The sequence below is a fragment of the Yoonia sp. SDW83-1 genome, from assembly GCF_046762885.1.
Lineage (GTDB): Bacteria > Pseudomonadota > Alphaproteobacteria > Rhodobacterales > Rhodobacteraceae > Yoonia.
This window is the reverse complement of record NZ_JBKQXO010000006.1, coordinates 54268-168650: the sequence shown is the minus strand read 5'-3', so window position 1 is coordinate 168650 and position 114383 is coordinate 54268. Positions and strand designations below refer to the sequence as shown.

Genomic DNA, 114383 nt, shown 5'->3' with positions numbered 1-114383 from the left:
CCAAACCACCGGTACGGCCCCACCGGCGCGCAAAGCCACAGCCGCCGCGCGACCTGTACGGCCAAGGCCCAGAACGGCCACGGTCCGGCCCGCATATCCCTGCACTGGTATCATCGTCGCACCCCTGTTCCGGCAGCCCAATCGCCCGCGCATCAATGCGCATTTTGCGGCCAAGCACAACGGGCGGACGCAACGTTCGGTAGGGCGGAGAGGGCCGCGCAACACCCCTGATCCGCCGAATCACGGGAATCGCAGTTAATGCTGGTGTTTTGGGGAAAATCGCCGGTCGGATTTGCGTCGGCAAAACGTCGGACTTGCGTCGGACCCTTTGCGCGGAATTTCCGGGGTTAAAGGAGCGCGCGGTGGAAAGTGTGAAAGTGGCGTTAAGGTTTTTGGATAGCAGATCATGTTCCCGCCACGCCTTGACAAAGAGACCGCACTGCCCGGCATCCAGATCGCATGATCCAATGAATACCTCCATTCCCTCGCGGACCAGACCAGCCGCAATCGCTTTACCGATCCCGCAGTTTTCGTCTGTGGCCAGTGCCTTTGGTTGCAATGAAGATCATGACGTGCCGTCAATGCGTCAGGAAAGGCAGCGCTTGCGCCCGGAACAAGACTGCGTCGCGGCGGTTCTAACTGCCTTTCATGACGGACCAGCAACCGATGACACCAAGCCAAGCGGACTTTCTATCAACACATACTGATTATCTCTCTTCAGCATAATCCTTACTTCGGCAGAAACTGTTTTTTAACCATTCGGACAGAAGTTGAGCCAACGCAGAAGCGTAGAACGACATACCAAAAGGATAAGAGAATGTCCGGCCGAATCCTGATCATTGATACCGTTGCAACGAACCGCATCGTGTTGAAAGTAAAAATGCTGGCCGCACAATTTTCTGTCGATGCCTGTTCCAGCCGGATCGAGGCCGAAGCAATCATTTCCACCAACCGGCCTGACCTGATTCTCATCAACCTGTCTGACCCGGTCGAGGATCGGCACGAGTTCTGCCGCACCCTGAAAAACGATCCGCAGACATCCGGAATTGCGGTGATCGCCGTTGGCGTGGCCGATACATCCAAGGCCCGGTTCGCCGCCCTTGATGTCGGCGCCGATGACGTGTTGCCGCGCCCGATGAATGACACGCTGCTGCTGGCGCGTATTCGCAGCCTTTTGCGCGTGCGCAGCGCCAGCCAGGAACTGCTGCTGCGCGACAGCACCAGCCGCGCCCTTGGCTTTGAAGAGGCGAACGCGCTGTTTGAAACAGCCGCTCATGTCGCTCTTTTGTCGCCAGAGGATATGCAGGACGGCAATCTGCTGACCATGCTGGGCAAGGGTCTTGGCCAGCCGGTTCGCACGTTGTCGACAGCCGGGGTCCTGAAGGCAACGGCCGTCACACCAGTGCCCGATCTATTTGTCATCGACGCATCGTCGGACACCAGCCAGCACGCCTTGTTCCGGCTTGTCTCGGACTTGCGGTCGCGGTCCGAAACCCGGCAATCGACCCAGCTGATCGTGGTCCCCCATGGCGAACCCGACATGGCGGCCATGTTCCTTGACCTTGGCGCTGATGACATCGTCACCAGCGGCACCTCGCAAGGCGAATTGTCGTTGCGGGCCAAGGCGTTGATCCGGCGCAAGCTGTTGCATGACCGGCTGCGCGATACGGTACGCAACGGGCTGCATGCTGCCGTGACTGACCCGCTGACCGGGCTATACAACCGACGCTATGTGGAATCGCATCTGACCCGGCTTGCCGAACAGTCGCGTGGATCAGGGCGCGAACTGGCGGTGATGATGCTGGATATCGACCATTTCAAATCCGTGAATGACACATATGGACACGCGGCAGGCGACAAGGTGCTGGTGCAACTGGCCGACCGGCTGCGCGAAAATCTGCGCGCGATTGATCTGGTCGCCCGTGTCGGCGGTGAGGAGTTTCTGGTCGCCATGCCGCGCACCAGCGCGGTCCAGGCCCGCAACGCGGCCAACCGGCTGCGCAGGCTGGTCAATTGCCGCCCCTTTGATCTGGGCAATGGCGGGCCAAAGCTGCGGGTCACCGCATCGGTTGGTGTTGCTGTCAGCGGCCAGAACGGGATGCATCAGACAGAACTCACGCGCATGTGCGATCAGGCGGATGCCGCCCTTTATGCGGCAAAATCCGCCGGGCGCGATCAGGTGGCGCTTAGTAAATCAGCCGCCTGAGCGGCGCTCGCGCAGCGGGCGCGACAACTCCTGCTCCAGAATATCGGCAAATGCGGCACGCCGTTCCGGCGACATCGCCGTGATCTGATCAATGAAAGCCTCCTGCGCCGCGTTCTGGATATCGCCCAGACGCGCACGTTGCTCTGCGATCACGTCGCGCAGGGCGTCGGGGTTAAACGGATCCTGCCGCAAACTGGCAATCATCAGGGCCGTCTGGGCGCGCATCTCGCCCCGGCGCAGGCCGGTATCCCGGCGCAAGGCCATGCCGATGGCGCGCCGTTCCTGCGGATCAAGGGCGCGTGCAACCGGACCAAGCCCCAGATCGAACGCCCGTGGCGGCCCGTCACCCAGACGCCCCGACGCCACAGCCCCCACAACCAGCCCCACAACCGCCAGGTTAAGCGCCAGCGAGATCACAAAGATCATCCGCCACAGGCGCGACGGCTTGCTGCTCACCGGTTCAGCCATCCGCAAACCCCTCACCTGTCAGAAAATCAGCGCCGGAAAACAGATCGACCGAAACAACATCGCCCGTTAATCCTGCCGCAAACTCATCGACCACAGCCGGGGGCGCCACGCCGAACCAGAGACCCGCAATGGTTGCTGCGGTCAGCGTCCCTATCGCGGGCCATCCGCCCACCAGATCGAAAAACCGGAACCAAAAACCGGGGGCGCGGGGGGTCACATCTGCCGGTTTCGCCTGCTGCACCGCATCCGCATCCGCCAGCACGCACGCCATCAGATCCTTGGATACAGCCGGTTTCACGTCCCGCGCCTCGGCGAACAGATCATCCAGCATTTTGTCATTCGGGTCAGTCATCGTCATACCCCAGTTCTGCCTTTCGTCCGGCCATGATATCGGCCAGGGCCCGTTTGCCGCGCGCTGTCAGACTTTCCACCGACCGCACGCTGATGTCCATGATTTGCGCAATTTCGGGGTTGGACAGCCCCTCAAGGTGACGCAGCGCCACCGCTTGTGCCTGCCGGTCCGGCAACCGGGCCAATGCATCCGACAGGGCGCGCATCCGCAGATCGGTCTGCATCCGGGTGGTGACACTGGGCGTGCCATCGACCGGTTCGGCCACCTGATCCAGTGACATCGCCCCGCGCCGTTTGCGCAGCCGGTCGGTGCACAGATTGGCCACCACCCTGTACATCCAAGTGCTGACCTGCGCTTCGCCCTGCCGCCAGTCGGGCGCGATTTTCCATAGCCGCATCATGGCGTCCTGCGCCACATCTTCGGCCTCGGCATGATCAGACAACATGCGCGTAGCCTGCGCCAGCACACGCGGCAACAGCCGGGCCGCCAGATCGGCGGCCGCCTGACCATCGCCATTGGCAAAGGCCACCAGCAAAGCGGCGTCGGACACCGGGGTCGCGGGATCGGGTGCTGCTGTCATGTCTCGCTTTGCTAGCCAGATCAGGGCGCCAAGTCCATCGGCAGGGGGTGAGGCGCCCCCCGCCGATGCCCGGATCAGTTGCGGCCGCGGGGGCCATTGCCATTACCACGGCGACCGCCGCCGTCACGGTCTCGTCCACCGCGCCGTTCCTTTGCCGCGGCGAATTCATCCTCTGAAATCGCACCATCGTCGTCGGCGTCGGCACGGTCGAACATTTCCGCCATCCGGTCACCGCCGCGTGCCTGCAACTCTGATTGTTGCAGCAGGCCATCACCATTCGTATCCAGACGCTCCAGCATGCGGGCCGCGCGTTCCGATACGCGCTCGGCCCCTGCGGCCTCCAGTTCTTCAGCAGACAGGGCACCGTCGCCATTGGTATCGCGGGCGGCAAACCGGGCCGCACCTTGCGCCTGCAGTTCTTCCAGTGTCACGACACCATCACCATTGGCATCCAGTGTCGCAAAATCCGGGCGCTCGCGGGGGCCTTGGGCCTCAACCGCGCCAGCAGCCATCACCGTGCCCGACAAAAGGGCCATCATCAAAAGTCGCGTTTTCATTCCTGTATCCTTACTTCTTTGGTTCATCGCAGCGTGTCTTGGCTGCTGACCCTCCTTCAACGGATACCGGGCGCATTTCCGTCGCGGATTCTTGCGAAAATGCGCTTACCCTTGCGTCAACCCCTGTGACACGCAGACGCAAACCCGCCCTGCCCCCTTTCAAATTCCGCATTGATGCGCCATGACGCGTCCATCAGACCCGGAGTGCCGCAGATGTCAGACGCCCAGACCAACCCGCAGGAACGGCCCATGAAACCCGCCATCTGGCACGGGCTGCGCCGCCGCTGCCCCAATTGCGGCGACGGGGCCCTGTTCGAAGGCTATCTGAAAGTCACCCATGACTGCCCTGTCTGTCAGGAAGAACTGCACCATCATCGCGCCGATGATGGCCCGGCTTACCTGACGATCCTGCTGGTCGCGCATATCCTTGGCTTTGCCATGCATTTCATGTGGGTCCAGTTCCGCCCTGACCCTTTGGTCATGGGGACGATTTTGGCGGTTGGCGCGGTGGCCCTGTCGCTTTACCTTCTGCCAAGGCTCAAGGGGATGGTCGTTGGCATCCAGTGGGCAAAGCGCATGCATGGGTTCGGGCAAAAGGTCTGACCCGTCAGGGGAAAGACATGGATAAGACTGACATTCGTGATGCGGCCACCATCATCGTGCTGCGTGACCCGCACAGGGCACCGGCGGTGCTCATGGGCCAGCGGGGCAAGGATGCGGCCTTTATGCCCGGCAAATTCGTCTTTCCCGGCGGGGCGGTCGATACCAATGATGCCATGGTGCCGATCACACCGCTGGACAAGCTCCATAGCAAACGCCTGACCGAAGAAAGCCACCTGACGCCGCAAACCCTCGCCGCCGCGGCCATCCGTGAACTCTGGGAAGAAACCGGTCAGATCATCGGGCACAAGGCCAAATGGCGCGACGCCCCCAAAGGCTGGCGCGGTTTCGCCACCGCTGGATACCAACCCAATGGGGCCGCCCTCGAATTCTTCTTTCGCGCTGTCACCCCCAAGGGACGCACCCGCCGGTTTGACGCGCGGTTCTTTCTGACACGCGCTGACGATCTGGTCACCAACCCCGATGATTTCGGCGGGGCGGAGGATGAACTGGCCCATCTGCAATGGGTCCCGCTGGCTGAGGCACGCAATTTTGATCTGCCCTTCATTACGCAGGTGGTTCTGGCCGAACTGGGCGGGCGGATCAAACGGGGCGAACCTGCCTCAAGCGTTCCGTTCTTCCGCAATGACGATGAGAAGAACCTGATCTCACGGCTGGGCAACCGCAGCCTGCTTTAGGTTACCAGCACAAGCATGACGATACTCGCCGTCAGCAGCAGCAATCCCTGCCATTCGCGCCGGTCGATCCGTTCGCCGAATACGAACGCGCCGATGATCAGCGAAAACACCAGCTCCACCTGCCCGACCGCGTTCACATAAGCCGCGTTCTGCAACGTATAGGCCATGAACCAGCAGATCGAACCAACCATACTGGTCAGCCCCACCAGCCCGGCCACCCGCCAGACCCGCAACACAAGGCTGATCTGCCCCCGCTCGCGCCAGGCCAGCCAACCGGCCATCGCCACAGTCTGAAACGCCGTCACAAAGGCCAGCGTGACAATCGCTCTGTAAAAGAAATCACCATCGCCCAGCGACAGCGACGCGCCGCGATAGCCATTGCCGGAAATCGCAAACAACATCCCCGCCCCCAGGCCAAGCGCCGTGGCGCGGTTGAAAATCCGGCGATGCCACGCGCCCACCCCATCCGGCGGGTCCGACAACAGCAGAACCCCCGCCAGTCCCAGGCACATCGCCCCGATAGCAGGCCAAGAGAACACATCGCCCAGCACCAAAAACCCGACAGCCGCGCTCAGCAGCACCTCGGTCTTCTTGAACGTGATCCCGACGGCAAAGTTGCGATGCGCAAAGAGCGCCACCACACACATCGTCGCCAATATCTGCGACGTGCCGCCCGCCAGCATGTAAGGCCAGAACGCAGGCGGGATCTGCGGCGCGCCCTGCCCGCTTGTATTGGCATAGACAATCGCAATGACGGCAACCAAAGGCGAGGAATAGATGAACCGGGCAAAGGTCGCGCCCGCCGTCGATAGCTGCGTCGCCTTCAGATGCTTTTGCAGCATGAAACGCAGCGACTGCGCAAAGGCCGCCGCCATGGTGATGGGGATCCAAAGCTCCATGAAAACCGCTATGCCCCTGAAATCAGGGAAAGACTAGGGGGAATGACATGGCAAGCATTTGCGAGTTTCCCGCCTATTCCTCGCCCCGACCCTCCGCGTCACGATCGCGCCCGTAACCTCGGGCAGTCGGAAATGGCGGCAACCACTCTTCGCGCCGAATGACCCAGCATTCGTATGTCGGTCGGAGTTGGTCGGGCGCGTCCAGTGATCCAAGATGCAGTTCGACCTCGTCATCTGTGCGTGCAAAGACTGACGATCCGCAAACAGGGCAAAAATGCCGACCGGCATGGCTGCGTGTCTCACCCTCGACTGTCACCGCATCCTGCGGAAATACCGCCGCGGCATAGAACAACGCGCCGTGATGCTTGCGACAGTCAAGGCAATGACAAACACCCACCCGGTATGGCGCGCCCGAAGCAGAAAATCTGACGCGACCACAAAGACAACCGCCCGTATATCGATCCATGCTTCGTCTCCGTCAGTGTCGTAACGCTCAACGCACCCCCACCGCTGCCCCGGCGCCGTCAGGGCGCGGCAACGCGGCATGGGCAGCGGCAACGCGGCCCAATGGCACCGCAACCCGATCATCCGGATCGCAGGCGCGCCGCGTCTCCAAACTCACATGCAGCAGGAAATGTTCGCCGGTGGCCAACTCTCGATCCCCTTCGAACATCCGGTGGAACAGATGCATCTTCTTGCCTTCACCCTGCAATACCTGCGTTTCCACCCGGATCATCGCCCCGGCATGGACCTCGTCCAGATGCCGGATATGGGTTTCAGCGGTGAAAAAGCTGGAGCCACTGGCGATATAATCTGCATCACACCCCACCAGCCACATCATCCGGTCCGTGGCATCGCCAAAGGCCTGCAGATACTTCGCCTCGTTCATGTGGCCGTTATAATCGGTCCAGTCCAGCGGCACGACACGTTCAACCGTCACAATCGGCTGGGTCAGATCATCGGGCAGGGCGATCTGCCCGGTCAGCCGCGCATCATGTGCCTTCAGCAGGGCACCCGCCCCCCAATCCTGCGTCTTCAGCCCGCGCAGGATCGTGACAAGGTTATTGTCGCGGGCGCGTTCGAGCTCGCGGATACTCAGGTGACCGGATTGCGCATCTGACTGCCCCGCCACCTGATCGATCAACTCATCGGTGAGTTCCGGCACATCCATCAGCTTGGTCCATGGCCACTGCAGGCATGGGCCAAACTGTTCGATGAAATGGCGCATACCGGCCTCGCCCCCGGCAATCCGATAGGTCTCGAACAGACCCATCTGCGCCCAGCGCAGGCCAAACCCGTAACGGATGGCACTGTCGATTTCCTCGGTCGTGGCGATCCCGTCCTTGATCAGCCACAGCGCCTCGCGCCAGACCGCCTCAAGAAACCGGTCGGCAATATGGGCGTCAATCTCGGCGCGCACATGCAGGGGATACATACCGATGTCGGTCAGAATATCCTTGGCCTGCTGCACAAACGCGGTCTGGTTTTTGTCGGTCGGCACCAGTTCCACCAGCGGCAGCAGGTAGACCGGGTTGAACGGATGCGCGACCAGGATCTGTTCCGGCCGGGTCGCACAGCCCTGCAATTCAGACGGTTTGAACCCGCTGGTTGATGACGCAATCACCGCCGCAGGGTCGCAGTGTTCCTGCACGGTCTGATACACCTTGCGCTTCAGCTCCAGCCGTTCCGGCACGCTTTCCTGTATCCAGACGGCACCGGCAACCGCGTCAGACATGGCATCGTGAAAACTCAAGCGGCCTTCGGGCGGCAGTGCCACATCCGACAGGCCCGGCAGCGACCGGCGGGCATTCGCGATCACCTCACCGATCTTGCGTTCCGCCTGCGGGTCAGGGTCAAAGACCCGCACATCCCATCCCATCAGCAAAAATCGGGCGGCCCAGCCGCCGCCGATCACACCACCGCCGATGATGGCTGCCACCTGCCCCATCGCCTAGCCCGCTGGATTAGAGGCGGGATTGTTGAACTCATCCACCGGCTGCGGCTCTCCGCGCACCTGCGGATCACAGGCAATCATCGACGTGCTGGCATCGCGGATGATCAGACCACCCCGCGCACGGCATTGCTCAAACGTCATGGCATTGCCGATGACCATGAACTCGCGCGTTCCGCCACCACCGCCCAGACCGGGACCGCCTTCACAGGCGGCCAGCCCCATCACACATCCCAAAACCAGACGTTTCATTGGGCCACCTCCATCAACCGGCTCAGATCATAACCATTGAAACGCAGAATATCACGTGCGGCATTCAGCCGGTCCTGCGGGATCACCGGATCCCGGTTCAGGATCCAGCCCGACCGACCATTCGGCGCGCCCACAACGGCGGTGCGATACCCATCGTCCGTCCACAAAACCCAGTAATCCGCGGCCACAAACGGCACACTGTCAAACCGGACCTTCAACCGGCCCGGCCCCACGATCTCAGCCGTGCCTTCAATGCGGGATTTCTCACTGCCATCGGGATTGCGGCAGATATTCAGCACCGACAGCAAGCCATCGTCGCGCAGCCCGTATTCCGCCGTGACCCCGACACAGCCTGCCTCGAACGGGACAGGATAGCGGGCCACTTCGTACCATGTGCCGACATAACGCTCCGGTTCGAACACCGCCTTGGATGAAATCGGCGCATCGGTATCGCGATAGACCGCAAAAAGTCCTCCCTCAGACGCGCATCCCGCCAAAAGCAGGATCAGGGCCAGCGCCCTCATGCCGGTGCCCGTTTGGTCAGACCCAGCTTTTTGCGCACTGCATCAGGGCCAATCACCCGCGCGCCCAGATTTTCGATGATATCCACCGCGCGGTCCACCAGTTGCGCATTGGTGGCCAGCACGCCCTTGCCCAGCATCAGGTTATCCTCAAGCCCCACACGCACATTGCCCCCCGCCAGCACCGATGCGGCAACATAAGGCATCTGCGACCGGCCCAGACCAAAGGCGGAAAACGTCCAGTCCTCCGGCACATTACTCACCATCGCCATGAAGGTGTTCAGATCATCCGGTGCACCCCACGGCACACCCATGCACAACTGGACCAGCGCGGGGCTGTCCAGCACACCGTCCTTCACCAGCTGCTTGGCATACCACAGATGCCCTGTATCAAACGCCTCGATCTCGGGCTTGACGCCCAGTTCGGTCATCATCCGGCCCATCGCCTGCAACATGCCCGGCGTGTTGGTCATGACATAATCGGCCTCGGCGAAATTCATCGTGCCGCAATCCAGCGTGCAGATCTCTGGCAGGCAAGCGGCCACATGGGCCACCCGCTCGGTCGCCCCCACCATATCGGTGCCAGCCACGGTGGGCAGCGGTGTCTCAACCCCGCCAAACACCATATCGCCGCCCATGCCAGCGGTCAGGTTCAGCACCACATCAACCTCTGCATCTCGGATACGGTCGGTGACCTCACGATACAGGTCCAGCCGGCGCGACGGGGCACCGGTGTCAGGGTCACGCACATGGCAATGCACCACGGCAGCGCCTGCCCTGGCGGCATCAATTGCGCTATCGGCAATCTGCTGCGGCGACCGGGGGACATGCGGGCTGCGATCCTGGGTAGATCCCGACCCCGTGACAGCACAGGTGATAAAAACCTCTCGGTTCATCTGCAATGGCATGGGGTCCTCCTCCGTCATGGTGCCTCGCGGACCTTTCCCGAAACCGCCACCGCGCGCAAGGCAGAAGTCTTGACAGATTTGGCCGATCTCTGGCACATCATCTGCATGACGACACAAAACCATATCGCTGCGGTTTACTTTACCTGCCCCACATAGGCGGCGGGATCATTTCTGACATCTGACATCATCCAGCCGCCCTGCAAAGGGCGACAGAAACGTTGGTCTTTGCGGGCCCCGGACAACGCAAGGACACGACACCATGATCACCATCACCCCCGCCACGGCACGCGACGTGCCCGACCTTTTGGCCATGATCCGCAAACTCTGCGCCTTTCACGGCGACCCCTGCCATATGGGGCTGGCGGACACGCAAACGCGGCTGATTGACGGGACGCTGACCACCCTGATCGCAAGGGCATCGGGCGTCGCCGCGGGCTACTCGGTGCTGGAACCACGCTGGCGACCGATGAACACCGGAGACCTTCTGGATATCGCGCATCTGTTTGTCGAGGAACCACTGCGCGGACGCGGGATCGGCAAGGCGCTGATCAAAGCCGCCCGCGATCACGCGAGCCAAGCTGCGGCCTGCCACCTAACCATCGGTACCGCCCCTGACAACCCAAGCGCCGCCGCCGCCTACAGGGCCATGGGCTTCGAAGAGATCACCAGCCAGCCGGGGCCACGCTTCACCATCCCGCTGTCAGCGGATGCAAAGCGGGGCGTCGGATAAATGGAGCCGTTTCATGTGGACAGAGCTGAGATCTGCTGTGCGGAACGAAGTTACCCTTCGCTACATACGCCGCGGTGTTCGCTTCCTTCCGAATACGGTCAAAAGTCCTATTCGTCTTGTACTTCTGCCTCTAAGACTACCAGCTGATTGAACAGCGCCCGGTTGTGGGTTGTTACTCTGATCTGCTTACCGTGTAACGGAGAGAGATCGAGGATCCTCAACGTTCCGGAGAGGTTCAGGCCCTGAAGCGGTGCAGTCGCAAGAGGAATGATGTCGGTCACGCCAGAGCTATGCGATAGGTCCGCCCACTGGATTGGTGCATCGGTCAGCGGCTCAAGGCTTGTCACTGCATCGCAGTTCTTCATCGAAAAGCGCTCGATCGGCGCGCCCTGAAGGCCATCAAGCGTGGTCAGACCGGGCAGATTGACCAGAGACACCTCGGAAAGTGTCGGGGAAAAGACTTGCCTGAAACTGGTGACCTGCGCCAAATCCACCATCACGATGCTCGTCAATTGTGATGTGTCGAATGACGGCAACTCCGTTACTGCCGGTAGAAGGGAGAGAGATAGGCTTTCCAGCGGCAGCTCCGAAAGTGGCGACAGATCCGCGACCGCAGGCAGTGCTTGAAGTCGCAAATGTTCGATAGGCTGGTTTCTCAATGGCTCAAGTGTTCCGACGACCGGCAAATCCACCAATATGACCTCGGTCAGCACCTTGCCAGAGAGAGGGGTCAAGTCGCGAATGCTGACTTCATACAGCGCGATGTTTTCCAATGGTGCCTCTGCCAAGAACGAAAGATCGCTTATTGGCGTACGACTTAGCGAAACGCTCCGCAGTTGCATCCCTGTCAAAGCAGAAACATCCGTCAGGCTATACATCTCCGACAGCGACACGGACTCAAGCTGCATCTCCGACAGAGCTGACAGGTTGGTCACACCGGTCAAGCCGCGAAGGGAAAGAGACCTAAGTTCGAGGAGAGAAAGAGCCGACAAATCCGCAGGCCCGATGGGGACCCGACCATCCTGTGTGTTGTAGTTGAAGCCGGGGTCCAACTCGAGGCTCAGCCGCTCCAACGGCAGGTCTGAAAGTGGCGATAGATCGTCCAGCAAAAAAACACCTGTCAACGTCAGAGAGGTCAACTCGGTTTCGCGCAGCGGCGAAATGTCTGTGAGCTCCTGCCCGTTCTTGATCGTCAGACTTTGTAGTGCCCCAACAATCGCGGCCGCCGCGACGATCTGCTGCAAGTCTGCATCTCCGATGGCATCTTGCACGCGAAGATGCAGTGCGCGCTCCTGCTCCGATGAACCGTACTCCGATAATGATCCAACTGTGTTGAGAAACGCACGAGCGTCGTCGGCAGTTTCAAAGGCAACCGCACCTAGCGGTGCCGCCACCAGACAAAATAAAACCAGGAAGGTCGTCAGTATTCGCCGCTTTGTCATCGCATCCTCTTGTTTGTACGTGCAACAGCGGCTTGACCAATACGCGCCTAGTCAAACTGCGTTCGAAAAACCCAAGACTGAGAAAAGAACTGTCGCCAGCCGCAGCACCAAACCAAACGCACTGCATAAATCAGGTAGGCGTGACATCAAGCTTGCCACAGGGGATAATCGACCGCAAGATGATGCACCATTGGGCACCGGTTCTGTCCGTAGCCGACATTCGTGCATGGCGCAGCATCAGGCAGAATGGGCTCATACCAGACATAAGCATCTTTTACCTAGTTACCCAGTTCCCACTGTCGGCACCTGCGCCCGCATTAAACCTTTCTTCACGCCTACCACCGTACGCCCTGTTAACCCGCGAAAATACCGCCAAAAGGTCCGACGGTTTGCCGACGCAAATCCGACGCGATGCCGACCGCCGTTTTCCCTGCAAAATAAGGTGTTAACCTATGATTCGCCGTCAGCGCGAAAAAACCACCGTACGATGGGGGCCGAGAAACACCTGCGAACGGTGGGTCAGTAGGGCATCGGATGCGCCCGATTGAGGTTGTCAATTGCGCCCACCACCTCATCCGACAGCACCACATCCGCCCCTGCCAAGATGCGGTCCAACTGTGCTGCGGTCGTCGCCCCGAAAATCGCCGACACCGCAAAGGGCCGCGTTCGCTGCCATGCCATCGCCATGTGCACCGGATCGAGTCCATGTTCAGCGGACAGGTCAAGATAGGCCTGCATCGCCTCGAAAACGCGCGGCGATTTGCGCCCGCCCAGATCACCGTTGATCGCCATCCGGCTGCCATCCGGCACCGCACCATTCTGGTACTTGCCAGTCAGCAACCCGCAGGCCAGTGGCGAAAATGACAGCAGCGTCACATCCTCGTTCACCGCCATTTCGGCCATGTCGGTATCGTACAGACGGCACAGCAGCGAATATTCATTCTGCACCGATGCCATGCGGGGCAGGCCCGCGCATTCGGCCTGATCGATCCATTTCGTCATGCCCCAGGCACTTTCGTTGGACATGCCTATCGCCTTGATTTTCCCTGCTTTTACGCAGTCGCCCAGCGCCGTCAGCACATCCATCATATGATCCAGCGTGTCCTGCCGATTCTGCCCTGACGGATCATACGTCCAGTTCTGGCGGAACATGTAAGACCCGCGCAGCGGCCAGTGCATCTGATAAAGGTCGATCACATCGGTCTGCAGCCGTTTGAGCGATGTATCCACGGCCTCTCGGATCACCGCGCCATCATAGCCACGCCCCTCGCGGACCCAGCCCGGATTGTCGCCAGAGACCTTGGTGGCGATCACGATGTCATCGCGTCGTCCCGTCTTGGCGATCCAGTTGCCGATGACCTGCTCAGACAGGCCCACGGTTTCGGCCCGGATCGGATTGACTGGATACATCTCAGCCGTATCCAGAAAATTGATCCCAGCATCCACGGCCATATCAATCTGTGTATGGGCGTCATCCTGAGGCGTCTGATTGCCATAAGTCATTGTGCCCAAACACCAATCGCTGACCATGATGTCGGTGCGGCCAAGGGGGATCATTTTCATCGCGCAAACCTCTTTTTTCGGATTTTGCCGAACCCTAATGCGCGGATCAGCAGGGGCAAGGGCACAAATGCGACATATGCGGTCGATTATGCCGAAGCGCGGAGCCGGCCGACACCGCATAGAAGCCTCATGCGCATGCTCCTCTCCTTCGCGTCATTGTTCCTGTCCGTAGCCTTGCTCCAGCTGTCCTCGGGCGGTGTCGGGCCATTGGACGCGCTGACCGGGCTGGAGGCCGGGTTTTCCAAGGCAGAGGTCGGATTTCTAGGATCCGCCCATTTTTTTGGCTTTTTCATCGGCTGCTGGTGGGCGCCGCGCCTGATGGGCAGTGTCGGCCACAGCCGCGCCTATGCCACATTCACCGCGATGGGGGCGATCGGGCTGGCCGCCCATGTGGTGGTGGCAGATCCTTATTTCTGGGCTTTGTTCCGGGTTGCGTCGGGCATCTGCGTGGCCGGGTGCTATACCGTGATCGAAGCCTGGCTGCAGGCCAAGGTCACCAATGAAACCCGCGGGCGGGCCATGGGCAGTTATCGCATCGCGGATATGGGCGCATCCTTTGTCGCGCAGTTCATGATCGGCGCGCTGGCCAATCTGGAAACCTATATTGCCTATAACATCCTGACGATCCTGTGCTGTGCCTCGCTTTTGCCGCTGGCACTGACCCGCATCGCGCAACCGCAAACACCTGCGGCCACGCGGTTGCGTCCCGCACTTGCCTGGGCCTGTTCACCGCTCGGGGTTGCTGCCGTGCTGGTCGCCGCGTTGTCGAGCGCGTCTTTCCGGATGGTCGGCCCGATCTACGGGCAAGAGGTCGGGCTGGGCGCGGACCAGATAGGCTATTTCCTGGCTGCCTTTGTCGCAGGCGGCGCGCTGGCGCAATATCCTGTGGGTTGGCTGGCCGACAAATATGACCGGCGCTGGGTGATGATCTGGTTGTCGGTCGCCGCCGTGATTGCCTGTGCATTCACGGTCGCCACCTCAAACAATGGCACCATCACCGTTCTGTTTGCAGCCGGTTTTTTCGGGCTGACCACCTTTCCGATCTATTCGGTGGCGACCGCCCATGCCCATGATTTTGCCACGTCAGATCAACGGGTTGAACTGTCGGCGGCGCTGATGTTTTTCTATGCTGTCGGTGCCATTGCGGCCCCCTATACCACATCAGCCCTGATCGCGGCGTTCGGGCCTGCGGCGCTGTTCTATTTCATCTCTGCGGGGCATATCCTCTTGATCATCTTCGGCCTTGGCCGGATGCGCGTGCGTGGCACGCCAGAGGACAGGACGCGCTATGTCTACGCGCCCCGCACCAGCTTTGGCATCGGTAGGCTGCTGGGCCGCAGCCGGGATCAGAAGAAGCGGTAGATCATCGCAATGCGGGTGGTTGTTACCGCGTCGGTAAAGCCGCCGAAGTCTTCGTCCAGGAAATCGCGGATGAATTCCCCACGCAGGCTCCACCGGTCCGAGAAGTCACGTTCCACACCGATACCGAAGTTAGAGCCGTCATTATCCTCATCACCAAACTGATAGCGCGTGACCCCGACCGCACCAAGAATGGTGTAGTCGCCGATGTCATACATACCAATCAGGCGCAGGCGGTTGGTGTCATAATCGGTGTTGCCATTCAGGGGCATACCGATATCCAGTTCAACCCCGTAGCGGAGTGTCGGGCCGCCAAACGTCACGCCGCCGAGCCAGGAAAATCCGGCCTGATCTTCGCCCGAATGCGGTTTGCCGTAATCAAGGCCAAGGCCGCCATGGAACTCTTGCGCTGTGGCCGCCGACCCGATGCAAAGGGCGCAAAGCGCTGCCAGAATGGTTTTCATCAAAAGTCCCTCCGGTTGATGTGCCTTTGCGGCAAACTAACCATGCCTCTGCAGAATGACCAGCACCCGCGCGCAACATCTGGCATCTGCCGCACGCCCCCGCTAGAACGGCGCAAACGCATGGGACCGCACCGCTATGGCACGTCATCTGATTACATCCGCAATTCCCTATATCAACGGGATCAAACATCTGGGAAACCTGATCGGCAGCCAATTGCCTGCCGACCTTTATGCCCGCTACCTGCGCCAGCGCGGTCATGAGGTTTTGTTTTTATGCGCGACAGACGAACACGGCACCCCCGCCGAACTGGCCGCTGCCAAGGCGGGCAAACCGGTGGCCGAATATTGCGCCGAAATGCACACCGTCCAGTCGCAGATCGCAGACGGGTTCCGCCTGTCATTCGACCATTTTGGCCGGTCATCCAGCCCGCAGAACCATAAGCTGACGCAGGCCTTTGCGCAGCGCCTGGCCGAGGTTGGCCTGATCAAGGAAGTGACCGAGGAGCAGGTTTATTCGGTAGCCGACGGTCGGTTCCTGCCGGATCGGTATATCGAGGGCACATGCCCCAATTGCGGGTTTGAAAGCGCACGCGGCGACCAGTGCGACAATTGTACCAAGCAGTTGGACCCGACCGACTTGATCAACCCGCATTCGACCATTTCGGGCGCGACCGAACTGGAAGTGCGCAAGACCAAGCATCTTTATCTGCGCCAATCGGAATTGAAGGAAGACCTACACAGATGGATACTTAGCAAAATCAGACCAACCGTATTGAGGGTCGACGGTGTCAAGCAGGAGACCGAAGCAAAGGACTATTGGCCAGTTCTCACCACCTCCATCGCACTTAAGTGGCTCAATGACGGCGACGGCTTGCAGGATCGCGGCATCACCCGCGATTTGGACTGGGGTATCCCGGTAAAAAAGGGCGACCAGACATGGCCCGGCATGGAAGGCAAGGTGTTCTATGTCTGGTTCGACGCCCCCATCGAATACATCGCCTGCGCGCAGGAATGGGAAGATGCAGGCAAAGGCACCGATTGGGAACGCTGGTGGCGGACCGACAAAGGGGCAGATGACGTGACCTATACCCAGTTCATGGGTAAGGATAACGTGCCGTTCCATACGCTTAGTTTTCCTGCCACCATTCTTGGCAGCCAGGAGCCGTGGAAGCTGGTCGATTACATCAAATCATTCAACTACCTCAACTATGATGGCGGCCAGTTCAGCACATCGCGCGGGCGCGGCGTGTTCATGGATCAGGCGCTGGAAATCCTGCCACCGGATTACTGGCGCTGGTGGCTGCTGTCCCATGCACCTGAATCCTCCGATGCGGAGTTCACGTGGGAGACCTTCCAGACAGACGTGAACAAAGACCTTGCCGATGTGCTGGGTAATTTCGTCAGCCGGATTACCAAGTTCTGCCGTTCCAAATTCAGCGAAGCCGTGCCGGACGGGGGCGAATACGGCCCGGCAGAGGAAAAACTGATCGCGGACTTGACCACCCGCATCCGCGCCTATGAAAGGCACATGGATGCGATTGAGATCCGTAAGGCCGCGTCCGAATTGCGGGCGATCTGGGTGCTGGGGAACGAATATCTGCAGGCCAACGCGCCATGGACCACATTCAAGACGGACCCTGACACAGCCGCCATGCAGGTACGGCTGGCGCTGAACCTGATCCGCATCTACGCGGTGCTGTCGGCCGCGTTCATCCCCGATGCCAGCGCCGACTTGCTGGCCGCCATGCAGACTGATGATGACAGTTGGCCCGACGATGTGCAGGCCGCCCTCACCGCCCTGCCCGCAGGTCATGTTTTCACGGTGCCAGACAATCAGTTCCGAAAAATTACGGATGAAGAACGTGAAGACTGGGCCGAAAGGTTCGCAGGCAAGCGGGATTAATTGTGCAGCTCCGCAGTGCTGCGAAAGAACATGGCTTGGCTGATTGCCGACTGGACCTGTTCTTCTGCATAGGGCTTGGTGATGACAAATGCGGGTTCACGCCGCTCGCCTGTCAGCAGACGTTCGGGGAAGGCAGTGATAAAGATCACCGGAATACCCCTTGCGGCACGCAGGATGTCATCAACAGCGTCAATGCCCGAAGTCCCATCTGCCAGCTGGATATCGGACAGGATTAGATCAGGTTTGTGATCCGCTGCCAGTGCCACGGCCTGCCCATGGGTGGCCGCGGCCCCTGTCACTTCATGACCCATCGACTCCACAATATCCTGCAGATCCATGGCGATCATTGATTCATCCTCAATCACCATGACGCGGCCACGGATGCTTTTCTTCATTTCGCGGCGGGCTGTGCTGATCAGATTTTCGACCTCGGGCAGGGTCTTGTCCATGATCTCGGCAATCTGCCGGAATGATAGCTCTTCAATAGCATGCAAAAGCAAGGCCTGGCGGGAATGCGGGGTCAGTTCCTGAAGATAAAGCTGCGCCTGGGCGACCAGCCCGTCCTCGGCCACCATGCCAAAGCTGCCGCGATTCCAGACCTGAAAGAAGGCGCGAAATAACCCGACCTTAAGCGATGACGCGGATAATACCGTTGATGGATCATCCAGCACAATTTGCAACGCGCCCAGCGCATATTCGTCGCCAAGCGACTGGTCACCGCTCAGCGCGCGGGCATGCCGCCGCAGATAAGGCAGCGCGGCCGCCAGGCGGACAGATAGGGGCTGTGACACATCGTCTTGCATAATGAAAATAGTACCCTGTGGCGTGAGCTATGGAACACAATACAACCCTGTGGCGTTTATGGAATAGTCAGTTAGAATAAATTGCACCCCAATGAGTACCTTAAATGCCAAAACACCCGAAAAGATCGAAGGTCGAACGCGATATCGACGAAAACCTGCGCAAGGTCTACCAGCGCATGGTGGAACAAGAGGTGCCGGATCGTTTCAAGGAACTGCTGGACCGCCTCAAACAATCCGAAGACGACCAGGACCCGGGGCAAAACATATGAGCCCAGCGTTCGATCAAGCCGATCCACGCGACGAAATTGTTGAATTTCTGCCCGAGATGCGCGCCTTCGCGCTCAGCCTGACGCGAAACCCATCGCAGGCTGACGATCTTGTGCAGGATGCGATCATCAAGGCCTGGAAGTGCTTTCATCAGTTCGAAGCCAGCACCAATCTGCGGGCCTGGCTGTTCACGATTGTACGAAACACCTTTTATTCCGACCTGCGCCGCAAGCGGCGCGAAGTGGCCCATATCGAAACCACGCTGACCGAGATGATCGGTGACGGGCAAACACCGGACACCCGGATCGAATTGATGGATTTTGAAAAAGCGCTGATGTTACTGCCGGACGAACAACGCGAAGCGCTTATTCTCGTCGGCGCCAGTGGGATGTCTTATGAAGAGGCTGCCGAAACCTGTAATGTGGCCATCGGTACGATCAAAAGCCGGATCAACCGCGGCCGCAAACGGCTGGCCGAACTACTTGAATACAAAAACGAAACAGACCAGAACGATGACTGATCAAGGTCAGGTGCGTTCGATATGCCCAAACAACCGCTCAAAGATGTACCAGAGGTCGTAGTCACCAGCACCGCCGCATTGCGCGACTGGCTGACCGAAAATCATACCCGCGCCGATGGCGTGTGGGTCGTCACTTACAAGAAATCGCATGCCGACAAACACATCCCCGCCAGCGCCATCGTGGATGCATGCCTGTGCTTTGGCTGGGTCGACAGCTTGCCGCGCGCCAAGGATGACGCCCGTACGATGCTCTACATCAGCCCGCGCAAACCCCGTTCGAACTGGAGCCGGGTGAACAAGGACAAGGTCGCGCGGCTTGAGGCGGAAAATCTGATGCATCCCGCTGGGCAGGCCGTGGTCGCGCGCGCCATGGCGGATGGCAGCTGGACCGCCCTTGATGACGTCGAAAACCTTGTCATCCCGCCTGACCTGCAGGCGCGCTTCGATGCCACACCGGGCGCTCAGGAAAACTGGGACAGTTTTCCGCGCTCCGTCAAACGCGGCGCACTGGAAATCCTGCTGAATGCAAAACGGGCAGCAACCCGCGCCGCACGGATTGATCAGATTGTCAGCGATAGCGCAGAAAACAGGCGCCCCTTCCAGTGGCGCAAGCGCTGACCTTGGCGGCCTGCCCAAATCTGCTAGGCTCTGCCAAAATCCAACTTGCGCGAGCGTCCTTATGTTCAAATCCGTCCTTCTGATCACCGCCCTTCTCGCCTCTCCCGCTCTGGCGGCGCAATGCGGCAATGACGCCAGCGGGTTCGCGGCCTGGAAACAGCAATTCGCCCGCGACGCAGCCAGCGCAGGCGTCGGGCAACGGGGCCTGCAGGCCCTTGCACAGACCACCTATGCCACCCGCACGATTAATGCGGACCGCAATCAGCGGTCATTCCGCTATGATCTTGACGATTTCATGCGCATTCGCGGGGCCGACACGATTGTCGCACAGGGCAAGCGGCGCATCGCCCGCAACCCGGCGTTCTACGATTCCATCGAACGTGCATTCGGCGTGCCTGCAGCGGTTGTTGTCGCCATCCACGGCATGGAAACCGGATTCGGCAACTTCATGGGCGACGCAAATGTCGTCTCTGCCATCACCACGCTGGCCTATGATTGCAGACGCTCCGAATTCTTTACTGGTCACGCACTTGCCGCGCTGAAACTGGTGGACCAGGGCAGCCTGTCATCGAACACCCTTGGCGCGATGCATGGCGAGTTGGGCCACACCCAGTTCCTGCCCGGCAATGTGATCGCCTATGGCTATGACGGTGATGGCAACGGGGTCATCGACCTGACCAACCTGACCGACAGCCTGGCATCAACCGCGAATTTCCTGCGTCAGAAAGGCTGGCGACCCGGCGCTGGCTATCAGGAAGGCCAGCCCAACTTTGCCGTGATCCAGCAATGGAACGCCGCCGGGGTCTATCAAAAGGCGATTGCGATCATGGCCGCGCGTATTGAAGGTTAGGCACGCAGCGTATGCGTTGGCGATGCGCAAACTTCCCCATCGTGATTAACTTGCAGCCTGAGCCTCGGTCACCCGTTCGGCAAAACTGGTGAAAAATTTGCCTGCCAGTTTCTTGGCCGTACCCTGCACCAACCGGCTGCCCAATTGCGCCAGCTTGCCGCCGATCTGCGCGTTGGCGTTGTAAGCCAGCAGCGTGCCGCCATCCTGTTCGGTCAGGGTGACATCGGCACCACCTTTGGCGAACCCGGCAGCTCCGCCATTACCTTCGCCAGTCAGTGAAAAATGTTCTGGCGGGTTTTCCGGGTTCAGTGTGACATTGCCACTAAACTTGGCCTTCACCGGCCCGATTTTCAGGACAACCTTGGCCTCAAGCTCGGTATCGGAATGCTTGATCAACTCTTCGCAGCCCGGGATGCAATCCTTCAATATTTCGGGGTCGTTCAATGCTGCGTACACAACATCGCGTGGTGCCTCGATCAGGATTTCGTCTTTGAGTTCCATTTCTTGAAGTCCTTCAACAACAGGGAAATTTGATGCGAGCCAGCACCTCTGTCTGCTGGGCCGTCAGTTTTGGGGCCAGTCGGCGGATCAGTTTTCGAACGGTATTCAATTGCCGGTTCCTCTTCAACCTAGACCAAAGCGTTACGACGAAAGGATGTGATCTGCGCCAGAACGGACAGCGCGATTTCCTCGGGCGTGATGGCATGGATATGCAGACCGGCGGGTGCATGGACACGGTCCAGATCGGCGGCGGCCACCCCTTCGCCGATCAGCTTTTCCCGCAAGGCCGCAAATTTCCGGCGGCTGCCGACAAACGCGACAAAGCGTGTTGGGACCGATAGCGCCTGCATCAGCGCGGCCGCATCCCCCTGCCCTTGCGTGGCGACCACAACGAATGGCACGCCGTCCCAAACGGTCGGATCATCAAAGCCGTCGGCGACCTGATCGAGGGTAGGCAGCGCCGTTTCGGCAGCGGCGCCCAGACAGATCGTACGCCGGAAATCGAACTTTTCGGCTAGTTCGGCAAGTGCTACGGCCACGGCAGACCCACCGCAAATGACCAGCCTTTGACGCGGCAGAACAGGTTCCACAAAGATATCCAGCGATCCGCGGCTGGGGCAGCCATTGCGGGCATAAACGACACCGTCACGCGCCTCTCCCGCAGCGATCCCTTCAGCCTCAAGCAGTTCCTGCGGTTTGAGAGAAACCAGTTGCGGCGCACCGGTTGCTATCGCCGCAAGCGTGGCACGCCGCACCGCACCGCGCACGCAACCACCCCCCAGAAACCCCGTGATCAGAGTGCCGTTTTCGTCCAGCAGCGCCTTGTCGCCCGGCTTTGCAGCCGTTGACGATACGGTCCGCACAACCGTCGCAATCGCCACCGGTCGCCCTTCCGCTTGGCGGCGGGCCAGTTCGTCAGCGATCATCTTGTCCTGTGTCATATGGATTGTCATAGCCTTGCCAGATGATGTTCCAGTGCTGCAATACTGTCCAACGTGTTGGCAGCGCTGAATAAATCCAGATGTGGCAGGGCCGCTTCCATGCCCCCTGCGATAGGCGCGTAATCCGCCCAGCCTTTCAGTGGGTTCAACCAGATCACCTTACAGCCCCGCTTTTTCAGCTGTTCCAACGCCGCCCCCAGAATGGCCGGCGGGTCGCTGTCATAACCATCGGAAAGGATGATCACGACACTGCGCCCATTGACGAATTTGCGCGCATAGCTGCCTGCGAATTTCCGCAGATTGACCCCAATCTTGGACCCGCCGCCCATGCCATCGGCCAGCAATGTCACTCGGTTCAGCGCCCGCAGCGGATCAGGATCGCGCAGCGCATCGGCAATCCGCACCAGACGGGTATGAAACAGATAGGCGTCCGACGCGCCGTCAGCCCGCATCAGCCCGGCAAGAAACGCCAGAAACGGGCGCGCATAAAGCATCATGGACCCGGACACATCACACAGCGCCACAATCTTGACCGGTCGGTCCGGGCGCGCCCGATGGGCAAGATGCAACGGCTCACCCCCGGTGCCAAGCGACCTACGGATCGTCCGGCGAAAATCGAACTGGCGGCCCTTGCGTGCCGCCTTCCGGCGCCGAGACCGCCGGTCGCGCAGGGCACGCCCCAGCCGGATCGCAGCCTGTTCCGCCGCGCGGATATCATCGGCGTCCACCAGTTCGCGCAGGTCCTTTTTCATGAGGTTGCGCAGATCGGCAGCGACCAGTTTGCCGGTGCCATCGGCATATGCGTCGCCTTCGGCCTTGTCGTCCGGCGCCTGCGCAACACCGCGTTCGCCCGTCTGCGCCCCGTCACCCTTGACGGTCGTTCTTGTGTTCTGATGGATCGCCCCGCTTTCGCTTGGCACGATCTTTTCGCGCACCCGGCCCTGGTTCAGCCAATAGCTATCGAACAGCGTATCAAAGCGGGCGATATCCTCCGCATTGCCTGCACACACGGCCTTCAGCGCCAGCCGGACCATATGCCGGTCGCAAGCGTTGATCTGCGTCAGCGCGGCCAGCGCCGCCGCCGTTTCGGACACGCCCAGACGAAACCCGTGCAGGCGCAGATGATCCATGAAACCGGCTACCCTTGCGGCCGGCCCCGGGTCACGTCCGGCGAAGCGGGTCACCTTACTCATGCCGCGCGCCCCGCCAGCCGTGCCGCCACTTCCAGCGGCACATTCGCCCGGTCGCTTTCGGTTTTCAGCAAGGTCGCCAGCGTTGCCATCAACACCGCCGGATCATCCGTCAGGTCGTTGATCCCCAGCCCTGACAGCGCCGCCGCGAAGTCCAGCATCTCCGCCACGCCCGGTTTCTTTTCCAGCTCTTCCTTGCGCAGCGATTGCACGAACCCCACGATCTGCCCGGCCAGTGTCGCCTGCACATCAGGGCAGCGGGCGCGCAGGATCGCGAGTTCGGTCTTGCGGTCCGGATAATCCACATGGGCATACAGGCAGCGGCGGCGTAGCGCGTCCGACAGATCGCGCGTACCGTTCGCCGTCAGGATAACTATCGGGCGGGTCGTGGCGGTGATCGTTCCCAACTCTGGCACGGTGATCTGGAATTCAGACAGAATTTCAAGCAGATACGCCTCAAACTCCTCATCCGCGCGGTCGATCTCATCGATCAGCAGAACAGGTGGCACATCCTGCTGGATCGCCTGCAGCAGCGGACGTTCCAGCAGATAGTCGCGGGAAAATATGCGGTCTTCGACTGCCTTGCCCGTCTCGCCCGATGCGCGAATGGCCAGCAATTGGCGCTGATAGTTCCATTCGTAAATCGCCTGTGCAGCATCCAGCCCTTCATAGCATTGCAACCGGATCAGCTTTGTGTCGCGGGCCGCGGCCAGCGACCGGGCAATATCGGTCTTGCCCACGCCCGCGGCCCCTTCCAGAAGAAGAGGCCGGCCCAGCGTGATCGCCAGATGCAACGCCATGGCCAGATCATCAGGCGCTATATAGCCCTGCTGGCCCAAGGCAGATTGGAGCGTTTCATATTCCGACATTGCGACACCGTAAGATGGGTTTAAACCCATCTTACCCTTTGCTCAGTCATGCAAACCAAGACCGTTTGCGATTTTCCAGATGCGCCAGTGATCATGCGGCATGTGGCTTTGCCGTAACCCGAAAGGACGGAAGGCATCATGCACCGCATTTGAAAACGCGGGCACCCCGCCCACATTCGGGCTTTCACCTACACCCTTGGCCCCGATCGGATGATGCGGTGACGGGGTGACCGTGTGGTCAGTGGTGTAATGCGGCGTTTCCCACGCGGTCGGGATAAAGAAATCCATCAGCGTCGATGTCTTGTGGTTGCCCATCTCGTCATAGGCAATCTCCTGCCCCATCGCGATGGCCAGCGCCTCGGTCAGGCCACCATGGACCTGGCCTTCGATCACCATGGGGTTGATCCGGGTGCCGCAATCATCCAGCGCATAGAACTGGCGGATATCGGCGGTGCCCGTATCCACATCCACATCCATCACACAGATATAGGCGCCAAACGGATAGGTCATATTGGGCGGGTCATAATAGCTGACCGCCTCCAACCCCGGTTCGACCCCCGGGATCGCCTGATTATAGGACGCATAGGCGATTTCCTGCATCGTCTTGAACCGCTCTGGCGCGCCCTTGACGACAAACCGGTCCACGTCGAATTCCACATCGTCGTCGTGGACCTCGAGAAGATAGGCCGCGATCATTTGGGCCTTGGCACGGATCTTGCGTCCGGCCAAGGCTGTAGCGGCCCCCGCGACAGGTGTCGAGCGGGAGCCGTAGGTCCCCAATCCATAAGGGGCAGTGTCCGTATCGCCTTCCTCAATCGTGATGCTATCGGCGGGGATGCCGATCTCGGATGCGAGGATTTGGGCGAAAGTGGTGGCGTGACCCTGGCCCTGACTTATGGTGCCGAGCCGCGCAATAGCGGACCCGGTGGGGTGTATGCGGATTTCGCAACTGTCGAACATACCCATCCCTAGGATGTCGCAGTTTTTGACGGGCCCTGCGCCGACAATCTCGGTAAAGAATGTCAGGCCGATGCCCATCAGCTTGCGCGTCTCACCGCGTTTGAACGCCTCAAGCCGTTCGGCCTGTTCGGCGCGCAGCCCCTTGTAATCCACAGCCTCCAGCGCCTTGTCCCAGGCCGTGTGGTAATCACCGCTGTCATATTCCCAGCCGAGGGCAGAGTTATAGGGGAACTGCTCCTTCTTGATGAAGTTGATCCGGCGCAGCTCTGCCGCGTCCATGTTCAACTCAATTGCCAGCACCTCGATCATCCGTTCGATGAAATAGGCGGCTTCCGTCACGCGGAAGGAACAGCGATAGGCGACCCCGCCGGGGGCCTTGTTGGTATAGACCCCATCGACACCCAGATAGGCGACAGGGATATCATAGGACCCGGTGCAGATGCTCATGAAGCCCGCAGGATATTTGGTGGGGTCAGCGCAGGCGTCAAAGGCCCCGTGATCAGCGGTCGTGTGACACCAAAGACCGGTGATCTTTCCCTCTTTGGTCGCCGAAATTTTCCCGTGCATGTGATAGTCGCGGGCAAAGGCCGTGGACATCAGGTTGTCCATACGGTCCTCGATCCATTTCACAGGCACGCCGGTGACGATGGACGCGACGATGGAACAGACATAACCGGGATAAACCCCGACCTTGTTGCCAAAGCCGCCGCCGATATCAGGGGACACCACGCGGATGTTGTGCTCCTCGATCCCCGAAAGCAGCGATGCCACGGTGCGCACCACATGCGGCGCCTGGAACGTGCCGTAAAGCGTCAGCTTGCCATTGACCTTGTCCATGCTGGCCACGGACCCGCAGGGTTCCAGCGGGCACGGATGGGTGCGGTGGTAATAGACCATCTCCTCGGCCACCACATCGGCCTCGTCCAGCACAGCCTCGGTCGCGGATTTGTCGCCGACTTCCCACAGGAAGATGTGGTTGGGGTGCTTGCGGGGACCATGAGCGCCATCGGCACCCGGTTCCAGATCCTCGCGCAACACCACATCGCTTTGCAGCGATTTGAACGGGTCCACGATGACGGGAAGTTCCTCATATTCCACCTCGACCAGTTCGACGGCATCGGCCGCGATATAGCGGTCCTTGGCCACGACGAACGCAACCTCCTGACCCTGAAACAGCACCTTGCCATCGGCCAGCACCATCTGCTTGTCGCCCGCCAGCGTCGGCATCCAGTGTAGCGACAGCGGTTCAAGATCCTTCGCCGTCAGCACCGCCACCACACCGGGCAGCGCCATCGCCGCATCGATATTGATCGATTTCACCCTTGCATGGGCATAGGGCGAGCGCACGAAATCGCCGTGCAGCATGCCCGGCAGATTGATGTCGTCGATATAGTTGCCCTTGCCTTGGGTGAAGCGCGCGTCCTCGACCCGTTTGCGGGCGCAGCCCATCCCCTTGAGGTTGGCAACCCGTTCGTCGCGTGTGACTTCGTCCTTCATTGGGCCGCCTCCTTGGCTGCGTTCAACTCACTGGCAGCCGCCAGTACCGATTTGACGATATTCTGATAGCCGGTGCAGCGGCAGAGGTTGCCGGACAGACCGAAACGCACGTCTTCCTCGGTCGGTTTCGGATTTTCCTGCAGCAACCGATGCGCACGGGTGATCATGCCAGGCGTGCAATAACCGCATTGCAGCCCGTGATGCTCACGAAAGCTTTCCTGCAGCACATGCAGCGCATCAGGGTTGCCCAGACCTTCGATCGTGGTGATGTCCTTGCCAGCGGCCTGAACGGTAAACATGGTGCAGGCCTTGATCGATTTGCCATCCAGATCGACGGTGCAGGCCCCGCAATGGGATGTCTCGCAACCCACATGCGGACCTTTGAGGTCAAGTTGGTCGCGCAGCGTGTGGATCAGCAATTCGCGCGGTTCGACAAGGATGTCCCGGTCCTCGCCATTCACGGTCATTTTGACATGGTGCTTTGTCATTCTGCTTCTCCTTAACTGCGCGACCAGGCGCGCGCGATGGCGCGACCCAGGATCACGCCGGCGACGTGACGTTTGAATGCGACAGGGCCGCGATTGTCTTCATTGGGGTCGATATCGTCCAGCATTGCAGCGACGGCAGCTTTGACCGCTTCGGCGTCGCAGGCAGTGCCAACCAGTGCGGCGCCAGCGCTTTCCGAAAATACCGGCACATCGCTCAGGTTGGTCATGGCGATGGAGGCCGACGACACCTGATCACCGCTCTTGGTCAAAAGCGCGGCAGCGGCGGCAGTCGCATAGTCGCCAATCTTGCGCTTCTGCTTTTCGTAGGCATAGCCCGCGTCGGTGGCGGCAAAGCTGACGCGCGTCAGAATCTCATCATCCTCCCGTGCGGTCATATACGCAGCTTCGTAAAACTCGCGCGCCGCCACATCGCGGCTGCCATATGGCCCGACAAGGGTGAAACTGGCATCCAGACACTGCATCAGCCCGGGCAGGTCATTACCCGGATCACCATTGGCGATATTGCCGCCAACGGTGCCCATGTAACGCACCTGTGGGTCGGCGATCTGCAGCGCGGCCTCGTGCAGGATCGGAGCGGCCTTTGCGATGTCCGCGCTGGCGATCAGTTCGGCCTGCGTGGTCATGGCACCGATATCGACATTGCCATCCTGCACGCTGATCCCGCGCAGATCGGCCACATCCTGCAGATCAACCAGATGCGGAATGTCGGCCATGCGCAGCTTCATCATCGGGATCAGGCTATGGCCGCCCGCCAGCACACGCGCGTCATCGCCATGGTCCTGCAGGATGGCAAGTGCCGCACTGATGCTGTCTGGCCGGTGATATTCGAATGCCGCCGGTATCATTGAAATCCTCCCTGTCTGTGCGGGCCGTCAGAGCAGCCGCCTTGCACGAGATCGAGCAGGAGCGGCAGCCGCTTGGCCAGCGCCGCATCCTGAGCGGAGCGCGCTTTTGCATGAAATGCGCGATGCCTGCACGAAATGCGTACGCAGATGCAGCACATTCTTTCGCAACTGCAGCGTTACATATTCAGCTTTTCGCGCACTTCGGCCAATCGCGAACGGGCAACCGGCACCTTGCCAAGCGACGGCGTGTTTTCAAAATAGCAGACGCCATTGTCTTTCTTGCGCTCAAAGCTGGTCACATGAGAGGCATTCAAAAGATAGCTGCGATGCGCGCGCACAAAAGCCTCATCCGCGATCCGGTTTTCGGCCTCTGTGATCGACCACGGGCAGAACAGTTTGTCATCTCCGGCGTACAGAACAGTGTAATGGCCCTCGGCCCGGATTGCCGCCACAGAACTGGTGTCTATGAAATGGGTCTTTGCGTTCGCCTCATAAGGGATGCGCTGTATGTCGGAACTCACCGGTCCCGGAACGGTCGGTTCTATTTCGGCTGCTTGTTCCACGGCGAAGGTCGCGCCGGTCAGCAAGAAGGCTCCCGACAGAACGAAGACCGACAGCGCCACCCCAAATGCCAGCAATTCATTGCTAAGCGCGGGGCCGGTCGGCGTTGGACCTGAGACAAGAACAAATCCGGTGCCCGCCATGGCGATGAAGTGAACGGCGAACACGGCCACAGCAAAACCAAGCGTTCCAAGCAGAATGTTCTTGGCCCGTCGTTCCCCATAGGAAATCAGAAAGGACATCACGCTGAGACCAATGGACGCCGCCAAGGCCACGATGATGCCGAAAGCCGAATAGACCGGCTGGCAAATCTGCATCCCCGACATGCCGGTGTAATGCATGGCCGGAATGCCAATGCCCAGGATCACACCGGCCAGAATGCGTTTGCGCAAGGTCCGCTGCCCGAAATGCACCACCAATAGGGCGGCGCCTGTCATCAGAATGGCGATCAATGCCGAGATCAGGGTGATCAGTGGGTCATAGAAAAACATCACCGGCAATTGCAGGCCCAGCATTGCAACAAAATGCATAGACCAGATGCCCCAGCCCAGAATGATGGCCGAGCCGGTGACGACAACCTTGCGCATCGTGGGTGCCATGCGTGACGCGCCGCGTGTCAGCGATAAACCAGCAAAGCCCGCCATCAGTGCAATGGCCAAAGAAGCGATGACAAACAGGCCGTTATGCGTGTAGTCCAGCAAGATCCCCTCGACACGTGGTGGCTTGGCATCCTCCCGACCCGCCACTCAGTCTCCGACAGTAGTCAGCAAGGCGGGTGACGCCAAGTTGTATCTTGGCAAGGGCCGATTTGGGTCAATCGGGCGCAGGCAGAATTCCGCACCATTTTTCGGTTGGGCGAAATCAAACGTTTCAAACCTCTGGAATCTGGCAAGTTCCCGCCTTACGTATGCGTCGTTGTTACGTCTGCGGTGCATATTTTTTGGCACCTCAACCAATAAGGAATACCAAGATGGCGAAGGATAGTGCGCCAGACCTGACCGGCCAGCTCAGATTTGAGAGTGATAAGGGCGCCGGTGCTTCAAAATGGATCGCGATATTTCTGGGGCTGGCCCTGATCGGCTGGATGGGCAGCGGATATATCATCCCGACAGAAACAGCCGATGAGGTGACCGAGGAGCCAACCGTGCGCCCCGTGGCAGTGGCGGTGATCGACTCTGCCGCCCGGGACATTGAACTGGTGCTGACAGCCGAGGGTCAATCGACGCCGGACCGGTCAACAGGCATTCAAGCCAAGGCATCGGGGCAGATGACCTCTGTTCTGGTGGCGCGGGGTGATCTGGTCGCCGCCGGACAGGAACTGGGGCGCATTGATTCCCGGACAATCGAGGCACAATTGGCCCAGGCGCAAGCCCAGCTTGTGCAGGCGACCGAGGATTATGACCGCGCCGTCACCCTGCAGGGACGTGGCATCGCCACCGAAAACCAGGTGACACAAACACGCGCGGCCAAAGTCGCCGCCGAAGCTGCTGTCACCGCAGCGCAAGAGCAATTGGATAACACGATCATTCGGGCACCGTTCGCCGGTCGCCTGAATGAAATGACGCTGGACGTTGGCGAATTCGTCAATGATGGCGATGTCGTCGCCGAAGTGCTGGACAATGACCCGCTGACGGTTGTGGTGCAGGTGCCGCAGCAAGCCCTTTCGCGGCTGGAAAAGGGGCAAGAGGCGCAGGTATCGTTCATCACCGGCGAGACCCGCACCGGGACCGTGGGTTTCATCGGCAGTAACGCCGACAGCCAGACCCGGACATTCCGGGTCGAAGTTACTGTGGATAACCCCGACAGCCAGATGCCAGCGGGTCTCAGCGCCCGGATTGTCATTCCGACCGGGCAGGCAAGGGGCCATTTCATCTCTCCCGCTATTTTGTCACTCAGCCCGACCGGTGAGTTGGGTATCAAGACCGTATTGCCTGATGACACTGTCGCTTTCCGCCCCATCATGATTGTTCGGGCCCAGCCTGACGGGATCTGGGTGACCGGTCTGGAAGACGAGACGCGGATCATCACCGTCGGCCAGGGGTTTGTGAATGCCGGGGATGTTGTCGATCCCCGCCCGGCCGCCCAACAAGCCGTCGCGGTGACCCAATGAAGGCCCTGATTGATGCCGCCTTCAGCCGCAGCAAGGTGGCCCAGCTTTTGCTGGTCTTCCTGTTGGCGCTCGGGGCGTTTTCCTATGTGGCGATCCCCAAGGAAAGTAACCCGGAAATCCCGATCCCGATCATCTATGTCTCAACCAGCCTTGACGGGATTTCGCCACAGGACTCCGAGGATGTGCTGGTCAGGCCGATGGAGACCGAGTTTGCGTCATTAACCGGGCTGAAATCCATGACAGGGCGCGCCAGTGAAGGCCACGCATCTGTTCAGCTTGAATTCGAACCCGGGTTCGACGCCGATGCGGCACTCGACAAGGTGCGAGAGGCATCTGATCGCGCCGAAAACGATCTGCCTCAGGACGCACAACTGACCGTGACAGAGATCAATACAGCGTTGTTCCCGATCCTAAATGTCATCCTGTCCGGCCCGGTGCCCGAACGAACCCTTAACTCGCTCGCCGATGCACTCAAAGACGACATTGAGGCGGTTGGCGGTGTTTTGGAGGTCGAGATTGGCGGCCAGCGCACGGAACTGATGGAGGTCCTGATCGACCCCACAGTGTTCGAAACTTACAATATCACCTTCGATGAAATTATCGGTTCGATCACCCGCAACAACCAACTGATCGCCGCCGGAGCCATCGAAAGCGAAGCGGGGCGTCTGGTGCTGAAGGTGCCAGGTCTGATCGAAAACCTTGAAGATGTGATGGAACTGCCGGTGCTGGTGCGCGGGCAGACGGTTGTCACATTTGCAGACGTGGCCACGATCCGGCGTACGTTTGAGGATCCGACGGGCTTTGCCCGGATCGACGGACAGCCAGCGCTGGCTTTGGAGGTCAAGAAACGGGTCGGGGCGAACATCATCGAAACTGTCGCCGAAGTGCGCGAGGTGATTGATCTTGCCCGCGTGGACTGGCCCGACAGCGTGCATGTTAGTTTCACGCTGGACGAAAGCGAACAGGTCAAAACGATGCTGTCCGACCTGGAGGCGAACGTGATCGCCGCCATCATTTTGGTGATGATCGTTGTAGTCTACGCACTTGGCCTGCGGTCATCGCTGCTGGTCGGTCTGGCGATTCCCGGGGCATTCCTGACCGGCGTGGCTGGCCTTTATTTCATGGGCTTCACGATGAATATCGTGGTTCTGTTCTCGCTCATCCTTGTGGTGGGGATGCTGGTTGACGGGGCCATTGTGACGGTCGAATTGGCCGACCGGTATCTGCATGACGGCCACGATGCGAAAGAGGCCTATGCCATGGCGGCCAAGCGCATGGCCTGGCCGATCATCGCCTCGACCGCGACGACGCTTTGTGTGTTTTTTCCCCTGCTCTTCTGGGAAGGCGTGGTGGGCGAATTCATGAAATTCCTGCCGATCACCGTGATTATCACACTTGCCGCATCGCTGTTCATGGCACTGATCTTCATCCCCGTCATGGGCGGCCTGATCGGTAAACGCCAACGCCAGTCAGCGAAGTCCAAGGCCCAGCTTTACGCAGCCGAACGGGGCGACCCTCGCCGCATGACCGGTTTCATGGGTGGCTATATCCGGTTGCTCGAATGGTCGATCCTGCGACCCGGTATCACGCTAAGTTTTGCAGTGATCGCGCTTGTCGGGTCCTTTGTGGCCTATGGCAGCCTGGGAAACGGCCTGACCTTTTTTCCGGACGTGGAACCTGAATACGCGCAAGTCGAAGTCCTGGCGAAAGACAATTTCTCGGTCTACGAACAGGATGATCTTGTCCGACAGGTCGAGGCGAAACTGGCCGGATATTCCGAGATTGCCAGCATCTATGCACGCTCTGGCGGGTCTGCTGAAAGTGGCGACGCCATTGGTTTTCTGCAACTGGAACTGACCGAGTGGGATACCCGCAGGCCCGTCGCCCTGATCGCCGAGGATATTCGCGCCGATATGGCCGAGATTCCGGGCATCGATGTTCAGGTTCAGACTGACTCCGGCGGCCCCGGCGGTGGCAAACCCATCAATCTTGAAGTGTTGGCAAAGAATACTGAAGAACAGGCAGCCGCCGTCCAGACGATCATCGACACGATGGATCGGCTTGGCGGTTTCATAGACGTGATCGAAAGCCGCCCCTCCCCCGGCGTCGAATGGCAGATTACCGTTGACCGGTCTGAAGCCGCGCGCAGTGGGGCCGATGTGGCCCTGCTGGGACAGGCCGTGCAACTGCTGACCCGCGGGATCACCGTGGCCGATTATCGCCCCGATGACAGTGACAGCGAGGTTGATATCGTCGTGCGTTTCCCCGCGGTCGACCGGACACTGGCAGAACTGGAAAGCCTGCGTGTTCCGACCAATGCCGGGCTAGTGCCCATTTCGAACTTTGTGTCCTTTGAACCGGCCCCGCGCAGCGGTGTCATCACGCGGATCGATCAGGCTCGGGTTGTGTCGATCTCGGCCGATGTGGCCCCGGATATGCTGCCCAACGACCAGATCCTCGCCCTGCAGTCAGCCATTGACGATCTGGACCTGCCGCCCAGCGTGCGGGTGAAATTCGGCGGCGAGGCCGAAGAACAGGCCGAGGCGATGACATTCCTGATCGGGGCCTTTGTGTCCGCCATCGGTCTAATGTTCCTGATCCTGCTGACACAGTTTAACAGCTTCTGGCAGGCCTTCGTTGTGATGTCGGCGATCATCTTTTCCATCGCGGGTGTGCTTTTGGGTCTGATGATCACAGGCCGCCCCTTTGGCGTTGTCATGGGCGGGATCGGGGTCATCGCCCTGGCCGGGATCGTGGTGAACAACAACATCGTGCTGATCGACACCTACAACAACCTCAAACATGCGGGCCTGTCCCCGCTGGAGGCCGCGTTGCGCACCGGCGCCCAACGTTTGCGTCCCGTCGTTCTGACGTCGGTAACAACCGCGCTCGGGCTGATGCCCATGGTGATCGGTCTGAACATCAACTTCTTCACGCGCGAAATCGTCTATGGCGCACCATCCACCCAATGGTGGACTGAACTGTCCAGCGCTATCGCTGGTGGTCTGGTCTTTGCCACGGTGCTGACCTTGCTGGTCACGCCCGCCATGCTGATGCTGGGCGAAAAACGTGCAAAACGCGCGGTCGGCACTGGCATTGCCGTGCCCGCCGAATAGCCTCAGGCCCGCAGACCCAGAATTTCGCGGGCCTGCGCGGGTGTGGCGACAGGCCGGTCGTAACGTGCACAAATCTCTGCTGCGCGGGCGACAAGTGCTGCATTGGACGGGGCAAGCGTATGCTTGTCCCAGCGCACATTGTCTTCCAGCCCGGTGCGGGTATGCCCGCCCGCCGCGATGGACCATTCATTGACCATGACCTGCCCGGCACCCACCCCTGCCGCACACCATTGCGCATCGGGGGCCAGCCGGTTCACCGTCTTGACGTAATAATCAAACACATCCTTGTCGACCGGCATGGCGTTCTTCACACCCATCACGAACTGCACATAAAGCTGGCCGGGAATACGCCCGTCCCGGTTCATCGCCACGGCCTGATGGATGTGGGACAGATCAAACGCCTCGATCTCTGGCTTGACCTGATATTTGCGCATCTCAGACGCCAGCCAATCCACTAGATCAGGCGGGTTTTCATAAACGCGCGTCGGAAAATTGTTCGACCCCACCGACAGCGACGCCATATCCGGACGCAAGGGCAGCATCCCGCCCCGTTCCTTGCCCGCCCCGGACCGGCCCCCGGTGGACAGCTGAACGATCATGCCCGGGCAATGTTTCTGCACACCTTCCATCAGTGCTGCAAATTTATCGGGGTCCGATGACGGGGTCTGATCGTCGTTACGCACATGGGCATGGCAGATCGCGGCCCCGGCCTCGAAGGCGGCATGGGTGGATTCCACCTGCTCTGCTATCGTGACCGGCACCGCCGGATTATCCTCTTTCCGCGGGACAGATCCGGTGATGGCCACACAGATGATACAAGGTTTGGTCATGGTCAGGCCTTCAAAGGGTCAGGGCGGCCTCAACCGCGCTGGACAGTTTTTGCACCAGCTCGTCAATCTGGACATCTTCGATGATGAATGGCGGGGCCAGCAGCACATGATCACCGGATTGCCCGTCAATTGTCCCGCTCATCGGGTAACAGATCATCCCGGCCTCAAACGCCGCCTTCTTGATCCTGGCGGCAATCTTGCGCGACGGGTCGAACGGCGCCTTGGTCTCGCGATCCGCAACCAGCTCGACCCCCTGAAACAGGCCCCTGCCCCGGATATCGCCCACATGGGGGTGCTGACCAAACGCGGCCTGCAATGCCGCCATCAGTTTCTCGCCTTGGGTCTTTACACGCGGGATCAGATCACGCTCCAGCATCGCGTTCACAACGGCCACACCTGCCGCCGCAGCGGTCGGATGGCCCAGATAGGTATGCCCATGTTGGAAAAATCCGCTGCCGTCTTCAATCGTCTGGTAAATCTGGCGACTGCACAGCATCGCCCCGATCGGCTGATACCCCGCACCCAACCCTTTGGCGATACACAGGATATCAGGCGCAACCCCATCCTGTTCACAGGCAAACAAAGTCCCCGTCCGGCCCATCCCGCACATGACTTCATCCAGGATCAGCAGAATACCGTATTGATCGCAAATCTCGCGGATACGCTTGAAATACCCCGGCGCGGGTGTCAGCGCCCCGGCCGTCGCACCAACAACCGGCTCGGCAGCAAAGGCCATCACGTTTTCCGGCCCGACGCGCAGCAATTCTTCCTCCAGCAGGTTGGCGGCACGCAACCCGTACTCTTCCAGCGTCTCATCATCACGCTTCAGGCGGTATGCATAGCAAGGATCAATATGGCTCATGTCGATCAGCAACGGACCAAACTGCGCGCGCCGCCATGCATTGCCCCCTGCCGACAGCGCGCCCATCGTATTGCCGTGATAGCTTTGCTTGCGGGCGATCAGGCGGCCGCGCTGCGGCTCCCCCTTTTCGACAAAATACTGCCGGGCGAGTTTCAGCGCCGCTTCCATCGCCTCTGACCCGCCCGACACCAGATAAACCCGGTCCAGATCACCCGGCGCATGGGCGATCAGCAGATCGGCCAGTGTTTCGGCAGGTTCCGACGTGAAGAATCCGGTATGAGCATAGGCCAGATTGTCCAACTGCGCCTTGACCGCATCAATGATCGTGCGGTCACCGTGGCCAAGGCATGACACAGCCGCACCACCGGACGCATCCAGATACTGCTTGCCGCTTGCATCATACAGATAACAGCCTTCGCCGCGCACCGCGACAGGCGGCAACTGCTTGGTATGTCTTGGAAAAATATGCGACATCCGCACCTCCTCAGGCAGCACCGGGGATCTGCACCCGCCGCCCGCCTTCCTGAAAATCATCCAGCCCCAGCGCCCAGACGGTACCCGGCCAGCGGACCTCCATCTGTTGCAGGCGCGGGCGATAGACCGCCGTATAAAGTGTGCCGAACCCCGCATCGAACGCCGTCGAATAAAGCGGCGGACGCAGGAAAGCACCAATGAACTTTTCCTCGGGATCGCGGTGCAGGGTCAGGCGCTGCAACAAGAACCGTTCGCGTTCGACAGTGGCGGTAAACCGGGCATGGCTGATCCATTCCACGTTTTCCTGATGGTTTGTCGCCACGGCGGCATGCGTAATCACCGCGGGGCGGTCTGGGGCCATCATCGCTGTCAGATACTTGCGCTTGGCATCCAGCACGGTGACGTTATAGCTCATATGCGTGGGCACCCGCGCCAGCACCTCGCCCGCTTCTTCTGTCGTCTCGCAGGTCTGCAGGACATAGCGGATAATCAGAGGCACACCAAAACCATCGCCAACCACACGCCGGCCGCCAAAGGTCAGCGATATCGCCAACCCCGCATCGTTCATGCCATCGACCAGCCCCCACAGCCCGTCAGACGTGCCCATGACACGCCTGCCCTGCCATTTCGTGCGCAGGATCAGACTGTCGAATGCGTTCGGATTGTAGTCATAATTGCGGACCAAGACCGGCTCTTCCCCCGGCCAGATCGCCTGACTGCAGCCTGTCAGATAAGGCGGCGGACAATAAAAGCTCAGGAACCGCGCCGCCTGATCACCGCCACCCGCCAGATCGCACAACTCTTCATACAGCGGCATAATCTCTGGCATATGCTGGGTCAGCGCGCGTCTGCTTTCCAGATAGCTCGCGCGCGCCGCGTCGCCCTCTTTCAGCCACCAGCGTTTGTAATCCGGCCAGTATTCGGCGAAAAGCCCGGCCCATTTCGGGCCGGGCAAATCTTCGCTGAGGGCGCGCCAAAGCATAGGTTTTCCTTACATGATCTTGAACGCAGGATCAGCCAGGGCCGGGCCCGCATTGGCCACCGGCAGCGGCTTACCCGACACCGATTGTTTGATGCCGTGGATCCACTTTTTCGCCCGCTCATTCAACTGGAAACTCTTGGTCATCGACCGGCCACGGGTCACCAGAATACCGATATCGGCGCCTTCATACCGGTAATCACCCGGCTGCAGGATCCGCAGGAAAAACGCCTCGTTCTCGCTTTCTACAGCGCGGCGGTGATAATCGAACCGGTCAAAGACCACGCGCCCGTCCTCCAGCATCTTGTAGATACCGGTTTCCGGCGCTTCGGTGCAGATATCCACGCTGTCTTCGGTATGCTTGATCACCATCTGGGACCAGCTGTCGATCATGTCAGGGTCGGCCCAGCGGCTATTCAACTCATCCACATCCAAATCGAATTTCTTTTTCGAGAATTCCAGCAGATGGAACAGGAACAGCGGGGCATCGGCATGGGCAAAGGCCGCGTGATTGGTCATCGACGACGCACCGGTAATGCGCGGGTTCAATTCACCCAGCCACAGATCGCCGGTCTTCTTGTCGATCAGGAAATCCAGCTCGAAATACCCGCGATACCCTTCCTTACGTAACTGCTCCCCGAACTTGAACGTCAGATCGCGGGCCTTTTCACGGACCTTTGGGGGGAATGCGGTCGACAGGATTTCATTACCGCACCAGCCGCCGCGATAGGGGGTCAGTTCCTTGAACCCCACCAGTTCGGTCATCAGCGGACCAACGATGGTGCCTTCCTTGGTGGCACAGGCCTCAATCGCGGAACCGCGGCAATCGATCCGCTTCATGATCTTGATCTCGCCTTCGCCGACGATCTCGTGCTCATGACGCCGGAAATCGGCCTCTGACTTGATAAAGAACGTGGTGTGGCCGCTGTCGCCAAAGGCGGATTGCAGCACAAGGTCATTGCCCAGCTTGGCCTCTTTGCAGATCTCCTGCAGATGGGCGTAGTCCTTGACCTCTGACAGCGTGTTGGGGACAGAGGGCACACCGGCCTTGTTCCCGATCCGCACCGTTTCGATCTTGTTGTCCATCGACGTGCGCAGCTTGGCCTTCGGAAACCAGACATCGGCGCCCAGTTCCTTTGACAACCGTTCCGTTTCCTCATCGAACATCAGGAACACGAACTTCGGCTTGCCGCCGCGGCGCTTGATGAAATCAATCACCTCTTTGTGCTGCAGCAGATAGTTGTTGATATCCTCGATCGACTGGAACTCCGCGTGTGGCTGTTCGGACGGGCAGAACACGTTCGGATGCTTGCCGCCATAACAGTCGATATAGCAGATATATTTGAAATTCTTGACCCATTCATCGAGGCCCAGAAGGTTGAAATTCGTCGCCGAAATGAAATAGATCGGGTCCTCATTGCGGTGAAAGAACCGCCGGATTTCTGAGATGTTCTTGAGCATGGTTGCCATGGTCTTGTCCTTTTCTTACTCGGCGGCTGTTTGGATAGCTTTGGGTTTTGGCAGGGCGGCCAGCGCTTCGGCCGTGAAGACGCGCAAACCCAGATCGGCGCGGTACCCGTGGATCTCGTTGACATCTAGCGCGCGCATGAATGACAGGATTTCCTGGCTGATCACCTGACCCGGCACGAGAATGGGAAAACCCGGCGGGTAGGGGATGATGAAGCTGGCCGATACGACCTCCTGCCCGGCATCCATCGCCTCCTTCAGCGATCCATTCAGTTCCAGATAGTCGCAGTTCGCCTCATCATAGCTGAGATAATAGGCGGTCCGAATGTCCCCTTCCGGTGTGAGGTCATCAGGACGGAACGCATCGTGGAACCGGCTGAAATCGGGCAGCGGCGGATAGTTTTCCGTCAGGTTCTTCACCCGGCGATCAAATGACAGACGCTCCATCTTGGATGCATCATCAAGCAGATCATCCAGTTCATTGGCAATTTCGACCAGCACCTCGATTAGATAGGCCACAGACGACCGTGTGGTCCCGATATTGGTCATGAACAGAACAGTATTGCGGGATGTCTTGTTGATCTGGATGCCGTATTTATCCATCAACACATCATTCTTGAATGTATCGCCGTCCCAACCTGTCCCGCCAACGGCAAGGGTAACACGGGTGGCATCCAGCACGAAATCGTCCTGTTCCCAGCAATCCCACATATCGGTCCAGCCCTGATCGACGTCGAAATAGCTTTTGACGCCGCTTTGCCGGTATGCCTCGGGGATCATGTCGCCGGCGGTCAGCACGCGGAAATACTTCTGCAGCAAGGGATGACTGGTGATCGCCTTGCGCATGGCCATCGCCGCCTCGATCTGGCGCTGGACAAATTCGAACCCTTCCAGTTCGACCTGTCGTCGGCCCACATCCAGCGACGCGATGATCTGATAATTGGGCGAGGTCGAGGTATGGGTCATATACGCCTCGTGAAACGACTGTTCGACTTCACCTTTGAAGTCCTGATCATTCACATGGATCATTGAGCCCTGCCGCAACGAGGTCAGCGTCTTGTGGGTCGATTGGGTCGCGTAGACCCTGATCCGCGCATCCGGGGGTGCGATCAGGCGAGTGTCGATCAGTTCCTCATCGGACGCATCGTCCAGATCGGCCTGTTGTTCATCATAGGCGCGCTGATGCGCCTCGGTTCGCAGCCGCTTGCGCAGGTTGTTGGCGGTGCGCATCGCCGTCCGCTGGCGATAGGTCGGACTGAATCGGGCAAAGGCGAACCACGCCTCGTCCCACAGGAAAATCAGGTCTTTCTTGATTGCCAGGCATTCTTCCATCACCCGTTCAACGTTGTAAACCAGCCCGTCAAAGGTGCAGTTGGTCAAAAGCAGCATCCGCACGCGGTCCAGCTTGCCCGCAGCCTTCAGAGCCAGTAGCTGATGTTTGATTTCCTTCAGCGGGACAGCACCATACATCGAATATTCATTCAGCGGATAGCTATCGAGATAGACCACCTCGGCCCCGGCCAGAACCATGCCGTAATGGTGTGATTTGTGGCAATCGCGGTCCACTAGCACGATATCGCCGGGCCGGACCAGTGCCTGCACCACGATTTTGTTACAGGTCGATGTACCGTTAGTTGCAAAGAAGGTCTGTTTGGATCCAAAGGCCCGACTGGCCAGTTCCTGCGCCTCCTTGATTGGCCCGTGCGGTTCCAGCAGACTGTCCAGTCCACCAGACGTTGCCGATGTTTCCGCTAGAAAGATGTTTGGCCCATAAAATGCGCCCATATCCTGGATCCAATGCGACCGGGTGATCGACTTACCCCGGCTGATTGGCATCGCATGGAAAACACCGGTTGGCTGCTTGGAGTAATTGACCAACGCGGTGAAGAACGGCGTCTTATGACGCGCTGCCACCCCGCGCAGGATATTCAGGTGCAACTCCATGAAGTCTTCCTGATTATAAAAAACGCGCCTGCAAATCCCAAGATCAAGCCCCGCGATATCCTCGACCGACCGTTCCGTCACCAGATAAGCATCCAACTCGGGGCGCACGCGCGCGATCAGACGGCAGAGCTCGGGTCCGTAATCCTCTGGCAGCATCGCCTCGATCGCTTCGGAGTCGCTGGCGTTGCTGACATATTTGCTCAGAATTTCGTTCGCGTTTTTCGATTTCAGAACCAGCCCGGGGCGAACCACAATGGCCTGAATATTGTGGTTGAACAAAACCGCGATCAAAGCATCTTCAAGGCTGGGCACAACCACAGCCTCGTAATTGTATGGATCCTCGGGGCGGCGCATCCGCGACACGTTGCTTTTCAGCCAGCGTTCCTGATGGTCGTTCACGTTGTCGACGATCAACACCTCGAAATAGGGTCGTGTCATTGCGCGCGCTTCAGGCGACAGCATCGCCTCATCGTTGTGTTCTTCGTCATCGGTGCTGTCGCGGTCCAGCGGGATGGTCCGCCTGCGATAGGCCCCGGTCGTCAGGGCGCGAGTCACGCGGTTGGTGGTAAAGGACAGATCCTCGAAATTGCCATGTTCGAACTGGCGGCGCATGTGGTCAAAGGCCGCCATGCCCGGAAAGGCCCAATAGGGTTCGATCAGCGCAAGCGATTCAAAAAGGTCTGCGATACGTATCTTTAACGCCGCCGCCTTCTTGCCGTTCGGCTCGCGACAGATGGATGTCGTCGCCTCGCGCAACGCGCTCCATCTGTCTGCCCGCAATTGTGTCGCGGAATAGTATTCGCTGACGGAATCCATCGGTCGTTCTCCCATTTGGGGCGACGACGCTGGGATGGATACGCGGCGTGGCAAGCCGCGTGTCAGCCTGCGTCAGCCACCTGATGTCTTGCCCACAAAGGGCGAAATTCCATAGCCCAGCTTCGGCTGGCGGTCCTGTGCCTCAGCCTCCGCATCCGCTGGTACATCGACATGCAGCCCGGCCCGCGACCCCTGCTGGGGTATCTCGAGCGGCCCGAGTGTCTGCAGATAGGCATCAGTGCCACTGCTGCGATCATAAACCGAAAAATCGGCAGAGCGGTCGCGAAAGCTTTTCAGAACCTGACCCAGGCCCTTCATTCCCGTTTCGCGCTGACGGCGGACCATGGACAGATCAACCTCAATCGGGAACATGTCCTCCTGCCCCGCCGACTGGTGCAGCACCAGCGATGTCGGATCAACCACAAGCGATTTGCCCACGCCACCGGCCCCCAGCCCATTCACATCAATCACATAGCACTGGAACTGCGCCGCAGTCGCACGTGCTATGGCCAACTCGGCATCACGGTCGGTGGTTCCCGTCAGAACCGGATGCAACAGCACCTCGACCCCCTGGCTGGTCAATTGGCGGGTCGTTTCCGGAAACCACATGTCATAGCAGATCGACAGACCAAACCGGCCCACATCCGGCACGTCGAAGACGCAGAATTCGGTGCCCGCGGCGATGCCGGCCTCATAAGGCAGGAACGGGAACATCTTGGCATAACGGCGAACGACATTGCCATCGGGGTCGATCACAAGTGACGTGTTGTAAACACGACCATCTTCGGGATGTGTCAGAAACATCGACCCGGGGATCAGCCAGATCTTGTGCCGCCTTGCTGCATCGCAAAACCGGTCAATCACTTCGTTCTCGGGTGGCAGCTTGTACTTTTCCAAGGGACCAAACGGGGCGAGTTCACTGAACAGCACCATCTGGGTCCATGGAAACCGCATCATCAGCACGTCAAGCCGATGCAGCATGCCATCAACATTGGGTTGCAGGGCGTTGACGTACATCTGCACGCCAGCAATCGCGAAAGGGGTCATGTCTCAAATTCTCCGTGAAGGCGAAGACGGGCCACACTGGCCATCAGAATCTTCGCGTCACGCACCCTTTACGCCCTTACCACCAAAACGGAAACAGGTGACCTTCGGACAACACGGTCCGCATTCGATCCGACAAGGAATTCGCGGACCCGATCCGGTTTATGCGAGGCCATGACCACAAGGTCGCATTCAACCTCACCGATGGTTTTCAGAATCTTCTTGTGGATCTTGCCAAAGGCCAGATGCTGTTTGACCTGCACGTCCTCTGGTATCTCCTTTTCCACCAGATCATTCAGTGCTTTGTTGGCGGCAGCCACGGCCTTTTCCTCAAAATCGTCGGGAAAGAACCCTTCGACCAAGGGCGTGCCCATATCAGGTACCACGGACATGATATGCAGCGTTCCGCTTGATGCGCGCACAAGCTCCACCGCCTGCGGCAGCGCCTTTTTCCAGGATGCAGGGTGGTTCAGATCGACGGTCAGCAAAACAGTATTGAACATGGTCCGTCCTTTCTATGCCGCAGCAGGTTTGCGGGCCGCGTTGGCACTGCGCCCGCGTTGCAGAAACACGATGAGTGCCAGCACCAACAGTGCGGGCAGGAACATCAGGTACTTGGTGGGCTGATCCACCGGGCGCAGCACACGTAGCACCTCTTGATCCCAATCCAGCCCGGCATCGGCTGCGGCACTGCCAAAGCTCACATCGTCGATGAACAGCGTCTCACCTTCGTTGCGGAAAAGAAGGCCAGCGTTTTCCAGCCGTTCGTCACCTGTCGCCCCCTCTTCAATTGGCAGGATCGCCACAAATTCGATGGGATCGCCCAGGTCGTTCATCCCCGCAACCCGCAGCCTGAGGTCTTCACCAACAGGCGTGGCCAAGGCTGCATCGGCGATTTCGACCGGATCAACCTCGTTATAGGGGGGATAGATCATGTCCATCCAGAACCCGGGTCGGAAAAGGGTGAAAGCGATCAAAAGCAGGGCAATGGTTTCGTAGAACCGGTTTTTGGCCATGAACCAACCTTGCGTTGCCGCCGCAAACAGCAGCATCGCTATGGTCGCGACAATGAACACGAATATACCCTGCGCCCACCCAACGCCGATCAACAACAATTCGGTATTGAAGATAAACAGGAACGGCAGGGCCGCCGTCCGCAAGCTGTAGAAAAATGCAACAACACCGGTTTTGATGGGATCGCCCCCAGAAACAGCCGCCGCCGCAAAACTGGCAAGCCCCACCGGCGGCGTCACATCGGCCATGATCCCGAAGTAGAACACGAAGAGGTGCACCGCGATCAGTGGCACAATCAGCCCGTTCTGCTGGCCAAGGGTTACAATCACCGGAGCCAGCAGCGCCGACACCACGATATAGTTCGCCGTTGTCGGCAAGCCCATCCCAAGGATCAGCGACAGGATCGCCGTCAGGAACAGGATCGCCAGAATGTTGCCGCCCGAAAGCACCTCGACCACATCAGCCAAGGCGGACCCCACACCGGTCTGGCTGACCGCGCCGACAATGATACCTGCGGTTGCTGTCGCAATGCCGATCCCGATCATGTTGCGCGCGCCGGTTTCCAGCCCGTCGATCAGGTCTTTCAGACCTTGCACAACAGCACCGCCGAACGCCGTATCACCCCGCATCAGCGCCATCAGTGGGCGCTGGGTGACAAGGATGAACACCATATAGGCCGTTGCCCAGAAAGCCGACAGGCCGGGCGACAAGCGATCCACCATCAGCGCCCAGACCAGCACAACGACCGGCAAGATGAAGTGAAGGCCAGACCGGACAGTCGGTCCCGGCAATGGCAGCGTCGTGACCGGGGCATTCGGATCGTCAAGTTCCAGCGGCTCTTCCTTCGATGCGACGAACAACAGTCCGATATAGACGAGCGTCAGGAAGGCAAAGATGATGTAACCCGCCGTCTCGGGGAAGGCCGGGCGAATCCAGCCCATGCCGTAATAGACGACAAAGGAAATCGCGCAGATCGCGGCGATAGTGAACGCGATGCCGATCAGGCGGCGCACAATCGGCTTGGGCTCATAGGCGCGCGGCAGGCCTTCCATACCGGCCTTCAGCGCTTCCAGATGCACGATATAGACCAGCGCGATGTAGGAAATCACCGCAGGCAAAAAGGCGTGCTTGACCACGTCGAAATAGGGGATGCCCACATATTCGACCATCAAAAAGGCCGCAGCCCCCATCACGGGCGGCATGATCTGTCCGTTGACGGAACTTGCCACCTCGACCGCGCCAGCCTTTTCGGAGTTAAAGCCGACCTTCTTCATGAGCGGGATGGTAAAGGTGCCGGTTGTCACCACGTTGGCGATCGAAGAGCCCGAAATCAGCCCGGTCATTGCGGATGAGACCACAGCCGCCTTTGCGGGACCGCCCTTGAGGTGGCCCATCAGACTGAACGCCACCTGAATGAAATAGTTACCAGCCCCGGCGCGGTCCAACAGCGAGCCGAACAAGACGAACAGGAACACGAAAGAGGTTGAAACACCCAAGGCGATGCCAAACACACCTTCGGTGGTGATCCACTGGTGATTGACGATCTCGGACAGGCTGGCGCCCTTATGGGCGATGATGCTGGGCATATATGGCCCCAGCACCGTGTAGATCAGAAATACGGATGCGACGATCATCAAGGCCGGCCCAAGCGCACGGCGTGTCGCCTCAAGCAGCAGCATCAGGCCGATCACCGCTACCACGAAATCCTGCATGATGGGCGCGCCGACACGGCCCGAGATCTCGCGATAGTAAACAAACAGATAAAGGGCAGCCAACGCCCCCACAACCGCCAACGCCCATTCCCAGATGGGAACGCGATCTTTGGGAGACCCCAGAACGATGGTGGCCACAACGGCCAAGGCAACTATCGGAATCCACCAGGTCGCTGTTTGTTCCTTGGCCCCCGTCATGAACAGGAACGCGAGAATCAACGGGACGGCAACGCCTAGTCCCAACTGAAATTTTGTGCGGGCGGCAGGAAAGGCCGCAAAAGCAAGAAACAGCGCGAAAGCCAGATGGATGGACCGGCTTTCAGTATCATTGAAAACGCCAAAACCAACCATGAATGGGATGGGCGATGCAATCCAAAGCTGGAACAACGACCATGCCAGCGCGGTACATGTCAGAAAGATCCCGACTGCACCTGCTGCCCCGCGTCCGCCAGTGTCAGAGGAAGCAACCAGCGCATCCAGTTCTTCCTGGCTTAATCCGCCGCGCCCGTCTGCAGCATTTTCGACCGCAGCGGCCTGCTGTTGGTTTGGATTGTCAGACATGTCATCCCCCTGCGGCCCAATTCGCGGGCGCGTCGTCAATTGTCCCTGCTATCCGGTGCGCCAGGCAGGGCCCGCCGCACCGTTTGTCCTCACGAAACGTCCAGCTTACATCCAGCCGCGTTCCTTGTAGTAACGCTCTGCGCCGGGGTGCAGCGGAGCAGACAGGCCATCCTGGATCATCTGCTCTTCGGTTAAATTTTCAAACGCAGGGTGAAGACGCTTGAACCGGTCAAAATTGTCGAAAACGGCTTTGACGGTCTGATAGACAACATCGTCATCCACATCGGCAGAGGTCACAAATGTCGCCTTCACACCAAAGGTCTGCACGTCATCAGGCGATCCTTCATACATACCGCCCGGCACCGTGGCAGCGGCATAATAGGGATTGTCAGCGATCAGCTGATCAATCTCGGGGCCGGTGACCGGCACCAGAACCGCATCAACGGTTGATACGGCTTCCTGAATGGACCCGTTGGGATGACCAACAGTGTAGATGATCGCATCGACCTTGTTGTCACCAAGTGCGGCTGCCTGTTCGGCCGGCTTCAGCTCGGATGCCAAGGCGAAATCATCCATCGTCCAGCCAAGCGCATCCATCACGACCTGCATGGTTGCATACTGACCGGAACCGGGGTTACCGATATTGACCCGTTTGCCTTTGAGGTCCTCGAATGTGGTGATCCCGGCGTCGGCACGAGCAATCACCGTAAATGGCTCACCATGAACGGAAAATACGGCGCGCGCGCCTTCGAACTGGTTGTCTTCGAATTCGGATGTGCCGTTATATGCGTGATACTGCCAGTCGGACTGGGCCACGCCCATATCCATGTCACCTGCCATGATCGCATTGATATTGGCGATAGACCCGCCAGTGGACGGGGCCGTGCATTTCAGGTTGTGATCAGCAGTGCCGCGGTTCACAAGCCGGCAGATCGACTGACCCACCACAAAGTAAACTCCGGTCTGGCCACCTGTGCCAATGGTGATGAATTGCTCCTGCGCTGATGATGCGGACCCGGCCATCATGGCCCCCGCAAAGGCAAGGTACTTAAAAACTTTCATGATTTACTCCCAGTTTCATAATCGTGATACGCCCTCGTTGAGCGAGGATCAGTTTCCGGCGTGGGCTCAGGGTGTTTGAACGCCCCTGCCCAACTTGGCGCAAATTACCGGCGTTGTCTTATGATCAACACATCGCCGTAAAAGCGGCTGGCCTTGCATGAGACTGACAAGGCGTTGCGATTCCTGCAACCAAATTCCTTACGCGACGGCAGTATTGTTTAATATTTTGAACAATTCGACGGTGAATCGCGTGAAATCGCACCGAAATCACCGGGCCGGTCGATCTCTGAACGCTTACGGACATGTGGAAAAATGAATGGCCGATCCCAGCGGAAGGTGGATGTTTCAGATGATTAGTCCAGGATCAGATTGCAACATAACGAAAAAGGGCGGGTCGCTGGACCCGCCCTTTCCAAAGGTTTCAAAGGCAATCAGCCTTGCAATTCTGCGACCGCTGCCGCCAGCGCCTCTTCAAAGATCGCGAGGCCTTCGTCGATGATCGCGTCTGATGCCGTCAGCGGCACCATGATCCGCAATGCATTGCCATGCATCCCACAGGCCAACAGGATCAGACCACGCTGCAGCGCATGGGCGACGACTGCCTTGGTCAAAGCCGCATCAGGCGTTGCCGTTTCGAAATCCGTCACGAACTCAACCGCCAGCATCGCGCCAAGGCCGCGAATATCCCACATGCGGTAAGGGGCGACGCGCGCGCCAATCTCGGCAAACCGAGCGCGGAAATGCTCACCCAAGGCTGTCGAGCGGGCCAGCAACCCCTCTTCCTCGATCGCCTCAATCGCGGCCAACGCAGCCGCGCACGCGACCGGGTTGCCACCATATGTGCCACCCAGACCACCGGGGATGACGGCATCCATCAACTCGGCCCGGCCAATCACACCGGCAATCGGATAGCCACCCGCCATAGATTTTGCGACGGTGATCAGATCAGGCACGACACCCGAATGCTCAATAGCAAACCATGTGCCAGTCCGGCCAAAGCCTGCCTGAATTTCGTCAGCGATCAACAGAATGCCATGGGTGTCACAAATCTCGCGCAGGGCCTGCATCATCTCGAACGGCACAGGGGTATACCCCCCCTCGCCCAAAACAGGTTCGATGATAATCGCCGCAACCCGCTCTGGCTGCGCATCGGTCAGAAACAGGTTCTGCAACCCGGTCAGCGCATCCTGCACCGTGATCTCGTCGCGCACGCTGGGGAATGGCGCGCGGTAGATGTCCGACGGGAACGGGCCCACGTCTTTCTTGTAGGGTGAAATCTTGCCTGTCATGCCCAAGGTCAGCAATGTGCGACCGTGATAACCACCGGTAAACGCGATGACGCCCGGACGTCCTGTCGCAGCCCGCGCGATCTTGACGGCGTTTTCGACAGCTTCGGCCCCTGTGGTGACCAAAAGCGATTTTTTGACGTGATCACCGGGGGCCAGCGCGTTCAGCTTTTCAGCCAGCGCCACATAGGGCTCGTAAGGCACCACCTGGAAACTGGTATGGGTATAATGATCCTCTTGCGCCTTTGCGGCGGCAACCACCTTGGGGTGGCGATGACCAGTGTTCAGCACCGCAATCCCGCCAGCAAAGTCGATATACCGCTTGCCTTCGACATCCCAAAGCTCTGAATTCTCTGCGTGATCCGCGAAAATCGGCGCTGCCGAAGCCACGCCGCGTGCCACTGCGGCCTCGCGACGGACGAGCAGATCTGCGTTGGTTTTCGCATCGACCACAACATCCGGCACGACCGAGATGTTGGGCTTGCGTTTCGCGGGAGACTTGCGGGGTTTCTTTTTAACTGTGCTAGTCATGTCTGGGGTATCCTTGCAAAGGGAAATACGGCTCAACAGGTGTTTAAAATTCTCATACTTCGTTTATTTTATCTGTCAATGGGAATTGATCGCGCCAGAACCGTCTGTTCTTTCGGTCCAGTTGGACTGCTTCATTTGCATCATCAAACAGGTTTCGGCATGGACCAGGTTGTACTAGCTTGATCTGACGACATAAAAACAAAACTGGTAAGGGATCGCGGGTGGATATCGGAAAACGACTGCAGGATTTGCGCAAGGCGCACGGTCTGTCCCAGCGGGAACTTGCCGCGCGGGCCGGTCTGACCAACGGTACCGTTTCGTTGATCGAACAGAACAAAACCAGCCCTTCGGTTGCCTCTCTCAAAAGCCTGCTCGACGCGATTCCGATGAGCATTGCCGAGTTCTTTGCCACCATCGAAGAGGCGGAACCGACCAAATACTTCTATACTGTTGATGAGTTCACCGAAATCGCCCCCCAGTCCGGGCAAACAGCGGTGTCACTGCGCCAGCTTGGCAATGCCAGCAGCCATACGCTGCAAATCCTTGACGAAACTTATCCCCCCGATGCCGACACCGGCCCGGAATTGCTGACCCATGCCGGTGAAGAAGCCGGGATCGTGACAGAGGGAGAGATTGAAGTGACCGTTGGTGATCAGGTCCGGGTGCTGCGCGCGGGTGAAGGTTACCTTTTTGACAGCCGCCTGCCCCACCGGTTTCGCAACACCGGCAAGACACCCTGCCGGATCATCAGCGCCTGTACACCGCCGACATTTTGATCAGGACGGCAGGTGCCAAAACCTCCGCATCCGGCACTCACGCAGAGCTCACAATCCGCCGTCAAGTGCACCTGCCCCGACAAGCATCTGATACTTGTCACGATCAAACCACCAGAAATCGACACCGCGGTTGAAGTCATAGGGGGCAGGTTCTTCAGGGATGCCAAAGACATCCCAGATCGCGACACGATGGGTACCCAGATACCAGGTGCCGATCCAGATATGTTTTGATCGCAAAACCCGATCAAGCGCGCGGGTTGCCGCCACTAGTTCATCGCGTGTCTCAGCCGCAACCACCTGTTCGATTAGCGCGTCCACAACCGGGTCTGCCAGCCCTGTCAGGTTGTTACTTCCTCTCGCGGCAGCCGCTCTGGACCCATAAAAGGCCCGCAATTCTGCCCCCGGCGTAACCTTGACCCCCCATGCCGTGAATGACAGGTCAAAGTCATAACTCTCTCGCCGTTCGCTCCAGGCACTGGGATCAATCAGTTCAAGTTCAACGTCGATACCCAAACTTTGCAGGTTTTCGATAAACGGAACGAGGATCCTTTCAAGGCTGCGACTGTCATCTGGAAATTCGAGCGACAATAGCTGACCGGCGGCATTCCGGCGCATCCCGTCATCACCTGCAAGCCAGCCTGCCTCGTCAAGCAATCTCGACGCCTCGCGCAATGCCGCACGGTCGCGCGGGCTCGGACCGCCATCATAGGGAACATGTGCTGGCTCGGTGAAAATCTCTGACGGCAGTTGATCACGGAATTCTTCGAGGATCGCCAGCTCCGCGCCTTCCGGCACGCCAGATGCCTGCATTTCGGTATTTTCAAAGAAACTGTCACTGCGCTTGTATGTGCCGTAAAACAGCGTTTCATTCGTCCACTGGAAATTGAAGGCATATTCCAGCGCCTGACGCACCCGGATATCCTGCAAGACCGGGCGCCGCATGTTGAACCAGATGCCCTGCGCACTTGAGGGTCGTCCATCAGGCAGCAAAACCTGCTTGACCCAGCCGCTTTGTGCCGCCGGAAAATCATAAGCTGTTGCCCAGGACGCCGCGCGATTTTCAACCCGCATCAGATATTCACCGGCGGCAAACGCCTCCAACCCCACGGTATCATCAGCGAAGTATTCATAGGCGAAGCAATCAAAATTGTTCCGTCCGGCATTCACCGGCAGGTCGGCGGCCCAATAATCGGGATCCTTGCAGAACGTGATCGTGCGGGGCGCATCGAGTGTATCAACCTCGTAAGGACCGGACCCAAGTGGGCGCGTGATCCATGTCTCATCAAACGGGTTTTCATCATAGAAATGCTCAGGCAGTACAGGTAACTCAGCGATTTCCGCAGGAAAGGCGCCAGCGCCAGGGGCCAGGTCAAACCGGACCCGCAAGTCGGTTTCAGCCTCGACCAATAGCACATCAGACAGCAAGTTGCGGTAATAGGGATGACCCTCGGTCTTGAGCGCATTGATCGTGAAAACAACGTCCTGCGCCGTGACAGGCTCACCGTCATGAAAACGCGCCTCGGGGCGCATATTGAACGCGACGTAGGACAGGTCATCGGGATACTCAATGGTCTCGGCGATTAGGCCGTAAATCGCGTCAGGTTCGTCATAGGCACGGACCATCAAACCGTCGTAGACATGGTGACCAATCTCCGGCGCTGAGTCGCCCTTGATGATGAAGATATTAAGACTGTCGAATGTCGGCGTACCATAAAGCTGACGCTGGCTCATCGTCCCACCTTGCGGCGCGTCGTGATTGGCATAGTCAAAATGGGTGAAATCTGGGCCATATTTCAGATCGCCAAAGGCGGAGTAACCATGGCTGATCGTCACCTCTGCAAACGCAGGCGCGGCACACGCGACCATCGCCAGAAATGTAGAAATGTGCAATTTCATCTTGTACCCCCGCACTGGCTTCATCCCAATTCTGCAAGTGGAGCATTTGCACGGATCAAGGTCCAGCAGTCAAATTGCTGCACGGGCACCGAGCGGTCGGTGATCCATCGACGCTGGACGAATTTGCAGGTTGCGCCTGTTCAAGCGCACAGCATGTCTCGACCTGCGCCATCCAACCGACCGGTTTCCCGCCGCTTCAGTCGGACAGCACCCGCTCTGCAATGTCGGCCAGCAATCCATCCAGATCAACGCCGCCGCCCATCTCGGTCATGTCCTTGTCATAAAGGATGAATGACAGGCCATGGACAAAGCTCCACAGCATGAAACCACGCTTGCGAACCTCCTGCGTGATGTCATCCTCGCCCAGACAAAGCGCGACCTCTTGCAGCACAATCCCAAAGGTCTGTTCGCCAGCGGCCTTTAATCGCTCATCATTCAGGCCGTCGGTAAATCCGCCGAATTTGAGCCGGAAAACACCCGGCTCGCGCAACGCGAATGTGACATATTCCTTGCCCAGCGCCTGAACCCTTTGCGGCGATCCCGGCGGGATCCCTTCCAAGGCGGCGAACATGTTTTCGCGGTGCCGCACCATCCCCTCCAACACCATGGCGACAAGCATTTCATCCTTGTTTTTGAAATGCTTGTAAGGCGCGGCGGTCGATACGCCGGCCAATCTGCATGCATCAGACACCGAAAAACCATCCGGCCCCTTCTCCTCGACCAGACGGCGCGTTGCCTCAATCAGACCCGCCCGCAAATCACCATGATGATAGCGGGCCTTCTGCAGTGGTTCTTTGCCGGTTGCCTCAACCGTCTTTGCCATCATTTTTTCCATTCTTTTGCTGATCTGAATTTTCTCAGATCACGTACTACTTGTCAAAGTAAGAACTTCTAACATATGTTAGTCACACTAACTTTGCAGCGATTCAGCAATGGGAAACGATCAGATGCAGAATGAAATACGCAGCGTCATGGGAAAGATCTGGGGCGGTGTCCGCCTGATTGGCCGGGTTGCTCTGACGCTTCTCGTTGTCGCAGGCGCAGTGTTTGCGGTGCAATTCGGATCCTCTGAGCTGGCGCAACGCGCCGATGCAGCCCCTGCACCGGATGCAGCACCGCTGATCCCTGTCTCAACCTCACCCCTGATCGTGGAAAACGGCTACGATGTGACGCGCGCCTTTGTCGGACAGGTCGAGCCGCAAAAAACTGTTTCGCTCTCCTTCGAACTGCCGGGACGGCTCAGCGAAATCACCGCAAACGAAGGTGATTGGGTCGAAAAGGGTCAGATTCTCGCCAGCCAGGATTTGTCCTTACTGATCTCAGAGCGGACACGCCTAACAGCGTCGCGCAGTGCCGCCGAGGCGCAGCTACGCTTTGCCGAACAGACCGTGGCGCGAAACGCGGAATTGAACCAGCGCGGTTTTGCCAGCCAGGCCGGTCTTGATGAGGCGCTGTCGCGGCAGGACGAACTGCGCGCACGGATCGCCGAAATTGACGCCTCTCTCGAAAACGTTGCGATCCGCATTGCAAAATCGCAGATTACCGCACCGTTTGATGGGCGCGTGACCGAGCGTCTGGTTGATGGCGGCGAAACACTGGGCGCCGGGCAGCGCGTTTTTGGCCTTGTCGAATTGCGCAAGCCACAAGTGCGCATCGGTGTTCCGCTTGATCTGACCGACGCCCGACTTGGCAAACCCACGATTGAGGTTGATGGCGCGGCCCACACGGCCACCCTTGTCACGCTCCGCCCGGATATCGATCCGGTGACGCGCACCAGAACAGCGGTTTTTGAAATCGACACCGACACGCAACTTGCGTTCGGCCAGACCGCCCGCCTGATCGTAACCGAAACGATTGATATCCCGGGCTTGTGGCTGCCAACCACCAGCCTGAAGGAAGGGGTGCGCGGCCAATGGACCATCCTGACCGTGGATCCTGATGATATCGTTCGCGCCGCATCGGTAGAGATCCTGCACGCCGAAAGCGACCGCGTCTTTGTTCGGGGCGCATTCCCGGACGGCACACAACTGATCGACGCAGGCCCGCAGCGGGTCACCGTCGGTCAGCAAGTCACCACCAAAAACACGCTTTGAAGGGGCCGGGATCATGGAAACGCTCACCTTCCGCCAACCACGCCTTGTTGCCCTGATCATTCTGGTTCTGGTCTCGGCGGGGATGTCATCGCTTCTGTCGCTTGGGCGGCAGGAGGACCCCACAATCACCAACCTTTTCGCTACCGTCACTACCCAGTTCCCCGGCGCTGACCCGGAACGGGTGGAGGCGCTGATCACAGCGGAAATAGAAGAGGAGTTGAGGACGATTGCCGAGGTCGACACCGTGTCATCTGTGTCGCGTTCGGGCGTGTCGGTCGTATCGGTGGAGCTGCAGGAAACACTTGACGAAGCCACAATTGAACAGGTCTGGTCAGAAGCCCGCGATGCCGTCGAAGACGCGCGGCGCAACTTCCCCACCGGGGTTCTGGCGCCTGATTTCAACGCGGAAGGTATCTCGGCCTATTCTGCGGTCATCTCTGTGACCGCGTCAGAACCCGACATGCCCCTGACGGTATTGTCGCGGCACGCGGATGCGCTAGGGGACAGGCTGCGGTCCATCCCTTCTACCCGCGCTGTTGATTTCTTTGGTGTTCCCGAAGAAGAGGTCCTGATCAGTGTTGATCCAACCAAGGCGGCCGCCCTTGGCCTCACCGCCGCCGAGATTTCCAGTCGCATTGCGGACGCGGATGGCAAGGTCCAGTCAGGTCGCCTGCAAGGTGATGTGGATCTGACAATCAACGTCACCGGCGAAATCGAAACGCTCGACCGGCTGCGCCAGGTGGTGCTGCGCGAAAACAGCGTCGGCAGCACCGTCACGCTTGGTGACATCGCCCGGATTGACCGCGGCCCGCGCAGTCCGGCGTCCGAAATTGCCATTGCGAACGGCAAACCGGCCATTCTTGTCGGTGTGCTGGCGCAGGACGGCGTACAGATCGACCGCTGGATGACTTTCGTGCGCGACGAACTGGCCGCCGGGGCGGATCAAATCCCACTCGGGATCGAGGAAACGCTTCTCTTTGATCAAAGCGTCTACACGCTCGACCGCCTGGCAAGTGTCGGGACGAACATGGCGATCGGCGTCGGTCTCGTGGTGATGGTTCTGCTGATCACGCTGGGCATTCGGGCGGCGGCGATCGTTGCGTTGGTTTTGCCCGTCGTGTCCCTTGCCACCTTGGCAACGATGAATTTCATCGGGCTGCCAATCCACCAGATGTCAGTCACCGGTCTGATCGTGGCCCTCGGCCTGCTTGTCGACGCGGCGATCGTGATGACTGACGAAGTCCGCCGTCGCCTGCAGGCTGGCATGGAACGGGCGCAGGCCGTACGCGACGCGGTCAGGCGTCTGTCCGCACCATTGCTTGCCTCTACCGTGACAACCGCGCTCGCCTTCACCCCGATGATCCTGCTGCCTGGTCCTGCCGGTGATTTTGTCGGATCAATCGCCATTGCGGTGGTTCTGATGCTGGTTTGGTCCTTTCTCATCGCGCTGACAGTCACGCCGGCCCTTGCTGGATGGATTCTGCCCACTGCGGAAAAAGGTAATTTCTTCAGCCGTGGCATATCGTTTCCCGCGCTTGGCCGGTTGTTCGAAAGTTCAATCCGGCTGGCGGTCAAAAACCCCCTGCGGGCCATCGCTGTTTCGCTGATCCTGCCGGTCATGGGCTTTGCAGCCTTCCCCACACTGACCGCCCAATTCTTCCCGGGCGTTGAGCGGAACCAGTTCTATATCGAAATCGACATGGCCTCGGGCTCCGCCATTGCAAACACGCAAGAGACGGCACAGCAGATGGATGCACTGATCCGCGCCGATGAGGGTGTCGAAAGCATCTACTGGACCATCGGGCAATCAGGGCCGGCATTCTACTACAACATCGTGGGCAACCGGTCGCAGGAACCCGGCTTTGGTCAGGCGATGGTGACCACAAAGACTGATGCCGATGCGGCCCGTCTGGTCAGTCAGTTACAAGTCGAGTTCGACGCGCAATTCCCGGATGCACAAGTCATCGTGCGCGGGCTGGTTCAGGGCCCGCCTGTCGATGCCCCCGTTGAAATCACCATCAAAGGACAGGACATTGCGACCCTGCGGCGGCTTGGTGATGAGGTTCGCGGGATTATGGCTGACCTTGATCTTGTGACACAGGCCCGTGCGGGTGTGAATGGCGGCGCACCGCAACTGCGGTTCCAGATTGATGAGGTCAAGGCGCGTCTGCTTGGCCTTGATGTGGCAGATATCGCAGGCCAGATGAACACCGCTCTGGTCGGGTTGACGGGGGGGTCGCTTGTCGAAGGCACCGAACAATTGCCGGTCCGCGTGCGCATGGGCGACGGGCTGCGGGGCGATCTGCAGGCGATCTCTGACATGCCGATCCTCTTGCCAAATGCGGCGGCCGTATCTGCAACCGGTGCTTTTCCGGCGGTCCCACTGTCCGAACTGGCAACGCCTGTCGTTGAACCATCCGAAAGCGTCATCACCCGCAGCGATGGCATTCGCGAAAACACGATACAGGCCTTTATCGTACGGGGTGTCCTGCCCGAAGAAGCACTGCAGGATGTCCTCACCGCCCTTGATGAACGCGGGTTCGCGCTGCCATCTGGCTACACGCTTGAACTTGGCGGCGATAGCGATGCACGGTCCAATACCGTGGGCAATCTGCTGGCCTCTGTGGGCCTGATCGTGACCCTGACCATTGCGACCATCGCGCTGACCTTCAATTCCTTCCGTCTGACGGTGGTCGCGCTGATCGTCTGCGTTCTGTCTGCGGGCCTGTCGATGCTGTCGCTTGCCATCATGCAGTATCCGTTTGGCATCCAGGCGATCATCGGGGTCATCGGCTCTATCGGGGTGTCGATCAACGCGGCCATCATCATCCTGACGGCATTGCAGCAGGATGAAGACGCTAGCGCAGGCGACCGTGACGCTATGGCCCGCGTTGTGACGGGATCCAGCCGGCACATCGTTTCGACCACGATCACAACGTTTGGAGGGTTCCTGCCCTTGATCCTCGGGGGTGGTGCCTTCTGGCCGCCCTTCGCAGTGGCGATCGCAGGTGGGGTGCTGTTGTCGACAGTGGTGTCATTCTACTTCACACCACCGGTTTTCGCCCTCATCCACCGGCGGCAAAGGGCGAAGGAAGATGTCCGGCACAGCCACCGCGCAGATGATGTGACTGCATCTCTCAGGATTGCTGCGGAATAGTCCTGAGGACACGATCACCATTCGACCTATATGACGCGCCGCCCGCAAAAACCGCAGGCGGCGCGCTGTCCATCAGACGAACGCGACGCCGTCATTCACCATCGGCAACACCGCCACGACCTGACCTGCATTTGCAATGGCGTTAGCCAGCGCTGGTGCCGAAGGAGGTGTGCCCGGCTCACCAATGCCGGTTGGGGGTTCAGCCGAGGGCACGATATGGGTCTCTATCGCGCCGATATCGCCGATCCGCAGCGGCTCGTAGTCGGGAAAGTTGTACTGATCCACGACGCCGCCGGTCAACGTGATCTCGTCGCGCATTGCATGACCCAGACCATACCCGACCCCACCTTCAATCTGGGCCTTGATCACATCCGGGTTTACGGCGATCCCGCAATCGACGGCGCAGGTCACCTTTTCAATCTGCACGCCGTTGGCCGGATCGCCCGAGATTTCGACAACCTCGGCCACGAAGCTGCCAAAGGATTTGTGGACGGCGATGCCCTGACTGTTACCGTCAGCCGGGTTGCCCCAGTTGCCCTTCTCGGCGGCCAATTGCAGGACAGCGGCCTTGCGGCGGCCGTCCATGCTGTCGCCAAGATAAGCAAGCCGGAATTCCACCGGGTCGCGTCCGGCCGCCAGGGCGGCCCGGTCCATCATGACCTCCATCGCATAGGCGGTATGGGTGTGGCCGACCGCACGCCACCACAGCGTACTTGTCGCTTTCGGGGTATCCGTCAGACCGACATGGAAGCCGGGGATGGTGTAGGGGGTGTCTGCGACCCCTTCGACCGAGGAATGGTCCACCCCGTCATGGACGGCGAACGCTTCGAAAGCGGTGCCCTTCATGATCGACTGCCCCGCAATGCGGTGATCCCAGGCCACGATCTCGCCCTCTTCTGACAGACCGACCCGGACCCGATGGCCGAATGCGGGGCGGTAATAGCCGCCCTTGATGTCGTCCTCCCGGCTCCAGACCAGTTTCACAGGGCGGGTCCGGTCGGTGATCGCAAAGGCCAGACCCGCCTCGACCTGATAGTCTGCCGTCGGCGTCGCGCGGCGCCCGAAGGAGCCACCGGCAAGCATCGTATTGATGCGCACCTTGTCCATGGGCAACTCAAAGATCTGGGCCAGCGCCATATGTGGCCCGGTGGGCATTTGTGCGCCATCATGCAGCGTGATGCCGCCATCCTCATTCGCTTCGATGGTGCAGTTCAGCGGCTCCATCGGCGCGTGGGCAAGCAGCGGGAAGTAGAACGTTTCCTCAACGACCGTCGCCGCCTGATCCATAGGTGCCGGATCGTTTTTCAGAACGTTGAATTCCGCGTCCGCATCAAGTGCGGCCAGGATTTCATCCTTGATTTGTGCACTGTCGCGGTTTTCGGCATTAGACAAATCCCACTCAACCGTCAGCAAATCCCGCGCCTGCATCGCGGCCCAGGTGCTTTCCGCATAGACGGCCACAGCAGCATTGTTGGGCAGGGTTGCCGCGCGAATGAAGCCTGCAACTGACTTGGCCTCGCTGTCGTCAAAGCCTGTGACCAGCCCGCCCATCTGCGGCGGACGCGCCAGCATGGCGACCATCTGATTTGGCAGATAGACATCCATGGCGAACATGGCCGTGCCGTCCCCCTTGATCTCACTATCAAGACGCCGCACATCCGGGTTGCCGATCAGCCGCCATTGCTCCGGTGTCTTGAGTGTTGGCTCGGCCGGCGCATCAAGCTCTGCCGCAGCCGCAACAAACTCACCAATCGGGGTAGTATTTCCCCCGCCGGTGATCTCACCATCCACGATATCCAGCGATGCGGCATCAACATTCCAGGCGCTCGAAGCGGCCTCGATCAGCACAGTGCGTGCGGCGGCCCCGGCCTGACGGTATTGCATGAAGGAGTTGGCCATAGCCGTCGAGCCGCCGGTGCCCTGAATCTGGCCAAAGGCCAAATTGGCATATAGTTCTGGGTTGGATGGCGCGAATTCATAGTCGATCTGATCCATGCGCAGGCCGATTTCTTCCGCGATCAGTGTCGACAGGCCGGTCGCTGGGCCCTGGCCCTTTTCAAAGTGCTTGATGACGGCGATAACGCGACCGTCTTCGCCAATCTTCACAAAGGGGTTGAGCTGTGCGGCCGCATCGCCAGCGGCGATGGCGCCATCAGGCCTGGCTCCGATGACCAGCAAGACGCCAGCAGCGGCAGATCCCTTGAGGAACCCACGACGGGATGTGTTGATGGTCATGATCAAGCCTCCAGGATTTCAGATGCGCGCTGGATACCGGCGCGAATGCGTTGATAGGTGGCGCAGCGGCAGGCATTACCATGCATATAATCGTTGATCTCTTCCACGGACGGCTTGGGGTTTTCTGTCAGCAGGCCAACGGCGGACATGATCTGGCCGGACTGGCAATAGCCGCATTGCACGACATCAAGCTCCATCCATGCCTGCTGGATGGCAGCCCCCTCCTTGGTGGCGCTAATTGCTTCGATGGTCGTGATCTCGGTGCCCTCCAAATCACCCACATAGGCCTGGCAAGACCGGGTCGGTTGCCCGTCGACATGGACCGTGCAGGCCCCGCATGACGCGACCCCGCAGCCAAACTTTGTGCCCGTCATCTGCAATTCGTCCCTGATCACCCAAAGAAGTGGCGTGTCAGGGTCAGCGTCGACAGTACGTTCAACGCCATTGAGCTTGAGTGTGAGACTCATGTGGGGACCTCCTGATGGAATTATTCACTTATGATGGTGTAAACTTATGAGTTTACCTTACGGCTGGGTTTGACAGTTGTAAACCGGCACGTTTACCCACTAGTCTGACAAGAAATACCTAGGCGCCGAATGAACGATCCTGTCTGTCCAATACACGTAAAGCGCGAGCAAATTTTTCAAGCCGCCGTTGCCGAGTTTCATGAAAATGGCTTTGCCTCGACCAGCATGGATCGCATTTCCGCACGGGCCGGTGCATCGAAGCGGACGGTCTACAAACACTTCGAAAGCAAGGAAAAACTGTTCCAGGAACTGATCCGCAGGCACTGGGCCAAATTCGCTGAGCCATTTGATATCAAATATGAAAAAGGCCGCGATATTCGTGATCAGCTTTCGGCCTTTGGTCATGCTGAAGGGCGTTTGATGACGTCACCCGATATCATGGCGACCACAAGACTTGTCATGAGCGAGGTGTTGCGCAGCCCGGAACTGGTCGAGGAAAATCAGGAAAAAACCGATTTCACAGCGCCGATTGAGGCTCTGTTGAAAGAGGCGACAGCCGACGGGCAATTGCGGGTTGATGATCCGCGTGTCGCAGCGGAGGAATTCATCGCCCTTTTGAAAGGCAAGGCCTTCTGGCCCGTTGTCTTTGGCGCGCCAGTGGTATCCATCGATGAGATGTCAAACATCGTCGACAGCAGTGTGGAGTTGATCATGCGCCGCTATGGCGTCTGATCAGCATCACGCGAAACAAAACGTCAGGCTGCGGCCTCTTTCACGCCGGACAACTCCTCTTTCACCCTTTGGTCGGACGCAGTAATGCACAGCCGCAGCAGCGGCGGAACCGTCAGCAAAGTCAGAAATGCCGACATCGACAACCCGCCGACAACCACCGCACCCAGACCGCGATAGAGTTCCGATCCTTCACCCGGAAAAATGATCAGCGGCAGCATCCCCATCACGCTAGTCAATGTCGACATAAAGATCGGGCGAATTCTGTTGCGCGTCGCCTCTTCAATCGCATCAATCGGGGCCATGTCTTCTTCGCGCAGATGATAAAGGGTTTGATGCACGATCAGGATTGCGTTGTTCACCACGATGCCGACCAGAATGATGAACCCAAGCAAGGTTAGCATATCCAGTGGCTGCACCTGATAGGTGTTCAGCAAGGCCAATCCGCCAACGCCACCCGCGGCAGCAACGGGAACCGCGATCAGGATCACCAACGGCAGAACAAAGCTTTCAAAAAGAATAGCCATGACAAGAAAAACGATGATCAGCGCCACAATCAGATTGATCTGAATGGCCGACCAGGTCTGGCTCAATTGGTCCGCCGTGCCGGAAACGCTCAAACGGATATCCGCCGGCAACCCCTGTTCTGTCAGCACATCAACAACTTCTGTCTCCAGCAGTTCAACAGCCTCCTCCAGCGGCAGCGCATCGGACGGGCGGACTTCCAGCGTCACGGTGCGCAACCGCTCACGATGGCGAATTTCCGTCGGACCCGCTGTCAAAACCACATCAGCAAGGGCAGACACCGGAACAATCTGGCCGCTGGGCGTGACCACAGGGTAATTGCCCACATCCTGCGTGCGCGTTGCGGCAGATATCGACGGGTCGCCCTTCAGCACCAGATCCACCCGATCAGACCCGATCGTGATCTGGGCAACACGCAATCCATCGTTGAACGCATCCACTGTGGCCGCCAATGCAGAACTGTCCAGCCCGGCATCTGCAAGACGCAGGCGATCCGGCAACAACCGGACCTCGGGCGCGCCCAGTTCCAGCCCGGGGATCGGGCGGAACTGATGCCCCTCCGACCGGGGCAACAACTGCGACACAATCCCTGCGGCCCGGCCAGCAACACCAAGGATATCGTCCAGATCCTGACCAGAGATATTCAGTTCAATCGTGCGACCCCCGCCCACGCCGCGCCCAAAGAGCGACGGTTGGGTCATGAAGCCAAACGTGCCGGGTTCGGCAAAAATCGGGCGGCTCAGAACCGGTATCAATTCACCAGCCCGCTGCGGATCCACAGCACCCGCTCCGACAAATGAATTGCCAGGTGTCGCAACGAAAAAGAAACTGTCAATCGCCGGTGTCCCATCATCGGTCTGCAGGTCCGGCGCTGCCTCCCAAAGCGGTTGAGCGACGGCTTCGATCCGCTGGGCAATAGTCTCGGTCGTTTCCAGATTGTAGCCGGGTGGCGGAATGATCAGGCCAAAGACCAGGTTTCGGTTGCCTTCGGGCAGATATTCCAACCTTGGCAGAAAGGCCCAACTGGCCACCGCAGCACCCCCGGCAATGATGACCACCATCAACACGCCAACTGTGCGCACACGGACCGTCAGCCGCACATATGCCATGACCAGTCGGCTGAAGCCTGACGCAATATGGTCAATGCCCCAAAGACGCATCGGTTTCTGATCATCGGCCCGCAACAATCGGCTCGCCAATGCCGGGATCACTGTGACCGCCACCAAAAGCGACAATAACACCGATACAGAGATGGCGACAGCAATGTCGCGGAACAGCTGCCCTGCCTCAAGCTGCATGATCAGGATCGGAATAAAGACAAGCACCGTCGTCAGCGCAGACACAAGGATCGCGCCCCAGACCTGCTTTGCACCCAGATAGGCAGCCTCGCGACGGTTATAGCCTTTTTCGCGCAGGCGATAGATATTCTCCAAAACGACGATGGCGGCGTCAACGATCATACCTATGGCAAAGGCGATACCGGCCAGCGAAATGACGTTCAGCGTCCGCCCCGTCAGCGCCATCGCAACAAATGTCGCCACGATAGACACAGGGATCGACAGGGACACCACCAGCGTGGCGCGCGGACTGCGCAGGAATATCAGCAGGACCAGCGCCGCCAGCGCGGCGCCAATCCAAATATTCTGCACCACCAGATCAATCGCGCCCTGAATATAGATCGTTTCGTCATAGACCTGATCGGCGTCCAAACCAACCTCGGCCAGCGGCCCGGCCCGTAGTTCATCAAGGACATGGCGGAACTCTTCCATGACGCTGATCACATTCGCCCCGGATTCGCGCACGACGTTAAAGGCAAGCCCCGGCTGTCCCTTGAAACGCAATCGGCTGGTCGCCTCCTTATAGGCAAATGCAACATCCGCCACGTCAGCAACGCGCACCCGGCCAGACCCGCCATTCGCCACTCCGGACCGAAGCACAACATCACGGATCGCCTGTTCCGTGTTCAGACTGCTTTCGGTGCGCACGACATAGCGCCGCTTGCCTTCATCAACATCACCGGCCGAGATCGAGATATTCTCGGCGCGCATCGTCCGAACCACTTCGGGAACGGTCAGGCCATAGCGGGACAGACGCTGGGGGTCGATAACAACCTGCAATTCACGCTGGGTGCCGCCAAAGACGTTGACCGCGGAAACACCTTCAATCCGTTCGACCCGGTCCTTGATGACATCCTCAAGGAAATCACCGTAGGTTGGCATCGGGCGGGTATTTCCCTCCTGCGCCGTCAGCAAAACCCAGGCAATCGGGCTATCGTCCGATCCGGATGTGTTCAGCGTCGGCTCACTCGCCTCTTCGGGATAGCCGCTCACCCGGTCCAGCCGATTTGACACCAGCAAAAGCGACTGGCTCATATCCGTGCCGATGGCAAATTCCAGCGTGACCGACGCCTGCCCTGTCTGTGAGCGCGAGGTCATGATCTCCAGCCCATCAAGTCCCCGCAGGGTCTCTTCCTGCGGGTTCACAATCTCGCGTTCGATTTCCGTCGGGGCGGCACCCGGCCAACTCGTCTCAATAACAACGATCGGCTTGCGCACATCCGGTGCCAGCTGGATTGGGATACGGGACAGCGCCAGCGTACCGAAAAGCACCGCAATCAGAACGGCTGCCATAACGGCGACAGGGCGTTCAATCGCATAGCGGATCACATTCATCAGTTGGTCTCCACAACTGATGGGGCGATGTCCTGGCCGGGGCGCAAGCGCTCATTGCCGCGGACCACGACAAGATCACCGTCCTGCAATCCATCCAGCACCTCATAACGATCGCCCAATGGCACACCAAGGGTCACAGCGCGCGGCTGGGCCTTGTCATCGGCGGCAACAAAAACGGTCCAGCCGCCACGAGATTGCACAAGGGCATCCTTGGGCACAGACAGCACCTCACGTGCCTCACCCACAGGAATATTGACGGTAATGGACTGACCAACGGCGACCAGGCTCCGGGCGGAGCCGCTATCGGTAAACAACACGCCTCGCGTCCGGGTGGCAGGGTCTTCTGCGGGTAAAACAGCGCGTAGTTGCAGCGCCAGTTCGTGACCGTCTTCTGTTTGACCGATCACAGCCGCACCATCATCAAGAAATGCCATGTAGCGCGCCGGTACATTCGCCCGGACTTCAAACGCCTCAACGTCAAGCAAACGCACAACCGGCGTGCCCGCTTGGATAAATGCGCCTGGTATGGTGTTGACCTCAAGAACCACACCTGAAAATGGCGCCCGGATTTCGCTGCGCGCCAGTTGATATTCGGTTTCAGCCAGACGTGCTTCAGCCGATTTTTCCCGCGATTGCGCCTCGGCCAGTTGCGACTGCGCCTCCAGCAAATCGGCCTGCGCATCATCAAAACGCCCCTGGCTGAATGCGGTTGTCTGGCGCAAGGCCTCCACCCGGTCAAATGCGATACGGACACGATCAAGACGCGCCTGCGCGGTTGCGGTCCCTGCCTGGGCTTCTGCAATCTGTGCCTCGGACTGACGCACCTGAATGGTCAGAAGTTCACGGTCCAGCTGAACCAACAGATCGCCCGCGCTGACACGGTCGCCCACAAGAACGTTCACGGTCTGCACATTGCCTGCAATGCGCCCTGCGACCGATCCATCTCGGGCGGTAACCACCTCGGCGAACACCGGCACCGTCTCGGATAGAACACGTTGCTCGACCGGCTGCACACCAACGGCAGCGGCGCGTCCTTGCGAAAACGCAACGACGGGTGCCAGCACGCAGATTATTAGCGTCAGATTTCTGAAAAATGGCATAGCGCGCACTCCTTCGCACTCGATCTAGCGCGGATGCTCCGGAGGTAAACAAGCGCTTAATACCCAAACGTGCGACACCGGCGATCACCAATAGTGACCAGCGCGCATATCGACAGGCAAAGGCCGTGACGCTACAAACAAATACAGCGGCACCCCATGGTGCCGCTGTATTTGCAGTTATATTCGGGCGGTTAGGCGGCGCGCCCGACCAGCACTGAATCAATCTCGGCGGCGGCCGCGTTTTCATCATTGCCTGCCACGGCAGCGATTTCGCGGGTCAGACGCTCCAACGCAGCTTCATAAAGCTGGCGTTCGGAATAGCTCTGCTCGCGCTGATCATCCTGACGGTGCAGGTCGCGGACCACTTCAGCAATTGCGATCAGATCGCCGGAGTTGATCTTTTGCTCATATTCCTGCGCCCGGCGGGACCACATGGCTTTCTTGACCTTGGCCTTGCCACGCAGGGTCTTCATTGCGTGAGACACGACATCCGGGGTGGCCAGCGCACGCATGCCCACTTCGGTGGCCTTGTGCGTCGGCACGCGCAAGGTCATCTTGTCCTTTTCAAACGCGATCACAAAAAGCTCCAGTTCGAAACCGGCAACCTCTTGTGTTTCAACCGAAATAATCTTGCCGACCCCATGTGCGGGATAAACGACAAACTGCTCGGGGCTGAATTCACTTTTCTTCTTACTCATGATCGTCCTTTCATGGCGATCCCAACACAAACCGACAAAAAACCGCCGGAGACATCACGTCACCGCCGGGTATTCAGCCAGCCTGTTTTGAGTCACATTGTTCGCAGCATTGCGGGAATCATATCATAAAAACGCACTTTTCGAAAGCACCGCGTTACGGCACCCCAAAATTCATGCTTTTCAGGGCGTTAGCCGCCCTCGCCCGGTGCCTCGGAAAACAGTTCCATCTTGCCATCCTTGCCATCCATTTCTTCTGCGGTCGGCAACGGATCTTTCTTGGTAATGATCACCGGCCACATCTCGGAATACTTGCGATTGAACTCCACCCACTTTTCCATATCCGGCTCTGTGTCGGGGCGGATCGCATCGGCAGGGCACTCGGGTTCGCAGACACCACAATCGATACACTCGTCAGGATGGATCACCAGCATATTTTCACCCTCATAGAAGCAATCCACAGGGCATACCTCGACACAGTCGGTGTATTTGCAGGCGATACAATTGTCGTTGACGATGTAGGTCATGAAGGCATCCGGATAACTGTCGACAGGTAGCTATGCCAGACGCAAACGGCATTCAAGATCGAAAGGCCTTTTGACGCAACGGTGCGTCATCATATCCCGGCATTTCAGTAAGTTCAGACCATCGTCCCAACTCAGACCCGCCTGACAGAACAGTGTGGCCGTGTAGCGCACAAAAAAGGCATGCCCGAAGTGTCGGGCATGCCATGTCCAGTTGTCATGCGACTGAATTATCTTAGAAAACGGCGCTTAAGACTCTTCGCTCAGCACGCTGGCAACAGTCTCGTCTTCCGACCCGTTACACAGTACCTGCACGTCACCGATCATGACTTCGTCATTGTCCGCGCCTTCGACGGTCGCGGTCAGCTCGGCCAGCATCGATTCCTGATCGATCAGTTCCATCTCGGCAAACTCTGCACAGGTCACCGCCGTGACATCGGCATGGGCATCGGCCAAGGCAAAGGTCGATGCGCCAATCAGTGTAAAGCTCAATGCGGCTGTGGACATAAGGTTTTTCATAGTCGTCTCCATCATACTGTTACCTGCGTCGAAGCGCAGTTGACGACATAACCCCGCCACGGCAAATCGGTTCCCAAAAAAATCGATGCCCCCAAAAAAAAAGCCGCGCGATTAATGATTTTCCGCTAAGATTCCGCGTACCACCTGACACTTGCCGTGATCTGCTAGTCCAACCCCATATCACGCCGATCCTTCTTGGTAGGCCTGCCGCCTTTTTCGTATTTCGGATTGGCACCTTGTGCGGCGCGTGGGCGCGCGACCGGCGCAGGTGTCAGATCTTCATACAGCGCCTGCGCCTCTGGCGCGGGTCCGCGTCGTTCGCCACAGGCCAGAATGCGCACCACTTTCGTCTCACGCGCCTGAATGAATGTCAGGACATCACCGGGGCCTACGGGCCGGGCAGGTTTGCTGACCGGTTGGCTATCGACACGCACCTTGCCCGCTGTCACAACCCCGGCGGCTAGGCTGCGCGATTTGAAAAACCGCGCATGCCACAGCCATTTATCCAGCCGGATGGTCGGACGGGGGTCGGTCAATCCTTCTTGAACCCGGCCAGTGCGGCGGCAAAGGGATTATCCGGATCGATCTGCTTTTCACGCTTCGGTTTGGCCTGATAGCTTTGCGGCTTGTTGCCACCACCCTGCGGTTTACCACGCCCTTTTGGTTTTCCCTTGCCTTTCGGGCGGTCACCTTGCGGGCGGGCAGGTCGTGCTGCACGACCGCCCCAGGTGAATGTGTAGAACACTTCGATCTCGGGGCCGGTATCGGCCACCTCAAGCGTCGTCTCCGCCGGCACCTCATCGGTGGTTGGCGGCACTTCGACGGGTGTTTCTGTCGGGGTCTCGACTGGAACCTCGACCGGGGTTTCCTGTGGTGTCTCGACCGGGCTTTCGGGCGGTGTGTCGCCCGGCACCTCGGTCGGGGGCGTTTCCGGCAACGGATCACTTTGGGCGATAGCTTGCGTGGCGACTGCGCGGGTTTTCTCGCGTTCGCCCTTTTCGGCTTTATAGCCCAGACCCGTCATCAGATCGGCAAACTGGTCCAACGTCATGCCGGTGATCGACAGCATATCGGGGTTCGCCTCGAACCCGCCACGGCTGTCCTGATCGCGCAGCATATCAGCCAAACGTTCTAGCATGTCGATGCGGATCGCCCGTTCACCGGCAGCACGATAGCCCGCCATGGCGTAATAGCCGGGCACGGCGTCTTTGGATGCGGGCACGGTCACCAGACCGGGGGGCGGGCTTTCAGGGAACTCCTGCAAGCCCTTGGTCAGCGACCAGAGCACAAGGCGTAAACGGGTCGGCGCGGGTTTCAGCAGCAAGGGCTGGAAAATCGTGAACTGGCCAAACCGGACGCCATGTTTGCGCAGCGCGCCGCGGGCATCCTGATCCAGCGCCTTGACCTCATCGGCCACTTCCCCGCGCGGGATGATACCAAAGCCTTCCGCCATGCGAAAGGCAAACCCCTTGGCGGCCCCTGTCAGGGTCTCGTCATTCTTCAGCGCCAGCAAACCTTCGAACCCGGCTGCGATCTTGCGGTCAATGAAATGCTGCAGACGGCGCTGCACCTTGGCGGCCACATCAGGCCCGGCCTCTTCATCGACAAACGCCTCAACCCCCGGCTTGAACGGATCGGCACCCGCCACCAGCTTGCCCACGGCCTGATCGCCCCACATCAATCCACCCTGTTCGGTGAAATCAATCTCGGGGTCCGGGGCATTATAAAAGCGATCCGCGCGCAGGTGAAACTGCGGCACCAGTGCCGCCACCGAGGCCTGGCGCAACGTCTTGGCCTCATCCGGGCTCCCCGCCTTGTCCATGCGAAACCGGAACCCTTCCAGCCGCCCGACGAATTCGCCCTCAACCGTTACTTCACCCTTGTCGTTCACGTCAGCCACAAGGCTCTCCTTCTGTTTGAGCCGGCGAAGCAGAATGCTGGTCCGCCGGTCCACAAATCTTTGCGTCAATGCACCATGCAGTGCATCCGATAAACGGTCTTCTACCGCGCGGGTTTCCTCGCGCCAATGAGATTCGTCAACCAACCACCCCTTGCGTTGGGCCACATACGTCCATGTCCGAATATAGGCCAACCGCTTGGACAGCGTATCAATGTCCCCATCGGCCCGGTCAATCCGTTTCACCTGAAGGGCGAACCAATTGGCATCAACATGCCCAAGCTGATGCAGATCATTGTAAATATGCGTCAGCAACCCGGCATGTTCTCCGGCTGAAATGCCCCTGAAATCGGGAATGCGGCAAACATCCCACAACAGTTTGACCGACGGGCCATCAGTGGCGCGCGCCGCCACCTCTGTATCCGCCGCCAGCGTCTTGAGCGCACGCAGATCGTCGCTTTCGCGGACACGGGTCAACCATTGATCGTCGGTGCGTTCTTCCAGCTTGGCGATCAGCCGTTTCACCGACCCGAACTGCAAGTCACTGTTGCGCCATTGCAGCTTCTTGACGGGTTGGAACCGATGATCGGCAATTGCTTCGGCCACGGCCTCATCCAGCGGCGGTGCTTCGCCGGTAACGCCAAAGGTGCCGTTCTCGATATGGCGGCCAGCGCGGCCGGCAATCTGCGCCAGCTCATCTGGCTGCAAATGCCGCATCCGGCGACCGTCAAATTTGGTCAGCGACGAAAAGGCGACATGGCTGATATCAAGGTTCAGGCCCATCCCGATGGCATCAGTCGCCACCAGATAATCCACATCGCCGTTCTGATACATCTCGACCTGGGCGTTGCGGGTGCGGGGGCTCAGCGCACCCATCACCACCGCAGCACCGCCTTTTGTGCGGCGCAACAGCTCTGCGATCGCATAGACATTTTCAACAGAAAACCCCACAATCGCGGCGCGGCTGGGCATTCTGCTTATCTTTTTCGAACCTGTATATGATAATTCGGACATCCGGTCGCGGCGCATGAACTGCGCCTCCGGCACCATGGCGGCAATCGCGCCACGCATCGTGTCAGCGCCCAGAAACAAGGTTTCATGCAGGCCGCGCGCATGCAGCAGCCGGTCGGTAAACACATGGCCGCGCTCTGGATCAGCGCATAACTGTATCTCGTCCACCGCCAGAAAATCGCAACCCATACCGTCCGGCATCGCCTCGACCGTGCAGACCCAATAGGCCGCACGCGGCGGTACGATCCGTTCTTCCCCGGTAATCAGCGCGACAACAGACGGGCCGCGCACCGCGACAATCCGGTCATAAACCTCGCGCGCCAGCAGACGCAGCGGCAGACCGATCACACCGGTCCGATAGGACAACATCCGTTCAATCGCGTAATGCGTCTTGCCCGTGTTTGTCGGGCCAAGAACCGCCGTAATCCGGGAGGCTTGCATGTCTTTCCCCGATCAGGGGACAGGCTGTCAGAGCGCCTGCCCTTCCAGTTCAATTGTCAAAGCATCAATCGCGGCCCGCGTCTCGGCTGATTGCGGGTTGATCGCCAGAACCAGCTCGTAGAGATCCAGCGCATCTTCGGGCCGTTCCAGCTCCTGCATCATCGTGGCCAGACCGCGCATCGCCTCGAAATGGCGGGGGTTCAGGCGCAGGGTCTGGCGGATATCATCAAGGGCCGGGCCGATCATACCCAGCATGTAAAACGATGTCGCACGGCCATAATAGCCTTCGGCAAAATCCGGGGCGTGATCGACAAGAGCGGAAAAATGCTCAACCGCCACATCCGGCGCGCCATCATCCAGCGCGTCCTGCCCACGGCGCAACAAAAGGTCCATCGCGGGCGAACCGCTCTTCTCCCATTGGGCGATAATCTGCTCTTCGATACGCAGATAGGTTGTCTCATCTGCCTGGAGCAGCTCTTGATAAAGCGTATCTAGCGTCGATTGCTGAGCACTCGCAGGTAAGGAAAACCCCACTCCTAAAACAAGTGCCGTAACGATACATTTGAAGCGATGTGTCTGCGTAACCATAACGCTAATGTAGCGTACTGTGCAGCCAACACCAGAGGGGCACAGTCACATCAATGAAAGAGGACAAAAACATGAGCGACGTTGTGACCGAGGCCGTAGCCGCCCTGAACGCAAAAATGGACGGAGCGGGCTTTGACGGCACCGCCAAATTCATCATCGAAGACGAAGGGTCGATCATCATCGACGAAAACGGCGCGCGCGCAGGCGACGAAGACACCGATGTGTCACTGACCGCCAACACCGAAACCTTCAAATCCATTCTGGACGGCGAACTGAACCCCACAACCGCATTCATGACCGGTAAACTGACCGTCGATGGCGACATGGGTCAGGCCATGAAACTGTCCGGCGTGCTTTCGTAACCATGGAAAAGGCTCCCCTCTTTGACGATATCGCCGAAGCACCTCACGGGGGGGCCGCCCACTGGCTGACCACATCCGATGGCCTGCGCATCCGCGTGGGCCACTGGAAACCAGCCGATGCCAAGGGGACGGTCCTGATTTTTCCGGGCCGCACCGAATTTGTCGAAAAATACGGCGCGACCGCCAAGGCGCTTTATGACCGCGGTTATGCAAGCCTGGCCATTGACTGGCGCGGGCAAGGTATCGCCGACCGGCTGCTGACCAACCGGGCCATCGGGCATGTCGGGCATTTCACCGACTATCAGATGGATGTCGCCGCCGTTGTGGCCCATGCCAAGGCGCTGGACCTGCCACGCCCCTATTTCCTGATCGGTCATTCGATGGGTGGCTGCATCGGGCTCCGCGCCCTGATGGAAGGGCTGGATGTCAAGGCCGCGATGTTCTCGGCTCCGATGTGGGGCATCCAGATGTCCACCGCCCTGCGCCCTGTCGCCTGGGGGCTTTCGGCGGTCAGCACGCCACTTGGGTTCGATCAAAGCCTCGCCCCCGGCCAGTTCGAACAATCCTATGTGCTGCGCGCAGATTTCGAAGGCAACACGCTGACCAACGATCCCGAGATGTTCAAAAAGCTGCGCAAACAGCTTAACACACACCCCGACCTGGCCCTTGGCGGCCCGTCCTTGCGGTGGCTCAACACATCGTTGCGCGAAATGCACAACCTCAGCCTCGCGCCTTCGCCCGATCTGCCCTGTATCACCTTTCTGGGCAGCGATGAGGCCATCGTTGACCCTGGACGCATCCAGTCAAGAATGCGCCAGTGGGCAGGCGGCGCCCTGCATACCATCGCCAAAGGCCAGCATGAAATGCTGATGGACGCCCCCCGGATCCGAAAGACGATCATCGACCAGACAACAGCATTGTTTGATACCCAACTGGTGACACAAGCCGCGTGATGGGCAACGGCGAAGCCTTCATCCTCTATATCAATCTGCTCGGGCTTTCTTTCCTGATCTTTTACGGCTGGTATGTCCTGATAAAGAAAAACGATCCGGGCGTCGTTGGCCTGACGCTCTCCGCCATCATCTCAGTCCAGCTGATCGGCACGATATTGGAGCATCTGTCGGGTTAGCTGCCGCGCGTTCAAATCCTAACGACAGATTCACATTTCCGCCGCACGCATCCTTAACCACGGAAATTTCCGCAAAAAGGTCCGACGCAAGTCCGACGCTTTGCCGACGCATCGCCGACCGCCCCTTTTCGACAAAACCCCTGTTTTAACGAAGGTTTCGCAAGTTTTGCGATTCGGGGTGTTGCGCAATGTTGTCCGCACCACCAAACGTTGCGTGACGCAGGCATCGGCTGCGCTATAACTTCCCTCATGGCCGATGTCCTCACCTTCACCGATCGCGGAATTTACTGCCCTGCTGGCGATTTCCATATCGACCCGTGGCAACCCGTGGACCGTGCCCTGATCACCCACGGTCACAGCGACCACGCGCGCCCCGGCATGGGGCGCTATCTGGCAACGACGGGCACAGCACCCGTGATGCGCCACCGGCTTGGCGAGATCACTCTGAATACCATAAACTACGGCGAAGACAGGCAAATCGGCGACGCAACCGTATCCTTTCACCCCGCCGGGCACGTCCCCGGATCAGCTCAGATCAGGGTCGAAGTAAAAGGCGAGGTCTGGGTCGTCTCCGGCGATTACAAAACCGTCGCGGACGGCCTGTCCGAACCGTTCGAGCCTGTCAAATGCCACGCTTTCATTACCGAATGCACCTTTGGTTTGCCCATCTTCAAATGGACGCCGCAGGACATCCTGACCCAGCAAATCAATGACTGGTGGGCCACCAACGCTGCCGCTGGACGCACCTCCATCCTCGGGGCCTATGCGCTTGGCAAGGCCCAACGCCTACTCGCCACCGTCAACCCAGATATCGGCCCGATCCTGACCCATGGTGCAATTGAAAACACCAACGAAGTGCTGCGAAATCAAGGCATTACACTGCCCCAGACAACCTATGCCACCGCCGATATCAACGCCAAAACCCACCCCGGCGCGCTGGTTCTGGCGACCCCCAGCGCCCTTGGCACCACGTGGACACGCCGGTTTGGTCCCGCCTCGACCGCCTTTGCCAGCGGCTGGATGGCCCTGCGCGGGGTCCGACGCCGCCGTGCTGCCGACAGGGGCTTTATCGTGTCTGACCACGCGGATTGGGACGGGCTGAACGACGCGATCAAGGCCACCGGTGCAACAAGGATTTTCGCCACCCATGGCTATACCTCCGTCTTTCAGCGCTGGCTGACATCGCAAGGATATGACGCACATATCGTCAGCACCGATTACCACGGCGAAAGCCTTGATAATGCAGAGGAAAGCGACGCATGAAGGACTTTGCCGCGCTTTTCACCCGCATTGATGAGTCCACCAAGACCACGGTCAAAACCGCAGCTTTGGCCGACTATTTTCGCACCGCCGATCCCAGCGACAAGCTCTGGACCATCGCCCTCTTCACGGGTCGTCGCCCCAAGCGGACGATCACTGCGACCAGGTTGCGCGAATGGGCGGCCGAGGTTGCAGGCCTGCCCGACTGGCTGTTCGAGGAAAGCTACAGCATCGTCGGTGACCTCGCCGAGACTATCGCGCTGGTCCTGCCGCCCGCCGAACATGACGATGACCAATCCTTAACCTATTGGATCAATACTATAAAAACACTCTCCACGTTGGAGGAGGAGGACCGCAAGGCCGGCATTCTGAAAGCGTGGAACAGCCTGCCCACAACACAGCGGTTTCTCTTTACCAAGCTGCTGACAGGCGGTTTCCGGATCGGGGTTAGCGCAAAACTGATCACCCGTGCGCTGGCACAAGCGACCGGTCAGCCGGAACCGGAACTGACCCACAAACTGATGGGCAACTGGACGCCCGACACGGCCACTTGGGAAACCCTGATCGAAGCGGATGATCCGACCGCCGATCTGTCCCGCCCCTACCCTTTTTATCTGGCTTATCAACTGGATAGTCTTGATGACCTTGGCCCGCCCGCTGACTGGAACGCCGAACGCAAATGGGACGGTATCCGCGGCCAGCTGATCATTCGGGGCGGCGAACATCACCTCTGGTCGCGCGGCGAAGACCTGATGACCGACCGCTTCCCGGAACTCAGCACGTTGAAAGACTACCTGCCCGACGGCACCGTCATCGACGGTGAAATCCTTGCTTTCGCCGACGAAAAACCGCTTTCTTTCAACGCCTTGCAGAAACGCATCGGGCGCAAGACAGTGCCGAAAAAATTGCTGACCGAAGCCCCCGTGATCCTGATGGCCTATGACCTGCTGGAGCATGAGGGCAAAGACATCCGCGACGCCCCTCTAAAAGATCGGCGTAACCATCTGAAAACGCTCATCAATCAAGCCCCTAACGAAACACCCATTCGGCTGTCCGAGGCTGTACAATTCCAGACATGGGACGACCTCGCCAAGGCCCGCGACCAATCCCGGGACATCGGCGCGGAAGGCCTGATGCTCAAGCGGCTCGACAGTCCCTACCTGTCGGGGCGCAAGCGCGGCGACTGGTGGAAATGGAAGATCGACCCACTGACCATCGACGCCGTCATGATCTACGCCCAGGCTGGCCACGGGCGGCGCGCAAATCTCTTCACTGACTACACATTCGCGGTTCGCCAAGGCAATGATTTGGTCCCATTTACAAAGGCTTACTCCGGCCTGACCGATGCCGAGTTCCGCGAAATCACCGCTTGGGTCCGCAAGAACACCCTGCAGCGTTTCGGCCCCGTCCGGCAAGTGCCGCCAACCCATGTGTTCGAAATCGCCTTCGAAGGGATCCAGGCCAGCCCACGCCACAAATCCGGCGTCGCCCTGCGGTTTCCTCGCATGTCGCGCTGGCGCAAGGACAAACCGGTGGATGAGGCGAACACGCTTGATGATCTTAAGGAAATGCTGGCCACCTATGGCTGACAGCCTTTCCACTGTCGTCGCGTCAACCTATATAGCGTCAAATAAACCAACGAGAGGTGAAAGATGCATCTTCCCCAGCCTGTTTTCGACGCCAATGCCAGCGGTGGCAAGAACCTTGGTGATCTGCCCGAATGGGACCTGACCGATCTTTATCCCAGCACAGACGCCCCCGAATTGAAGCGCGATCTGGATTGGCTGGAACAGGAATGTGCAGATTTTGCAAAGACTTACGAAGGAAAACTGGCGGAACTGGATGCAGCGGGGCTGTTGGAAGCCGTGCAGCGCTATGAACAGATTGATGTCATCGCCGGGCGCATCATGTCATTCGCGGGCCTGCGGTATTACCAGATCACCACGGATAGCGACCGCGCCAAGTTCATGGCCGATTGTCAGGACCAGATCACCAATTTCACCACACCGCTTGTCTTCTACAGCCTTGAATTCAACCGGCTTGAGGATGATCATCTGGCCGGGTTGCTGGCCGAAAACGCCGACCTCGCCCGCTACAAACCCGTGTTTGACCGTATGCGCGCGATGAAGCCGCACCAGTTGTCAGACGAGTTGGAAAAATTCCTGCATGATCAATCCACTGTCGGGTCAGCCGCGTGGAACCGCCTGTTCGATGAAACCATGGCGGCGCTGGAATTTGAGGTGGATGGCGAGGCGCTGAGCCTTGAAGCCACATTGAACCTGCTGACCGAACAGGACCGCGCCAAGCGCGAGGCCGCAACCCATGCGCTGGCCAAGGTTTTCAACGATAACATCAAGCTGTTTTCACGGGTCCACAACACGCTGGCCAAGGAAAAAGAGATCGAGGACCGCTGGCGCAAAATGCCGACACCCCAGACCGGTCGGCACCTGTCCAACCATGTGGAAGCGGAAGTGGTCGAGGCGTTACGCAATGCCGTCGTCGCCGCCTACCCTCGCCTGTCGCACCGCTATTATGCGTTGAAAGCCAAATGGTTAGGGCTGGACCGCATGCAGGTCTGGGATCGCAACGCGCCCCTGCCACTGGAAAGCAACAGGATCGTCGATTGGGACGAAGCACGCGAAACGGTCATGACTGCCTATGCCGAATTCGATCCCAAGATGGCCGACATCGCCAAGCCATTTTTTACCGATGGCTGGATAGACGCGGCGGTCAAACCCGGCAAGGCACCCGGCGCGTTTGCGCACCCGACCGTGACCCCGGTGCATCCTTACGTGATGCTGAACTATCTGGGAAAACCTCGTGACGTTATGACTTTGGCGCATGAGTTGGGGCACGGCGTGCATCAGGTTCTGGCAGCGGAACAAGGCGAGTTGCTGTCCTCCACCCCGTTGACACTGGCCGAAACCGCATCGGTCTTTGGCGAAATGCTGACCTTCCGCAAGATGCTGGAAGGCGCCGCGAATGATCAGGAACGCAAGGTCCTGCTCGCCAATAAGGTCGAGGATATGATCAACACGGTCGTCCGCCAGATCGCGTTTTACGATTTCGAATGCAAGCTGCACGCCGCCCGGGCCGAGGGCGAGTTGACGCCGGATGACATCAACGCGCTGTGGATGTCGGTGCAGGCCGAAAGTCTCGGCCCGGTCTTTGATTTCGCCGACGGGTACGAAACGTTCTGGGCCTATATCCCGCATTTCGTGCATTCGCCATTTTACGTCTATGCCTACGCGTTCGGCGATGGCCTCGTGAACGCGCTTTATGCGGTTTACGAGGAAGGCGACCCGGATTTCCGTGCCAAGTATTTCGACATGCTGCGCGCCGGCGGATCCAAGCATCACAAGGAGTTGCTCGCGCCCTTCGGCCTGAACGCGTCAGACCCGAAATTCTGGGACAAGGGCCTGGCGATGATCGAAGGCTTCATTGATGAGTTGGAGGCGATGGAGGGGTGAGTGACTCTTGCTGACGAATTACCAAAGCTGATCAAAGAGTTTGAAGAGTTCGCCAAAATCGACATAAAGAAGGCGGCACGAAATCTTGCAAATGCTAACGTCTTCATTGTTGTTGATCCGAGAAGCAGCCGGGTATTTCCTTTATATTGGCTCTTGCATCTGAGGGGAGAAGGCAAGTCACTGTCCGATTCAAAGCGAAGCAATCAATCACTCAAGCGATTTCGTCCTTTGTTAACCCAGCTGGGTTACGAAGAGATTAGTGAAGGGGAGCCGGGCTTTTCAGACGCATGGGCAGCTCTTTTGGAAGCGTGTAGAATTCTTGGCACTGTACCTTCGAAACGCAATGGGAGGCCAGATTGGAGCGGTAGGAGTTTCTTCATCCGACTTGAAGCTTCTCGTGCTGCAGAATACGACGCAGTTGCACCCGAATACTTAGTTTCAGACGCTTCACTGCTGGAAGGATTGCACAGTCAAGTGACCACAAATCGGTATGAGCGCGACCCTAAATTGCGCAAAATCTGTATTGGCTATTTTACTTCTAAAGACGGCAAACTGCGTTGCCAGTCCTGCCATTTTTGCTTTGAGGAAGCGTACGGGTCGATCGGTGTTGGCTTCATCCATATTCATCATGTCGATCCCTTGGGAAACGGCCAATTGGAACGCTTGGTCAATCCCCAGACAGATCTCATCCCACTTTGTCCAAATTGCCATGCGATGGCGCACCGGGGCACCCTAAAAGGCTCGAACCCAAGGACGGCTTTAGAATTGGCTGCAATACGAGAATATCACCGGAAATAAGTTGTGATTGACCGTCTAATCCAGCTCAGTCCAGGGCCAGGGTTTCACCTCGCTCGCCGCAGTCTGATAGCGCGCGGCCTTGGCCATCCAGACACCCATCGTCGTGCCGATTTCCGCAAGTTGTTCATTGGGTTCGCGCTTGTTGAACAACATGATCACGAACTGCGCAATAGTCAGTAAGCCAAGCAGCGAACTGGCAATGCTCATCAGAAACGCGATGATCACCATATGCACTGCGCGCAGCCAGATGTTTTCAAAATCGGCGTCGCCGTCGGTGTCGGTCGCTTCGTGATCTTTCGCCATTGTCCCCTCCTAATCCGCCGGTAGTCCGGCGGCAAAGACCATATCCATCATTCTCTGCGTCCCGCGCGAAAACTCAAGGGGGCATGGGTATTCTGCCCCGTCACGCACCGATTTGCAGAAGTTTTCGACCTGCAGAACATAATGATTAACCGCAGGCCAGCGTTCGCTGGTCACGGTTTGCCCGCCTGTTTCCAGCGTCAACTGCGCAATATCGAAAACATTGGCGTTATAAGGGCAGGTCAACTGCAGCACGCCTTTTTCGCCATGAAATGTAATCTGCTGGTACGGAAACATTCGCATCGACACGACGGCAGAATAGGTGAAATCATCAAATTCCGCCGCCACCTGGGCAAAGACATCAACCCCGTTTTCCATACGCAGCTTTGCATGCGGCACCGCCACAGGCTCTGCCCCCGTGACAAATCGCGCTGATCCGAACGTATAGACCCCAATATCGCGCAGGCCCCCGCCGCCAGCATCAGCCTGATTGCGGATATTTCCTGTATCGTCGTTAAAGAAACTGAACGCGGCATCCACGTGCACCAGCTTTCCGATCGCCCCGCCCTGCACCAGTTCGCGCGCACGGATGAATTGCGGATGGTGGACGATCATGAATGCCTCAGCCGCCAGTTTGCCCGACCTGTCCCGCGCCGCGATCAGTGCGTCGAAATCATCGGCCTGCAGCGCCATTGGTTTCTCGCAAAGCACGTGCTTGCCCGCGTCAAGCGCCTTGATGGTCCAGTCCACATGCAGATGGTTGGGCAGGGGGATATAGACGGCATCAATCGCCGGATTTTCCAGCAAGGCGTCATAGCTTTCATGTAGCCGTAATCCAAGGGCGAAGGCCCGAAAACCATTTGCTTTTTCGGGGTTTGTCGTCGCAAGTGCCGCCAATTCGGCCCCCTTGGCGGCATGTATGGCCGGACCCATATATTCGCGAGCGAAATTGGCCGCCCCCAGAATGCCCCATCTGATTGGTGTCATCGCAGTCTCCTTGGGCGGTATGTTAGCGCCAACGCTGACCTAAGGGAAAGGTGCCATCCTCATTCAATACGAAAAATCCCCGCCGGATGCACCGACGGGGATCAATTCTTGCATTCAGGTCAGGTTCATGCGTCGACCAGCATGCCCTTTTTCCGCGCCAGTTCCTGCATTTTCTTCTGCAGCTTCTCGAACGCGCGCACCTCGATCTGGCGGATCCGTTCGCGGCTGACATCGTACTGACCGCTCAGATCTTCCAGCGTCACGGTTTCTTCGGCCAGACGGCGCTGCACCAGAATGTCCTTTTCGCGGTCATTCAGCACGTCCATCGCTTCGGCCAGCAATTCGCGCCGCGCATCCAGCTCATCATGGGCCTCGTAATCGGCGGCGGTATTGGCGCTTTCGTCTTCAAGCCAGTCCTGCCACTGGGCGGTGCCCTCACCATCTGATCCGACTTGCGCGTTCAGGGATGCATCCCCGCCCGATAGACGGCGGTTCATCGAAATGACCTCATCCTCGGTCACGCCCAGATCGGTCGCGATGCGTTTGACGTTTTCTGGACGCAAATCGCCATCTTCAAGTGCACCAATGCGGTTTTTTGCCTTGCGCAGGTTGAAGAACAGCTTTTTCTGCGCCGATGTCGTGCCCAGTTTCACCAGCGACCATGACCGCAGGATATATTCCTGGATCGACGCGCGGATCCACCACATGGCATAGGTCGCCAGACGAAACCCCTTTTCAGGGTCAAAGCGTTTGACGGCCTGCATCAGGCCCACATTCGCCTCAGAAATCACCTCGGCCTGCGGCAAACCATAGCCGCGATAGCCCATGGCGATCTTGGCGGCCAGGCGCAGGTGCGATGTGACCATCTGATGGGCAGCATCGGTGTCTTCATGATCCACCCAGCGCTTGGCCAGCATGTACTCTTCTTCAGGTTCCAGCATCGGAAATTTGCGGATTTCCTGCATGTAACGGTTCAGCCCACCTTCTGGTGATGGTGCTGGTAGATTCTTATAATTACTCACTGTCGTGCCCTCCTAATGTATAAAGGCTTAACATGGATATGGTATCGTTGACGTGACGTTTCAAGACTAGGTATGAACTTTTCGTAAAGAGAATATGAACTGATCTGTTTAGTTTGAAAAGTCACATTAAAGTGCATTCACGCACATGCGATTGATTATTTCAGCCCTTATCACCAAGCGCGCGCAGTAATTCGCGCATATCTGCGGGGATTTCCGCCTCGAATTCCAAAAACTCGCCTGAGACTGGATGAGCGAATCCCAGCGTCGCCGCATGAAGCGCCTGCCGTGAAAAAGCCGCCGCTGCGTCCGCCCCGCCCTCGCCCACCGCCTTGGGCGAGAGTTTGCGCCTGCCGCCATAGGTTGGGTCACCTATCAATGCGTGACCGCAATGGGCCATGTGAACTCTGATCTGGTGCGTGCGTCCGGTTTCCAGCCAGCATTCGATCAGCGCAGCAGCGGGGGGCTGACCCAGAGGGGTCATGATGCGGGCGCGCGTTACCGCGTGACGCCCGTTAGTGAACGATACCGCCTGTCGCTGCCGGTCGGTTTTGTGCCGCCCCAGCAGGGTCTGGACCTTCAGGATATTGCCCGGTTCAAACGATGTGCCCTTGATCCCGCGCAAACGCGGATCATTGGCATCTGGTAGGCCATAGCAGACCGCCAGATAGCGCCGGGCCACAGTATGCGCCGCAAACTGATCCGCCAGATGATGATGTGCCCGGTCGGATTTGGCAGCGACCAGCAGACCGGTTGTGTCCTTGTCGATCCGGTGAACAATGCCTGGGCGTTTGAGGCCACCAACACCTGACAGCGTCTCACCACAATGATGGATCAGAGCATTGACGACTGTGCCGCCTGGTGTGCCGGGTGCGGGATGCACAACCATGCCTGCCGGTTTATTGACGACGATCAGGTCGTCATCTTCGAATACCACCTCCAGCGGGATATCTTCGCCGCTGATATGGCTTTCCTCGGCCACCTCGACCGTCACGACCACCTGCGCGCCTTCGGCAATCCGAAACCGCGGGTCGGTGACGACGATGCCATCAACTGTTACTGCCCCGTCAGCGATCAGTCTGGTCAGGCGCGACCGACTGAGTGCGGCATCATCCGGCACATCGCGGCCAAGCGCCTTGTCCAAACGCGGTGGCGGGTTGGCGGCGATTTGAAAGGTGATGGTGGTCATCAATTTGCGCTCCAATTGCCACCGGGTATGGCCGCAATTGACTGCGTCAAACACTTCCCCGCGCGCCGCGAAATTTCTCTGAAATTTGCGGTGGTACCACCTCCTGGTCTCGAACCAGGGACCTCTTGATCCACAATCAAGCGCTCTAACCAACTGAGCTAAGGCGGCACATCGCCGGATTTAGCGCCAAGGTGCCATGATTGCAAGACCTTCAGAAGGTAATCTGCCAGGTCTCTTCCACCAGATCGACACCAAAGGAATGCACCGGTTTGGCATCAATCCGCGTGAACCCGTTGCGGCGATAGATGCGGCCCGCCGCCGCGTGGCTTTCATGGGTCCAGAGGGTCATGCCGTTATAGCCCACAGCCTTGGCAAATTGCAGACAGGTATCCAGCAATGCCTGCGCCACGCCAGTGCCGCGCGCAGCCTCGACCACATAAAACAGGCGCAGCTTCGCGGTTTCATCATCCAGACGGACACAAAAGATATGGCCCAGACGGGTATCGCCATCATGAGCGACCCAACCGGCCTCGCATGCGGGATCATGATCAGCCAGAAACGCCCTGACGATTTCTGCGACCAATGCCGGAAAGGTTTCATCGAACCCTTCGACCTTGGCATAGTGGTCGGCGTGCTGGGCAATGAGCCAATCCGCGTCGCTGGCAGCAAAAGGGCGAAGTGTGAATGTCATGGCGCCAGCTTGCCAACCCGGCTCTTGCCATTCAAGCGCCATCGCCTGTAGGACCAAACCAAAGATCAAGAGGATCACCATGGGTATCAACAGCGAACGCGACATCGAAGCCAATATGCAGATCGGGCCAACGGACCTTGGCATGGTGCGGATTTTCATCGAGGCGGACGGGACAGAGATACCCATGGATTTCGACCCGGAAGAAGCCGACGAAATCGCCGAAGAGATCCGCGCCGCCGCAGTCGCAGCGCGTGCGGTCAGGAAACGGTAGCGGCGGCAAAACAGACTTTGCAAAAAGTCTTTGGAAAATCCTTCTCAAGGATTTTGTCCAATTCCTTAGATAAGGAATTGCCCCCTTAAAACATGCGTTCGGGAGAGTACCCTGGATCACGCGCAGCCTGCGCGCGGATCGCCGCATGACGTGCAAACTTCTGCACCATTACCTTGCGACGTGGCGCGGCCAATTTGGTCTCTGGTCCCATCCGCACAATCTCGGCGTCATAGCCATCGGCCAGGATCAGTCCGGTGTCGTCAGGCAGCAGTTCCGTCGGGAAATCATTATCGACCGCCCAGAAAAACCTGTCACACCATTCCAGATAACCCTGCCATTTGTGATCGGCCTGAAAATCTGCTCGGCAGGATTTGCATTCGATAATCCAAACCTCACCTTTCGGCCCCAGTGCCATGACATCGACCCGCAGGCCTGATGCAGGCACCAATTCCTCGACCGAGACAAAATCATGGCTCAGCAAATGGCGGCCCACGCCGCGGGCCAGCAACTGGCCGGGTAGAAGCGTGTTTTGGCTGACGTCGTCGGGCATGGCAAAAACATGAACAATCCGTGAACAAAAATCAATTCAGAATTCTGTTGACATGATACCCATCGGTTTCATATTTAAATAATACCAAAAAGTATCATATTGGAGTTCCTCATGAGAACACTCACCATTCTCGCCCTCGTGGCGACCGCTACGTCCGCCACCGTGGCCAACGCAGATGCGATCACCTCGATCACCCCAGCCGCACTTGACTGGGTGGAAACGCCAGAAGGCGTTGCCTTTGCCGACCTGCACGGCGCGCGCATGTCAGAGCCCTACATGTCCATGGTGCGCCTGCCCGGCGGCACCGTCAGCCCGCCCCATATCAAATCCGCCAACATGTTCGGCGTCATGATCTCTGGCACGATGACCCATGTGCCGGTCACGGCGACTGATGCGGGCACGCCATTGGGCGCTGGTGCGTTCTATCTGGTGCCAGCCGACCTGCCCCATGTCAGCAGCTGCGTATCAACCGAACCCTGCGTCACCTTCCTGTATCAGGACGGCGCGTTCGATTTTCTGCCGGTCGACCAATGACGGGCCCACAACCCACCTTTCGCGCCCTGGCGGACCCGACCCGCCGCGACATCCTGCTGATGTTGCGCGACCGGGACATGACAATCGCCGAGGTCGCTGAAAACTTCGACATAACCCGCGCCGCCGTCAAAAAGCACCTGACCGTGCTGTCGGATGGCGGGCTGATCACGGTGCAACCGCGCGGGCGCGAACGCATCAACACTTTCAATCCGCTGGGGATGGCCCCCGTTCTGGACTGGCTGAACTACTTCGATGCCTTCTGGGATGACCGTCTGAGCGCCCTGAAATCCGCCATTGAAAAGGACACCACATGACCATTAACAAATCGATCTACCTGCGCGCCAGCAAACAGGATGTCTGGGCCTATCTGACCGATCCTGACAAACTGGCGATCTGGTTTCACAAACCTGCCAAAACCCTTGCATCAGGCGCCCCCTACGAAATGTTCGGCACCGAAAGCGGTGACAAGCTGATGTGGGGCGAGGTGCTGGATGCGGAACCGCACGATCTGCTGCGCTATACATTCACCATCAAGCCGATGGGCGATGCGGTCAGCACGGTCACCTGGACCTTGCAGGATGTGCCGGGAGGGACCCGGCTCAACCTGTTGCATGAACGGCTGCCGGTAGGTGAGGCCGCCTTTGACCTAACCCTGGCGCTCGACAAGGGTTGGGACGATCATCTGGGGCGTTTGCGCGCGGATATCCACGCCGGTTAATCGCCCCGGGGTGACACGTATGACAATAACTGGCGGTGCTTTCCGCGAATCTCTAGAGGCATCGCCGGTTTCCGGCAGAATTTCATAGCCGACACGGCGACATGCGAAAAACCCTTGAAATCTGCGCATTCATCTTGGCCAAACGATATTCTTGTTTCTTTTCAAAAGATAAGCAGAAATCAGCCGATAGTGCGTTCATCGAAACCGATCGGAAATGTGGCGCAATTAGGGCCGCAACCTTCCGTTAATAGGCGGAAAACCACTCATCGGTCACGTTTTCGTCGGGTTTAAGGTGCAAAAAGAGGTCAGACGAACTGAGGAGTGAGACCATGTCGATTTTTGCAGATATCACCTTTTTCGAGGTTTGCATGGCACTTCTGACTGTCGGTGTCGCTGAACGGGCGCTGCTCGCTTATGCCCCGATCGAAATGGTTGGTCCCCAAGGTTGGCTGATCAAAGCGGACGTTCAGGAATAAAGCCTGCATCGCATCTTGCCCAAGCGCCCATTGCCCCCTAACTGTTAGCAAGGCGGGCTTCTGCTCTTCGCGTTAATACGGGGTTACATTCCAGTGGCCTTAAGCAAATCCGAGGGAGCTGGCTCTGTTCTGACCCTGGTCTGATTATCTGGCGCCCACCTGTACATACAGGTCCTCGGGAACAAAATCCCAAACGGTTGCTGCGGTTCCCGCCACCTTTGTTCTACTTGCTGTGCTTTCGCGGTCCTTTGCCAAGTGGCAAAGCACCGATAACCCGCGAGGTCCAGCGCGGCGCAGTGTCATGCCCTATGTCCTCTACGACATGACACTGCTCTGCTCGGTCTGCTGCATCAACCTTGCTGTTTTCAGGCTTACGCTCATCCAAAACGCCAGCCGCACCAACAACCCTGTCTGCTTGGCCCTCCAACTCCTCGGCCTTCTGGTCGAGATCGTTGAGGTTGATGGGTTGAAATCGATTAGTCAGCATGGCGCGAATCCGTTCTAAATCAACGATGCCTGAACTCTTTATAGTTGCCGTCGAGCCTCTACACTGAACGTCAAGGCGAACACTTTGTCAGCAAACAAAAGGTTTATGATCGTATATCTTTGGTTTATTTTGGACCGATTTACTTGAAATCACACGAAAAATCGAAATGGGTCAGCGATATGTTGCCGCCCTGTCCGCTATTATGGGGTCACCATAATCCCATCGACTCGGTGACTGATGTTCCGGTTCACCGGCGACGGCCAGCCGTTCCGCCATCCTTTGCCAAGAAACAATTACCTTGCTTTTCGACCGCTGGCAGGCACCCTTTGACCATTCAAAATGTGGAGGCGAACGATGTGTGATATCTGTGTAATGAATGCGGTAAAGGACAAGATGCTGTCGCGGCGACAGTTTTTCAAAGGTTCGCTGGCGGTTGGGGCCGGTGCAACACTTGGCGTTACGGCGGCCGCTCCGCCTGCGCTGGCGGGTGGTCATGGCGCCGTCACCGACATGACCCATATGTTGCATCCCAATTTCCCCACTTACTTCGGCGAATCCGGCATGCAACTGGAAACGCTCGCATCCTTCGGGACGGATGGATTCAATAACAACCGCATCATGGTCGTCGAACATACCGGCACCCATATCGATGCGCCGCTGCACTTTTCCCAAGACGGCGCTTCGGTTGACGAGATTCCGATCGAAAGCCTGGTTGCGCCCCTTTGCGTGGTCGATATCGCGGCCCGCGCGGCTGAGGACGCTGACACACAGGTCACACCAGATGATCTGCAGGCCTGGATCACGGCCAATGGCGATATTCCGGAGAATGCCTGCGTCGCCATGCATTCGGGCTGGGGGCCAAAGGTGGATGGCGACGGTTTCAGAAACTTTGATGGGACTGCACAGCACTATCCCGGCTTTCATATCGAAGCGACCCAAATGCTGATCGAAGAAACGGGTGCCACATCAATGGCAGTTGATACCTTGTCACTGGATCACGGCATTTCCGCTGATTTTGCAACACATTATGCGTGGTTGCCGACAGGGCGTTTCGGCATCGAATGCCTTGCCAATCTGGATCAGGTTCCTGCTGCTGGCGCTACACTTGTCATTGGCGCACCCAAACATCAGGGCGGTTCCGGCGGCCCTGCCCGCATTTTTGCGATGGTCTAGACCCGGCGGTTTGCGGCCCTTGCAGGGGCCGCGACCCGCACCGGGATCATCCTGCCGCCGCGCGGTTCGTCATCATCATCGTCTGCATTCAGCATGATGGTTACCGCAAATTGCACGCTGCCAAAAACCGTGCCGTGAAAGAGCCACAGCAGAAAAACAGCCAGCCAACCCACATCCGACCCGGCCACCAATGAACCAATCCTCGCAACATCGAACCAAAGGATCATTGCCACAAAGACTGCCGAAAGGGCGAAGCCGATGGCGCAGTGGCGCAGGTAAAGCCGCATCAGATCGGGTTCATGTGCTGGTTTCATAGCGATCCCCTTTGTTCTTTATGATAAGCCTGTCAGGGGTAAGGGCAAGTTAGAATGCGTCGGGCTGCGCCTCGCGTGCCATGTGGTCCAACACAGCATTGACGAATTTCGGCTCTTTCCCATCGCTTGAAAACGCCTCGGCCACACCGACAAATTCGCTGATCACAACCTTGGGTGGGGTTCCCTTGTCGATCAGTTCTGCGCCGGCGGCCCGGAACAGCGCCCGCCAGGTCGGATCGATCCGGGCAATCGGCCATTTGGCCACCAACGCTCGGTCCGTCATCTGGTCAATCGCCGCCTGATGATCCACGGCGGTGTCCATCAACTGCCGGAAGGTGTCGACATCGCCTTCGGCCATCTCGCCTTCTTCATAGGTCGCACCGAACCGGTGATCCTCAAACTCGGCCACGACGGCATCGACCGTCTGGCCCGATGCCTCCATCTGGAACAGCGCCTGCACGGCGTAAAGCCGGGCAGCGGATTTCATCTTGCGACGTTGATTGTTCGAAATGGTCATGCTGTCGTCTTGCCGTCCGCATCACCGGCCAGCTGAATTTCCTTGGTAAAGCCGACCCCTTTGGTGGCACTGCCCCACTTACGGGCGAGGGCGATCAGGTGCAAGGCTGCCGCAGCCGCCCCGCCGCCCTTGTTCATCTGATCAGGGTCGGCGCGCACGGCGGCCTGTTCGTAAGTCTCGACCGTCAGGATGCCGTTGCCGATACAAAGCCCTTGCAAACCAAGCAGTTGCACCGCGCGGCTACTGTCATTGCAGACCGTGTCGTAATGCGTTGTCTCGCCCCGGATCACGCAGCCAAGGGCAACATATCCGTCAAAATTCGACATCCGTTCGGCGATGCCGATGGCGGTTGGAATTTCCAGAGCGCCGGGCACATGCACGATGTCCCATGTTGCCCCGGCTTTTTCAATCTCGGCCTTGGCGCCAGCGATTTGGTGGTCGCTGATATCCCTGTAATAGGGCGAGGCCACGATCAGGATTTTTACCGGTTTGTCGAACTCCGGTAGGCGCATGATGTGATGGGACGGTCCGGCCATTATCCGATCTCCGAAATTTTGCGGGTGCCCACGATTTCAAGTCCGTAGGCGTCAAGGCCCACGACCTTTGGCTTGGGGGAATTGGTCAGCAACTCGATTTCGTGGATGCCGAGCGAACTGAGGATTTGCGCGCCCAGCCCGTATTGCCGCAGGGTCTGCGGCGAGACCTCTTCATCGGTTTCCAGCTTCATGTGCACATCACGCAGCAGTACCAGCGCACCGCGTCCTTCGGCTGCAATCACATTCATCGCATCGCCGAATTCGTTGCGCCGCCCCTTGGGCCCGACACCGACCACATCCAGCATCGGATCCATCGCATGCATGCGGACCAGAACCGGCTCGGGCGTAGAAATATCGCCTTTAATCAAGGCGATATGTTCCGCGCCCTGGGTTTCGTCGGTGTAAATCCGCAGCTCCCATTCGCCGCCGAATTCCGATGTGATCATGCTGGTCTCACGCACGCGCACGAGGTTGTCATGGCGGCGGCGATAGGCGATCAGATCGCTGATCGTGCCGATCTTCAGGTTATGCAACTGGGCAAAGGCGACAAGATCGGGCAGCCGGGCCATCTGCCCATCTTCCTTCATGATCTCGCAGATCACGCCGGACGGGTTCAGGCCGGCAAGGCGGGCAATATCGGTTGCCGCCTCAGTGTGGCCAGCGCGGACAAGGACGCCGCCGTCACGGGCGCGCAGGGGAAAGACATGGCCGGGTGTCGCGATATCAGCGGCGCCTTTGGAGGCATCGATGGCCGTTGCCACGGTCAGCGCGCGGTCATGAGCAGAGATACCGGTGCTAACGCCTTCGCGGGCTTCGATGCTGACGGTAAAGGCGGTTTCGTGGCGCGATGAGTTGTGCGAGGCCATGAGCGGCAGGCCCAGCGCATCGATCCGCGCGCCGGGAAGTGTGAGGCAAATCAAGCCTCTGCCATGGGTCGCCATGAAGTTGATCGCGTCAGGTGTGGCCATCTGGGCGGGGATGACCAGATCGCCCTCATTCTCGCGGTCTTCGTGATCGACAAGGACGAACATCCGGCCATTGCGGGCGTCTTCGATGATCTCTTCGATGCTACTGATCGCGTCGGACCAGTCGCGTTCGACCTGGCCGGGTGTTTCGAAATTCTGGTTCATGCAAATCCCCGTTGGGCTGTTAGAGGCCAGATAGCCCAGCGCCCGGGATTTGGAAAGAGTGATGGGGGGAAACGCAACGTTCGGTAGGGTGCGCAACGGCGGGATCGGCGCGGGGCGGCGAATCGCGGGTTAATCCCAATGAATGCTGCGAAATGCGCGGTCGGCATCACGTCGGCAAAACGTCGGATTTGCGTCGGACCGTTTGCGGCCAAATCCCCGGATTAAGGCACCGAACGATGAAAGTGTTACCGCGGCGTTAGGATTTCGTAAGATGGGTCTTGACCCATCCTATCGGAAGAATTGCGCAGCACTCAGATAGCCCGCCATCTGTGCAGCCTCTGCCCATTCACGCTCGAACGCTGTGTCGCCGATCAGTACAAAGCGGTCAGCGGGCTGGCCCTGGCTGATAATGATTTCGCGCATCCGGTCGCGCATCCGCGACCAACTGTCGGAAAATCGTGGTGCGGCAAAGGCCCTGTCGATCCCCGGGAGGTCCGCCAGATGGGTCGGTGTCACCGGTCTATGCCCCAAACCGGTCCGCGCTGTGTCGACCAGCGCATCAAGCTTGGCAGCCCGGTCGGCAGGCAGACCCTGCCCGTCGCGCAGCACATGCAAGGCGTTGTTGGAGAACATGAACCCGATCAGGTCATGCCCGGAACTGGCCCGGATGCCGGCGTAAGTCTTGTAAGGCAATCCCAGCTGGGCCGCCCGTTTCACCCGCAGCCGCACGATTTCCACAGGCAAGGTCGGCATCAAATCCCTGCGCGCCTTTGCCCAGACATGTTTGCGCCAACTATGGCCGGGTTCGATTACCCGGCCTGAATTATGTCCGATCCCTGCTGTCATCTTTCAACCATGCCACTTCTTCCCACGCAGCTTGCCGCGCTGCAGCCGCAGTGTCAAAGGTTGTCAGCATAGCGCCGGACAGATGACGCCAACCATGCCCCTCCTCGGGGTCACGTCTGCATTCGCGGTAGGTGTAACTGCCATCAGGCAGGCGGATGATATCGACGCAGCGATCGCCCGTCTCATCCTCAATTGATTGCAAAACCATGGGTTTCATTTGGTCAATCATGCAGGTGTTGAGCTATCAACAACGCCATTTTTCGAAACTAATGCCAATTGTGACTTTCGACGACCTGGACGACAAGCATCCGCATGCTCCTCTCTTTTGACAGCGTCAAGGCGTCGGTCACACAGATACGCAAATGGTCCCAATGCCCGCCACGACCATCTGTCTGGCCGGGTTTGGACAGCCAATAGGACTTTGTATTACGTCCCCAGTCCAGCACAAAACGCTCTATTTCACGCTGCCCCAACACCGCAAACGTTGCACTCCAATCAGGATCTCTATTCGCGCCTGGACGCCAGTCTTCCTGAATTTCGCCCCGTCTCACCATGTAGAGCCGCTGACAAACAGCCAGACCTTTATATCCCATTGGCACATGACGTGTCAGCGCATCCATTCCAAACGCTTCCTGATGGCCAAGATTTGAATATCCGCTGGCCTCAACGAAATAATGCGCGTCGAAATTCCGGTCGAACGGATTGGGATTGCCTTGCGGGAAATCGTATCTAACGTCGACCTTAACCATATTCCCGCAGCCTTGCGACGTAGCGGGCCATGGTGTCGATTTCGAGGTTGATCCGGTCCCCGACGGCAACCTTGCCCCAGGTCGTGGCGGATTTGGTGTGCGGGATGAAATTGATGCCGAAATCGCGCCCGTTGACCTCGTTCACCGTCAGCGACGTGCCGTTGAGCGCAACGGACCCTTTGGGCGCGATGAAGCGCGCCAGTTCGTCAGGGGCTCGGAAGGTGACGCGGGTGCTGTCGCCTTCCTCCTGCATCCCCACCACTTCGGCCACGCCGTCCACATGGCCGGAGACGATATGACCCCCAAGCTCATCCCCGACCTTGAGCGCCCGTTCAAGATTGACGATCCGCCCCACGGTCCAGCTATCGAGATTGGTGGCCCCCACGGTCTCGGCCGAGATTTCCACATCAAACCAATTGCGCGGCTCCGGCCCCAGCGCGATTACCGTCAGGCAGACACCGTCGCAGGCGATGGACGCCCCGATATCGATCCCTGCGATATCGTAATGGGTGCCGATCCGCGCCCGCAGGTCGCCGCGCTGTTCCAGCGCAAGCACTTCGCCCTGATCGGTGATGATCCCTGTGAACATGGCCTGATCCCCTGTTGCTTGCCCCAGACCTAGCCCCTTGCCCTGTGGCAGACAAGCCATGCCCACGCCGACAGATCATGTATGTCCTGTATCCGGCCGGAACTTATGGCATAACGGCTTTGTAATCACATCGGGATATGATGCGTCGGTGACCCAGACACCCAGACATTTTCTGTTTCTGCAGGGCCCGCATGGTCCGTTCTTTGCGCGCCTTGGCCGCATGTTGCAGGCGACCGGGGCGAAGGTGTGGCGCGTCGGTTTCAATGCGGGGGATCAGGCGTTCTGGCGTGGATCAGGTTACATCCCCTATCTGGGTCGGCCCGAGGATTGGCCCGATACGCTGTCTGCCCTAATTGCCGAACATCAGATTACCGATCTGGTCCTCTATGGCGATATCCGCCCGATCCATGCCGCCGCCGTCAGGATCGCCCGCGCCGCCGGTCTGCGTATCCACGTGTTTGAGGAAGGGTATCTGCGCCCTTATTGGGTGACCTATGAGCGGGGCGGCTCGAACGGCCATTCGCGCCTGATGGACATGTCGGTGCCGGATATGGCCGCCGCCCTGGCCGCGTCGGACCATGACATGCACCCGCCCCCGGCTGTCTGGGGCGACATGCGCCAGCATGTGTTCTATGGCGCGCTCTATCACTGGTTTGTCCTGTTCCGGAACCAGCGCTATCGCCATTTCACCCGCCATCGCAGCCTGCCTGTGGGCCGCGAGGCGGTGCTTTATACAAAGCGGCTGCTGCTGATGCCCTTTGCCGCCCTGTCCCGCCGGGTCGCGCAGATGCGGATCCGGTTTGGCGGCTTTCCCTATCATCTGGTGCTGCTGCAACTGGAACATGATGCCAGTTTTCAGGCCCATTCCCCCTTTGCCCGGATGGAGGAGTTTTTGCAGCTGGTGATCGACGGGTTTGCCAAGGGCGCGCCGGGCCATCATCACCTGGTCTTCAAGGCGCATCCGCTGGAAATTGGTCGCCTGCCACTGCGCCGTATCATTGCCCGTATGGCTGCCGAACAGGGCATTGCCGCGCGTGTGCATTTTGTGCGGGGGGGTAAGCTGGCCCCGCTTCTGGATCAGGCGCGCAGTGCTGTCACTGTCAATTCCACCGCCGCGCAGCAGGCCCTGTGGCGGGGGATCCCGTTGCGGGCGTTTGGCACAGCGGTGTTCGAAAAGCCGGAATTTGTGTCGGATCAGCCGCTGCCCGATTTCTTCGCCAATCCGCGCCGCCCCAATGCGGGCGCTTATCGCGATTATCGTCGGTTCCTGCTGGAAACCAGCCAGGTGCCTGGGGGGTTTTATTCGTCCCGTGGCCGCCGCCAGTTGTTGCGAGAGGTGGTCGATATGATGTTGTCGGATGTTGATCCTTATGATGCATTGCAGATGGATGCCCCGCGCCAGCCCTTGAAGATTGTGAGCTGATTGGTGGCTGATCCCCCCCGGACGCAGCTATTTGTCTATAATGGCGGGTTTCTGACCCAGGGCCGGGTGCGCCGCATCATGGATCTGGCAGGTTACGACATTCGCCTTGGTGCCCCGGGCGAGGGTGACAGCGTGGGGGTCTGGGGCCAAAGCCCGACCGCCCCGCGGGGCGAGGCGGTGGCGGATCGCCGTGATGTGCCGGTGATAAGGGTCGAGGATGCGTTCCTGCGCTCGGTCGGGTTGGGGCGCGATGGCGATGTGCCGATTGGCTTGCATATTGACCGGCGCGGCGTGCATTTTGATCCGGCGGTGCCATCGGATCTGGAGATGCTGCTGACCGAAAACCCGCTGGATGATACCGCCCTTCTGGACCGCGCCCGCGCCGGGATTGCGGCAATGCAGGCCGGGCATCTGTCGAAATACAACGCCTTTGATCCAGCCCTGCCGGTCCCGGATGCCGGCTATGTGCTGATCATTGACCAGACCCGCAAGGATGCCTCTGTCACCGCAAGCGGGGCCGATAGCAACACGTTCAAGGAGATGCTGTTTTACGCCCAGACCGAACATCCGGGTGCGCGGATCGTGATCAAGACCCATCCGGAGACGTTGGGCGGGCATCGCGAGGGGTATTTCAAGGATGATGTAGCCAGTGACCGGATCAGCCTGTGTGACCAGCCGGTATCGCCCTGGGCGCTGCTGGAAGGGGCGATTGCCGTCTATACGGTCAGTTCGCAAATGGGGTTCGAGGCGATTTTGGCGGGCCACAAGCCGGTCGTGTTTGGCCAGCCATTCTATATGGGCTGGGGGCTGACGGATGACCGCACACCGCTGCAGCGCCGGCAGCGCAATCTGACACGTGTGCAACTGTTCGCCGCCGCGATGATCCTTTATCCCGTCTGGTATGACCCCTATCACGACCGGCTTTGCAGTTTCGAAGAGGCGGTGGCGACGATGACGGCCATGGCGCAGGCGGCGCGCGACGATTATCGCGGCTGGGTGGCGGCGGATATGCGGCTGTGGAAACGGGGCGTGTTGCAGAAGGTGTTCGGCAAACCCCGCCGGGTGATTTTTGCGGATGGCGAGGGCGCGTTCGCCAAGGCAAAGGCCACGGAGCGGCGTCTGATGGCTTGGGCCAGCACCGGTCGGACAGATGCGGTGCTGGTCGAGGACGGGTTTTTGCGCTCGCGCGGCCTTGGTGCGGATCTGATCCCGCCCTTGAGCCTCGTGCTGGATGATATGGGGATTTATTACGACGCGACCCGCCCCAGCCGGTTGGAGGCGCTGATCAACGCAGCAGGCGATCTGGATGCAGGGTCGCGCGCGCGCGCAACCGCTTTGATCGACCGGATCACCGATGCGCGGCTTTCCAAATACAATCTGGCGCTTGGCTCTGAGCTGGCCGCCCTTCCCAAAGGTCGCCGCATTCTGGTGCCGGGTCAGGTGGAAGACGATGCCTCGATCCGGTTGGGTTGCGCGGAGGTCAAAACCAATCGTGGCCTGTTGGAGGTCGTCCGCGAGGCCAATCCGGCGGCGGTGCTGATCTACAAACCGCACCCGGATGTGGAGGCCGGATTGCGTCCGGGCGCTGTGACCGATGCCGATCAGATCGCCGATGTGGTGTTGACAAAGGCCGACCCGATTGCCGCCATAGATGCAGTGGATGAGGTCTGGACCATGACCTCGCTATTGGGTTTTGAGGCATTGTTGCGCCGCAAGCGGGTGACCTGCCTGGGCACACCGTTCTATGCAGGCTGGGGCTTGACCGACGACCGGGCCATGCCCGTTACCCGGCGCACCGCGCGGGTTGATCTAGCTGCTCTGACGCACGCCACGCTGATCGCCTATCCGCGCTATTTCGACCCGGTCACCGGCCTGGCCTGCCCGGTGGAGGTGATCATCGACCGGCTGGAGAATGATGATGTGCCTGCGCCGGGCCGGTTCAATCGTGGGCTGGCGAAACTGCAGGGGCTGCTGGCGAGTTACGCGCATCTGTGGAGGCGGTAATTTCTTGACCGATATCGTTAACGGTATTCTGCTGCGAGAGGGATACGTCTTGATGGCGCGACGCACCGCATCACGTCGGAACCATCCCAATACCTGGAGCTTCCCCGGCGGTCATGTGGAACCAGGAGAGACATTGTTGATGGCACTGCGACGAGAGTTGCTGGAAGAGATCGGCGTCAGCATCGTATCGGCAACCCACCAACATAGCTGCGACGCTGAGGCCAGTGAACAGCGAAGCATAGTGAAATTCCATTTCTTCGTCATTCGTGAGTGGGACCGTGAGCCACAAAACCTTGGCAACGAGCATAGCGCGTTGCGTTGGGTCAATCTAAAGGATGCTGCGCAGATGCCTGATCTTGCTCTGAACGCGTATTTTGATCTGTTTGCTGCATTGCACCCGGACTAAAGGGCTGTGGCAGATCTTAGGTCTCGGTGGGCTGCCGCACCCATCGGTGCATGATATCGGTGCCGACCGGGCGGACGTGATCAAGGCTGAAACGCGGTGCGGCGGCCAGCCGGTCGATGCCCATGGCGGCGAGTGAGGGCGTGCCTTCGGCCCCGATGGCCATCCCGGCGGTGAAAACGACCAGTTCGTCGACCAGATCGGCCGAGAGCAGCGAGGCGGCGAGCATCCCACCCCCTTCGCAGAAAACGCGGGTGATGCCCTGTGCGGCCAGCGCGGCCAGTGCGGCGCGCGGATCGACCTGACCGGCCTCTATCGTACAGGGCAGGCTGACCGCCCCCTTTTTGGTCCAGTCGGTCACGTCCGCCTCTGCCCCGTGGCACAGCCAGACAGGTATGTCTTGTGCTGTTCGGGCGAGTTGGGTGGTGGCCGGTATTTTCATCGCGCGCGAGATCACGACCCGTATCGGCTGCCGTGTAATCCCCATGCCGCGCACCGTTAGCGACGGGTCATCAGCCCGCGCGGTCCCTGCCCCGACCATGACCGCGTCATGGCGCGCCCGCATCATATGGACGGCGCGCCGTGCTTCGGGCCCTGTGATCCATTGGCTTTCGCCGGATGCCGTTGCGATCCGTCCATCCAATGTGCCTGCCAGCTTCAGCGTCACGTATGGTCGGTTGGCGGTGACCCGCAGCAGGAACCCGGCGTGATCGCGGCGCGCCTGATCTTCCAGAACCCCGGTATCGACGGTGATGCCCGTCGCGCGCAGCATTGCGATGCCTCGCCCCGCCACCCGCAGGTCGGGATCGCCGGTGGCGATGACGACGCGGGCAACCTGCGCATCAATCAGCGCCTGCGCACAAGGCGGTGTCTGTCCGTGATGGGCGCAGGGTTCAAGCGTGACATAGGCCGTTGCCCCGGCAGCCGCACCTCCGGCCTGTGCCAGAGCGATGGTTTCGGCGTGCGGCCTGCCGCCATTCGCGGTGGCACCACGACCCACGATCCGGCCGTCTTTGACGATAACGCAGCCGACTGCGGGATTGGGCCAGACACGGCCCATGCCACGCCGCCCCAGCGACAAGGCCAGCGCCATGTAGCGGGCATCGTCTGCGCTGTTCACTCGCTGTCTTGGGGTGCGTCCGGGCGCAGTTCGCTGACGAATTTGTCGAAATCGTCTGCGGCCTGGAAGTTTTTGTAAACGCTAGCAAAACGCACGTAAGCCACAGTGTCGATCCGGGCGAGGCTTTCCATCACGATCTCACCAATTGTGCCCGATGGAATATCGGTTTCACCCATGCTTTCCAAACGCCGCACGATGCCGCTGATCATCTGGTCCATGCGTTCGGGCTCAACCGGGCGTTTCTGCAAGGCGATCCGGATCGAGCGTTCCAATTTGGGCCGGTCGAAATCCTCGCGCCGGCCATTGGATTTGATCACCACAAGATCGCGCAACTGCACCCGTTCATAGGTGGTGAACCGGCCACCACAGGCCGGGCAAAAGCGGCGTCTGCGGATCGCAACATGGTCTTCGGCGGGCCGTGAATCTTTGACCTGGGTGTCAACATTTCCGCAAAAGGGGCAACGCATATCCTGTCCTTGTCTCTATTTCTGGGGTCTACGCCCCATTTATCCACAGGCACTATAGGAACATGCGCAGGTTTTGGGTAGTGGGCATTTTGCGCCGCTAGATGAGGGACAATTGGCGTGGCGCGCAGGACTCACTCTTGGGGATACCAGCGTTGTCAAAGCCCGTCGGGATAGAATCGCAACAAGTGTTTCTTGAGCGGCCCGAGATGCGCATCATATCGCCGCCAGAGCTGCATGGATGTGGTATGAAGCGGCTCGCGGACCTGCCGGGCTGAGAGCGTTCGGCTATGTTGGCCCCCGGTCTGGAAATCGAGGCAGGCCGGGTCCCAGTCGAGCCTGAGGAAATCAACCATCCGCCGCGCCTGCCCTTCCAGATCATCCACGACCTGTTCATAGTGTACTGTCAGGATCGGGTTGGGCAGTGCAACTGCCCAGTGATCCATCAACTGCCGGTAGTGGACATAGGCATGGCCCAGCGTATCGAGGCTTTGGGTATATGTGTGCCAGGCCGACAGGTTTTGCATGTAGCAGGACACACAGGTGTCCATCGGGTCGCGCAGTACATGGATGATCCGCGCCTTGGGAAGCATGGCGGCGAAGAACCCAAGCAGTTCAAAGTTATGCAGGGATTTGTCGATCACGCGAGCAGCACCGGCGTGGCCCATTTCGCGGATATAGGTCTGCGCCATGCGCTTGGCTGCATCCGGGGGCATCTGCTTGATCGCGCGCACCATATCGCCACCATGGCCGCGGCGCACGCCGACTTGTTGGATGATCCGGTGCAGATTAGGGCTTTCGCCGATACTGGCGACCTGTGGATGGCTGGCAAGGATCTGTTCTACCAGCGTCGACCCGCTGCGCGGCATGCCCACGATCAGCACCGGGCGGTCATCGCCCGCCCCTTTGCCGAAGTAATCCGCGCGCGAGATATCCCGGCGCAGGGCGGTGACAAACCCGGCATAGGCTTTGGCATCGTATTTGAGCGGTGCGGCCGCTTTGGCCCGTGTGAACGCGTCAAAAGCCGCGTCATAGTCGCCGTGGTCGTTATAGACCTTGCCCATCAGTTTGAGCAGATGGGCCAATATCTGACCGCCAATCGTGGTGTAGCGCGGCAGCAGGGTGTCACGCATATGCGCAAAGATGGGGTCATCGGCGCCCACCTTAGTCGCGTCGACATAAAGCCCGAGCAGGTTGATATCATCAGGCGTTTCGGCCCAGAGCGTGCGGCACAGTTCTGCCGCCTGATCTGCATCGCCCTGACCCAGCAGCGCCCAGCCTTTCTGCAACTGCGACGGCCGGTGGTCCGGTCGGATCGTCAGGGCGTGGTCGATATGGGTCAACGCATCGGCGAAGGCGTTGCGTTGCAGGGCGGTGAAGGCGGCGGCGTATCTGACATCAGGGTCGTCCGGCGCGAGTGCGACGGCTCTTTCCGCGTGCTTTTGCGCAGCAGGTAGCTGGCCCGTGTTGGCGAGGGTTTCAGCGGCAAGCGCATGGGCGCCGGCCTGTTCGGGCCGTGCCTTGACCAGGGCGGCCACAAGCGGCAGGGCTTTGCGGAATTTCCGGCTGTAGCGCAGGTGAAACAGGACCGCAGCTTGCAGAACCTGCGGGCGAGGTTTCTTGGCCGCCAGCAGCTTTGCATAGGCCGCCTCAGCCTCTGCGATGCGGCCTGACCTGGCGAGCGTGAGCGCTTTGTCCAGCATGGTGCCCCCTTTGTGCATGGCCGAAGCTATAGGCTGGTGCGGCAGCGGTGAACAGAGGTCAGGCCAGATATCCAATCACCTTGCGCTGATGTGGGCGGTCGCGGTGTTCAAAAAGGTAAATGCCTTGCCATGTGCCGAGGGCGAGCGTGCCGTTGATGACGGGGATACTGAGATGGGTCGGCAACATGGCTGCCTTGATATGGGCAGGCATGTCATCGGAGCCTTCGTACGTGTGCGTCAGATAGGCCATGGACGGATCGGTGGTGGGTGGCACCAGACGAGCAAAGTAGTTTTGCAGGTCTGTCTGCACCTCAGGATCGGCGTTTTCCTGGATGACGAGGCTGGCCGATGTGTGCTGTATAAACAGCGTGAGCAGCCCGGTTCCCTGCACCCAACGGGTGACCTCGGCGGTGAATTCATAGAGGCCGGTGCCCGTCGTGGGGATGTCGAAACGCGTTTGCATTTCGTATTTCTGGGCGGTTTCAGCTGAGGCCGCAACCCCGGGCAATAGGTGACAGGATCGGCAAGCCAAGTGCTGCTGCCATGCGCGGAGATAGACGCGGCGTACAGGCATCAGCAACGCGCACATCGCTGACCTTTTCTTGTTTCGTCACATCTGCTGTCGGCTCCACGCCGTAGGCGCTGGCCGCCTGCGTAAAGGTCAAGGTTGCAAAAACCATGACCGTCAATCGGAACACATTTAACATCACACTACCTTCAACCAAAATCCCGAACGGATGATTCAAAAACCGCGCTTATCTGAACAAAAGAATAGTCGATTTGTCCGAAAGCTGTGCGGAATTATGAACACAAGGTTAATGGAGCATTTACCAGCGGTCGGGTCTGTGCCGGAACGCACAATGTGAACCGACTTACTTGGCGGCACATGCCAGTTCTGTCTGATCCGGGTCAGCCATTATCTGAGGCAATCCCAAAGCTGCGACCAATTCCGGCTGCATGGGCTGCTCGCAGATTTCGCCAGCCTCAGGCAATCCTGCCTCAATCATCGCGACCTGCGTGACAGTGTAAGGGGGCTCCGTGCTGTAGGCCTGCGCCGCAGGAGCGAGCGAAATTGCCACCATTGCTGTGGCGAGTGCGAGAGACAGTTTGGACATCGAAATTTCCTTTTCTGTCCAACTATCTGGGTGCAGATCAGTTCCCGATCAATCTGCTGTCATCGAATATCACGTGTTCGTAAATACATATGATATCAGCGCGATCCGCCTCGGCGCCCTTAGATCCCCGCGGGAACGGCAACGCAGTCGCTTGCGTCAAGGCTCAGCACCGGATCATTGGGGCCGCACTCTTCGCCCGAAACAGGATAACGCCCGGTTTCTGCGCATCCGGCGAGGATAAATGCAATTGCTATGCTGAGGGTCAGGATTAGATGCTTCATCATCGGAATTCTTTCTGTTGCGTCGCTATTGGTTCGCGGAACAGATTATGCGGCGCCGTCAGACCCATCTTGATATTGATCAATCCGGCGTTTTTACGTTCCGTTTTGCACTCGCGTTCCGGACCACATCCTCAGGCCGCAGATGAATAGTGGTGATGCATCAATCGAAAAGACGGATGCCTTGTTCGTCGATCATCTGCTTGGCTTTGGCCAGGGATGCGGCCTTGGCGTCTTCAATGCTCTGGAATGTATCCGCCCGGATCAGGTGGTGTTCGCGAATTTCGCCATCAACATCATGTGCGATCCGCGCCGCCAGCCGGTAGGTACCACCCTCGCGCTGCGGCTCTGCATAAATCTGCATGCCCTTATAGGTTTCGGCCGGTTCAGACGGTTTGGAGCCGTCGTTACCACCAAAGAGTCGGGAAAGAAGTGACATGGCTGTTACCTTTCCAGTTTCAGGTCTTACGGGCGCGATTACAGCGGACAGTCTTTGGCGAGGTCAAATCCAGCTGCATCGTCATTCGGGCAGTAGGGTGCCTGCCGCGGGAAACCGATTGAAATCCGGTCGAAGGTTGCGATGAAGCCACCATTGGCCTGGCCCCATGCCCCGGTACCGAAGGTTTCGGTGAATGCATCGCAGGATTTGCCCAGATAAATCGTTTCGATCCCGTCTTCGATTGACGAAGATGCACCGTTTTCGATGAAACGAAAGACGGGGTAGAGCGAGGTCAGGACGAAACCGTTTTCATTGCATGTCACATTGTAGGCGTGCCCGTCGCCCGAAACGACCAGCGACGGTGCTTCCTGTGCCGATCCGAGCGTCGGGACAAGCGCCGCAAGTGCGGCGCTGATCATTTGCGTCGGATTGATGATCACTGATCCAGGAACGACCGCAGCTTGCGTGACCGGCTGGGGTGCTTGAGTTTCCGCAGCGCCTTCGCCTCGATCTGACGAATCCGTTCGCGCGTCACGCTGAACTGCTGACCCACCTCCTCCAGCGTGTGGTCGGTATTCATCCCGATGCCGAAGCGCATGCGCAGGACTCGTTCCTCACGTGGTGTCAGGGAGGCAAGCACGCGCGTTGTGGTCTCTTTCAGGTTTTCCTGAATGGCTGAGTCGAGCGGCAGGATGGCGTTCTTGTCTTCGATGAAATCGCCAAGTTGGCTGTCTTCCTCGTCCCCAATCGGTGTTTCCAGCGAAATCGGCTCTTTGGCGATTTTCATCACCTTGCGGACCTTTTCCAGCGGCATTTGGAGCTTTTCAGCCAATTCCTCTGGCGTGGGCTCGCGGCCGATTTCGTGCAGCATCTGGCGGCCGGTGCGGACCAGTTTGTTGATCGTCTCGATCATGTGAACCGGGATACGGATCGTGCGGGCCTGGTCGGCAATCGACCGGGTGATCGCCTGACGGATCCACCATGTCGCATAGGTCGAGAATTTGTAGCCGCGGCGATATTCGAACTTATCGACAGCCTTCATCAGGCCAATGTTACCTTCCTGAATGAGGTCAAGGAATTGCAAGCCGCGGTTGGTGTATTTCTTGGCGATGGAGATCACGAGACGCAGGTTCGCCTCGACCATTTCCTTTTTCGCCTGCCGCGCTTCTTTTTCGCCCTTCTGTACCTGCTGGACGATGCGGCGGAATTCGGTGATGTCGACGCCGACATACTGGCCGACCTGCGCCATGTCGCTGCGCAGTTCTTCGATCTTGCCGGTGGATTTCTCCATCAGCATCTGCCAGCCGCGCCCGGACTTTTCGGACATTTCGTCAAGCCAGTTCGGGTCCAGTTCACGGCCCCGATAGGCATCAATGAATTCGCGGCGGTTGATGCGGGCCTGATCGGCCAGTTTCACCATGGCGCTGTCAATCGACATGATACGGCGGTTGATCCCATAAAGCTGGTCGATCAGCGCCTCAATCCGGTTGTTATGCAGGTGAAGCGAGTTCACAAGCTCCACAATCTCGGACCGCAGCGCCTGGTATTTGTCTTCCTGCTTGGACGAGAACGATGAATCCTCGTTCAGCGTCGCCGACATCCGCGCGTCCTGCATATCGGACAAAGTGGCAAAATCGCGGGCAATGATTTCGAGCGTGTCCAGCACGCGTGGCTTCAGCGCGGCCTCCATCGCGGCCAATGACATGTTGGCCTGATCGTCGTCATCGTCATCATCATCCTTGGCAATCGGGTTACCGTCGGCGTCAAGCTCTTCTGTTTCTTCCTTTTCGGCAGGTGCTGCGCCGGCGACCGGTGCGGCCACCACATTTTCCTCACCATCTTCGCCAAGCTGGTTGCCGAATGTGGTTTCAAGGTCGATCACATCGCGCAGCAGGATGTCCTCGGACAGAAGTTCGTCGCGCCAGATCGTGATCGCCTGGAATGTCAGCGGGCTTTCGCAAAGCCCCAGGATCATGGTGTTGCGGCCAGCCTCGATCCGTTTGGCGATCGCAATCTCGCCTTCACGGGACAGCAGTTCGACCGACCCCATTTCGCGCAGATACATGCGCACCGGATCGTCGGTGCGGTCCAGCTTTTCAGCCTCTGCGCCACCAAGGGTGACTTCACGCGACCCGGCAACGGTCGCGACCTCGGTGCCGCCTTTGTTGTCGTCCTCGGCCTCTTCGCTTTCTTCTTCCTCGGTGACCTGGATGCCCATTTCGGACAGCATCGACATCACGTCTTCGATCTGGTCAGACGAGACCTGTTCCGGCGGCAGAACCGCGTTCAACTGATCGTAGGTGATATAGCCCCGTTCGCGCGCATCGGCGATCATCTTCTTGACCGCAGTCTGGCTCATATCAAGGCTGATATCGCCGTCCTGGTCCCCATCCTTACGATCGTCGTTGTCTTTGGCAGCCATGCAGAGGGCCCTTTCAAAATCGTCGTTTTGACGCCGATATGATTCGGCTGATTCGGTTAATATCGAATCAACCCTGCATCAGGGTGATTCGCAAGCAGTTCGCGCCTTGTTTTTAAAGTCTGTTGCCTGACCTAAGAGTTAGAGCGCTTGTGCCCTTTGGCAAAGTCGATCTGATCAAGAAGGTTATCAAACGCGCTACGCTCGTCCTTTTTGATTCGTGCGCCATTCTCACCCACTTCGTATTCGGCACGATCCTCGTTGTTGCCCCGCCCTGCCCGGTCCACCGCTGCCGAGGCTTGCGCCAGTCGCCATGTCAGACCCTCGTCAGGCAAGCCATTCAAGTCTTCCACAGCATCTTCGATTTCCCGTGCCTGTCCCCGGCGCGCGGTCAGTTTGGCGAATTCTTCGGCCAGACAGAAACGCGCGACTTCATCATCCCCCACGCGGCGAATGGCGGGGCTGATGGCCACATGGTTCTGGTTCATCAGCTTTTCAAGGGGCGCTTCGCCCAAATCAGCAATCACGGCAGTGCGCAGGTCCTCTGCGCCAAGATGCCGCAGCAGGCAGCGTTGGATATCGCGGTGGGTCAGGTCACCGCTGTCCATCTGTTCCAGCGCGGTTTCGAATTCGGTCGCGATATGTGGTGAGACAATCAGCGTGGCAAGGATCACAGCCTCGCGCAGATGATCCTCATGCGCGCCCCCTGCCCCAAGGGCCGAGCTTTTGCTGGTCGCCACCGGGCTGATATCGCGTTTCCAGGGGTCTTGCCTACTGGTCCAGGCCCCTCTTTGGCTCGTCTTTCGGGCTGTCGGTTTGCGATTGCTGAACAGCGCCCAGCGCATATCCTTGATCGCCTGTCCATAATGGCTGCGAATTGACGGATCGGCGATAAGCTTGATCTTGTCGCGCAGGGTCTTGTCGAGCGCCGCCTTACGTTCGGGGCTGTCGAATGTCTTGCCTTCCGTCTCGCGCTGCCAAAGCAGCTGCACCATGGGCATCGCCGCATCGAGCAGTTTTTGCATGGCCCCGGCCCCTTGGGCCTTGAGCACATCATCCGGGTCCAATCCTTCGGGCATCAGGGCAAAACGCAGGGATTTGCCTGCCTCAAGCAGCGGCAGGGCAATGTCGATCACCCGCATGGCCGCCCGCAAACCAGCAGTATCGCCATCAAGCGCGATGATCGGTTCATCCGCCATCCGCCAGAGCAAGCGCAACTGATCTTCCGTAATGGCTGTTCCCAAAGGGGCCACTGTGGCGGTGAACCCGGCCTCTGACAGGGCGATGACGTCCATGTAGCCTTCGGCAACGATCAGGGGCTTGCCTTTGCCCACGGCCTCGCGGGCGGGTCCGTGGTTGTAAAGACTGCGCCCTTTGTCGAAAAGCGGGGTTTCGGGGGAGTTGTAGTATTTGGCCGGATGGTTCGGGTCCATCGCCCGCCCGCCGAAGCCGATGGCCCGCCCCCGCGCATCGCGGATGGGGAACATGATCCGGCCGCGGAACCTGTCGTAAGGTTCACCGCCTCGGTCACTTTCGGCGGCGAGCCCTGCTTCGATGACGTGTTTCTGTTCGACGCCTTTGCCGGTGAGCGCCGCCAGCACCCCGCCGTTGGTGGGCGCAAATCCGATTTCCCAGCGCGCTTGCGCGTCAGTGCTGAGGCCGCGCCGTTCAAGATAGTCGCGCGCCTCTGCGGCGGCGCCGGTCTGCAACTGGAGCCGATGCCATTTGACCGCCTGCTCCATCACGTCTGTCAGTTGGGTGCGCTTATCGGCCTTCTGCTGTGCCTGCGGATCACGTTCCGGCACCGGCATCCCGGCCTCTGCCGCAAGGATTTTGACCGCTTCCATGAAGTCCACATTCTCGGTCTCACGGACAAAGGAAATCGCATCGCCTTTGGCATGGCAGCCAAAACAATAATAAAACCCTTTGCGGTCATCGACATGGAAGCTGGCTGTCTTTTCCTGATGGAACGGGCATGGCGCCCAAAGGTCCCCCTTGCCCTGATTGGACTTGCGGGTGTCCCACATGACCTTGCGCCCGACGACCTGCCCAAGGGACAGACGGTTGCGCAATTCATCAAGGAAACCGGGGGGCAGACTCATGTCAGTATTATCGCGGAAGCGGCGGGTAAGCTCCACCATCTTCTTTCTTCCAAAAATACTCCCGCCGGAGGCCTCAAATTTCTAGAAATTTGAGCGTGCTGCCACACCACGCATCGCAACCTCAAGCTCATGCACCAAAGTGCCCGCCATGGACCGCATCGCCATAATCTCAAACGCCTGCCCGCCGACCCGCGTGATCGCAACGGACATGTGTCCCAGCATCGTGCGGGCCGTGTGGCCGTTCTTGAACGTCGCCGCGCGCAGATCAATCGGTACGAGCCGCGCCAGCACATCCTCAACATCCGCCCCTTCAATGCGTATGATGGCCCACGCATCGGACTGATCGGTCACGGCGGCCATTCCATCCAGATCGACTGCGGCAGTCACCAGCCATGTGCGATGTCCGAACCACTGCATCCGCGCGCTGCGGTTGCTGGTGGCTCGGTTTGGGGCGGACAGACCCAGCCCGATTTGTTCCTTCAAAGCTGTGGAGGTCGCCATGGTCTGCCCGGCCAGCGGCGCCACCGAATAGATCCGCTCCAGCGCCACTTCGGTCACGGTGATGCCACCGATTTCCAGCGGCAAAAGGCCCGCGCAGGGTGTCAGAGGCAGAAGCTTAACCACGGGCGCGTCCTCCCTCTGGGTCAAAGAACACAGGATCGCAAACCTCGACCTGTGCGATCAACCCGCGCAGATGATCGACCATTTTGATCACCTCGCCATGGCGCGCGCGGCCCTGCTGCAAAAAGGCGAGCGCCAGATTTGTTTCCAGCGTCGGCGAATAGCAGACGGATGTCGTGTAGCCTTGGCTGTTGATCCGCACCGCCTCTGCGTCTTTTTCAAACAGGTGCGCCCCGGCGGTCAGTTGCTTAACCGCCCCTACCGGTTTCAGCCCGACCAGCTGTTCGCGGTCCTTATCCAGCAGCCCAGGCCGTCGCGAGGCGGCCTGCCCGATGCAATCTTTCTTGAGGCTGATCATGCGGTCCATGCCGACATCAAAGGCTGTCGTGCGCCCGTGGATTTCCGCATGGGTGATGAACCCTTTTTCGATGCGCAAGACGTTCAGCGCCTCCATACCGTAGGGTCCGCCGCCCAGCATTTCGGCCTGGGCGGTCAGCATCCGGAACAGGCTTTCGCCATAGCGGGACGGCACGGCGACTTCATAGGCGTGTTCGCCGGAAAAGGAGATGCGGAACAGGCGACCGGGCACACCGGCGACGGTGACGTCGCCACAGGACATGAAAGGCCAGACAGTGTGGGTCAGCTCGTGAGCCAGAAGCGAATTCAGCAAGTCACGGCTGCGCGGCCCGGCGATCGCAAACTGCGCCCATTGCTCCGTGACCGAGATCACCTGCGCATCAAGGTCGGGCCGCAGCGCCTGCAGCACGAACTCCAGATGCCGCATCACCTGACCGGCAGCGGCGGTGGTGGTGGTCATCACGAAATGCTGTTCGCCAAGCCGCGCGGTCGTGCCGTCATCCATCACATGCCCGTCTTCGCGCAGCATCAGCCCGTACCGGACACGCCCCACCTTCAGCGTGGAAAACGTGTTGCAATAAACGAAATCGAGCAGTGCCGCCGCATCCGGCCCCTGAATGTCGATCTTGCCCAGGGTGGACACATCGCAGACGCCGACCGCGTTGCGCACAAACCCCACCTCGCGGTCGCAGGATTGCCGCCAGTGTGTTTCACCCTGCGCCGGGAAATAGCTGGGGCGGTACCACAGCCCGGCCTCGATCATCGGTGCGCCCCGTGCGACCGTGGCCTTGTGCGATGTGGTCATCCGTTGCGGCGCGAACCCCTTGCCCTGACTGCCTGCCCCCATCGACGCGATGGATACCGGCACATAGGGCGGACGGAAAGTGGTTGTTCCGGTTTCGGGGATGCCGCGCCCGGTCGCGTTCGCCAGCACGGCAAGGGCAACCACGTTGGACGATTTACCCTGATCCGGGGCCATGCCTTGCGTGGTGTAGCGTTTCATATGTTCGACCGAGCGGTAGTTTTCCTGCGCGGCCAATTTGATATCCTTCACATGCACATCGTTCTGGAAATCGATCCATTTGCGCCCCTCGCCCGGGACCGCCCAAAGCGGGCTGATCCGGTAGGTGCTGTCATCGGCCACGGGCACCGTCACCTTGGGTTTCAACCCAAGGTCCGTTGCAACAACGGCAGCGATATCCGCCCCTTCTTGCAGGCAGGCCGCCGTGCTGAAGCTGCCGTTGCAGGCCCCGGCGGCGACCATGCCGGGGATGCTGTCCGGGGTTGGTACAAAGCTCGCGATATCCTCGCGCCACGTGGGTCGCCCGTTCATGTGGCAAGTCAGATGGACCGTCGGGTTCCAGCCACCCGACATGGCGAGGCAGTCGGTGCGGATATCGCGCGTCCCGCCGCTATGGGAAATCGTGATGCTTTCAAGCCCATGGCGTCCCTTGGTGGCTGTCACCGTACCACCGGTATAGATCGGGAAATCCCCATTGATCTGCACATCATCGCGGCTGTCGATCAGGGCCGCGATGCGGACACCGGCCGCTGCTAGATCATGCGCGGTCCGGTGCGCATCGTCATTATTGGCAAAGATCGTCAACGATTTGCCCGGGGCCACGCCCCAGCGATTGACATAAGCCCGCACTGCACTCGCCATCATGATGCCGGGGCGGTCGTTGTCGGGAAAGGCGATGGGGCGTTCGAGCGCGCCAGCACACAGAATCGACCGCTTGGCCACGATCCGCCAGAAGCATTCCAGCGGTTTGTCAGCGGTGCGTGGCCCCGCGATCCGTTCCAGTGCGCCAAAGGTGCCCTGATCATAGGCGCCGGTCACGGTCGTGCGGGTCATCAGCCGCACGTTGTCCATGGCGGACAGTTCCACCACGGCATCCGCGGCCCATTCCGCTCCGGGCTGGCCGTCGATATCCTCAACTTCGCGCAAAAGCCGCCCGCCCATCGCCGTATCTTCATCGGCGAGGATGACATCGGCTCCGGCGCGCCCCGCAGTCAGTGCCGCCATCAGCCCGGCGGGGCCGCCGCCAATGATAAGCACATCGCAGAAGGCGAATGCCTTTTCGTAGTGGTCTTCATTGCTTTTTCCGCTGAGGCCGCCAAGCCCCGCCGCGCGGCGGATCACGGGTTCATAAAGCTTTTCCCAGAAGGATTTCGGCCACATGAAGGTCTTGTAATAGAAGCCCGCCCCCAGAAAGGGTGAGATCAGATCGTTCACCCCCATCACATCGTATTTCAGACTGGGCCAGGCGTTCTGGCTGAACACCTCCAGCCCTTCCGACACCTCAAGCGTCGTCGCCCGCATATTGGGTTCGGTGTGCGCCCCGCGCCCTACAGTCACCAGCGCGTTCTGCTCTTCCGATCCGGCGGACATGATCCCGCGGGGGCGGTGGTATTTGAAAGACCGGGCGACCAGTTTGACACCGTTGGCGAGCAGGGCTGCAGATACAGGCTCGCCCGGCACGCCCTGATAGCGCTGGCCGTCAAAGGTGAAATACACCGTCTTATCAGGGGATTGCAGCCTCATCTTTTGACCTTGTGGGCCAGTGTTGTGCCGTGAACTGCATGAGTCACCGTGTTGCGTTCAACCACGATCCAGGCCCCGCAGCCACCTTCATGAAACCACAGGTCTTTGGTGTCGCCTGCAAGGTTATCGCGATTGTGCAGATAATCATCCCAGGCAAAAGGTCCCGCATCAGGTGCGGGACGGGTGAGCGCGAGGGCGTCCCCTTGGTAGTAAAACTCGCGCCGGTCACGTTCGCCGCAATTGGGGCAGTTGATCCGCATGTGTCTTCCTAGTGCAAATTATGCTGAGAGCCGGTGCCCTCTTCATCCATCAGCCCCACCCCATCGCGGAACCGGTCCAGCCGGAACTTGGCTGCCGGTTCGTGGTGGTTGCCCGTCGCCATCAGATGGGCAAAGCTGAAGCCGGACCCGGGCACGGCCTTGAAGCCTCCGTAACACCAGCCGCAATCGATAAAGAGCCCCTCGGTCGGGGTCTTGTCGATGATGGGCGAGCCATCCGGCGTCATGTCCATGATCCCACCCCATGATCGCAGCACGCGGGCCTTACCTATGATGGGCATCAGGGTCATGGCTGCGTCCATCACGTGTTCCTTCATCGGCAGGTTTCCCCGCGCCGCGTAAGAGCTGTAGAAATCCAGATCACCGCCAAAGACCAGCCCGCCCTTGTCGGATTGGCTGATATAGAAATGGCCCATGCCAAAGCTGACGACGTGGTTGATGACCGGTTTGAGCCCTTCAGTGACAAAGGCCTGCAGGATGTGGCTTTCAATGGGCAGACGCATGCCCGCCATGGCGGCGACCTGCCCTGACCGACCGGCCACGACGATCCCAACTTTCGCAGCTTTGATCGCGCCGCGGGTCGTCTGCACGCCTTTGACAACCCCGCCTTCGATATCGATCCCCGTGACCTCGCAGTTCTGGATGATATCGACACCGCGCTGATCGGCCCCACGCGCGTAGCCCCAGGCCACCGCATCATGCCGCGCGGTGCCGCCACGTGGATGGTAGAGGCCGCCATAAATCGGAAAGCGGACATTGTCGAAATCCAGGTAAGGCAAGTGCTTCCGGACACCCTCAGTGTCCAGCAGGATCGCATCATCACCCTGATTGATCATCGCATTGCCGCGCCGCGCGAAGGCGTCGCGCTGCCCATCGGAATGGAACAGGTTGATCAGGCCGCGCTGCGAATGCATGACGTTGTAGTTCAGGTCCTGCTCCATCCCTTCCCATAATTTCAGCGAATGGGAATAGAATTCGGAATTACCGGGCAGGAAGTAGTTGGCACGGACGATGGTTGTGTTCCGGCCCACATTGCCGCCGCCGATATAGCCCTTTTCCAGGACCGCGATGTTGGTCAGCCCGTGTTCCTTGGCGAGGTAATATGCGGTGGACAACCCGTGCCCGCCACCGCCAATGATGACGGCGTCATATTCCGCCTTCGGCTCTGGATCGCGCCAGACCGGTTTCCAGCCCTTTTGGCCGAAAAGCCCCTCTTTGATGACCTGAAATCCCGAATATCCCATGCGTCAACCCTTGCCAGCATCATCAGACACTAGCAAGGGTTGGGGCGGGGTCATGTCCTCTTTTCGACAAACAGAGGACGAGTGGCGACCGGATCAGTAGGCGAGGCGGAAGTAGTCGATTTCGAAATTGTCTTCCTGGCCGGAACCGCAGAAGCCCATATCCATGTTCGATGTGCCATCAATCGTTCCGCCAGCAATCATCGACGCACCCTGGATGCCATTGGCGTTGGCCGCAAACTCGATATCGCCTTTCGCGATGAGTTGGCCGCCATACAAGCGCAGGTCAGAGGCAAAATTCATACCACCGAGGGTTACCAGCTGCGCGCCGCCACCGGTTGCGCAATTGTCATTGCGACCAACCTGCAGGCCTGAAGGGGCATTGATCGAGTCTGCGGCGGTGTCTTTTGAGATGACAATCACATCCTCCAGCACACTTCCGGCAGAGAATTTGATTTCGCAGGGCGACACGATGACAACCTCGCGCACTGTGGGCGTTGCATCAATGGTCAACCGGGGTCCGGCGCAGTTAATGTGATGAATACGGCCTGTCGTCAGGTCTGCGGCCTGGACCGTGCGTTCGGTCATTGTGACGACCTCTGGATCAGTGATGTAGTCAGGCAGTTCGGGAATGTCCGGTCCGGCGATATAGGCCAGCGGCTGTTCAAAGCGGGCGATGATACCGTCGACACGCGACAGAACGCGGATGTTCTGCTTGGACGCGCGCAAAGCCGCACTTAACCCTTCGTTGGTTTCAAAGCCGGATTTTGGCAGATCTAGGCTGGCCAGATCCGGCATGGACACAACGGTGCCCGGTTCAAAGAAGTTGTTGCTGTTCAAGGATACATGGGTGTTGGAGTGGATGCAGAACCCGTTGCGGAACCCGTTATTTGACTGGATATCGACAATCCCTTCGGCCACGAAACCTTCGCGCAGACAGGCAGGCCGGTAGGTGGTGTAGATCGCGCTGGTGCTGACATCAAAGGAGTCGTGCCCAACGAGCTTGAACAGATAGGTAGCGACCGGGTTGGAATTCTCTTCCAGAAAGCTGGTACGCACATGGACTGCACTGGTAGAGTCTGCATCGGGCGTGAATGTCTGATTGGTCCGGTCAAACACACCAAATTCAATATCGTTGACAGTGAGCGTAACGCCGTAATTTTCCGATGGCAGCGTTGCATTCACGATCTCGAGCGCGCGTTGCTTGGCACTATCGGCGTCCATCCGGTTGCGGTTATAAAGTGCCGCATGGGCGGCCTGATCAGCGGCGATCTGCAGATGCGTCCGTGCCGCATAAAGGTTGCTTACATCGAGTGCGATGGAGCCAACAGCGGCAAAACCGACAAACATGACCACCCCAAAGGCGCTGACGCTGCCTGTTTCATCGCGGCCAAAACTGCGTGCTGCCTTGATGGATCGGGACAAGGTACTGAAAACCATTCTTACTGCTCCAGGAAGTGTTGCGCGGTGACGACGACGTCGATGTTGTTGATGCCGGGGATGCTGCCAACTGCCATCAGATCAGTGGTCGGGATTTTTGCGGTACTGGTGACCACGCCGTCTTGGACGGTTGTGGTGACAACGACGTTTTCGGAAAAAGGCTGCAAGGCGACGGCAATGAAATCCTGCGTGCTTTCGGTGTCGTTGAAACGGCCCACCGACAGGGCGCGGTTACCATCCTGGATCACACGTAATGCCTGTGCTTTGCCAAAAAAGATGAACGATACGTCCGCCACAAGAACAAGGATGAACATGAACAGTGGGAACCAGAACAGCGATTCAACGGTTGCCGATCCGTCCTCGCATTTTGCGAAGCGTGATACCCATGAGCGGCTTTCTGCCTGTGGCATATTTTGTCCTTTTTCGCGTTTCAGTGTCGTTGCGTCAAAGGTCGAGTGACAATGCGGCAAGATCGTGGCCAACCGGCGGCTGATCAGCGGCCGGCATGGTAAAAAAACGTAAAAAAACAAGTATGTTAATCGAGTATTAACACAACCTAGACGCAAGGTTAACGGCCAGTTCAACGTCTGTTATTTTCGGGATTCTGGCTGGGGGAGCGAAAGATGATTCGTAGAGCCCACAACCCTTCCGAGTGACCAAGTCAGGTCAACTCTCCCGCCAAAGGGCTCATTCGCGGCGATCAGCGGCATCGCGATGTCGGTGCTCACCACGATATCATCACCATGAATGATGGGCGGCGGGCTGGTCACCGCTCCGCATTGGTACGCCGCAACCATCGCGCGATCACTGCGCCGCGACGGACCGGGACATACTATATAGTATATATCTGTCACCGGACCCTACGCGCGGGTCCGGCTGTTGGCGATATCGGTGTGCGGTTAAAGCCCTTTCGCCCGATAACTGTCGGCCACCTTGCGGATCGACACCAGATAAGCCGCCGTGCGCAGGTCGTGCACATCGTCGCGGCTGTGCCAAACCTCGCGCATGGCCTGATAGGCCGCCCGCATGGTGTCATCGAGACCGGAACGGACCAGTTCCAGTTCACCCGCGCCGCGCAGATAGCGTTCCTTGAAGTTGGGGCTGATTTCCCACCCCAATCCTTTGTCTGCCGACAACCGCTCAAGCTCATCGACCACTAGCTGGTGGCGGCTTTCCTCTGCTCGCCGCTGCATCCGGCCAAAGCGGATATGGCTGAGGTTCTTGACCCATTCGAAATAGGATACGGTGACACCACCTGCATTGGCATACATATCGGGGATGATCACGCAGCCCTTTTCGCGCAGGATATCATCGGCCCCGGCCGTGATAGGCCCGTTGGCGGCTTCGATGATCAACGGTGCCTTGATCCGGTCTGCGTTGCTGAGATTGATCACCCCTTCGAGGGCAGCGGGGATGAGGATATCGCATTCCGCTTCCAGCAATGTGGGCCCGTCCGCCTGATGGCTGGCGTCGGGATAGCCGGTGATGCCGCCGTGTTTGACGATCCAGGCGCGCACGGCCTCTACATCCAAACCTTTTTCGTTATGCAGGGCACCGTCGCGTTCGATAATCCCGGTGATCAGTGCGCCGTCTTCCTCTGACAGGAACTTGGCCGCGTGAAAGCCCACATTGCCCAGACCCTGCACAATGATCCGCTTGCCCTTGAGACTGCCGGAGAGGTTCGCCGCCGCCACATCCTCGGAGTAGCGAAAGAATTCCTGCAAGGCATATTGTACGCCGCGCCCGGTCGCCTCGACCCGGCCGGCAATCCCGCCAGAGTTGGGCGGTTTGCCGGTGACGCAGGCGGCACCATTGATATCCGTGGTATTCATGCGTTTGTACTGATCGGCCATCCAGGCCATTTCGCGTTCTCCCGTACCCATGTCCGGCGCGGGCACATTCTGGGCCGGGTTGATTAGGTCGCGCTTGATCAGTTCATAGGCAAAGCGGCGGGTGATCAGCTCCAGCTCGTGTTCGTCCCATTCACGCGGGTCGATACACAGTCCGCCCTTTGAACCGCCGAATGGCGCTTCTACCAATGCACATTTATATGTCATCAGCGCGGCAAGCGCTTCCACCTCGTCCTGATTGACGGCCAGCGCATAGCGAATGCCGCCCTTGACCGGCTCCATATGTTCAGAGTGAACTGACCGATAGCCGGTAAAGGTGTGAATGGCCCCACGCAGGCGCACACCGAAGCGAACCGTGTATGTCGCATTACATACCCTGATCTTTTCCTCCAGGCCCGGACTAAGATCCATCAAGGCCACCGCCCTGTTAAACATCAGGTCGACAGATTCACGAAAGCTGGGTTCTTTGATAGTGTCGTGGGCAGTCATTTGGATCCCTCCCAAAGCGGCTGTTCCGATGGTGTTTTTTGGCACTTTAGATGCCCTAGCGTCACCCTAAACCCGATTCGCTAAAATGCGCTCAAAAAGTGGGCAAATCTCGAAAAAAGGCAGATTTCCCGTGAGGTTAACCGAATATGAACGAAAATCCTGCCGTTTTTTGTTTCGCGGGACGGAACAGTGCGACGTTTAGATGGCAAATGTGGAATATTTGTCTAAAACTGTAGGCGGAACCCTGCTGTCCTGCCCCAATTTTGCCACAGCAAGCTGATTAATATTCCCCTTGGGGATGTGCGTGTGCCACGTTTGTCGGCAAACGTCTTATAAAGCTGTAACGCCACCGGAGAGTTACTTATGTCTGATTTGAAGTCTTTCGCGCACCGCGTAAAGAGCAAGAACGCAGAGTTACGCGCCGAGATACTGCGAAAATTCGGCCGCGATGAAGATGGAAGTATTATCGTTTTCACTCTCGTCTTACTGATCATCATGCTGGTGATGGGCGGCATGGCCGTCGACTTCATGCGCTTTGAGTCCCGTCGCGCGCTTTTGCAAAGCGTTGCTGACCGGTCCGTTCTGGCAGCCGCTGAGCTTGACCAGAGGCTCGACTCCAAGGAGGTCGTTGTCGACTTCTTCGAAAAGGCCGGGTTTGATGGCACGATTGTTGGCGAACCCCGCGTCAGTGGCAATGCACGGAACCGTTCGGTTGCCGTCGATGCCCGTCTGGACATTGATACATTCTATCTTCGCTTCATTGGCATTGATGAACTGGCTGCACCTGCCACCGCTGCTGCGACTGAAGGTACAGGTAACGTGGAGATTTCTCTGGTCCTCGACATCACCGGCTCGATGGGCAGAGAGGCAAATGGTTCGGGTCGCACCCGGCTTGATCTTCTGCAGGACGCCGCTAGTAACTTTGTCGACGAGCTTTTGAAGCCTGAGTATGTGAATCAGATTTCAATCTCGTTGGTCGCCTATTCTGAGCACGTAAATCTTGGGGACGAAATCTTCGGGGCGATCCCAACCACACCTCCGAACCGCTTTGACACGTCAGAATGGCGTGCTGGAATAATTGATATCAGTGAGTTGGACGAGCCCTTTCCACGCGTATTTAGGGAAGCCGAATTGCCTCTGCCTTTGCCAGGTACAGAGATTGTGCTCGACACGGACCTTACTAACATTCCTGTCGGCGTCGACGGTAACAATCCCGGCATAGAACCGCTTTATACGGGTTACAGCAACCCGAGCCGCTGTGTGGACGTGCCAGCATCAGAATTCACAACTACGACGTTCAACAACAGCATTACATACCAGCAAATCGAAAACTATGATCCTTATGGGGACAATACGATTGCGGCACCAATTCGTCCGATCTGTCCTGAAAATGACTATGAGGCAATCATCCCGCTGTCACAGAACGCGCAAGACCTTAAGGATGCGATCAACGCTTACACGCCGCGGACGAATACCTCTATCCACGCTGGCTTGAAATGGGGTGTGACCCTGATCGATCCTTCTTTCCGTCCAATCCTGCAGACTGTTCCCAGTGTTGATCCTGCGTTTTCGGGTGTGCGCCCGGCCAACTATTCTTCTGAAAGTACAGATGAGATTACCGCCAAATACATCGTCTTAATGACAGATGGTGCAAATGTGCAAGGTTACCGTTTGGCCCGCGAATACGAAAATGATCGCGAGCCAGCCTACGAAAACGTCCTTCAACGCAGCTATTGGGGGAATTCCAGCTATGCCTGGTGGTCCAAGTCGACCGAAAATCAGGGCCCATTCGACAGTTACAACTTCGAGAAACGCGGAGTGAGCGCTGGTGAAAAGAACACGATGATGCAGAACATCTGCACTGCTGCAAAAGACCGGGGGATCATCCTTTACACGATAGCGATGGATGCGCCTACCGATGGTGAAACCCAAATGCGCAGCTGTGCAACGTCTGCCGCCCACTACTACGAAACGGAATCGGCAGCAGTCGACGATGTTTTGGCGAGCATTGCAAAGCAAATCACAAACCTGCGGTTGAGCCTGTAATATGTTTGATCGAATCAAAAACAAACTCAAAGCTTTCCTTCACAACGAAGATGGCGCGTCATCAATCGAGTTCGTTCTGAGTTTTCCAGTCTTCATGCTGTTCTTCGGCATGACCTATGAGAACGGTATGATTTCGGCGCGACATGTCATGCTGGAACGTGGCGTCGACATTGCTGTGCGCGACATTCGCATTGGCCGCATGCCTGATCCGACCCGGGACCAGCTGCGCGCACGTATTTGCGAAGTTGCGTTGCTCATTCCTAATTGCGAGACCCAGTTGGAACTCGAACTGATCAAACGCGACCCACGGGCCTGGGCCGGGCTTCCTGGCACGATCCAATGTGTTGACCGCGGTGATCCTGGCCAGCCCAAGGATGAATTTGTCGGTGTCGGCAATAACGAACTGGTATTTGTCCGTGCGTGCGCCCGGTTTG

Annotated in this window: 112 protein-coding genes and 1 tRNA gene (2 of these 113 only partly in view); 34 read left to right on the top strand and 79 right to left on the bottom strand. The window is 58.8% G+C overall.

All coding sequences use genetic code 11. The annotated features are described in order from the left end of the window. Positions 1-114, bottom strand: the beginning of a protein-coding gene (gene murD / locus ACFWW4_RS09920; RefSeq protein WP_411890694.1) for a UDP-N-acetylmuramoyl-L-alanine--D-glutamate ligase. The gene continues 1284 nt to the left of window position 1, outside the view; only the first 114 of its 1398 coding nucleotides appear in the window; the start codon lies at positions 112-114; its stop codon lies beyond the left edge, outside the window. Between the two features lie 703 nt (positions 115-817). Between murD and ACFWW4_RS09915 the strand changes: the two genes are divergently transcribed. Next, positions 818-2206 (top strand): diguanylate cyclase, encoded by a 1389-nt coding sequence (locus tag ACFWW4_RS09915; RefSeq protein WP_411890693.1) that lies wholly within the window; start codon positions 818-820, stop codon positions 2204-2206. On the opposite strand, the gene ACFWW4_RS09910 is transcribed toward ACFWW4_RS09915, so the two are convergent. The 4 genes from ACFWW4_RS09910 to ACFWW4_RS09895 form a co-directional block, all read right to left on the bottom strand. Next, positions 2195-2674: a periplasmic heavy metal sensor gene (locus tag ACFWW4_RS09910; protein WP_393926920.1), complete on the bottom strand. Its 480-nt coding sequence runs from the start codon at positions 2672-2674 to the stop codon at positions 2195-2197. The two genes, ACFWW4_RS09915 and ACFWW4_RS09910, sit on opposite strands and share 12 nt — an antisense overlap. Then, entirely contained in the window at positions 2667-3026 is a 360-nt protein-coding gene (locus ACFWW4_RS09905; RefSeq protein WP_411890692.1) for a hypothetical protein, read from the bottom strand. Before ACFWW4_RS09905 ends, ACFWW4_RS09910 begins: the two co-directional genes overlap by 8 nt. Next, positions 3019-3606 (bottom strand): RNA polymerase sigma factor, encoded by a 588-nt coding sequence (locus tag ACFWW4_RS09900; RefSeq protein WP_411890691.1) that lies wholly within the window; start codon positions 3604-3606, stop codon positions 3019-3021. Before ACFWW4_RS09900 ends, ACFWW4_RS09905 begins: the two co-directional genes overlap by 8 nt. 74 nt (positions 3607-3680) lie before the next feature. Continuing rightward, entirely contained in the window at positions 3681-4163 is a 483-nt protein-coding gene (locus ACFWW4_RS09895) for an EF-hand domain-containing protein (RefSeq protein WP_411890690.1), read from the bottom strand. Between the two features lie 213 nt (positions 4164-4376). On the opposite strand from ACFWW4_RS09895, the gene ACFWW4_RS09890 reads away from it, so the two are divergent. Continuing rightward, positions 4377-4766, top strand: a complete 390-nt coding sequence (locus ACFWW4_RS09890; RefSeq protein WP_393926911.1) for a DUF983 domain-containing protein — start codon at positions 4377-4379, stop codon at positions 4764-4766. A 17-nt stretch (positions 4767-4783) separates the two neighbouring features. Continuing rightward, the gene (locus tag ACFWW4_RS09885) at positions 4784-5461 is read left to right on the top strand and encodes an NUDIX hydrolase (protein WP_411890689.1); all 678 of its coding nucleotides are present in this window, start codon (positions 4784-4786) and stop codon (positions 5459-5461) included. Here the strand turns inward: ACFWW4_RS09885 and ACFWW4_RS09880 are convergent. From ACFWW4_RS09880 to ACFWW4_RS09855, 6 genes are all read right to left on the bottom strand, one after another. Then, on the bottom strand, positions 5458-6360 hold the full coding sequence (locus ACFWW4_RS09880) for a DMT family transporter (protein ID WP_411890688.1): 903 nt from the start codon (positions 6358-6360) through the stop codon (positions 5458-5460). The two genes, ACFWW4_RS09885 and ACFWW4_RS09880, sit on opposite strands and share 4 nt — an antisense overlap. A gap of 73 nt (positions 6361-6433) precedes the next feature. Then, on the bottom strand, positions 6434-6826 hold the full coding sequence (locus tag ACFWW4_RS09875) for a GFA family protein (protein ID WP_411890687.1): 393 nt from the start codon (positions 6824-6826) through the stop codon (positions 6434-6436). Positions 6827-6853: 27 nt separating this feature from the next. Then, positions 6854-8308, bottom strand: a complete 1455-nt coding sequence (locus tag ACFWW4_RS09870) for a carnitine 3-dehydrogenase (protein ID WP_411890686.1) — start codon at positions 8306-8308, stop codon at positions 6854-6856. A gap of 3 nt (positions 8309-8311) precedes the next feature. After that, the gene (locus ACFWW4_RS09865) at positions 8312-8563 is read right to left on the bottom strand and encodes a hypothetical protein (protein ID WP_411890685.1); all 252 of its coding nucleotides are present in this window, start codon (positions 8561-8563) and stop codon (positions 8312-8314) included. After that, entirely contained in the window at positions 8560-9087 is a 528-nt protein-coding gene (locus tag ACFWW4_RS09860; protein WP_411890684.1) for a lipocalin family protein, read from the bottom strand. Before ACFWW4_RS09860 ends, ACFWW4_RS09865 begins: the two co-directional genes overlap by 4 nt. Then, entirely contained in the window at positions 9084-9992 is a 909-nt protein-coding gene (locus ACFWW4_RS09855; protein WP_411890683.1) for a 3-keto-5-aminohexanoate cleavage protein, read from the bottom strand. Before ACFWW4_RS09855 ends, ACFWW4_RS09860 begins: the two co-directional genes overlap by 4 nt. Positions 9993-10251: 259 nt before the next feature. Between ACFWW4_RS09855 and ACFWW4_RS09850 the strand changes: the two genes are divergently transcribed. Beyond that, a complete protein-coding gene (locus ACFWW4_RS09850) occupies positions 10252-10722 on the top strand; it encodes an N-acetyltransferase family protein (RefSeq protein ID WP_411890682.1) in 471 nt (156 codons plus the stop codon). Between the two features lie 107 nt (positions 10723-10829). On the opposite strand, the gene ACFWW4_RS09845 is transcribed toward ACFWW4_RS09850, so the two are convergent. Together ACFWW4_RS09845 and ACFWW4_RS09840 are read right to left on the bottom strand one after the other, a co-directional pair. Further along, positions 10830-12164, bottom strand: a complete 1335-nt coding sequence (locus ACFWW4_RS09845) for a hypothetical protein (RefSeq protein ID WP_411890681.1) — start codon at positions 12162-12164, stop codon at positions 10830-10832. A gap of 519 nt (positions 12165-12683) precedes the next feature. Then, positions 12684-13727 carry an aldo/keto reductase gene (locus tag ACFWW4_RS09840; protein WP_411890680.1) on the bottom strand — a complete coding sequence of 348 codons (1044 nt, stop codon included), beginning with the start codon at positions 13725-13727 and terminating at the stop codon, positions 12684-12686. A 129-nt stretch (positions 13728-13856) separates the two neighbouring features. Between ACFWW4_RS09840 and ACFWW4_RS09835 the strand changes: the two genes are divergently transcribed. Beyond that, positions 13857-15089, top strand: a complete 1233-nt coding sequence (locus tag ACFWW4_RS09835; RefSeq protein WP_393930758.1) for an MFS transporter — start codon at positions 13857-13859, stop codon at positions 15087-15089. Here the strand turns inward: ACFWW4_RS09835 and ACFWW4_RS09830 are convergent. Beyond that, the gene (locus ACFWW4_RS09830) at positions 15074-15550 is read right to left on the bottom strand and encodes an outer membrane beta-barrel protein (protein WP_393930756.1); all 477 of its coding nucleotides are present in this window, start codon (positions 15548-15550) and stop codon (positions 15074-15076) included. The two genes, ACFWW4_RS09835 and ACFWW4_RS09830, sit on opposite strands and share 16 nt — an antisense overlap. Positions 15551-15686: 136 nt before the next feature. Here ACFWW4_RS09830 and metG point away from each other — a divergent pair, with 136 nt between their 5' ends. Beyond that, positions 15687-17453: a methionine--tRNA ligase gene (gene metG, locus ACFWW4_RS09825; RefSeq protein ID WP_411890679.1), complete on the top strand. Its 1767-nt coding sequence runs from the start codon at positions 15687-15689 to the stop codon at positions 17451-17453. Here the strand turns inward: metG and ACFWW4_RS09820 are convergent. Beyond that, the gene (locus tag ACFWW4_RS09820; RefSeq protein WP_411890678.1) at positions 17450-18244 is read right to left on the bottom strand and encodes a response regulator; all 795 of its coding nucleotides are present in this window, start codon (positions 18242-18244) and stop codon (positions 17450-17452) included. The genes metG and ACFWW4_RS09820 overlap by 4 nt on opposite strands. A 116-nt stretch (positions 18245-18360) precedes the next feature. Here ACFWW4_RS09820 and ACFWW4_RS09815 point away from each other — a divergent pair, with 116 nt between their 5' ends. The 4 genes from ACFWW4_RS09815 to ACFWW4_RS09800 all read left to right on the top strand — a co-directional run bounded on the left by ACFWW4_RS09815 (position 18361) and on the right by ACFWW4_RS09800 (position 20511). After that, positions 18361-18525: a NepR family anti-sigma factor gene (locus tag ACFWW4_RS09815; protein ID WP_393930750.1), complete on the top strand. Its 165-nt coding sequence runs from the start codon at positions 18361-18363 to the stop codon at positions 18523-18525. Beyond that, on the top strand, positions 18522-19043 hold the full coding sequence (locus ACFWW4_RS09810) for a sigma-70 family RNA polymerase sigma factor (RefSeq protein ID WP_411890677.1): 522 nt from the start codon (positions 18522-18524) through the stop codon (positions 19041-19043). Before ACFWW4_RS09815 ends, ACFWW4_RS09810 begins: the two co-directional genes overlap by 4 nt. Before the next feature lie 21 nt (positions 19044-19064). Then, the gene (locus ACFWW4_RS09805) at positions 19065-19661 is read left to right on the top strand and encodes a YdeI/OmpD-associated family protein (protein ID WP_411890676.1); all 597 of its coding nucleotides are present in this window, start codon (positions 19065-19067) and stop codon (positions 19659-19661) included. A gap of 61 nt (positions 19662-19722) precedes the next feature. Continuing rightward, positions 19723-20511, top strand: coding sequence for a lytic transglycosylase domain-containing protein (locus ACFWW4_RS09800; RefSeq protein ID WP_411890675.1), 789 nt, complete (start codon positions 19723-19725; stop codon positions 20509-20511). A gap of 45 nt (positions 20512-20556) precedes the next feature. Here the strand turns inward: ACFWW4_RS09800 and ACFWW4_RS09795 are convergent, their stop codons facing one another. From ACFWW4_RS09795 to ACFWW4_RS09760, 8 genes are all read right to left on the bottom strand, one after another. Then, positions 20557-21012 (bottom strand): CoxG family protein, encoded by a 456-nt coding sequence (locus ACFWW4_RS09795; RefSeq protein ID WP_393930742.1) that lies wholly within the window; start codon positions 21010-21012, stop codon positions 20557-20559. A 128-nt stretch (positions 21013-21140) separates the two neighbouring features. After that, positions 21141-21953: an XdhC family protein gene (locus ACFWW4_RS09790; protein ID WP_411890674.1), complete on the bottom strand. Its 813-nt coding sequence runs from the start codon at positions 21951-21953 to the stop codon at positions 21141-21143. An 8-nt stretch (positions 21954-21961) separates the two neighbouring features. Beyond that, the gene (locus ACFWW4_RS09785) at positions 21962-23146 is read right to left on the bottom strand and encodes a vWA domain-containing protein (RefSeq protein ID WP_411890673.1); all 1185 of its coding nucleotides are present in this window, start codon (positions 23144-23146) and stop codon (positions 21962-21964) included. Beyond that, the gene (locus ACFWW4_RS09780; RefSeq protein ID WP_411890672.1) at positions 23143-24012 is read right to left on the bottom strand and encodes an AAA family ATPase; all 870 of its coding nucleotides are present in this window, start codon (positions 24010-24012) and stop codon (positions 23143-23145) included. The genes ACFWW4_RS09785 and ACFWW4_RS09780 overlap by 4 nt, the downstream gene beginning before the upstream one ends. A 42-nt stretch (positions 24013-24054) precedes the next feature. Continuing rightward, positions 24055-26469 (bottom strand): aerobic carbon-monoxide dehydrogenase large subunit, encoded by a 2415-nt coding sequence (locus ACFWW4_RS09775; RefSeq protein WP_411890671.1) that lies wholly within the window; start codon positions 26467-26469, stop codon positions 24055-24057. Continuing rightward, complete coding sequence (locus ACFWW4_RS09770; RefSeq protein ID WP_411890670.1) at positions 26466-26957, bottom strand: (2Fe-2S)-binding protein; 492 nt, start codon at positions 26955-26957, stop codon at positions 26466-26468. Before ACFWW4_RS09770 ends, ACFWW4_RS09775 begins: the two co-directional genes overlap by 4 nt. Before the next feature lie 11 nt (positions 26958-26968). Continuing rightward, complete coding sequence (locus ACFWW4_RS09765; protein ID WP_411890669.1) at positions 26969-27823, bottom strand: FAD binding domain-containing protein; 855 nt, start codon at positions 27821-27823, stop codon at positions 26969-26971. A 176-nt stretch (positions 27824-27999) separates the two neighbouring features. Further along, the gene (locus ACFWW4_RS09760) at positions 28000-29130 is read right to left on the bottom strand and encodes an MHYT domain-containing protein (RefSeq protein ID WP_411890668.1); all 1131 of its coding nucleotides are present in this window, start codon (positions 29128-29130) and stop codon (positions 28000-28002) included. A 224-nt stretch (positions 29131-29354) separates the two neighbouring features. On the opposite strand from ACFWW4_RS09760, the gene ACFWW4_RS09755 reads away from it, so the two are divergent. Then, the gene (locus ACFWW4_RS09755) at positions 29355-30494 is read left to right on the top strand and encodes an efflux RND transporter periplasmic adaptor subunit (RefSeq protein ID WP_411890667.1); all 1140 of its coding nucleotides are present in this window, start codon (positions 29355-29357) and stop codon (positions 30492-30494) included. Beyond that, entirely contained in the window at positions 30491-33610 is a 3120-nt protein-coding gene (locus ACFWW4_RS09750) for an efflux RND transporter permease subunit (protein WP_411890666.1), read from the top strand. Before ACFWW4_RS09755 ends, ACFWW4_RS09750 begins: the two co-directional genes overlap by 4 nt. A 2-nt stretch (positions 33611-33612) precedes the next feature. Here ACFWW4_RS09750 and ACFWW4_RS09745 read toward each other — a convergent pair whose 3' ends face one another. The 10 genes from ACFWW4_RS09745 to gabT all read right to left on the bottom strand — a co-directional run bounded on the left by ACFWW4_RS09745 (position 33613) and on the right by gabT (position 48192). Continuing rightward, positions 33613-34440 carry a 3-keto-5-aminohexanoate cleavage protein gene (locus ACFWW4_RS09745; protein WP_411890665.1) on the bottom strand — a complete coding sequence of 276 codons (828 nt, stop codon included), beginning with the start codon at positions 34438-34440 and terminating at the stop codon, positions 33613-33615. Between the two features lie 10 nt (positions 34441-34450). Continuing rightward, positions 34451-35776 carry an aspartate aminotransferase family protein gene (locus tag ACFWW4_RS09740; RefSeq protein ID WP_411890664.1) on the bottom strand — a complete coding sequence of 442 codons (1326 nt, stop codon included), beginning with the start codon at positions 35774-35776 and terminating at the stop codon, positions 34451-34453. A gap of 10 nt (positions 35777-35786) precedes the next feature. Next, positions 35787-36758: a C45 family autoproteolytic acyltransferase/hydolase gene (locus ACFWW4_RS09735; RefSeq protein ID WP_411890663.1), complete on the bottom strand. Its 972-nt coding sequence runs from the start codon at positions 36756-36758 to the stop codon at positions 35787-35789. A gap of 9 nt (positions 36759-36767) precedes the next feature. Further along, positions 36768-38225: a biotin carboxylase gene (locus ACFWW4_RS09730; RefSeq protein WP_393930718.1), complete on the bottom strand. Its 1458-nt coding sequence runs from the start codon at positions 38223-38225 to the stop codon at positions 36768-36770. Between the two features lie 15 nt (positions 38226-38240). Next, positions 38241-40982: an aminotransferase class I/II-fold pyridoxal phosphate-dependent enzyme gene (locus tag ACFWW4_RS09725; protein WP_411890662.1), complete on the bottom strand. Its 2742-nt coding sequence runs from the start codon at positions 40980-40982 to the stop codon at positions 38241-38243. 72 nt (positions 40983-41054) lie between these two features. Further along, positions 41055-42029: a carbon-nitrogen hydrolase family protein gene (locus tag ACFWW4_RS09720; RefSeq protein WP_393930714.1), complete on the bottom strand. Its 975-nt coding sequence runs from the start codon at positions 42027-42029 to the stop codon at positions 41055-41057. A 68-nt stretch (positions 42030-42097) separates the two neighbouring features. Beyond that, a complete protein-coding gene (locus ACFWW4_RS09715; protein ID WP_393930712.1) occupies positions 42098-42529 on the bottom strand; it encodes a universal stress protein in 432 nt (143 codons plus the stop codon). Positions 42530-42541: 12 nt separating this feature from the next. Next, on the bottom strand, positions 42542-45313 hold the full coding sequence (locus ACFWW4_RS09710; protein ID WP_411890661.1) for a TRAP transporter permease: 2772 nt from the start codon (positions 45311-45313) through the stop codon (positions 42542-42544). A 105-nt stretch (positions 45314-45418) separates the two neighbouring features. After that, a complete protein-coding gene (locus ACFWW4_RS09705) occupies positions 45419-46375 on the bottom strand; it encodes a TAXI family TRAP transporter solute-binding subunit (protein WP_411890660.1) in 957 nt (318 codons plus the stop codon). A gap of 431 nt (positions 46376-46806) precedes the next feature. Continuing rightward, entirely contained in the window at positions 46807-48192 is a 1386-nt protein-coding gene (gene gabT, locus ACFWW4_RS09700) for a 4-aminobutyrate--2-oxoglutarate transaminase (protein WP_411890659.1), read from the bottom strand. 221 nt (positions 48193-48413) lie between these two features. Between gabT and ACFWW4_RS09695 the strand changes: the two genes are divergently transcribed. Beyond that, complete coding sequence (locus ACFWW4_RS09695; protein WP_411890658.1) at positions 48414-48968, top strand: cupin domain-containing protein; 555 nt, start codon at positions 48414-48416, stop codon at positions 48966-48968. 48 nt (positions 48969-49016) lie between these two features. On the opposite strand, the gene ACFWW4_RS09690 is transcribed toward ACFWW4_RS09695, so the two are convergent. Both ACFWW4_RS09690 and ACFWW4_RS09685 read right to left on the bottom strand, forming a co-directional pair. Continuing rightward, complete coding sequence (locus tag ACFWW4_RS09690; RefSeq protein WP_411890657.1) at positions 49017-50864, bottom strand: extracellular solute-binding protein; 1848 nt, start codon at positions 50862-50864, stop codon at positions 49017-49019. Between the two features lie 196 nt (positions 50865-51060). Continuing rightward, positions 51061-51687, bottom strand: a complete 627-nt coding sequence (locus ACFWW4_RS09685; RefSeq protein WP_411890656.1) for a TetR/AcrR family transcriptional regulator — start codon at positions 51685-51687, stop codon at positions 51061-51063. A 124-nt stretch (positions 51688-51811) separates the two neighbouring features. Between ACFWW4_RS09685 and ACFWW4_RS09680 the strand changes: the two genes are divergently transcribed. Then, positions 51812-52957 carry an efflux RND transporter periplasmic adaptor subunit gene (locus ACFWW4_RS09680; protein WP_411890655.1) on the top strand — a complete coding sequence of 382 codons (1146 nt, stop codon included), beginning with the start codon at positions 51812-51814 and terminating at the stop codon, positions 52955-52957. Between the two features lie 13 nt (positions 52958-52970). Continuing rightward, positions 52971-56114, top strand: coding sequence for an efflux RND transporter permease subunit (locus ACFWW4_RS09675; RefSeq protein WP_411890654.1), 3144 nt, complete (start codon positions 52971-52973; stop codon positions 56112-56114). A 72-nt stretch (positions 56115-56186) separates the two neighbouring features. Here the strand turns inward: ACFWW4_RS09675 and ACFWW4_RS09670 are convergent, their stop codons facing one another. Both ACFWW4_RS09670 and ACFWW4_RS09665 read right to left on the bottom strand, forming a co-directional pair. Then, the gene (locus ACFWW4_RS09670) at positions 56187-58349 is read right to left on the bottom strand and encodes a molybdopterin cofactor-binding domain-containing protein (RefSeq protein WP_411890653.1); all 2163 of its coding nucleotides are present in this window, start codon (positions 58347-58349) and stop codon (positions 56187-56189) included. Positions 58350-58351: 2 nt separating this feature from the next. Further along, on the bottom strand, positions 58352-58816 hold the full coding sequence (locus ACFWW4_RS09665) for a (2Fe-2S)-binding protein (RefSeq protein WP_411890652.1): 465 nt from the start codon (positions 58814-58816) through the stop codon (positions 58352-58354). Positions 58817-58945: 129 nt separating this feature from the next. On the opposite strand from ACFWW4_RS09665, the gene ACFWW4_RS09660 reads away from it, so the two are divergent. Further along, on the top strand, positions 58946-59548 hold the full coding sequence (locus ACFWW4_RS09660; RefSeq protein ID WP_411890651.1) for a TetR/AcrR family transcriptional regulator: 603 nt from the start codon (positions 58946-58948) through the stop codon (positions 59546-59548). 23 nt (positions 59549-59571) lie between these two features. Here ACFWW4_RS09660 and ACFWW4_RS09655 read toward each other — a convergent pair whose 3' ends face one another. The 8 genes from ACFWW4_RS09655 to ACFWW4_RS09620 form a co-directional block, all read right to left on the bottom strand. Continuing rightward, on the bottom strand, positions 59572-62742 hold the full coding sequence (locus ACFWW4_RS09655) for an efflux RND transporter permease subunit (RefSeq protein WP_411890650.1): 3171 nt from the start codon (positions 62740-62742) through the stop codon (positions 59572-59574). After that, positions 62742-63842 carry an efflux RND transporter periplasmic adaptor subunit gene (locus ACFWW4_RS09650; protein ID WP_411890649.1) on the bottom strand — a complete coding sequence of 367 codons (1101 nt, stop codon included), beginning with the start codon at positions 63840-63842 and terminating at the stop codon, positions 62742-62744. The genes ACFWW4_RS09655 and ACFWW4_RS09650 overlap by 1 nt, the downstream gene beginning before the upstream one ends. A gap of 191 nt (positions 63843-64033) precedes the next feature. Continuing rightward, a complete protein-coding gene (locus ACFWW4_RS09645; RefSeq protein WP_393930882.1) occupies positions 64034-64540 on the bottom strand; it encodes a CarD family transcriptional regulator in 507 nt (168 codons plus the stop codon). A 188-nt stretch (positions 64541-64728) separates the two neighbouring features. Next, on the bottom strand, positions 64729-65064 hold the full coding sequence (fdxA, locus tag ACFWW4_RS09640) for a ferredoxin FdxA (protein ID WP_393930880.1): 336 nt from the start codon (positions 65062-65064) through the stop codon (positions 64729-64731). A 246-nt stretch (positions 65065-65310) separates the two neighbouring features. Beyond that, entirely contained in the window at positions 65311-65580 is a 270-nt protein-coding gene (locus ACFWW4_RS09635) for a hypothetical protein (RefSeq protein WP_411890648.1), read from the bottom strand. Positions 65581-65744: 164 nt separating this feature from the next. Beyond that, positions 65745-66116: an RNA-binding S4 domain-containing protein gene (locus ACFWW4_RS09630; protein WP_393930876.1), complete on the bottom strand. Its 372-nt coding sequence runs from the start codon at positions 66114-66116 to the stop codon at positions 65745-65747. After that, positions 66113-68929 carry a helicase-related protein gene (locus ACFWW4_RS09625; RefSeq protein WP_411890647.1) on the bottom strand — a complete coding sequence of 939 codons (2817 nt, stop codon included), beginning with the start codon at positions 68927-68929 and terminating at the stop codon, positions 66113-66115. Before ACFWW4_RS09625 ends, ACFWW4_RS09630 begins: the two co-directional genes overlap by 4 nt. 27 nt (positions 68930-68956) lie before the next feature. Continuing rightward, positions 68957-69463 (bottom strand): tetratricopeptide repeat protein, encoded by a 507-nt coding sequence (locus ACFWW4_RS09620; RefSeq protein ID WP_411890646.1) that lies wholly within the window; start codon positions 69461-69463, stop codon positions 68957-68959. A 125-nt stretch (positions 69464-69588) separates the two neighbouring features. Between ACFWW4_RS09620 and ACFWW4_RS09615 the strand changes: the two genes are divergently transcribed. The 7 genes from ACFWW4_RS09615 (at position 69589) to ACFWW4_RS09585 (ending at position 76536) form a co-directional block, all read left to right on the top strand. Beyond that, the gene (locus tag ACFWW4_RS09615) at positions 69589-69879 is read left to right on the top strand and encodes an SCP2 sterol-binding domain-containing protein (protein ID WP_411890645.1); all 291 of its coding nucleotides are present in this window, start codon (positions 69589-69591) and stop codon (positions 69877-69879) included. A gap of 2 nt (positions 69880-69881) precedes the next feature. Then, positions 69882-70832 (top strand): alpha/beta hydrolase, encoded by a 951-nt coding sequence (locus ACFWW4_RS09610; RefSeq protein ID WP_411890644.1) that lies wholly within the window; start codon positions 69882-69884, stop codon positions 70830-70832. Further along, entirely contained in the window at positions 70832-71008 is a 177-nt protein-coding gene (locus ACFWW4_RS09605; RefSeq protein WP_411890643.1) for a hypothetical protein, read from the top strand. Before ACFWW4_RS09610 ends, ACFWW4_RS09605 begins: the two co-directional genes overlap by 1 nt. 249 nt (positions 71009-71257) lie before the next feature. Then, the gene (locus ACFWW4_RS09600; protein ID WP_411890642.1) at positions 71258-72271 is read left to right on the top strand and encodes a ligase-associated DNA damage response exonuclease; all 1014 of its coding nucleotides are present in this window, start codon (positions 71258-71260) and stop codon (positions 72269-72271) included. After that, positions 72268-73857: an ATP-dependent DNA ligase gene (locus ACFWW4_RS09595; RefSeq protein WP_411890641.1), complete on the top strand. Its 1590-nt coding sequence runs from the start codon at positions 72268-72270 to the stop codon at positions 73855-73857. Before ACFWW4_RS09600 ends, ACFWW4_RS09595 begins: the two co-directional genes overlap by 4 nt. 63 nt (positions 73858-73920) lie before the next feature. Continuing rightward, complete coding sequence (locus tag ACFWW4_RS09590; protein ID WP_411890640.1) at positions 73921-75738, top strand: M3 family oligoendopeptidase; 1818 nt, start codon at positions 73921-73923, stop codon at positions 75736-75738. Continuing rightward, positions 75739-76536, top strand: a complete 798-nt coding sequence (locus tag ACFWW4_RS09585) for a hypothetical protein (RefSeq protein ID WP_411890639.1) — start codon at positions 75739-75741, stop codon at positions 76534-76536. A gap of 15 nt (positions 76537-76551) precedes the next feature. Here ACFWW4_RS09585 and ACFWW4_RS09580 read toward each other — a convergent pair whose 3' ends face one another. From ACFWW4_RS09580 to ACFWW4_RS09555, 6 genes are all read right to left on the bottom strand, one after another. Next, positions 76552-76839: a DUF4389 domain-containing protein gene (locus ACFWW4_RS09580; protein ID WP_411890638.1), complete on the bottom strand. Its 288-nt coding sequence runs from the start codon at positions 76837-76839 to the stop codon at positions 76552-76554. 9 nt (positions 76840-76848) lie between these two features. After that, positions 76849-77823, bottom strand: a complete 975-nt coding sequence (locus ACFWW4_RS09575; RefSeq protein WP_411890637.1) for a Gfo/Idh/MocA family protein — start codon at positions 77821-77823, stop codon at positions 76849-76851. Between the two features lie 125 nt (positions 77824-77948). After that, on the bottom strand, positions 77949-78845 hold the full coding sequence (rpoH, locus tag ACFWW4_RS09570; RefSeq protein ID WP_393930853.1) for an RNA polymerase sigma factor RpoH: 897 nt from the start codon (positions 78843-78845) through the stop codon (positions 77949-77951). A gap of 160 nt (positions 78846-79005) precedes the next feature. Beyond that, entirely contained in the window at positions 79006-80031 is a 1026-nt protein-coding gene (locus ACFWW4_RS09565; RefSeq protein ID WP_411890636.1) for an RluA family pseudouridine synthase, read from the bottom strand. 91 nt (positions 80032-80122) lie between these two features. Continuing rightward, positions 80123-80199 (bottom strand) — tRNA-His (locus ACFWW4_RS09560). A gap of 43 nt (positions 80200-80242) precedes the next feature. Next, positions 80243-80722, bottom strand: a complete 480-nt coding sequence (locus tag ACFWW4_RS09555; protein WP_411890635.1) for a GNAT family N-acetyltransferase — start codon at positions 80720-80722, stop codon at positions 80243-80245. A gap of 79 nt (positions 80723-80801) precedes the next feature. Between ACFWW4_RS09555 and ACFWW4_RS09550 the strand changes: the two genes are divergently transcribed. Then, complete coding sequence (locus ACFWW4_RS09550; protein ID WP_411890634.1) at positions 80802-80993, top strand: DUF6324 family protein; 192 nt, start codon at positions 80802-80804, stop codon at positions 80991-80993. A gap of 85 nt (positions 80994-81078) precedes the next feature. Here the strand turns inward: ACFWW4_RS09550 and ACFWW4_RS09545 are convergent, their stop codons facing one another. Beyond that, positions 81079-81543 (bottom strand): MmcB family DNA repair protein, encoded by a 465-nt coding sequence (locus tag ACFWW4_RS09545; protein ID WP_411890633.1) that lies wholly within the window; start codon positions 81541-81543, stop codon positions 81079-81081. Between the two features lie 111 nt (positions 81544-81654). Between ACFWW4_RS09545 and ACFWW4_RS09540 the strand changes: the two genes are divergently transcribed. The 4 genes from ACFWW4_RS09540 (at position 81655) to ACFWW4_RS09525 (ending at position 83271) form a co-directional block, all read left to right on the top strand. Continuing rightward, complete coding sequence (locus ACFWW4_RS09540) at positions 81655-82077, top strand: cupin domain-containing protein (protein WP_411890632.1); 423 nt, start codon at positions 81655-81657, stop codon at positions 82075-82077. Further along, complete coding sequence (locus ACFWW4_RS09535) at positions 82074-82391, top strand: ArsR/SmtB family transcription factor (RefSeq protein ID WP_411890631.1); 318 nt, start codon at positions 82074-82076, stop codon at positions 82389-82391. Before ACFWW4_RS09540 ends, ACFWW4_RS09535 begins: the two co-directional genes overlap by 4 nt. Next, positions 82388-82795: an SRPBCC family protein gene (locus ACFWW4_RS09530; protein WP_411890630.1), complete on the top strand. Its 408-nt coding sequence runs from the start codon at positions 82388-82390 to the stop codon at positions 82793-82795. Before ACFWW4_RS09535 ends, ACFWW4_RS09530 begins: the two co-directional genes overlap by 4 nt. 329 nt (positions 82796-83124) lie before the next feature. Beyond that, complete coding sequence (locus tag ACFWW4_RS09525) at positions 83125-83271, top strand: hypothetical protein (RefSeq protein ID WP_393930841.1); 147 nt, start codon at positions 83125-83127, stop codon at positions 83269-83271. Positions 83272-83494: 223 nt separating this feature from the next. Here ACFWW4_RS09525 and ACFWW4_RS09520 read toward each other — a convergent pair whose 3' ends face one another. After that, a complete protein-coding gene (locus ACFWW4_RS09520; protein WP_411890629.1) occupies positions 83495-83758 on the bottom strand; it encodes a hypothetical protein in 264 nt (87 codons plus the stop codon). A gap of 354 nt (positions 83759-84112) precedes the next feature. Between ACFWW4_RS09520 and ACFWW4_RS09515 the strand changes: the two genes are divergently transcribed. Beyond that, a complete protein-coding gene (locus tag ACFWW4_RS09515) occupies positions 84113-84931 on the top strand; it encodes a cyclase family protein (RefSeq protein WP_411890628.1) in 819 nt (272 codons plus the stop codon). Here ACFWW4_RS09515 and ACFWW4_RS09510 read toward each other — a convergent pair. The 8 genes from ACFWW4_RS09510 to ACFWW4_RS09475 form a co-directional block, all read right to left on the bottom strand. Continuing rightward, positions 84928-85245 (bottom strand): hypothetical protein, encoded by a 318-nt coding sequence (locus ACFWW4_RS09510; protein WP_411890627.1) that lies wholly within the window; start codon positions 85243-85245, stop codon positions 84928-84930. The two genes, ACFWW4_RS09515 and ACFWW4_RS09510, sit on opposite strands and share 4 nt — an antisense overlap. Positions 85246-85294: 49 nt before the next feature. After that, positions 85295-85762: a transcription antitermination factor NusB gene (gene nusB, locus ACFWW4_RS09505; protein ID WP_411890626.1), complete on the bottom strand. Its 468-nt coding sequence runs from the start codon at positions 85760-85762 to the stop codon at positions 85295-85297. Next, entirely contained in the window at positions 85759-86298 is a 540-nt protein-coding gene (locus tag ACFWW4_RS09500) for a 6,7-dimethyl-8-ribityllumazine synthase (RefSeq protein WP_411890625.1), read from the bottom strand. Before ACFWW4_RS09500 ends, nusB begins: the two co-directional genes overlap by 4 nt. Continuing rightward, positions 86298-87428, bottom strand: a complete 1131-nt coding sequence (gene ribB / locus ACFWW4_RS09495; protein ID WP_411890624.1) for a 3,4-dihydroxy-2-butanone-4-phosphate synthase — start codon at positions 87426-87428, stop codon at positions 86298-86300. The genes ACFWW4_RS09500 and ribB overlap by 1 nt, the downstream gene beginning before the upstream one ends. Before the next feature lie 288 nt (positions 87429-87716). After that, the gene (locus ACFWW4_RS09490) at positions 87717-88274 is read right to left on the bottom strand and encodes a hypothetical protein (RefSeq protein ID WP_411890623.1); all 558 of its coding nucleotides are present in this window, start codon (positions 88272-88274) and stop codon (positions 87717-87719) included. Then, positions 88252-88491, bottom strand: coding sequence for a hypothetical protein (locus ACFWW4_RS09485; protein WP_411890622.1), 240 nt, complete (start codon positions 88489-88491; stop codon positions 88252-88254). The genes ACFWW4_RS09490 and ACFWW4_RS09485 overlap by 23 nt, the downstream gene beginning before the upstream one ends. A gap of 49 nt (positions 88492-88540) precedes the next feature. After that, a complete protein-coding gene (locus ACFWW4_RS09480; protein WP_411890621.1) occupies positions 88541-89023 on the bottom strand; it encodes a hypothetical protein in 483 nt (160 codons plus the stop codon). Next, positions 89016-89612, bottom strand: coding sequence for a riboflavin synthase (locus tag ACFWW4_RS09475; protein ID WP_411890759.1), 597 nt, complete (start codon positions 89610-89612; stop codon positions 89016-89018). Before ACFWW4_RS09475 ends, ACFWW4_RS09480 begins: the two co-directional genes overlap by 8 nt. Positions 89613-89760: 148 nt before the next feature. Here ACFWW4_RS09475 and ACFWW4_RS09470 point away from each other — a divergent pair, with 148 nt between their 5' ends. The 3 genes from ACFWW4_RS09470 to ACFWW4_RS09460 are packed head-to-tail and all read left to right on the top strand — an operon-like array spanning position 89761 to position 93445. Beyond that, positions 89761-91035 carry a capsule biosynthesis protein gene (locus ACFWW4_RS09470; RefSeq protein WP_411890620.1) on the top strand — a complete coding sequence of 425 codons (1275 nt, stop codon included), beginning with the start codon at positions 89761-89763 and terminating at the stop codon, positions 91033-91035. 3 nt (positions 91036-91038) lie between these two features. Then, positions 91039-93039, top strand: a complete 2001-nt coding sequence (locus tag ACFWW4_RS09465; RefSeq protein WP_411890619.1) for a capsular polysaccharide biosynthesis protein — start codon at positions 91039-91041, stop codon at positions 93037-93039. A 4-nt stretch (positions 93040-93043) separates the two neighbouring features. After that, on the top strand, positions 93044-93445 hold the full coding sequence (locus ACFWW4_RS09460; RefSeq protein ID WP_411890618.1) for an NUDIX domain-containing protein: 402 nt from the start codon (positions 93044-93046) through the stop codon (positions 93443-93445). 16 nt (positions 93446-93461) lie between these two features. On the opposite strand, the gene ribD is transcribed toward ACFWW4_RS09460, so the two are convergent. The 18 genes from ribD to ACFWW4_RS09370 form a co-directional block, all read right to left on the bottom strand. Next, positions 93462-94562: a bifunctional diaminohydroxyphosphoribosylaminopyrimidine deaminase/5-amino-6-(5-phosphoribosylamino)uracil reductase RibD gene (gene ribD, locus ACFWW4_RS09455; RefSeq protein WP_411890617.1), complete on the bottom strand. Its 1101-nt coding sequence runs from the start codon at positions 94560-94562 to the stop codon at positions 93462-93464. Continuing rightward, complete coding sequence (nrdR, locus tag ACFWW4_RS09450) at positions 94559-95029, bottom strand: transcriptional regulator NrdR (protein WP_411890616.1); 471 nt, start codon at positions 95027-95029, stop codon at positions 94559-94561. Before nrdR ends, ribD begins: the two co-directional genes overlap by 4 nt. A 155-nt stretch (positions 95030-95184) precedes the next feature. Next, positions 95185-96729 (bottom strand): tetratricopeptide repeat-containing sulfotransferase family protein, encoded by a 1545-nt coding sequence (locus ACFWW4_RS09445; protein ID WP_411890615.1) that lies wholly within the window; start codon positions 96727-96729, stop codon positions 95185-95187. Between the two features lie 58 nt (positions 96730-96787). Next, complete coding sequence (locus tag ACFWW4_RS09440) at positions 96788-97192, bottom strand: secondary thiamine-phosphate synthase enzyme YjbQ (RefSeq protein ID WP_411890614.1); 405 nt, start codon at positions 97190-97192, stop codon at positions 96788-96790. 19 nt (positions 97193-97211) lie between these two features. Beyond that, positions 97212-97475, bottom strand: a complete 264-nt coding sequence (locus ACFWW4_RS09435) for a hypothetical protein (protein ID WP_411890613.1) — start codon at positions 97473-97475, stop codon at positions 97212-97214. A 126-nt stretch (positions 97476-97601) separates the two neighbouring features. Next, positions 97602-97844 carry a hypothetical protein gene (locus tag ACFWW4_RS09430; protein WP_411890612.1) on the bottom strand — a complete coding sequence of 81 codons (243 nt, stop codon included), beginning with the start codon at positions 97842-97844 and terminating at the stop codon, positions 97602-97604. A 119-nt stretch (positions 97845-97963) separates the two neighbouring features. Then, positions 97964-98128 carry a hypothetical protein gene (locus tag ACFWW4_RS09425; RefSeq protein WP_411890611.1) on the bottom strand — a complete coding sequence of 55 codons (165 nt, stop codon included), beginning with the start codon at positions 98126-98128 and terminating at the stop codon, positions 97964-97966. 157 nt (positions 98129-98285) lie between these two features. Beyond that, positions 98286-98561, bottom strand: a complete 276-nt coding sequence (locus tag ACFWW4_RS09420) for an HlyU family transcriptional regulator (RefSeq protein WP_411890610.1) — start codon at positions 98559-98561, stop codon at positions 98286-98288. A gap of 38 nt (positions 98562-98599) precedes the next feature. Beyond that, complete coding sequence (locus ACFWW4_RS09415; protein WP_411890609.1) at positions 98600-99001, bottom strand: hypothetical protein; 402 nt, start codon at positions 98999-99001, stop codon at positions 98600-98602. Continuing rightward, a complete protein-coding gene (gene rpoD, locus ACFWW4_RS09410) occupies positions 98998-100983 on the bottom strand; it encodes an RNA polymerase sigma factor RpoD (protein WP_411890608.1) in 1986 nt (661 codons plus the stop codon). Before rpoD ends, ACFWW4_RS09415 begins: the two co-directional genes overlap by 4 nt. A 131-nt stretch (positions 100984-101114) precedes the next feature. Continuing rightward, positions 101115-103082, bottom strand: coding sequence for a DNA primase (gene dnaG, locus ACFWW4_RS09405; protein WP_411890758.1), 1968 nt, complete (start codon positions 103080-103082; stop codon positions 101115-101117). Between the two features lie 81 nt (positions 103083-103163). Next, positions 103164-103706, bottom strand: coding sequence for a sarcosine oxidase subunit gamma (locus tag ACFWW4_RS09400; protein ID WP_411890607.1), 543 nt, complete (start codon positions 103704-103706; stop codon positions 103164-103166). Further along, entirely contained in the window at positions 103699-106605 is a 2907-nt protein-coding gene (locus ACFWW4_RS09395; protein WP_411890606.1) for a sarcosine oxidase subunit alpha family protein, read from the bottom strand. Before ACFWW4_RS09395 ends, ACFWW4_RS09400 begins: the two co-directional genes overlap by 8 nt. After that, positions 106602-106865: a sarcosine oxidase subunit delta gene (locus ACFWW4_RS09390; protein ID WP_411890605.1), complete on the bottom strand. Its 264-nt coding sequence runs from the start codon at positions 106863-106865 to the stop codon at positions 106602-106604. The genes ACFWW4_RS09395 and ACFWW4_RS09390 overlap by 4 nt, the downstream gene beginning before the upstream one ends. Positions 106866-106873: 8 nt before the next feature. Next, the gene (locus tag ACFWW4_RS09385; protein WP_411890604.1) at positions 106874-108127 is read right to left on the bottom strand and encodes a sarcosine oxidase subunit beta family protein; all 1254 of its coding nucleotides are present in this window, start codon (positions 108125-108127) and stop codon (positions 106874-106876) included. A gap of 93 nt (positions 108128-108220) precedes the next feature. After that, the gene (locus ACFWW4_RS09380) at positions 108221-109564 is read right to left on the bottom strand and encodes a pilus assembly protein TadG-related protein (RefSeq protein ID WP_411890603.1); all 1344 of its coding nucleotides are present in this window, start codon (positions 109562-109564) and stop codon (positions 108221-108223) included. Positions 109565-109566: 2 nt separating this feature from the next. After that, positions 109567-110148 carry a TadE/TadG family type IV pilus assembly protein gene (locus ACFWW4_RS09375; protein ID WP_411890602.1) on the bottom strand — a complete coding sequence of 194 codons (582 nt, stop codon included), beginning with the start codon at positions 110146-110148 and terminating at the stop codon, positions 109567-109569. 315 nt (positions 110149-110463) lie between these two features. Further along, positions 110464-111903 carry a Glu/Leu/Phe/Val family dehydrogenase gene (locus tag ACFWW4_RS09370; protein ID WP_411890601.1) on the bottom strand — a complete coding sequence of 480 codons (1440 nt, stop codon included), beginning with the start codon at positions 111901-111903 and terminating at the stop codon, positions 110464-110466. A 363-nt stretch (positions 111904-112266) separates the two neighbouring features. On the opposite strand from ACFWW4_RS09370, the gene ACFWW4_RS09365 reads away from it, so the two are divergent. Together ACFWW4_RS09365 and ACFWW4_RS09360 are read left to right on the top strand one after the other, a co-directional pair. Next, positions 112267-113949, top strand: coding sequence for a pilus assembly protein TadG-related protein (locus ACFWW4_RS09365; RefSeq protein WP_411890600.1), 1683 nt, complete (start codon positions 112267-112269; stop codon positions 113947-113949). A gap of 1 nt (position 113950) precedes the next feature. Further along, positions 113951-114383 carry the 5' portion of a TadE/TadG family type IV pilus assembly protein gene (locus ACFWW4_RS09360; RefSeq protein WP_411890599.1) on the top strand. The gene runs 143 nt beyond the window's last position, so only the first 433 of its 576 coding nucleotides appear in the window; it begins with the start codon at positions 113951-113953; its stop codon lies beyond the right edge, outside the window.

Excerpts from the sequence above, each read along its gene's own strand:
- ACFWW4_RS09780 (WP_411890672.1), bottom strand. The coding sequence starts at position 24,012 with ATGTCGGAATATGAAACGCTCCAATCTGCCTTGGGCCAGCAGGGCTAT.
- ACFWW4_RS09800 (WP_411890675.1), top strand. The coding sequence starts at position 19,723 with ATGTTCAAATCCGTCCTTCTGATCACCGCCCTTCTCGCCTCTCCCGCT.
- ACFWW4_RS09365 (WP_411890600.1), top strand. The coding sequence starts at position 112,267 with ATGTCTGATTTGAAGTCTTTCGCGCACCGCGTAAAGAGCAAGAACGCA.
- ACFWW4_RS09770 (WP_411890670.1), bottom strand. The coding sequence starts at position 26,957 with ATGACAAAGCACCATGTCAAAATGACCGTGAATGGCGAGGACCGGGAC.
- ACFWW4_RS09875 (WP_411890687.1), bottom strand. The coding sequence starts at position 6,826 with ATGGATCGATATACGGGCGGTTGTCTTTGTGGTCGCGTCAGATTTTCT.
- ACFWW4_RS09675 (WP_411890654.1), top strand. The coding sequence starts at position 52,971 with ATGGAAACGCTCACCTTCCGCCAACCACGCCTTGTTGCCCTGATCATT.
- ACFWW4_RS09860 (WP_411890684.1), bottom strand. The coding sequence starts at position 9,087 with ATGAGGGCGCTGGCCCTGATCCTGCTTTTGGCGGGATGCGCGTCTGAG.
- ACFWW4_RS09900 (WP_411890691.1), bottom strand. The coding sequence starts at position 3,606 with ATGACAGCAGCACCCGATCCCGCGACCCCGGTGTCCGACGCCGCTTTG.
- ACFWW4_RS09665 (WP_411890652.1), bottom strand. The coding sequence starts at position 58,816 with ATGAGTCTCACACTCAAGCTCAATGGCGTTGAACGTACTGTCGACGCT.
- ACFWW4_RS09660 (WP_411890651.1), top strand. The coding sequence starts at position 58,946 with ATGAACGATCCTGTCTGTCCAATACACGTAAAGCGCGAGCAAATTTTT.
- ACFWW4_RS09385 (WP_411890604.1), bottom strand. The coding sequence starts at position 108,127 with ATGGGATATTCGGGATTTCAGGTCATCAAAGAGGGGCTTTTCGGCCAA.
- fdxA (WP_393930880.1), bottom strand. The coding sequence starts at position 65,064 with ATGACCTACATCGTCAACGACAATTGTATCGCCTGCAAATACACCGAC.
- ACFWW4_RS09370 (WP_411890601.1), bottom strand. The coding sequence starts at position 111,903 with ATGACTGCCCACGACACTATCAAAGAACCCAGCTTTCGTGAATCTGTC.
- ACFWW4_RS09490 (WP_411890623.1), bottom strand. The coding sequence starts at position 88,274 with ATGACAGCAGGGATCGGACATAATTCAGGCCGGGTAATCGAACCCGGC.
- ACFWW4_RS09680 (WP_411890655.1), top strand. The coding sequence starts at position 51,812 with ATGCAGAATGAAATACGCAGCGTCATGGGAAAGATCTGGGGCGGTGTC.
- ACFWW4_RS09565 (WP_411890636.1), bottom strand. The coding sequence starts at position 80,031 with ATGACCACCATCACCTTTCAAATCGCCGCCAACCCGCCACCGCGTTTG.
- ACFWW4_RS09625 (WP_411890647.1), bottom strand. The coding sequence starts at position 68,929 with ATGCAAGCCTCCCGGATTACGGCGGTTCTTGGCCCGACAAACACGGGC.
- ACFWW4_RS09885 (WP_411890689.1), top strand. The coding sequence starts at position 4,784 with ATGGATAAGACTGACATTCGTGATGCGGCCACCATCATCGTGCTGCGT.
- ACFWW4_RS09690 (WP_411890657.1), bottom strand. The coding sequence starts at position 50,864 with ATGAAATTGCACATTTCTACATTTCTGGCGATGGTCGCGTGTGCCGCG.
- ACFWW4_RS09445 (WP_411890615.1), bottom strand. The coding sequence starts at position 96,729 with ATGCTGGACAAAGCGCTCACGCTCGCCAGGTCAGGCCGCATCGCAGAG.
- ACFWW4_RS09475 (WP_411890759.1), bottom strand. The coding sequence starts at position 89,612 with ATGTTCACAGGGATCATCACCGATCAGGGCGAAGTGCTTGCGCTGGAA.
- ACFWW4_RS09425 (WP_411890611.1), bottom strand. The coding sequence starts at position 98,128 with ATGATGAAGCATCTAATCCTGACCCTCAGCATAGCAATTGCATTTATC.
- ACFWW4_RS09850 (WP_411890682.1), top strand. The coding sequence starts at position 10,252 with ATGATCACCATCACCCCCGCCACGGCACGCGACGTGCCCGACCTTTTG.
- ACFWW4_RS09750 (WP_411890666.1), top strand. The coding sequence starts at position 30,491 with ATGAAGGCCCTGATTGATGCCGCCTTCAGCCGCAGCAAGGTGGCCCAG.
- ACFWW4_RS09870 (WP_411890686.1), bottom strand. The coding sequence starts at position 8,308 with ATGGGGCAGGTGGCAGCCATCATCGGCGGTGGTGTGATCGGCGGCGGC.
- ACFWW4_RS09420 (WP_411890610.1), bottom strand. The coding sequence starts at position 98,561 with ATGTCACTTCTTTCCCGACTCTTTGGTGGTAACGACGGCTCCAAACCG.
- metG (WP_411890679.1), top strand. The coding sequence starts at position 15,687 with ATGGCACGTCATCTGATTACATCCGCAATTCCCTATATCAACGGGATC.
- ACFWW4_RS09735 (WP_411890663.1), bottom strand. The coding sequence starts at position 36,758 with ATGCTTTGGCGCGCCCTCAGCGAAGATTTGCCCGGCCCGAAATGGGCC.
- ACFWW4_RS09865 (WP_411890685.1), bottom strand. The coding sequence starts at position 8,563 with ATGAAACGTCTGGTTTTGGGATGTGTGATGGGGCTGGCCGCCTGTGAA.
- ACFWW4_RS09395 (WP_411890606.1), bottom strand. The coding sequence starts at position 106,605 with ATGAGGCTGCAATCCCCTGATAAGACGGTGTATTTCACCTTTGACGGC.
- ACFWW4_RS09480 (WP_411890621.1), bottom strand. The coding sequence starts at position 89,023 with ATGGTTAAGGTCGACGTTAGATACGATTTCCCGCAAGGCAATCCCAAT.
- ACFWW4_RS09600 (WP_411890642.1), top strand. The coding sequence starts at position 71,258 with ATGGCCGATGTCCTCACCTTCACCGATCGCGGAATTTACTGCCCTGCT.
- nrdR (WP_411890616.1), bottom strand. The coding sequence starts at position 95,029 with ATGCGTTGCCCCTTTTGCGGAAATGTTGACACCCAGGTCAAAGATTCA.
- ACFWW4_RS09915 (WP_411890693.1), top strand. The coding sequence starts at position 818 with ATGTCCGGCCGAATCCTGATCATTGATACCGTTGCAACGAACCGCATC.
- ACFWW4_RS09635 (WP_411890648.1), bottom strand. The coding sequence starts at position 65,580 with ATGAAAAACCTTATGTCCACAGCCGCATTGAGCTTTACACTGATTGGC.
- ACFWW4_RS09540 (WP_411890632.1), top strand. The coding sequence starts at position 81,655 with ATGAGAACACTCACCATTCTCGCCCTCGTGGCGACCGCTACGTCCGCC.
- ACFWW4_RS09615 (WP_411890645.1), top strand. The coding sequence starts at position 69,589 with ATGAGCGACGTTGTGACCGAGGCCGTAGCCGCCCTGAACGCAAAAATG.
- ACFWW4_RS09815 (WP_393930750.1), top strand. The coding sequence starts at position 18,361 with ATGCCAAAACACCCGAAAAGATCGAAGGTCGAACGCGATATCGACGAA.
- ACFWW4_RS09440 (WP_411890614.1), bottom strand. The coding sequence starts at position 97,192 with ATGCAAACGCGTTTCGACATCCCCACGACGGGCACCGGCCTCTATGAA.
- ACFWW4_RS09720 (WP_393930714.1), bottom strand. The coding sequence starts at position 42,029 with ATGACCCCTTTCGCGATTGCTGGCGTGCAGATGTACGTCAACGCCCTG.
- ACFWW4_RS09510 (WP_411890627.1), bottom strand. The coding sequence starts at position 85,245 with ATGAAACCAGCACATGAACCCGATCTGATGCGGCTTTACCTGCGCCAC.
- ACFWW4_RS09705 (WP_411890660.1), bottom strand. The coding sequence starts at position 46,375 with ATGAAAGTTTTTAAGTACCTTGCCTTTGCGGGGGCCATGATGGCCGGG.
- ribB (WP_411890624.1), bottom strand. The coding sequence starts at position 87,428 with ATGAACCAGAATTTCGAAACACCCGGCCAGGTCGAACGCGACTGGTCC.
- ACFWW4_RS09795 (WP_393930742.1), bottom strand. The coding sequence starts at position 21,012 with ATGGAACTCAAAGACGAAATCCTGATCGAGGCACCACGCGATGTTGTG.
- rpoD (WP_411890608.1), bottom strand. The coding sequence starts at position 100,983 with ATGGCTGCCAAAGACAACGACGATCGTAAGGATGGGGACCAGGACGGC.
- ACFWW4_RS09685 (WP_411890656.1), bottom strand. The coding sequence starts at position 51,687 with ATGGCAAAGACGGTTGAGGCAACCGGCAAAGAACCACTGCAGAAGGCC.
- ACFWW4_RS09765 (WP_411890669.1), bottom strand. The coding sequence starts at position 27,823 with ATGATACCGGCGGCATTCGAATATCACCGGCCAGACAGCATCAGTGCG.
- ACFWW4_RS09500 (WP_411890625.1), bottom strand. The coding sequence starts at position 86,298 with ATGGCCGGACCGTCCCATCACATCATGCGCCTACCGGAGTTCGACAAA.
- ACFWW4_RS09880 (WP_411890688.1), bottom strand. The coding sequence starts at position 6,360 with ATGGAGCTTTGGATCCCCATCACCATGGCGGCGGCCTTTGCGCAGTCG.
- ACFWW4_RS09650 (WP_411890649.1), bottom strand. The coding sequence starts at position 63,842 with ATGCCATTTTTCAGAAATCTGACGCTAATAATCTGCGTGCTGGCACCC.
- ACFWW4_RS09805 (WP_411890676.1), top strand. The coding sequence starts at position 19,065 with ATGCCCAAACAACCGCTCAAAGATGTACCAGAGGTCGTAGTCACCAGC.
- ACFWW4_RS09580 (WP_411890638.1), bottom strand. The coding sequence starts at position 76,839 with ATGGCGAAAGATCACGAAGCGACCGACACCGACGGCGACGCCGATTTT.
- ACFWW4_RS09905 (WP_411890692.1), bottom strand. The coding sequence starts at position 3,026 with ATGACTGACCCGAATGACAAAATGCTGGATGATCTGTTCGCCGAGGCG.
- ACFWW4_RS09755 (WP_411890667.1), top strand. The coding sequence starts at position 29,355 with ATGGCGAAGGATAGTGCGCCAGACCTGACCGGCCAGCTCAGATTTGAG.
- ACFWW4_RS09790 (WP_411890674.1), bottom strand. The coding sequence starts at position 21,953 with ATGACACAGGACAAGATGATCGCTGACGAACTGGCCCGCCGCCAAGCG.
- ACFWW4_RS09390 (WP_411890605.1), bottom strand. The coding sequence starts at position 106,865 with ATGCGGATCAACTGCCCCAATTGCGGCGAACGTGACCGGCGCGAGTTT.
- ACFWW4_RS09725 (WP_411890662.1), bottom strand. The coding sequence starts at position 40,982 with ATGGATTCCGTCAGCGAATACTATTCCGCGACACAATTGCGGGCAGAC.
- ACFWW4_RS09535 (WP_411890631.1), top strand. The coding sequence starts at position 82,074 with ATGACGGGCCCACAACCCACCTTTCGCGCCCTGGCGGACCCGACCCGC.
- ACFWW4_RS09545 (WP_411890633.1), bottom strand. The coding sequence starts at position 81,543 with ATGCCCGACGACGTCAGCCAAAACACGCTTCTACCCGGCCAGTTGCTG.
- ACFWW4_RS09590 (WP_411890640.1), top strand. The coding sequence starts at position 73,921 with ATGCATCTTCCCCAGCCTGTTTTCGACGCCAATGCCAGCGGTGGCAAG.
- ACFWW4_RS09830 (WP_393930756.1), bottom strand. The coding sequence starts at position 15,550 with ATGAAAACCATTCTGGCAGCGCTTTGCGCCCTTTGCATCGGGTCGGCG.
- ACFWW4_RS09550 (WP_411890634.1), top strand. The coding sequence starts at position 80,802 with ATGGGTATCAACAGCGAACGCGACATCGAAGCCAATATGCAGATCGGG.
- ACFWW4_RS09775 (WP_411890671.1), bottom strand. The coding sequence starts at position 26,469 with ATGAAGGACGAAGTCACACGCGACGAACGGGTTGCCAACCTCAAGGGG.
- ACFWW4_RS09730 (WP_393930718.1), bottom strand. The coding sequence starts at position 38,225 with ATGGCAACCATGCTCAAGAACATCTCAGAAATCCGGCGGTTCTTTCAC.
- ACFWW4_RS09485 (WP_411890622.1), bottom strand. The coding sequence starts at position 88,491 with ATGAAACCCATGGTTTTGCAATCAATTGAGGATGAGACGGGCGATCGC.
- nusB (WP_411890626.1), bottom strand. The coding sequence starts at position 85,762 with ATGACCATTTCGAACAATCAACGTCGCAAGATGAAATCCGCTGCCCGG.
- ACFWW4_RS09910 (WP_393926920.1), bottom strand. The coding sequence starts at position 2,674 with ATGGCTGAACCGGTGAGCAGCAAGCCGTCGCGCCTGTGGCGGATGATC.
- ACFWW4_RS09575 (WP_411890637.1), bottom strand. The coding sequence starts at position 77,823 with ATGACACCAATCAGATGGGGCATTCTGGGGGCGGCCAATTTCGCTCGC.
- ACFWW4_RS09840 (WP_411890680.1), bottom strand. The coding sequence starts at position 13,727 with ATGAAAATGATCCCCCTTGGCCGCACCGACATCATGGTCAGCGATTGG.
- dnaG (WP_411890758.1), bottom strand. The coding sequence starts at position 103,082 with ATGAGTCTGCCCCCCGGTTTCCTTGATGAATTGCGCAACCGTCTGTCC.
- ACFWW4_RS09520 (WP_411890629.1), bottom strand. The coding sequence starts at position 83,758 with ATGCTGACTAATCGATTTCAACCCATCAACCTCAACGATCTCGACCAG.
- ACFWW4_RS09890 (WP_393926911.1), top strand. The coding sequence starts at position 4,377 with ATGTCAGACGCCCAGACCAACCCGCAGGAACGGCCCATGAAACCCGCC.
- ACFWW4_RS09835 (WP_393930758.1), top strand. The coding sequence starts at position 13,857 with ATGCGCATGCTCCTCTCCTTCGCGTCATTGTTCCTGTCCGTAGCCTTG.
- ACFWW4_RS09525 (WP_393930841.1), top strand. The coding sequence starts at position 83,125 with ATGTCGATTTTTGCAGATATCACCTTTTTCGAGGTTTGCATGGCACTT.
- ACFWW4_RS09670 (WP_411890653.1), bottom strand. The coding sequence starts at position 58,349 with ATGACCATCAACACATCCCGTCGTGGGTTCCTCAAGGGATCTGCCGCT.
- ACFWW4_RS09710 (WP_411890661.1), bottom strand. The coding sequence starts at position 45,313 with ATGTCTGACAATCCAAACCAACAGCAGGCCGCTGCGGTCGAAAATGCT.
- ACFWW4_RS09645 (WP_393930882.1), bottom strand. The coding sequence starts at position 64,540 with ATGAGTAAGAAGAAAAGTGAATTCAGCCCCGAGCAGTTTGTCGTTTAT.
- ACFWW4_RS09740 (WP_411890664.1), bottom strand. The coding sequence starts at position 35,776 with ATGTCGCATATTTTTCCAAGACATACCAAGCAGTTGCCGCCTGTCGCG.
- ACFWW4_RS09845 (WP_411890681.1), bottom strand. The coding sequence starts at position 12,164 with ATGACAAAGCGGCGAATACTGACGACCTTCCTGGTTTTATTTTGTCTG.
- ACFWW4_RS09380 (WP_411890603.1), bottom strand. The coding sequence starts at position 109,564 with ATGGTTTTCAGTACCTTGTCCCGATCCATCAAGGCAGCACGCAGTTTT.
- ACFWW4_RS09810 (WP_411890677.1), top strand. The coding sequence starts at position 18,522 with ATGAGCCCAGCGTTCGATCAAGCCGATCCACGCGACGAAATTGTTGAA.
- ACFWW4_RS09605 (WP_411890643.1), top strand. The coding sequence starts at position 70,832 with ATGGGCAACGGCGAAGCCTTCATCCTCTATATCAATCTGCTCGGGCTT.
- ACFWW4_RS09555 (WP_411890635.1), bottom strand. The coding sequence starts at position 80,722 with ATGACATTCACACTTCGCCCTTTTGCTGCCAGCGACGCGGATTGGCTC.
- ACFWW4_RS09610 (WP_411890644.1), top strand. The coding sequence starts at position 69,882 with ATGGAAAAGGCTCCCCTCTTTGACGATATCGCCGAAGCACCTCACGGG.
- ACFWW4_RS09895 (WP_411890690.1), bottom strand. The coding sequence starts at position 4,163 with ATGAAAACGCGACTTTTGATGATGGCCCTTTTGTCGGGCACGGTGATG.
- ACFWW4_RS09855 (WP_411890683.1), bottom strand. The coding sequence starts at position 9,992 with ATGCCATTGCAGATGAACCGAGAGGTTTTTATCACCTGTGCTGTCACG.
- ACFWW4_RS09430 (WP_411890612.1), bottom strand. The coding sequence starts at position 97,844 with ATGTCCAAACTGTCTCTCGCACTCGCCACAGCAATGGTGGCAATTTCG.
- gabT (WP_411890659.1), bottom strand. The coding sequence starts at position 48,192 with ATGACTAGCACAGTTAAAAAGAAACCCCGCAAGTCTCCCGCGAAACGC.
- ACFWW4_RS09715 (WP_393930712.1), bottom strand. The coding sequence starts at position 42,529 with ATGTTCAATACTGTTTTGCTGACCGTCGATCTGAACCACCCTGCATCC.
- ACFWW4_RS09655 (WP_411890650.1), bottom strand. The coding sequence starts at position 62,742 with ATGAATGTGATCCGCTATGCGATTGAACGCCCTGTCGCCGTTATGGCA.
- ACFWW4_RS09785 (WP_411890673.1), bottom strand. The coding sequence starts at position 23,146 with ATGAGTAAGGTGACCCGCTTCGCCGGACGTGACCCGGGGCCGGCCGCA.
- ACFWW4_RS09595 (WP_411890641.1), top strand. The coding sequence starts at position 72,268 with ATGAAGGACTTTGCCGCGCTTTTCACCCGCATTGATGAGTCCACCAAG.
- ACFWW4_RS09515 (WP_411890628.1), top strand. The coding sequence starts at position 84,113 with ATGTGTGATATCTGTGTAATGAATGCGGTAAAGGACAAGATGCTGTCG.
- ACFWW4_RS09530 (WP_411890630.1), top strand. The coding sequence starts at position 82,388 with ATGACCATTAACAAATCGATCTACCTGCGCGCCAGCAAACAGGATGTC.
- ACFWW4_RS09745 (WP_411890665.1), bottom strand. The coding sequence starts at position 34,440 with ATGACCAAACCTTGTATCATCTGTGTGGCCATCACCGGATCTGTCCCG.